This is a genomic window from Pseudomonas sp. N-1-13 (assembly GCF_057787095.1).
The window spans coordinates 5,794,671-5,894,700 of sequence record NZ_JBYNRI010000001.1 but is presented as its reverse complement, the minus strand read 5'-3'; the positions used below and the strand labels follow the sequence as shown (position 1 = coordinate 5,894,700).

Annotated in this window: 81 protein-coding genes (1 of these 81 running past the window's edge); 51 read left to right on the top strand and 30 right to left on the bottom strand. The window is 59.8% G+C overall.

The annotated features are described in order from the left end of the window. From yidC to nudK, 23 genes are all read left to right on the top strand, one after another. Nucleotides 1-1,361 (top strand): membrane protein insertase YidC (gene yidC, locus AC3I65_RS26280; RefSeq protein WP_488524293.1); only part of this gene is annotated, 1,361 nt, incomplete at its 5' end. A 79-nt stretch (nt 1,362-1,440) separates the two neighbouring features. Continuing rightward, nucleotides 1,441-2,811, top strand: a complete 1,371-nt coding sequence (gene mnmE, locus AC3I65_RS26275) for a tRNA uridine-5-carboxymethylaminomethyl(34) synthesis GTPase MnmE (RefSeq protein ID WP_107323176.1) — start codon at nt 1,441-1,443, stop codon at nt 2,809-2,811. Between the two features lie 559 nt (nt 2,812-3,370). Then, nucleotides 3,371-5,263, top strand: coding sequence for a tRNA uridine-5-carboxymethylaminomethyl(34) synthesis enzyme MnmG (gene mnmG, locus AC3I65_RS26270; RefSeq protein WP_047230101.1), 1,893 nt, complete (start codon nt 3,371-3,373; stop codon nt 5,261-5,263). A gap of 5 nt (nt 5,264-5,268) precedes the next feature. Next, the gene (rsmG, locus tag AC3I65_RS26265) at nt 5,269-5,904 is read left to right on the top strand and encodes a 16S rRNA (guanine(527)-N(7))-methyltransferase RsmG (protein WP_171061291.1); all 636 of its coding nucleotides are present in this window, start codon (nt 5,269-5,271) and stop codon (nt 5,902-5,904) included. Between the two features lie 18 nt (nt 5,905-5,922). Then, on the top strand, nt 5,923-6,720 hold the full coding sequence (locus tag AC3I65_RS26260) for a ParA family protein (protein WP_003187199.1): 798 nt from the start codon (nt 5,923-5,925) through the stop codon (nt 6,718-6,720). Nucleotides 6,721-6,729: 9 nt separating this feature from the next. Continuing rightward, entirely contained in the window at nt 6,730-7,602 is an 873-nt protein-coding gene (locus tag AC3I65_RS26255) for a ParB/RepB/Spo0J family partition protein (RefSeq protein WP_003207098.1), read from the top strand. Nucleotides 7,603-7,750: 148 nt separating this feature from the next. Continuing rightward, nucleotides 7,751-8,158: a F0F1 ATP synthase subunit I gene (locus AC3I65_RS26250; RefSeq protein WP_047230099.1), complete on the top strand. Its 408-nt coding sequence runs from the start codon at nt 7,751-7,753 to the stop codon at nt 8,156-8,158. A gap of 16 nt (nt 8,159-8,174) precedes the next feature. Continuing rightward, nucleotides 8,175-9,044, top strand: a complete 870-nt coding sequence (gene atpB, locus AC3I65_RS26245) for a F0F1 ATP synthase subunit A (RefSeq protein ID WP_047230098.1) — start codon at nt 8,175-8,177, stop codon at nt 9,042-9,044. A gap of 132 nt (nt 9,045-9,176) precedes the next feature. Next, nucleotides 9,177-9,434, top strand: a complete 258-nt coding sequence (atpE, locus tag AC3I65_RS26240) for a F0F1 ATP synthase subunit C (protein WP_003097235.1) — start codon at nt 9,177-9,179, stop codon at nt 9,432-9,434. A gap of 58 nt (nt 9,435-9,492) precedes the next feature. Beyond that, nucleotides 9,493-9,963 carry a F0F1 ATP synthase subunit B gene (locus AC3I65_RS26235; protein ID WP_047230097.1) on the top strand — a complete coding sequence of 157 codons (471 nt, stop codon included), beginning with the start codon at nt 9,493-9,495 and terminating at the stop codon, nt 9,961-9,963. A 12-nt stretch (nt 9,964-9,975) separates the two neighbouring features. Further along, the gene (locus AC3I65_RS26230; RefSeq protein ID WP_047230096.1) at nt 9,976-10,512 is read left to right on the top strand and encodes a F0F1 ATP synthase subunit delta; all 537 of its coding nucleotides are present in this window, start codon (nt 9,976-9,978) and stop codon (nt 10,510-10,512) included. A gap of 21 nt (nt 10,513-10,533) precedes the next feature. Then, nucleotides 10,534-12,078, top strand: coding sequence for a F0F1 ATP synthase subunit alpha (atpA, locus tag AC3I65_RS26225; protein WP_025216279.1), 1,545 nt, complete (start codon nt 10,534-10,536; stop codon nt 12,076-12,078). A gap of 50 nt (nt 12,079-12,128) precedes the next feature. After that, complete coding sequence (gene atpG / locus AC3I65_RS26220; protein WP_003207090.1) at nt 12,129-12,989, top strand: F0F1 ATP synthase subunit gamma; 861 nt, start codon at nt 12,129-12,131, stop codon at nt 12,987-12,989. A gap of 27 nt (nt 12,990-13,016) precedes the next feature. Continuing rightward, nucleotides 13,017-14,393: a F0F1 ATP synthase subunit beta gene (gene atpD / locus AC3I65_RS26215; RefSeq protein WP_047230095.1), complete on the top strand. Its 1,377-nt coding sequence runs from the start codon at nt 13,017-13,019 to the stop codon at nt 14,391-14,393. Nucleotides 14,394-14,438: 45 nt separating this feature from the next. Beyond that, nucleotides 14,439-14,864: a F0F1 ATP synthase subunit epsilon gene (locus tag AC3I65_RS26210; protein WP_047230094.1), complete on the top strand. Its 426-nt coding sequence runs from the start codon at nt 14,439-14,441 to the stop codon at nt 14,862-14,864. A 115-nt stretch (nt 14,865-14,979) separates the two neighbouring features. Then, complete coding sequence (glmU, locus tag AC3I65_RS26205; protein ID WP_076383162.1) at nt 14,980-16,347, top strand: bifunctional UDP-N-acetylglucosamine diphosphorylase/glucosamine-1-phosphate N-acetyltransferase GlmU; 1,368 nt, start codon at nt 14,980-14,982, stop codon at nt 16,345-16,347. Nucleotides 16,348-16,570: 223 nt separating this feature from the next. After that, nucleotides 16,571-17,347 (top strand): DeoR/GlpR family DNA-binding transcription regulator, encoded by a 777-nt coding sequence (locus AC3I65_RS26200; protein WP_047230092.1) that lies wholly within the window; start codon nt 16,571-16,573, stop codon nt 17,345-17,347. 1 nt (nt 17,348) lies between these two features. After that, nucleotides 17,349-19,181, top strand: a complete 1,833-nt coding sequence (glmS, locus tag AC3I65_RS26195) for a glutamine--fructose-6-phosphate transaminase (isomerizing) (RefSeq protein WP_047230091.1) — start codon at nt 17,349-17,351, stop codon at nt 19,179-19,181. A 571-nt stretch (nt 19,182-19,752) separates the two neighbouring features. Further along, nucleotides 19,753-20,724, top strand: coding sequence for a tripartite tricarboxylate transporter substrate binding protein (locus AC3I65_RS26190; protein ID WP_047226652.1), 972 nt, complete (start codon nt 19,753-19,755; stop codon nt 20,722-20,724). A gap of 80 nt (nt 20,725-20,804) precedes the next feature. Continuing rightward, nucleotides 20,805-21,287 carry a tripartite tricarboxylate transporter TctB family protein gene (locus AC3I65_RS26185; protein ID WP_047226653.1) on the top strand — a complete coding sequence of 161 codons (483 nt, stop codon included), beginning with the start codon at nt 20,805-20,807 and terminating at the stop codon, nt 21,285-21,287. A 9-nt stretch (nt 21,288-21,296) separates the two neighbouring features. Then, nucleotides 21,297-22,817 (top strand): tripartite tricarboxylate transporter permease, encoded by a 1,521-nt coding sequence (locus AC3I65_RS26180; RefSeq protein WP_047226654.1) that lies wholly within the window; start codon nt 21,297-21,299, stop codon nt 22,815-22,817. Nucleotides 22,818-22,938: 121 nt separating this feature from the next. Continuing rightward, nucleotides 22,939-24,366, top strand: a complete 1,428-nt coding sequence (locus tag AC3I65_RS26175) for an FAD-binding oxidoreductase (RefSeq protein WP_488524338.1) — start codon at nt 22,939-22,941, stop codon at nt 24,364-24,366. A gap of 95 nt (nt 24,367-24,461) precedes the next feature. Further along, complete coding sequence (gene nudK / locus AC3I65_RS26170) at nt 24,462-25,055, top strand: GDP-mannose pyrophosphatase NudK (protein WP_076383168.1); 594 nt, start codon at nt 24,462-24,464, stop codon at nt 25,053-25,055. Nucleotides 25,056-25,126: 71 nt separating this feature from the next. Here the strand turns inward: nudK and AC3I65_RS26165 are convergent, their stop codons facing one another. After that, the gene (locus tag AC3I65_RS26165) at nt 25,127-27,340 is read right to left on the bottom strand and encodes an LTA synthase family protein (protein WP_488524292.1); all 2,214 of its coding nucleotides are present in this window, start codon (nt 27,338-27,340) and stop codon (nt 25,127-25,129) included. Nucleotides 27,341-27,620: 280 nt separating this feature from the next. Between AC3I65_RS26165 and AC3I65_RS26160 the strand changes: the two genes are divergently transcribed. Continuing rightward, on the top strand, nt 27,621-28,523 hold the full coding sequence (locus AC3I65_RS26160; RefSeq protein WP_047226657.1) for a LysR family transcriptional regulator: 903 nt from the start codon (nt 27,621-27,623) through the stop codon (nt 28,521-28,523). Nucleotides 28,524-28,648: 125 nt separating this feature from the next. After that, entirely contained in the window at nt 28,649-29,275 is a 627-nt protein-coding gene (locus AC3I65_RS26155; protein ID WP_076383171.1) for a glutathione S-transferase family protein, read from the top strand. A gap of 57 nt (nt 29,276-29,332) precedes the next feature. On the opposite strand, the gene AC3I65_RS26150 is transcribed toward AC3I65_RS26155, so the two are convergent. Genes AC3I65_RS26150 through AC3I65_RS26115 form a run of 8 tightly spaced genes read right to left on the bottom strand, consistent with a single transcriptional unit; the run spans nt 29,333 to nt 38,336 of the window. Further along, the gene (locus AC3I65_RS26150; RefSeq protein ID WP_047226659.1) at nt 29,333-30,463 is read right to left on the bottom strand and encodes a glycosyltransferase family 4 protein; all 1,131 of its coding nucleotides are present in this window, start codon (nt 30,461-30,463) and stop codon (nt 29,333-29,335) included. Beyond that, nucleotides 30,464-31,594, bottom strand: coding sequence for a glycosyltransferase family 4 protein (locus AC3I65_RS26145; protein ID WP_076383173.1), 1,131 nt, complete (start codon nt 31,592-31,594; stop codon nt 30,464-30,466). After that, nucleotides 31,585-32,952 carry a glycosyltransferase family 4 protein gene (locus tag AC3I65_RS26140; protein ID WP_305466977.1) on the bottom strand — a complete coding sequence of 456 codons (1,368 nt, stop codon included), beginning with the start codon at nt 32,950-32,952 and terminating at the stop codon, nt 31,585-31,587. The genes AC3I65_RS26145 and AC3I65_RS26140 overlap by 10 nt, the downstream gene beginning before the upstream one ends. Continuing rightward, complete coding sequence (locus AC3I65_RS26135; RefSeq protein WP_488524291.1) at nt 32,949-34,214, bottom strand: ABC transporter ATP-binding protein; 1,266 nt, start codon at nt 34,212-34,214, stop codon at nt 32,949-32,951. The genes AC3I65_RS26140 and AC3I65_RS26135 overlap by 4 nt, the downstream gene beginning before the upstream one ends. After that, complete coding sequence (locus tag AC3I65_RS26130) at nt 34,214-35,011, bottom strand: ABC transporter permease (RefSeq protein WP_047226663.1); 798 nt, start codon at nt 35,009-35,011, stop codon at nt 34,214-34,216. Before AC3I65_RS26130 ends, AC3I65_RS26135 begins: the two co-directional genes overlap by 1 nt. Next, nucleotides 35,011-36,453: a mannose-1-phosphate guanylyltransferase/mannose-6-phosphate isomerase gene (locus AC3I65_RS26125; RefSeq protein WP_488524290.1), complete on the bottom strand. Its 1,443-nt coding sequence runs from the start codon at nt 36,451-36,453 to the stop codon at nt 35,011-35,013. Before AC3I65_RS26125 ends, AC3I65_RS26130 begins: the two co-directional genes overlap by 1 nt. A 3-nt stretch (nt 36,454-36,456) precedes the next feature. Continuing rightward, entirely contained in the window at nt 36,457-37,425 is a 969-nt protein-coding gene (gene gmd / locus AC3I65_RS26120) for a GDP-mannose 4,6-dehydratase (RefSeq protein ID WP_047226665.1), read from the bottom strand. Continuing rightward, on the bottom strand, nt 37,422-38,336 hold the full coding sequence (locus AC3I65_RS26115; protein WP_076383176.1) for a GDP-mannose 4,6-dehydratase: 915 nt from the start codon (nt 38,334-38,336) through the stop codon (nt 37,422-37,424). The genes gmd and AC3I65_RS26115 overlap by 4 nt, the downstream gene beginning before the upstream one ends. 425 nt (nt 38,337-38,761) lie before the next feature. Between AC3I65_RS26115 and AC3I65_RS26110 the strand changes: the two genes are divergently transcribed. The 7 genes from AC3I65_RS26110 (at nt 38,762) to AC3I65_RS26080 (ending at nt 47,884) form a co-directional block, all read left to right on the top strand. Continuing rightward, a complete protein-coding gene (locus tag AC3I65_RS26110; protein WP_488524289.1) occupies nt 38,762-40,357 on the top strand; it encodes a glycosyltransferase in 1,596 nt (531 codons plus the stop codon). Further along, entirely contained in the window at nt 40,351-41,643 is a 1,293-nt protein-coding gene (locus tag AC3I65_RS26105; protein ID WP_076383178.1) for a glycosyltransferase, read from the top strand. The genes AC3I65_RS26110 and AC3I65_RS26105 overlap by 7 nt, the downstream gene beginning before the upstream one ends. Continuing rightward, nucleotides 41,640-42,515: a class I SAM-dependent methyltransferase gene (locus AC3I65_RS26100; RefSeq protein ID WP_076383179.1), complete on the top strand. Its 876-nt coding sequence runs from the start codon at nt 41,640-41,642 to the stop codon at nt 42,513-42,515. Before AC3I65_RS26105 ends, AC3I65_RS26100 begins: the two co-directional genes overlap by 4 nt. Further along, nucleotides 42,512-43,666, top strand: a complete 1,155-nt coding sequence (locus tag AC3I65_RS26095; RefSeq protein WP_076383180.1) for an acyltransferase family protein — start codon at nt 42,512-42,514, stop codon at nt 43,664-43,666. Before AC3I65_RS26100 ends, AC3I65_RS26095 begins: the two co-directional genes overlap by 4 nt. Continuing rightward, nucleotides 43,660-44,475 (top strand): class I SAM-dependent methyltransferase, encoded by an 816-nt coding sequence (locus tag AC3I65_RS26090; protein ID WP_488524288.1) that lies wholly within the window; start codon nt 43,660-43,662, stop codon nt 44,473-44,475. The genes AC3I65_RS26095 and AC3I65_RS26090 overlap by 7 nt, the downstream gene beginning before the upstream one ends. A 78-nt stretch (nt 44,476-44,553) precedes the next feature. Beyond that, nucleotides 44,554-45,747 (top strand): DUF3142 domain-containing protein, encoded by a 1,194-nt coding sequence (locus tag AC3I65_RS26085; protein WP_076383182.1) that lies wholly within the window; start codon nt 44,554-44,556, stop codon nt 45,745-45,747. After that, nucleotides 45,734-47,884 (top strand): hypothetical protein, encoded by a 2,151-nt coding sequence (locus AC3I65_RS26080; RefSeq protein WP_488524287.1) that lies wholly within the window; start codon nt 45,734-45,736, stop codon nt 47,882-47,884. Before AC3I65_RS26085 ends, AC3I65_RS26080 begins: the two co-directional genes overlap by 14 nt. A 68-nt stretch (nt 47,885-47,952) precedes the next feature. Here the strand turns inward: AC3I65_RS26080 and lpdA are convergent, their stop codons facing one another. Beyond that, nucleotides 47,953-49,353: a dihydrolipoyl dehydrogenase gene (gene lpdA / locus AC3I65_RS26075; RefSeq protein ID WP_488524286.1), complete on the bottom strand. Its 1,401-nt coding sequence runs from the start codon at nt 49,351-49,353 to the stop codon at nt 47,953-47,955. Between the two features lie 166 nt (nt 49,354-49,519). Here lpdA and hflK (AC3I65_RS26070) point away from each other — a divergent pair, with 166 nt between their 5' ends. The 5 genes from hflK (AC3I65_RS26070) to cfaB all read left to right on the top strand — a co-directional run bounded on the left by hflK (AC3I65_RS26070) (nt 49,520) and on the right by cfaB (nt 56,844). Next, nucleotides 49,520-51,481, top strand: a complete 1,962-nt coding sequence (gene hflK, locus AC3I65_RS26070; protein WP_488524285.1) for a protease modulator HflK — start codon at nt 49,520-49,522, stop codon at nt 51,479-51,481. Then, nucleotides 51,478-52,515 (top strand): protease modulator HflC, encoded by a 1,038-nt coding sequence (hflC, locus tag AC3I65_RS26065; RefSeq protein WP_488524284.1) that lies wholly within the window; start codon nt 51,478-51,480, stop codon nt 52,513-52,515. Before hflK (AC3I65_RS26070) ends, hflC begins: the two co-directional genes overlap by 4 nt. Continuing rightward, a complete protein-coding gene (gene hflK / locus AC3I65_RS26060) occupies nt 52,512-53,564 on the top strand; it encodes a protease modulator HflK (protein WP_488524283.1) in 1,053 nt (350 codons plus the stop codon). Before hflC ends, hflK (AC3I65_RS26060) begins: the two co-directional genes overlap by 4 nt. Beyond that, on the top strand, nt 53,561-55,504 hold the full coding sequence (locus AC3I65_RS26055) for a cation-translocating P-type ATPase (RefSeq protein WP_488524282.1): 1,944 nt from the start codon (nt 53,561-53,563) through the stop codon (nt 55,502-55,504). The genes hflK (AC3I65_RS26060) and AC3I65_RS26055 overlap by 4 nt, the downstream gene beginning before the upstream one ends. Nucleotides 55,505-55,656: 152 nt before the next feature. Then, a complete protein-coding gene (cfaB, locus tag AC3I65_RS26050; RefSeq protein ID WP_047226679.1) occupies nt 55,657-56,844 on the top strand; it encodes a C17 cyclopropane fatty acid synthase CfaB in 1,188 nt (395 codons plus the stop codon). Between the two features lie 15 nt (nt 56,845-56,859). On the opposite strand, the gene cls is transcribed toward cfaB, so the two are convergent. Beyond that, complete coding sequence (cls, locus tag AC3I65_RS26045) at nt 56,860-58,299, bottom strand: cardiolipin synthase (protein WP_047226680.1); 1,440 nt, start codon at nt 58,297-58,299, stop codon at nt 56,860-56,862. Between the two features lie 141 nt (nt 58,300-58,440). Here cls and AC3I65_RS26040 point away from each other — a divergent pair, with 141 nt between their 5' ends. Next, on the top strand, nt 58,441-58,962 hold the full coding sequence (locus AC3I65_RS26040) for a DUF3617 domain-containing protein (protein ID WP_047226681.1): 522 nt from the start codon (nt 58,441-58,443) through the stop codon (nt 58,960-58,962). A 105-nt stretch (nt 58,963-59,067) separates the two neighbouring features. Here the strand turns inward: AC3I65_RS26040 and AC3I65_RS26035 are convergent, their stop codons facing one another. The 5 genes from AC3I65_RS26035 to AC3I65_RS26015 form a co-directional block, all read right to left on the bottom strand. Beyond that, entirely contained in the window at nt 59,068-59,943 is an 876-nt protein-coding gene (locus AC3I65_RS26035; RefSeq protein WP_107323156.1) for a metal ABC transporter substrate-binding protein, read from the bottom strand. Between the two features lie 11 nt (nt 59,944-59,954). Then, entirely contained in the window at nt 59,955-60,821 is an 867-nt protein-coding gene (locus AC3I65_RS26030) for a metal ABC transporter permease (protein ID WP_047226683.1), read from the bottom strand. Next, a complete protein-coding gene (locus AC3I65_RS26025) occupies nt 60,821-61,489 on the bottom strand; it encodes a metal ABC transporter ATP-binding protein (RefSeq protein WP_076383190.1) in 669 nt (222 codons plus the stop codon). The genes AC3I65_RS26030 and AC3I65_RS26025 overlap by 1 nt, the downstream gene beginning before the upstream one ends. Continuing rightward, a complete protein-coding gene (folE2, locus tag AC3I65_RS26020; RefSeq protein ID WP_076383191.1) occupies nt 61,486-62,382 on the bottom strand; it encodes a GTP cyclohydrolase FolE2 in 897 nt (298 codons plus the stop codon). Before folE2 ends, AC3I65_RS26025 begins: the two co-directional genes overlap by 4 nt. Before the next feature lie 127 nt (nt 62,383-62,509). Continuing rightward, entirely contained in the window at nt 62,510-62,902 is a 393-nt protein-coding gene (locus tag AC3I65_RS26015) for a glutamine synthetase (RefSeq protein WP_076383192.1), read from the bottom strand. Between the two features lie 163 nt (nt 62,903-63,065). Between AC3I65_RS26015 and zigA the strand changes: the two genes are divergently transcribed. Together zigA and AC3I65_RS26005 are read left to right on the top strand one after the other, a co-directional pair. Continuing rightward, nucleotides 63,066-64,274 (top strand): zinc metallochaperone GTPase ZigA, encoded by a 1,209-nt coding sequence (gene zigA, locus AC3I65_RS26010; RefSeq protein ID WP_076383193.1) that lies wholly within the window; start codon nt 63,066-63,068, stop codon nt 64,272-64,274. Further along, complete coding sequence (locus AC3I65_RS26005; RefSeq protein WP_488524281.1) at nt 64,274-64,924, top strand: DUF1826 domain-containing protein; 651 nt, start codon at nt 64,274-64,276, stop codon at nt 64,922-64,924. The genes zigA and AC3I65_RS26005 overlap by 1 nt, the downstream gene beginning before the upstream one ends. On the opposite strand, the gene AC3I65_RS26000 is transcribed toward AC3I65_RS26005, so the two are convergent. Then, nucleotides 64,921-65,274 (bottom strand): NADH:ubiquinone oxidoreductase, encoded by a 354-nt coding sequence (locus AC3I65_RS26000; RefSeq protein WP_188251888.1) that lies wholly within the window; start codon nt 65,272-65,274, stop codon nt 64,921-64,923. The genes AC3I65_RS26005 and AC3I65_RS26000 overlap by 4 nt on opposite strands. 27 nt (nt 65,275-65,301) lie before the next feature. Between AC3I65_RS26000 and AC3I65_RS25995 the strand changes: the two genes are divergently transcribed. Next, on the top strand, nt 65,302-66,267 hold the full coding sequence (locus AC3I65_RS25995) for a CobW family GTP-binding protein (protein WP_488524280.1): 966 nt from the start codon (nt 65,302-65,304) through the stop codon (nt 66,265-66,267). A 12-nt stretch (nt 66,268-66,279) separates the two neighbouring features. On the opposite strand, the gene AC3I65_RS25990 is transcribed toward AC3I65_RS25995, so the two are convergent. Then, the gene (locus tag AC3I65_RS25990; protein WP_047226690.1) at nt 66,280-66,702 is read right to left on the bottom strand and encodes a DUF3301 domain-containing protein; all 423 of its coding nucleotides are present in this window, start codon (nt 66,700-66,702) and stop codon (nt 66,280-66,282) included. A 119-nt stretch (nt 66,703-66,821) separates the two neighbouring features. Between AC3I65_RS25990 and pdxY the strand changes: the two genes are divergently transcribed. Then, nucleotides 66,822-67,694, top strand: a complete 873-nt coding sequence (gene pdxY, locus AC3I65_RS25985) for a pyridoxal kinase PdxY (RefSeq protein WP_047226691.1) — start codon at nt 66,822-66,824, stop codon at nt 67,692-67,694. Nucleotides 67,695-67,733: 39 nt separating this feature from the next. On the opposite strand, the gene AC3I65_RS25980 is transcribed toward pdxY, so the two are convergent. Continuing rightward, nucleotides 67,734-68,219, bottom strand: coding sequence for an acyl-CoA thioesterase (locus tag AC3I65_RS25980; protein WP_047226692.1), 486 nt, complete (start codon nt 68,217-68,219; stop codon nt 67,734-67,736). A gap of 255 nt (nt 68,220-68,474) precedes the next feature. Between AC3I65_RS25980 and AC3I65_RS25975 the strand changes: the two genes are divergently transcribed. Then, nucleotides 68,475-70,238, top strand: coding sequence for a cation:proton antiporter (locus AC3I65_RS25975; RefSeq protein ID WP_139048673.1), 1,764 nt, complete (start codon nt 68,475-68,477; stop codon nt 70,236-70,238). 22 nt (nt 70,239-70,260) lie between these two features. Here AC3I65_RS25975 and AC3I65_RS25970 read toward each other — a convergent pair whose 3' ends face one another. The 3 genes from AC3I65_RS25970 to uvrD all read right to left on the bottom strand — a co-directional run bounded on the left by AC3I65_RS25970 (nt 70,261) and on the right by uvrD (nt 74,174). Continuing rightward, nucleotides 70,261-70,668 (bottom strand): SMI1/KNR4 family protein, encoded by a 408-nt coding sequence (locus AC3I65_RS25970; protein WP_003187120.1) that lies wholly within the window; start codon nt 70,666-70,668, stop codon nt 70,261-70,263. A 138-nt stretch (nt 70,669-70,806) separates the two neighbouring features. Then, nucleotides 70,807-71,682 (bottom strand): Tim44 domain-containing protein, encoded by an 876-nt coding sequence (locus tag AC3I65_RS25965; RefSeq protein WP_488524279.1) that lies wholly within the window; start codon nt 71,680-71,682, stop codon nt 70,807-70,809. A 308-nt stretch (nt 71,683-71,990) separates the two neighbouring features. After that, a complete protein-coding gene (gene uvrD, locus AC3I65_RS25960) occupies nt 71,991-74,174 on the bottom strand; it encodes a DNA helicase II (protein ID WP_047226695.1) in 2,184 nt (727 codons plus the stop codon). Nucleotides 74,175-74,434: 260 nt separating this feature from the next. Between uvrD and AC3I65_RS25955 the strand changes: the two genes are divergently transcribed. The 3 genes from AC3I65_RS25955 to AC3I65_RS25945 all read left to right on the top strand — a co-directional run bounded on the left by AC3I65_RS25955 (nt 74,435) and on the right by AC3I65_RS25945 (nt 78,658). Next, entirely contained in the window at nt 74,435-77,308 is a 2,874-nt protein-coding gene (locus tag AC3I65_RS25955) for a putative bifunctional diguanylate cyclase/phosphodiesterase (protein WP_076383197.1), read from the top strand. Nucleotides 77,309-77,448: 140 nt separating this feature from the next. Then, a complete protein-coding gene (hexR, locus tag AC3I65_RS25950; protein ID WP_003187110.1) occupies nt 77,449-78,315 on the top strand; it encodes a transcriptional regulator HexR in 867 nt (288 codons plus the stop codon). A gap of 133 nt (nt 78,316-78,448) precedes the next feature. Then, the gene (locus AC3I65_RS25945) at nt 78,449-78,658 is read left to right on the top strand and encodes a PA3496 family putative envelope integrity protein (RefSeq protein ID WP_047226697.1); all 210 of its coding nucleotides are present in this window, start codon (nt 78,449-78,451) and stop codon (nt 78,656-78,658) included. Here AC3I65_RS25945 and AC3I65_RS25940 read toward each other — a convergent pair. Beyond that, on the bottom strand, nt 78,600-79,562 hold the full coding sequence (locus tag AC3I65_RS25940) for a LysR family transcriptional regulator (RefSeq protein WP_047226698.1): 963 nt from the start codon (nt 79,560-79,562) through the stop codon (nt 78,600-78,602). The two genes, AC3I65_RS25945 and AC3I65_RS25940, sit on opposite strands and share 59 nt — an antisense overlap. A 188-nt stretch (nt 79,563-79,750) precedes the next feature. Between AC3I65_RS25940 and AC3I65_RS25935 the strand changes: the two genes are divergently transcribed. Together AC3I65_RS25935 and oadA are read left to right on the top strand one after the other, a co-directional pair. Continuing rightward, a complete protein-coding gene (locus AC3I65_RS25935; protein ID WP_047226699.1) occupies nt 79,751-81,166 on the top strand; it encodes an acetyl-CoA carboxylase biotin carboxylase subunit in 1,416 nt (471 codons plus the stop codon). Nucleotides 81,167-81,177: 11 nt separating this feature from the next. Then, nucleotides 81,178-82,986, top strand: coding sequence for a sodium-extruding oxaloacetate decarboxylase subunit alpha (gene oadA, locus AC3I65_RS25930; protein ID WP_107323149.1), 1,809 nt, complete (start codon nt 81,178-81,180; stop codon nt 82,984-82,986). Between the two features lie 63 nt (nt 82,987-83,049). On the opposite strand, the gene AC3I65_RS25925 is transcribed toward oadA, so the two are convergent. The 3 genes from AC3I65_RS25925 to AC3I65_RS25915 form a co-directional block, all read right to left on the bottom strand. After that, nucleotides 83,050-85,149 (bottom strand): autotransporter outer membrane beta-barrel domain-containing protein, encoded by a 2,100-nt coding sequence (locus AC3I65_RS25925; RefSeq protein WP_488524278.1) that lies wholly within the window; start codon nt 85,147-85,149, stop codon nt 83,050-83,052. Nucleotides 85,150-85,419: 270 nt separating this feature from the next. Next, complete coding sequence (locus tag AC3I65_RS25920) at nt 85,420-86,256, bottom strand: amino acid ABC transporter permease (protein ID WP_047226702.1); 837 nt, start codon at nt 86,254-86,256, stop codon at nt 85,420-85,422. Continuing rightward, nucleotides 86,253-87,074, bottom strand: coding sequence for an ABC transporter substrate-binding protein (locus tag AC3I65_RS25915; protein ID WP_076383200.1), 822 nt, complete (start codon nt 87,072-87,074; stop codon nt 86,253-86,255). Before AC3I65_RS25915 ends, AC3I65_RS25920 begins: the two co-directional genes overlap by 4 nt. Before the next feature lie 113 nt (nt 87,075-87,187). On the opposite strand from AC3I65_RS25915, the gene AC3I65_RS25910 reads away from it, so the two are divergent. Together AC3I65_RS25910 and AC3I65_RS25905 are read left to right on the top strand one after the other, a co-directional pair. Continuing rightward, nucleotides 87,188-88,087, top strand: coding sequence for a homocysteine S-methyltransferase family protein (locus tag AC3I65_RS25910; protein WP_047226704.1), 900 nt, complete (start codon nt 87,188-87,190; stop codon nt 88,085-88,087). 235 nt (nt 88,088-88,322) lie between these two features. Next, a complete protein-coding gene (locus AC3I65_RS25905) occupies nt 88,323-93,668 on the top strand; it encodes a dermonecrotic toxin domain-containing protein (protein WP_488524277.1) in 5,346 nt (1,781 codons plus the stop codon). Nucleotides 93,669-93,827: 159 nt separating this feature from the next. Here the strand turns inward: AC3I65_RS25905 and AC3I65_RS25900 are convergent, their stop codons facing one another. From AC3I65_RS25900 to AC3I65_RS25890, 3 genes are read right to left on the bottom strand one after another with little or no spacing between them, the layout of a single operon-like run. After that, on the bottom strand, nt 93,828-94,499 hold the full coding sequence (locus AC3I65_RS25900) for a GNAT family N-acetyltransferase (protein ID WP_047226706.1): 672 nt from the start codon (nt 94,497-94,499) through the stop codon (nt 93,828-93,830). 10 nt (nt 94,500-94,509) lie between these two features. Beyond that, nucleotides 94,510-94,956: a GNAT family N-acetyltransferase gene (locus tag AC3I65_RS25895; RefSeq protein ID WP_047226707.1), complete on the bottom strand. Its 447-nt coding sequence runs from the start codon at nt 94,954-94,956 to the stop codon at nt 94,510-94,512. 2 nt (nt 94,957-94,958) lie between these two features. Further along, a complete protein-coding gene (locus AC3I65_RS25890; RefSeq protein ID WP_076383202.1) occupies nt 94,959-95,600 on the bottom strand; it encodes an FMN-binding negative transcriptional regulator in 642 nt (213 codons plus the stop codon). A 100-nt stretch (nt 95,601-95,700) separates the two neighbouring features. On the opposite strand from AC3I65_RS25890, the gene pdxR reads away from it, so the two are divergent. Further along, entirely contained in the window at nt 95,701-97,251 is a 1,551-nt protein-coding gene (gene pdxR / locus AC3I65_RS25885; protein WP_188251879.1) for a MocR-like pyridoxine biosynthesis transcription factor PdxR, read from the top strand. A gap of 124 nt (nt 97,252-97,375) precedes the next feature. Here the strand turns inward: pdxR and AC3I65_RS25880 are convergent, their stop codons facing one another. Continuing rightward, nucleotides 97,376-100,030, bottom strand: the 3' portion of a protein-coding gene (locus tag AC3I65_RS25880) for a dermonecrotic toxin domain-containing protein (RefSeq protein ID WP_488524337.1). The gene runs 1,269 nt beyond the window's last position; only the last 2,655 of its 3,924 coding nucleotides appear in the window; its start codon lies off the right edge, out of view; the stop codon is at nt 97,376-97,378.

Below are 100,030 nucleotides of genomic sequence, written 5' to 3'. Positions count from 1 at the left end.
TGTATCCGCGCCGCCAGGACCATCCGGAAATTCCATTCCAGTTGTTCGATAACGGCAATGAGCGGACCTATCTGGCCCAAAGTGGTCTGATCGGCACCAACGGCCCGGATGCAAACCCGGCCGGCCGCCCGGTTTACTCCTCCGAGAAGAAGACTTATCAACTGGCTGACGGTCAGGACCAATTGGTCGTGGACCTGAAGTTCAGCAAGGACGGCGTCAATTACATCAAGCGTTTCACTTTGAAACGTGGCCTGTATGACGTGACTGTTTCCTATCTGATCGACAACCAGAGCGCACAGCCCTGGTCTGGTGCGATGTTCGCGCAGCTCAAGCGTGACGCCAGCGATGATCCTTCCTCCAGCACCGCCACCGGTACCGCGACTTACCTGGGCGCTGCCCTGTGGACAAGTTCGGAGCCGTACAAGAAAGTGTCCATGAAAGACATGGACAAGGCGCAGCTCAAGGAAACCGTACAAGGTGGCTGGGTTGCCTGGTTGCAGCACTATTTTGTAACCGCCTGGATCCCGCAAAAAGGCGAGAACAACGTCGTCCAGACGCGTAAAGACAGCAAAGGCAACTACATCGTCGGTTATACCGGCCCGGCATTGACCGCTGCACCAGGTGCAAAAGTCGAGACCAGCGCGATTCTGTATGCCGGTCCAAAAAGCCAAGCGGTGTTGAAAGAGTTGTCCCCAGGTCTGGAACTGACCGTGGACTACGGGTTCCTGTGGTTCATTGCCCAGCCAATCTTCTGGCTGCTGCAACATATCCACAGCATCGTCGGTAACTGGGGCTGGTCGATCATCTTCCTGACCATGCTGATCAAGGGGATCTTCTTCCCATTGTCGGCAGCCAGCTACAAATCCATGGCTCGCATGCGCGCAGTGGCACCGAAACTGGCCGCCCTGAAAGAACAACATGGCGATGACCGGCAGAAAATGTCCCAGGCCATGATGGAGCTGTACAAGAAAGAGAAGATCAACCCGTTGGGTGGTTGCTTGCCGATTCTTGTCCAGATGCCTGTGTTCCTGGCGCTGTACTGGGTGCTGCTGGAAAGCGTCGAGATGCGCCAGGCACCGTTCATGCTGTGGATTACCGACCTGTCGATCAAGGATCCGTTCTTCATCCTGCCGATCATCATGGGCGCGACCATGTTCATTCAGCAGCAGCTGAACCCAACGCCTCCGGACCCTATGCAGGCGAAGGTCATGAAGATGATGCCGATCATCTTCACCTTCTTCTTCCTGTGGTTCCCTGCGGGCCTGGTGCTGTACTGGGTTGTGAACAACGTGTTGTCGATTACCCAGCAGTGGTACATCACGCGTAAGATCGAAGCGGCTACGAAAAAAGCCGAGGCGTAACTTGCTCTGTGGATAACCACACAAAACGCCCCCTAGTGGGGCGTTTTGCTATCTGCCACTTTTGTCTGGATACCGGTTTATGAGCGCACCTCGTGAAACCATCGCCGCCGTTGCTACTGCCCAAGGTCGCGGCGGAGTCGGCATCGTCCGTATTTCGGGACCGTTGGCCAGCGTCGCGGCAAAGGCCATCAGCGGTCGAGAACTCAAACCGCGGTTTGCTCACTACGGCCCTTTTTTCAGTGATGACCAGCAGGTGCTCGATGAAGGCCTGGCTTTGTATTTTCCTGGTCCCAACTCGTTCACCGGCGAAGATGTGCTGGAACTGCAAGGCCATGGTGGTCCGATCGTCCTGGACATGTTGCTCAAGCGTTGCCTCGAACTGGGGTGTCGTCTTGCGCGACCAGGCGAGTTCAGCGAGCGCGCATTCCTCAATGACAAGCTCGACCTGGCCCAGGCCGAAGCCATTGCTGATCTGATCGAAGCCAGTTCCGCACAGGCCGCGCGCAATGCCTTGCGATCCCTGCAGGGCGCTTTTTCCCAGCGTGTGCATAACCTCACCGAGCAACTGATCGGCCTGCGGATCTACGTCGAGGCCGCGATCGACTTTCCCGAGGAAGAGATCGACTTTCTCGCCGATGGTCACGTGCTCAGCATGCTCGACAAGGTCCGCGATGAGTTATCCACAGTACTGCGCGAAGCCGGGCAGGGTGCTTTGTTGCGCGATGGGATGACGGTGGTGATCGCCGGAAGGCCAAATGCCGGCAAATCCAGCCTCCTCAACGCCTTGGCAGGCCGTGAGGCCGCGATTGTTACCGAGATCGCCGGCACCACCCGGGATATTCTGCGCGAACATATCCACATCGATGGTATGCCCCTGCATGTGGTCGACACGGCCGGCCTGCGGGATACCGACGACCATGTGGAAAAAATCGGCGTGGAGCGTGCGCTCAAAGCCATCGGCGAGGCTGACCGCGTGTTGTTGGTGGTCGATGCCACGGCCCCGGAAGCGGATGATCCTTTCGCTTTGTGGCCAGAGTTTCTGGAAACCCGGCCTGACCCTTCGAAAGTCACGCTGATTCGAAACAAGGCCGACCTGACCGGGGAACCCGTGACCCTGGAGGTCAGCGCTGATGGCCACGTCACCATTAGCCTCAGTGCGAAATCCGCGGATATGGGACTGGAGTTGCTGCGCGAACATTTAAAGGCCTGCATGGGTTACGAGCAGACTTCGGAAAGCAGCTTCAGCGCCCGTCGTCGGCACCTGGAGGCGCTGCGCCATGCCAGCGCGGCGCTGGAGCACGGTCGCGCGCAACTGACCCTTGCCGGAGCCGGTGAGCTACTGGCCGAAGATTTACGTCAGGCCCAGCAAGCTCTCGGGGAAATTACCGGGGCCTTCAGCTCTGATGACCTGCTTGGTCGAATCTTCTCCAGCTTCTGCATCGGTAAATAACCCATTCCTTAAGAACCCGGCTGCTATCGACCCTACAACGAGTCCATGCAGCCGGTTTTCTCTCTTTTCTAGAACGATTGCCCTGCATGGCGGCTTGCCTGTGGGCGGTGTCTGGATCAAAAGCCAGTTTTCCTGTGGATTAAGCCCTGTGAATAACTGACCCTGAGCTCGGTTGATAAACCCCCTTCAAAACTGAAGATAACCACCTCTGTGGATAACCACCCCATTCATCCACAGGCTTACACCGGTTATCCAAGCCCCTCAGCCGCACCTGACCACAGGGTTTTGAATCTCTGTACATATTGAATATAAAGGCCTTCAGAGCTTTATCCACAGAAATGAGGCTCAGTAAGAATAAACATAAAAACAAAGGTTTTATAAATTTCTTTCTTTTTAATTTCTTTAACCTCGACTTCTCCACAGCTGGTTAAATTTTGTGCAAAGGGTTCTTTAGGAAAGGGGAAGTCCCTATACTTGCCGACCTGGCTCGAAAAACGCCCAAAGCCAGGCTCAAACCTATTTTCCGAATTACCTGAATTAAGCAGGCACGAGGTGCGTGGTGGATTTCCCTTCCCGTTTTGAAGTGATCGTCATCGGCGGCGGTCATGCCGGTACCGAGGCAGCACTTGCATCAGCACGCATGGGGGCTAAAACCCTGTTGCTGACGCATAACGTGGAAACCCTCGGCGCCATGAGCTGCAACCCCGCCATTGGTGGGATTGGCAAAAGCCATCTGGTCAAGGAAATCGATGCCCTCGGTGGCGCGATGGCCATGGCCACGGATAAAGGTGGCATTCAGTTTCGTGTATTGAACAGCCGTAAAGGCCCGGCCGTGCGGGCTACTCGTGCCCAGGCCGACCGTGTCCTGTACAAGGCCGCTGTCCGCGAAATCCTGGAAAACCAGCCGAACCTGTGGATATTTCAACAGGCAGCCGATGACCTGATCGTCGAGCAGGACCAGGTGCGTGGTGTTGTGACCCAGATGGGCCTGCGCTTCTTCGCTGATTCCGTGGTGCTGACCACCGGGACCTTCCTCGGTGGACTTATCCACATCGGCATGCAGAACTATTCCGGCGGTCGCGCAGGTGATCCACCCTCAATCGCACTGGCCCAGCGCCTGCGTGAGTTGCCGTTGCGTGTCGGTCGCCTGAAAACCGGTACGCCACCGCGCATCGATGGCCGCTCTGTGGATTTCTCGGTGATGACCGAGCAGCCGGGCGATACGCCGATTCCGGTCATGTCGTTCATGGGCTCCAAAGCGCAGCACCCGAAACAGGTGAGCTGCTGGATCACCCATACCAACGCCCGCACTCACGAAATCATTGCTGCCAACCTGGATCGCTCGCCCATGTATTCCGGCGTGATCGAAGGTATCGGCCCGCGTTATTGCCCATCGATCGAAGACAAGATCCATCGGTTTGCCGACAAGGAAAGCCATCAGGTCTTCATCGAACCCGAAGGCCTGACGACGCACGAGCTGTACCCGAACGGGATTTCCACTTCCCTGCCGTTCGACGTGCAACTGCAGATCGTCCAATCGATTCGCGGCATGGAAAACGCCCACATCGTTCGTCCGGGCTATGCCATCGAATACGATTACTTCGACCCGCGGGACCTCAAGTACAGCCTGGAAACCAAAGTCATCGGCGGCCTGTTCTTTGCCGGACAAATCAACGGCACCACCGGTTACGAAGAGGCCGGTGCCCAAGGCCTGCTGGCTGGCGCCAACGCAGCGCTGCGCGCCCAGGGCAAGGACAGCTGGTGCCCGCGCCGCGATGAGGCGTATATCGGTGTGCTTGTGGATGATTTGATTACCCTGGGTACTCAGGAACCGTATCGGATGTTCACCTCCCGTGCCGAATATCGTCTGATCCTGCGTGAAGACAACGCTGACCTGCGCCTGACCGAGAAAGGTCGCGAGCTGGGGCTGGTCGATGACGTTCGCTGGGCCGCGTTCTGCAAGAAGCGCGAGAGTATCGAGCTGGAAGAACAGCGCCTGAAAAGCACTTGGGTTCGTCCTGGTACCGAGCAGGGCGATGCCATCGCGACCAAATTCGGCACACCGCTGACCCACGAATACAACTTGCTCAACTTGTTGAGCCGCCCGGAAATCGATTATGCCGGGCTGGTGGAAGTGACCGGTCAGGGTGCGGAAGATCCGCAGGTGGCCGAGCAGGTCGAGATCAAGACCAAATACGCCGGTTACATCGACCGTCAGCAAGACGAAATCGCCCGTCTGCGCGCCAGTGAAGACACAAAACTGCCTGTGGATATCGACTACACGGGCATTTCCGGGTTGTCGAAGGAAATCCAGAGCAAGCTCGGTGCGACTCGTCCAGAGACCCTGGGCCAGGCTTCGCGCATTCCCGGTGTGACCCCGGCGGCCATTTCCCTGTTGATGATTCATTTGAAAAAACGCGGCGCGGGCCGTCAGTTGGAGCAAAGCGCTTGAGTTCGATGGTCACCTCGCAACACGCCGAAGAGTTATCCACAGGTGCCCGTCAGCTCGGCGTCAGCCTGACCGAAGCCCAGCACGCGCAGTTGCTGGGCTATCTGGCCCTGTTGATCAAATGGAACAAGGCCTACAACCTGACCGCGGTGCGCGATCCGGATGAAATGGTCTCGCGGCATCTGCTCGACAGCCTCAGCGTCATGTCCTTCATCGAAGACGGCCGCTGGCTCGATGTCGGCAGTGGCGGTGGCATGCCGGGTATCCCGCTGGCGATCCTGTTTCCTGGCTCGCAAGTGACCTGCCTGGACAGCAACGGCAAGAAAACCCGCTTCCTGACGCAGGTCAAACTCGAACTCAAACTGGATAACCTGCAAGTTATCCACAGCCGCGTCGAAGCGTTCCAGCCTGCCCAGCCTTTCAACGGGATCATCTCCCGGGCGTTCAGCAGCATGGAAAACTTCAGCAACTGGACTCGCCACCTGGGCGATGCCGATACGCGCTGGCTGGCAATGAAGGGCGTTCATCCGGCCGATGAGCTGGTAGCATTGCCGGCAGACTTCCACCTCGATAGCGAACACGCCCTGGCCGTACCCGGTTGCCAAGGCCAACGCCATCTGCTGATACTGCGCCGCACGGCATGATTGGGAATACAAGCAACAATGGCTAAGGTATTCGCGATAGCGAACCAGAAGGGTGGTGTGGGTAAAACCACCACCTGCATCAACCTCGCAGCATCCCTGGTCGCGACCAAGCGCCGGGTGTTGCTGATCGATCTCGATCCACAGGGCAACGCCACCATGGGTAGCGGTGTGGATAAACATGGCCTGGAAAACTCCATTTACGATGTTCTGATCGGCGAATGCGATCTGGGCCAGGCCATGCATTTCTCCGAACACGGCGGTTATCAACTGCTGCCGGCCAACCGTGACCTGACGGCGGCCGAAGTGGTTCTGCTGGAAATGCAGATGAAGGAAAGCCGCCTGCGCAGCGCCTTGGCGCCGATTCGGGAAAATTACGATTACATCCTGATCGACTGCCCACCGTCGCTTTCGATGCTGACTCTCAACGCCCTGGTGGCCGCTGATGGGGTGATTATTCCCATGCAGTGCGAGTACTTTGCCCTCGAAGGGTTGAGCGACCTTGTGGATAACATCAAGCGCATTGCCGAACTGCTGAACCCGGAGCTGAAAGTCGAGGGCCTGCTGCGGACCATGTATGACCCGCGCCTGAGCCTGATGAACGACGTATCGGCCCAGCTCAAGGAACACTTCGGCGAGCAGCTCTACGATACGGTCATTCCGCGTAACATCCGTTTGGCCGAAGCGCCGAGCTACGGCATGCCGGCCCTGGCCTACGACAAACAATCCCGAGGCGCGCTGGCCTACCTGGCCCTGGCGGGCGAGATGGTTCGCCGCCAGCGCCGAAACCCACGCACCGCTGCTGCCCAGCCAACTTAAGGAAACCCCATGGCCGTCAAGAAACGAGGTCTCGGACGTGGACTGGATGCACTGCTCAGTGGCCCCACTGTCAGTTCGCTGGAAGAGCAGGCCGTACAAGTCGATCAGCGCGAGCTGCAACACTTGCCCCTGGACCTGATCCAGCGCGGCAAGTATCAGCCGCGTCGGGACATGGATCCGCAGGCACTGGAAGAGCTGGCCCAGTCGATCAAGAGCCAGGGCGTGATGCAGCCGATCGTGGTTCGGCCGATCGCCAACGGGCGCTTCGAGATCATCGCCGGCGAACGCCGCTGGCGTGCCAGCCAGCAGGCGGGTCAGGAAACCATTCCGGCGATGGTCCGCGATGTACCGGATGAAACCGCCATCGCCATGGCGCTGATCGAGAATATCCAGCGCGAAGACCTCAACCCGATCGAAGAGGCTGTGGCCCTGCAGCGTTTGCAGCAGGAGTTCCAGCTGACTCAACAGCAGGTCGCCGAGGCGGTGGGCAAGTCCCGCGTGACCGTGGCCAACCTGTTGCGCCTGATTGCCTTGCCGGAAGTCATCAAGACCATGCTGTCCCATGGTGATCTGGAAATGGGGCATGCCCGGGCGTTGCTCGGTTTGCCGGAAAATCAACAGGTTGAAGGGGCGCGACATGTTGTCGCACGAGGCCTGACTGTGCGCCAAACCGAGGCACTGGTTCGTCAGTGGCTCAGTGGTAAACCGGCACCTGTCGAAGCACCGAAAACCGATCCGGATATCGCACGCCTGGAACAGCGCCTGGCCGAGCGCCTAGGCTCTGCGGTGCAGATTCGCCACGGCAAGAAGGGCAAAGGGCAATTGGTGATCGGTTATAACTCCCTCGATGAGCTGCAAGGTGTCCTTGCGCACATTCGCTGAAACAATTGCTCTTGTAGCGCGCAGTCGGAAATCACTACCTGGCAGTTGAATAGGGGCAGAACCGCCCCTATACTCTGCGCGCATTTTGTCGGCACAAATTATGCCAAGTTATTGAATTATGGCGGCCGATCATTGGAGAGCAAAAGCGATGGAAACACGCACGCCAAACCGCTTGCCGTTCCATCGTCTGGCTGTTTTCCCGGTGTTGATGACCCAATTCGTCGTTGTTCTGATCGCTGCTTTGGCGCTCTGGCAATGGAAGGGAGTCGTCGCCGGATACTCAGGGCTTTGCGGAGGCCTGATAGCCTTGCTTCCCAATATTTATTTCGCTCACAGGGCATTTCGGTTTTCCGGCGCCCGAGCAGCCCAAGCCATCGTCCGGTCTTTTTATGCCGGTGAGGCGGGGAAACTGATTTTGACGGCAGTGCTGTTTGCATTGACGTTCGCAGGTGTGAAGCCACTGGCGCCGCTGGCTGTATTCAGCGTCTTCGTGCTGACCCAACTGGTTAGCTGGTTCGCTCCCCTGCTAATGAGAACAAGACTTTCGAGACCTTAGGGCGTTTGAGGCAACCATGGCAGAGACAACCGCTTCGGGCTATATCCAGCACCACTTGCAGAACCTGACCTTCGGGCAGCTACCCAATGGCGGCTGGGGCTTTGCTCACACCGCAGCAGAAGCCAAGGAAATGGGCTTCTGGGCCTTCCACGTCGACACGCTCGGCTGGTCGGTCGCATTGGGTCTGATCTTCGTGCTTCTTTTCCGCATGGCGGCGAAGAAGGCGACTTCCGGTCAGCCTGGTGCACTGCAGAACTTCGTTGAAGTATTGGTCGAATTCGTCGATGGCAGCGTGAAAGACAGCTTCCATGGCCGTAGCCCGGTGATCGCACCGCTGGCACTGACCATCTTCGTCTGGGTGTTCCTGATGAACGCCATCGACCTGGTACCGGTCGACTGGATTCCTCAGCTGGCCATCCTGATCTCCGGCGATTCGCACATCCCATTCCGCGCCGTGTCGACTACCGACCCGAACGCGACCCTGGGCATGGCGTTCTCGGTTTTCGCACTGATCATTTTCTATAGCATCAAGGTCAAGGGCATCGGCGGCTTCATCGGCGAACTGACCCTGCACCCGTTCGGCAGCAAGAACATTCTCGTTCAGGCCCTGCTGATCCCGGTGAACTTCCTTCTGGAGTTCGTGACCCTGATCGCCAAACCGATCTCCCTGGCCCTGCGTCTGTTCGGCAACATGTATGCCGGCGAGCTGGTGTTCATCCTGATCGCCGTGATGTTCGGCAGCGGTCTGCTCTGGCTCAGCGGCCTGGGTGTAGTTCTGCAGTGGGCGTGGGCTGTGTTCCACATCCTGATCATCACCCTGCAGGCGTTCATCTTCATGATGCTGACCATCGTCTACCTGTCGATGGCGCACGAAGAAAACCATTAAGGCCAGTCTCGACTAGTCTGATGTCCTTCCCGGTCACACGGGAAGGGGCCCGAACGGGCTTGATGAAACGATTTGTTTTACCGCTTTAATCTAAAAAACCTAAACCATACGACGTAAAAGTCGGGAGGAAAGATGGAAACTGTAGTTGGTCTAACCGCTATCGCTGTTGCACTGTTGATCGGCCTGGGCGCACTGGGTACCGCAATTGGTTTCGGCCTGCTGGGCGGCAAGTTCCTGGAAGGCGCCGCGCGTCAGCCAGAAATGGTTCCAATGCTGCAAGTTAAAATGTTCATCGTGGCTGGTCTGCTCGACGCCGTGACCATGATCGGTGTTGGTATCGCTCTGTTCTTCACCTTTGCGAACCCGTTCGTTGGTCAAATCGCTGGCTAATTACTCGGATGTCTCGAGTAGATTGGTGTGATGGACAACGTAACTGCGAGGTGTTGGCGTGAACATTAATGCGACCCTGATTGGCCAGTCCGTTGCGTTCCTGATTTTTGTACTGTTCTGCATGAAGTTCGTATGGCCTCCGGTCATTGCGGCATTGCACGAACGTCAAAAGAAGATCGCGGATGGTCTGGACGCTGCCAGCCGTGCAGCTCGCGACCTGGAGTTGGCCCATGAGAAAGTGGGTCAGCAACTGCGCGAAGCGAAAGCTCAGGCAGCTGAAATCATCGAGCAAGCCAAGAAACGCGGTACCCAGATTGTCGACGAAGCCCGTGAACAGGCTCGCGTCGAAGCTGACCGTGTGAAGGCTCAGGCTCAAGCCGAGATCGAACAGGAACTGAACAGTGTCAAAGACGCCCTGCGTGCCCAAGTGGGTGCCCTGGCTGTTGGCGGTGCTTCGAAGATCCTGGGTGCCACAATCGATCAAAACGCGCACGCAGAGCTGGTAAACAAACTGGCTGCTGAAATTTAAGCGAGGGCGATCATGGCAGAACTGACCACGTTGGCCCGACCTTACGCTAAGGCGGCCTTCGAGCACGCTCAGGCCCACCAGCAACTGGCCAATTGGTCAGCCATGCTCGGCCTGGCAGCAGCGGTGTCGCAAGACGACACCATGCAGCGCGTGCTCAAGGCCCCGCGACTGACGAGCGCAGAAAAGGCCGCCACGTTCATTGACGTGTGCGGCGACAAGTTCGATGCCAAGGCACAGAATTTCATTCACGTCGTTGCCGAAAACGACCGTCTCCCGCTTCTGCCGGAGATCGCCGCATTGTTCGACCTGTACAAGGCTGAGCAAGAGAAGTCGGTAGACGTGGAAGTGACCAGTGCTTTTGCATTGAACCAAGAACAGCAAGACAAACTCGCCAAGGTTCTCAGTGCACGACTCAACCGGGAAGTGCGTCTGGACGTTACGGAAGACCCTGCCTTGATTGGTGGTGTCGTTATCCGCGCCGGTGACCTGGTTATCGATGGCTCGATTCGCGGCAAAATCGCGAAACTTGCCGAAGCATTGAAATCTTGAGTTTGAAGGGGCAGCAGAGCAATGCAGCAACTCAATCCTTCCGAAATAAGTGAAATTATCAAGGGCCGCATCGACAAGCTCGATGTGACCTCCCAAGCCCGTAACGAAGGCACTGTCGTCAGCGTATCTGACGGCATCGTGCGGATTCACGGTCTGGCCGACGTCATGTACGGCGAGATGATCGAGTTTCCGGGCGGCGTCTACGGTATGGCCCTCAACCTGGAGCAAGACTCTGTAGGTGCCGTGGTATTGGGCGCGTACACGTCTCTGGCTGAAGGCATGAGCGCCAAGTGCACCGGCCGCATCCTCGAAGTTCCGGTTGGTAAGGAACTGCTGGGTCGCGTAGTCGACGCACTGGGTAACCCAGTTGACGGCAAAGGTCCGCTGAACAACACCGAGACCGATGCGGTCGAGAAAGTTGCTCCAGGCGTGATCTGGCGTAAGTCGGTAGACCAGCCTGTACAGACTGGCTACAAGGCTGTCGATGCCATGATCCCTGTCGGCCGTGGCCAGCGTGAGCTGATCATCGGTGACCGTCAGATCGGTAAAACCGCTCTGGCGATCGACGCGATCATCAACCAGAAGAACAGCGGCATTTTCTGCGTCTACGTGGCAATCGGTCAGAAGCAATCGACCATCGCCAACGTGGTTCGCAAGCTGGAAGAAAACGGCGCCCTGGCCAACACGATCATCGTGGCTGCCAGTGCTTCGGAATCTCCTGCGCTGCAGTTCCTGGCACCGTACTCCGGTTGCACCATGGGCGAATACTTCCGCGACCGCGGTGAAGACGCGCTGATCGTTTATGACGATCTGTCCAAGCAGGCAGTGGCTTACCGCCAGATCTCCCTGCTGCTGCGCCGTCCACCAGGCCGTGAAGCTTACCCAGGCGACGTGTTCTATCTCCACTCCCGTCTGCTGGAGCGCGCATCCCGCGTTTCGGAAGAGTACGTAGAGAAGTTCACCAACGGCGCAGTGACCGGCAAAACCGGTTCCCTGACCGCACTGCCGATCATCGAAACCCAGGCTGGCGACGTTTCCGCGTTCGTTCCGACCAACGTGATTTCCATCACCGACGGTCAGATCTTCCTGGAATCGGCCATGTTCAACTCCGGGATCCGTCCTGCTGTGAACGCCGGTGTTTCGGTATCCCGTGTGGGTGGTGCCGCTCAGACCAAGATCATCAAGAAGCTCTCCGGTGGTATCCGTACCGCTCTGGCTCAGTACCGTGAACTGGCGGCATTCGCCCAATTCGCGTCTGACCTGGACGAAGCGACCCGTAAGCAACTTGAGCATGGTCAGCGCGTTACCGAGCTGATGAAGCAGAAGCAATACGCTCCGATGTCGATCGCTGACATGGCGTTGTCGCTGTATGCCGCTGAACGTGGGTTCCTGACTGACGTCGAAATCGCCAAGGTCGGCAGCTTTGAACAAGCGCTGATTGCTTACTTCAACCGCGATCACGCCGATTTGATGGCGAAGATCAACGTGAAGGGTGACTTCAATGACGAAATCGACGCTGGCATGAAAGCCGGTATCGAGAAGTTCAAGGCCACCCAAACCTGGTAAGCCGCAGCGGGAGTCGCAAGGCTCCCGCTTGCTAACCTGATAGGTGTTACATGGCAGGCGCAAAAGAGATTCGCAGTAAGATTGCGAGCATCAAAAGCACGCAAAAGATTACCAGCGCCATGGAAAAAGTGGCGGTCAGCAAAATGCGCAAGGCACAAATGCGCATGGCTGCTAGCCGTCCCTACGCGGAGCGCATCCGCCAGGTAATTGGTCATCTGGCCAACGCCAACCCGGAATATCGCCACCCGTTCATGATCGACCGCGCCATCAAGCGCGTCGGTTACGTTGTGGTGAGCAGTGACCGTGGTCTGTGCGGTGGCTTGAACACCAACCTGTTCAAGGCCCTGGTCAAGGACATGGCTGTAAACCGTGAACAAGGCGTCGAGATCGATCTGTGCGTGATTGGTAGCAAAGGTGCGGCTTTTTTCCGCAACTTCGGCGGTAACGTCGTCGCTGCTATCAGCCACCTGGGTGAAGAGCCGTCGATCAATGATCTGATCGGCAGCGTCAAGGTGATGCTGGATGCTTACCTGGAAGGCCGTATTGACCGCCTGTCCGTGGTATCCAACAAATTCATCAACACCATGACGCAACAGCCTACCGTGGAGCAGTTGATTCCACTGGTGGCGACCCCGGAACAGGAACTCAAGCACCACTGGGACTACCTCTACGAACCGGATGCCAAAGAGCTGCTTGACGGCTTGATGGTCCGCTACGTGGAATCGCAGGTTTACCAGGCGGTGGTCGAGAACAACGCAGCTGAACAAGCGGCGCGGATGATCGCGATGAAGAACGCTACCGACAACGCCGGTGATCTGATCAGTGATTTGCAACTGATCTACAACAAGGCGCGTCAGGCTGCGATCACCCAAGAGATCTCGGAAATCGTCGGCGGCGCTGCCGCGGTTTAACGGTTCAAATATTCAGAGGATCCAGCTATGAGTAGCGGACGTATCGTTCAAATCATCGGCGCCGTTATCGACGTGGAATTTCCACGCGACAGCGTACCGAGCATCTACAACGCGCTGAAAGTACAAGGCGCGGAAACCACTCTGGAAGTTCAGCAGCAGCTGGGCGACGGCGTGGTACGTACCATTGCGATGGGCTCCACCGAAGGCTTGAAGCGCGGTCTGGATGTTGTCGACTCTGGCGCAGCCATCTCCGTACCGGTCGGTAAAGCGACCCTGGGCCGGATCATGGACGTACTGGGCAACCCGATCGACGAAGCAGGTCCGATCGCCACCGAAGAGCGCTGGGGCATTCACCGTCCTGCGCCATCCTTCGCTGAACAGGCAGGCGGCAACGACCTGCTGGAAACCGGCATCAAGGTTATCGACCTGGTTTGCCCGTTCGCCAAGGGCGGTAAAGTCGGTCTGTTCGGTGGTGCCGGTGTGGGCAAGACCGTAAACATGATGGAACTGATCCGTAACATCGCCATCGAGCACAGCGGTTATTCCGTGTTCGCCGGTGTGGGTGAGCGTACTCGTGAGGGTAACGACTTCTACCACGAGATGAAGGACTCCAACGTTCTGGACAAAGTGGCACTGGTTTACGGTCAGATGAACGAGCCGCCGGGAAACCGTCTGCGCGTAGCCCTGACCGGCCTGACCATGGCCGAGAAGTTCCGTGACGAAGGTAACGACGTACTGTTGTTCGTCGACAACATCTACCGTTACACCCTGGCCGGTACTGAAGTATCCGCACTGCTGGGCCGTATGCCTTCGGCAGTAGGTTACCAGCCGACCCTGGCTGAAGAGATGGGCGTGCTGCAAGAGCGCATCACTTCGACCAAGGAAGGTTCGATCACCTCGATCCAGGCGGTATACGTACCGGCGGACGACTTGACCGACCCGTCGCCAGCGACCACCTTCGCCCACTTGGACGCGACCGTCGTTCTGTCCCGTGACATCGCTTCCCTGGGTATCTACCCAGCGGTAGACCCACTGGACTCGACTTCGCGTCAGCTGGACCCGAACGTGATCGGCCAGGAGCACTACGACACCGCTCGCGGCGTTCAGTACGTGCTGCAGCGTTACAAAGAGCTGAAGGACATCATTGCGATCCTGGGTATGGACGAGCTGTCGGAAACCGACAAGCAGTTGGTATCCCGCGCTCGTAAGATCCAGCGCTTCTTGTCGCAGCCGTTCTTCGTGGCTGAAGTCTTCACCGGTGCCTCGGGTAAATACGTTTCCCTGAAAGACACCATTGCTGGCTTCAAAGGCATCCTCAACGGTGACTACGACCACCTGCCAGAACAAGCGTTCTACATGGTCGGCGGCATCGAAGAAGCGATCGAGAAAGCCAAGAAACTGTAATCCCGGCGCCCGGCAACGGGCGCTAATTTAGGTTGAGGCAATCAGATGGCTATGACAGTCCATTGCGATATCGTCAGTGCGGAAGGGGAAATTTTCTCCGGTCTGGTCGAGATGGTGGTTGCGCATGGTGAGCTGGGCGATCTTGGTATCGCTCTGGGTCACGCACCGCTGATCACTAATCTGAAACCAGGTCCGATCCGCTTGATCAAGCAGGGCGGGGAATCCGAGGTGTATTACATCTCCGGTGGTTTCCTCGAGGTTCAGCCGAACATGGTCAAGGTCCTTGCCGACACCGTGCAACGTGCTGCCGACCTGGACGAAGCCTCCGCTCAGGAAGCCGTCAAGGCTGCTGAGAAGGCCTTGCATGAGCGCGGCGCCGAGTTCGATTACGGCTCTGCTGCTGCACGTCTGGCCGAGGCCGCAGCCCAGCTGCGCACCGTCCAGCAGATCCGCAAGAAGTTCGGCGGCTAAGCCGTCTGCTTTCTGTGCGATTGATTAAAAAGGGTAGCCTCGGCTACCCTTTTTTCTTTTTCCGACACTCATCATCTGGTCGCAGCCGCTGACCACCCAGGATTGGTAGCCAGTCATGTCTCTCGAAATCGTTATCCTCGCGGCGGGTCAAGGCACTCGCATGCGTTCGGCGCTACCCAAGGTATTGCACCCGGTGGCCGGCAACTCCATGCTCGGTCATGTTATCCACAGCGCCCGGCAACTTGATCCACAGCGCATTCACGTGGTGATCGGCCACGGGGCGGATGCTGTGCGTGAGCGCTTGGCGGCGGATGACCTTAATTTTGTCCTGCAGGATAAACAACTGGGGACCGGCCACGCGGTGGCCCAGGCGGTGCCATTTATTACCGCCGATACGGTACTGATTCTCTACGGCGACGTGCCGCTGATCGAAGTCGATACCTTGCAGCGCCTGCTCAAGCATGCTGCTCCACAGCAATTGGGCCTGCTGACCGTCGAGCTGGATGACCCCACTGGTTACGGCCGCATTGTGCGCAACGCCGACGGCCAGGTGACAGCGATTGTCGAGCAAAAGGACGCCAACGAAGCCCAGCGCGCGATCACCGAAGGCAACACCGGCATTCTTGCCGTACCGGCTGAACGCCTGGGCGACTGGATGAGTCGTTTGTCGAATAACAATGCCCAGGGCGAGTACTACCTGACCGATGTGATTGCCATGGCTGTCAACGACGGGCTGGTGGTCGCCACTGAGCAGCCGCTGGATGCCATGGAAGTGCAGGGCGCCAACGATCGCCGGCAACTGGCCGAACTGGAGCGTCACTATCAATTGCGCGCCGCCCGCCGCCTGATGGCTCAGGGCGTGACCCTGCGCGACCCGGCCCGTTTCGATGTGCGCGGTGAAGTCAGCGTCGGCCGCGATGTGGTCATCGACATCAACGTTATCCTTGAAGGCAAGGTCATCATCGAAGACGACGTGGTCATCGGCCCGAACTGTGTGATCAAGGACAGTACCCTGCGAAAAGGCGTGGTGATCAAAGCCAACAGTCACCTCGATGGCGCCGTCATGGGCGAAGGCAGCGACGCGGGCCCATTTGCTCGCCTGCGTCCGGGTACTGTGCTGGAAGCCCGCGCCCATGTGGGTAACTTCGTCGAGCTCAAGAATGCCCACATGGGCGAAGGCGCCAAGGCCGGTCACCTGACCTATCTGGGTGACGCTGAAATCGGTGCACGCACCAACATTGGCGCCGGTACCATCACCTGCAATTACGACGGCGCCAATAAGTATCAGACGACTATTGGTGAGGACGTGTTCATCGGCTCCAATAATTCGCTGGTTGCACCGGTGACCATCGGTGATGGATCAAACACCGCAGCAGGTTCAACCATCAATCAGGATGTGGATAAGTCTCAACTGGCTGTGGCCCGTGCGCGGCAGCGCAACATCGATGGCTGGAAGCGCCCAGTCAAAATCCAGAAAACCTGAGTTATCCACAACTCCGGTCGCCGCCATCGCGAGCAGGCTCGCTCCCACACTGAATTCTCGGCTGACACGGGCCCCGTGGACGCTGCAATCAATGTGGGAGCGAGCCTGTTCGCGATGGCGTTCATGTTCACTCAGTTTCTGAATTTTTCTGCTCTTGTCTTGACGACATGCTTCCAATAGGTTTTGATTACTTACGTTATCTTTCGAATCGAAATTTATCCTTATGTCCAAGCGCAACACACCACAGCGCCGCCACAACATCCTTGCCTTGCTTCAAGAGCAGGGCGAAGTCAGTGTTGATGAGTTGGCCAAGCGCTTCGAAACCTCGGAAGTTACGATTCGCAAGGATCTCGCCGCGCTGGAAACCAACGGCTTGCTGCTGCGTCGTTACGGTGGCGCGGTTCCCATGCCGCAGGAACTGGTCGCCGATAACGGGCAAGCCGTCTCCAAATACAAACAAGCCATTGCCCGGGCCGCGGTGAAGCGGGTCCGCGAACATGCGCGGATTATCATCGACAGCGGCAGCACCACCGCGGCAATGATTCCTCAGCTCGGACTGCAGCCGGGGTTGGTGGTGATGACCAATTCCCTGCATGTCGCCAGTGCCCTGAGCGAGCTGGAGCATGAACCGGTGCTGTTGATGACCGGCGGCACCTGGGATCCTCATTCCGAGTCGTTCCAGGGCCAAGTCGCGGAGCAGGTCCTGCGCTCCTACGATTTCGACCAGTTGTTTATCGGCGCCGACGGCATCGATCTGGTCCGAGGCACCACCACCTTTAACGAACTGCTGGGCCTGAGCCGTGTAATGGCTGAGGTAGCCCGCGAAGTGATCGTGATGGTGGAGGCCGACAAGATCGGCCGAAAAATCCCCAACCTGGAACTGCCGTGGAGCAGCGTCCATACCCTCATTACCGATGATCGCCTGCCCGTGGAGGCCCGCGATCAGATTCAGGCCCGTGGGATCAATGTGATCTGCGCGTCTGTCAGCCAGGAGAAATAGCATGTGTGGAATTGTCGGCGCCGTTGCTGAACGCAACATCACTGCAATCTTGCTCGAAGGCCTCAAGCGCCTCGAATACCGTGGTTATGACAGCGCCGGTGTGGCGGTGTTTACCAACGACGAGAAGCTTGAGCGCGTGCGACGCCCAGGTAAGGTCAGTGAGCTGGAGCAAGCGTTGGACGCCGAGCCGCTGGTGGGGCGCCTGGGCATCGCGCACACCCGCTGGGCCACTCATGGCGCGCCGTGCGAGCGTAACGCCCACCCGCATTTCTCCGACAACCTGGCGGTTGTGCACAACGGCATTATCGAGAATCACGAAGCGCTGCGTGAGCAACTCAAGGCACTCGGCTATGTGTTCACCTCCGACACTGACACCGAAGTCATTGCCCACCTGCTCAATCACAAGCTCAAGGAACTGATGGACTTGACTGCGGCGCTCAAGGCCACCGTCAAGGAATTGCATGGCGCCTATGGCTTGGCGGTGATCAGTGCCGAGCAGCCGGATCGACTGGTTGCTGCCCGCAGCGGCAGCCCGTTGGTGATCGGTCTGGGCCTTGGGGAAAACTTCCTGGCTTCCGATCAGCTGGCGCTGCGTCAGGTCACTGATCGCTTCATGTACCTGGAAGAGGGCGATATCGCCGAAATTCGCCGCGACAGCGTGCAGATCTGGGACATCGACGGCAAAGCCGTGGAGCGCGAGACCGTTCAATACCGTGACGGCGCCGAAGCCGCCGACAAGGGCGAGTTCCGGCACTTCATGCTCAAGGAGATCCACGAACAACCGGCTGTGGTGCAACGCACCCTGGAAGGCCGCATGAGCCAGAGTCAGGTGCTGGTCCAGGCGTTCGGGCCACAGGCCGCCGAGCTGTTCGCCAAGGTTCGCAACGTGCAGATCGTTGCCTGTGGCACCAGCTACCACGCCGGTATGGTTGCTCGTTACTGGTTGGAAGAGTTGGCCGGTATTCCGTGCCAGGTCGAAGTCGCCAGCGAATTCCGTTACCGCAAAGTGGTGGTGCAACCCGACACCCTGTTCGTCACCATTTCCCAGTCCGGTGAAACCGCCGACACCTTGGCCGCCCTGCGTAACGCCAAGGAGATGGGTTTCCTTGCCAGCCTGGCGATCTGCAACGTGGGCATCAGCTCGTTGGTGCGCGAATCCGACCTGACCCTGCTGACCCAGGCTGGCCGTGAAATTGGTGTGGCGTCGACCAAGGCGTTCACCACGCAGCTGGTGGGCCTGCTGTTGCTGACCCTGTCCTTGGGACAGGTGCGCGGGACCTTGGGCGAGGGTGTTGAGGCAACATTGGTGGAAGAACTGCGCCGCCTGCCGACCCGTCTGGGCGAAGCCCTGGCGATGGACAGCACCGTGGAAAAAATCGCCGAGTTGTTCGCCGAGAAGAACCACACCCTGTTCCTGGGACGTGGCGCGCAATTCCCGGTGGCGATGGAAGGCGCTCTGAAGCTCAAGGAGATTTCCTATATCCACGCTGAAGCCTATCCGGCCGGTGAACTCAAGCACGGCCCGCTGGCCCTGGTGGATAACGATATGCCCGTGGTCACCGTGGCGCCGAACAACGAGCTGCTGGAAAAGCTCAAGTCCAACCTGCAGGAAGTGCGCGCCCGTGGCGGCCAGCTGATTGTCTTTGCTGATGAGAAGGCCGGCATGACCAATGGTGAAGGTACTCACGTGGTGCACATGCCGCACATCCACGACATCCTGTCGCCGATCCTCTACACGATCCCTCTGCAGTTGTTGTCGTACTATGTCGCGGTACTCAAGGGCACTGACGTCGACCAGCCACGAAACTTGGCCAAGTCTGTGACAGTGGAGTAAGCCCTGGCAGCCGGGGTTGCGGAGGTGATTTCGTCTCCTCTGCACCCTGGCGTCACCGGTTGCTGCCATCCAGAACCCGGATCCTGAGCGGCACCGCTGATCGCCGCTCGTCTGATCGTCACCCCCGCATTGCTCCTCATGAGCGTAAACATGAGGCCACGTCTTCCCGCTCGCACCGATTCAACAAATATCCGCGTTGACAAAAATTATTTTAGGTGACGATAATCGGCCAAGTCGTACGACAACGTATGACATAAAATAATAAAATCGACGCAGGCCCTGCTATGCCATTCGCTCCGACGGCTCATCAGCATCGCTCTCTGCCCTTTCTGCATAACCGTAGAAGGGCGCATCTCTTCTCGCTTATGCATCCCAGCCAAGCGGGCCATGGCTTTCCAGACAGCCATACTTGTTCGACTCAACCAAATTCCTTGCATCGTTCGCTTCCTGCTGCGCCCCAGTACGGCATTGCCACTGCGCGCGGGTTGGCAATACACCCGATTCATCCTCGCGACACCCATACCCAACTCCCTACCAACACCTTCTACGGCAGCATCTCTGGAGAACAATAATGAGAAAAACACTATGCGCCTCTCTCGTCGCTTCCTTCTTGAGCCTCACCGCCGGAGCGGCCGTTGCCGCTGATGCGAGCGACTGGCCGACACGTCCGGTGCAGGTGGTGGTCATTGCCAACGCCGGCGGCGATACCGACTTCAACGCACGGATGATGGCCAAGTACTTCACCAAAGTGACCGGTAAGTCCATGGTCGTCACCAACATGGCCGGCGGGGGCGGCACCATCGCTGCCGACGCGGTCAAGAGCGCGGCGCCAGATGGCAACACCATTCTGTTCACCCACACCGGTCAGATGATCGTTAACGAAGTGGCAGGGTTGTCCGAAGATCGCTTCGATGCATTCGATGTCTCCTGCATCGCGGGCGTCGATAAAGGCGCTGTGTTCGTCTCTGCCAAAAGCTCGGGCATCGACACCCTCGATCAGTTGATTTCACAGGCCAAGGCCAAGCCAGGCACCATCACCTACGGCACCGAGATGGGTAACTTCTCGCACCTGCAAGGCTTGATGTTCGAGAAGCTCGCCGGCGTCAAACTGAAGATGGTCGACAGCGGCACCGTTTCGGAAAAAGTGGTGGCCTTGCTGGGCAAGCGCATTGACCTGGGTGCTATCAGCTATGGTTCGGTTCAGGACTACATTGCCAGCGGCAAGATGACCGCTCTGGGCCAGCCTAACGCAGAGCGCAACCCGCTGCTGGGTGACGTCAAGACGTTCAAGGAGCAAGGCGTGGACCTGGTCCTGGACAAGCCTTACATCGTCGCTTTCCCGAAAGGCACAGACCCGGCCATCGTCAAGAAAATGGCTGACACCATGAAGAAAATCACCGAAGAACCTGAATACGCTGAAGAGCTCAAGAAGTCCTTCAAGCAGCCTGTCAGCTTCCAGGGCACCGAAGAAGCCATTGCTACGCTGACCAAGACCCGTGACGACTTCATGCAGTTCAAGGACGAAATGCGTAAAGCCAAGTAAATCCTGGGAAACAGGATGGGGCGCTTACCGTATTGGCCAGCGCCCCTTTGCTCGGCCCTTCAAGTGAAAGAGGATCCTGTATGGATACCTACAAAAGAAATGAATTGTTCGCCGGCCTGGCGATGCTCGGTGCTGGTGTGGCGTACATGTTGTTGACCGCGAATCTGCCGCGTCGCGGTTTTGTCGACGCCGCTTTTGTGCCCTGGATTCTTTCCGGCGCGCTGTGCCTGTTGGGCGTGTTGCAGTTGCTGGCCTGGAGAAAACTGCCTCAGCAACGTGCCGAGCCTGTCGAGCCGGCCGAAGCCGCTGAATCGATCGATTACCCGACGGTTATCAAATCCATCGCCCTGGTGACGCTCTTCACCGCGCTGCTGGAAGTTGTCGGTTTCGTGATCATGACCACGCTTTACCTCTACGCCCAATTCATCGTGTTGACCCCCGCGGATCAGAAGGTCAAGCACGGGCTTTATGCCGTGATCGCGGTCGTTTCAGCAGCGTTGATTTTTGTGATCTTCCGTGAGGGCTTCGATTTGATGCTGCCCGCCGGTCTATTGGATTTCTAGGGGACGGTGATGATTGAGCTCCTGCAACAAGGCTTCGGTGCCGTATTCTCGCCCTACGTATTTGTCCTGATCACCCTCGGCGTTGCAGTGGGGATCGTCTTTGGTGCGGTGCCCGGCCTTTCGGCCACCATGGCCATCGCCCTGTGCTTGCCGCTGACCTATTCGATGGGCCCGGCCACGGGTCTGTCACTGCTGGTTGCTCTGTTTGTCGGCGCCACCTCAGGGGGGCTGATTTCAGCGATATTGCTCAACATACCGGGCACGCCGGCCTCCATCGCCACGACGTTCGATGGTTCGCCGATGATGAAAAAGGGCCTGGGCGTCAAAGCCCTGGGCATTGGCGTGGTGTTCTCGTTCCTGGGCACGATTTTCAGCATTGCGGCGTTGATGTTTATCGCCCCGATCCTGGCGGACGTGGCCTTGAGTTTCGGTCCCCATGAATATTTCTCCATTGCCGTTTTTTCGCTGACTCTGATTGCCACACTGTCTACCGGTTCGCTGGTCAAAGGGCTGTTCGCCGGCGCCTTGGGCTTTGCCTTTTCAACCGTCGGGATCGCCCCGGTCGACGCCATTCGGCGTTTCACGTTCGACCTGCCGAGTCTTAACGGTGGCTTCGCCATGCTTACCGTCATGATCGGCATGTTTGCGGTCTCCGAAGTGCTGAAATTCGCCGAGAGCGCCCGCTCAAGCCACCGTGCCAAGCCACAGAACATCAGCATGAAAGGCGTGAAAGGGTTTGGTTTTTCCATCAAGGAGTTCATCAGCCAATTGCCGAACGCGACCCGCTCGGCGTTCATCGGCCTGGGCATCGGGATCCTGCCGGGCATCGGCGCTGGTACCTCGAACATTGTTTCCTACATCGCGGCAAAAAAGCGCTCAAAGCACCCGGAAGAATTCGGTAAAGGCTCCATCGAGGGCGTGGTTGCCAGTGAAACCGCGAACAACGCCGGTATTGGCGGTGCGATGATCCCGCTGCTGACCCTGGGTATTCCCGGAGACACCACCACGGCGGTGATGCTTGGCGGCTTCATGATTCACGGCATCCAGCCTGGCCCGCTGTTGTTCATCAGTCAGGGATCGCTGGTCTACACCATCTTTGCCGCGCTGATTCTGGCTTCGTTGCTGATGTTGGTGCTGGAGTTCTACGGACTGCGCATCTTCATCAAGTTGCTGGCGGTGCCCAAGCACATTCTGTTGCCGATCATCCTGGTGCTCTGCGTAGTCGGTGCGTTCGGCCTCAACAGCCGCATCTTCGACGTCTGGGCGGTGCTGCTGTTCGGCCTGATGGGCTATGGCTTCGTCAAAGGTGGACTGCCGATTGCGCCGTTCATCATTGGCTTCATCCTCGGCCCTATGGCGGAAACCAACCTGCGGCGCGGTCTGATGCTCTCGGATGGCAACTTCAGTGGTTTCCTCACCACGCCGATCTCGGCGGTCTTCCTGGCCCTCGCAGCGGCGTCTGTCTCCTGGCACCTGGTGACGGTGATCCGTCACAAGAAAAGTGCCGCCATTGAGCTGATGCGCAGCTAGTTCATCTCAATCGGTCGCTTCCACTGCTGCAACGCACGATGTGCGCTGCAGCAGCCGAATTCAAACGCCGGAGACAGTCATGCAAAACCCCAATTCTCTCTCTTCGGCCGATCTCGACCCGATGGCCTGGGACACGTTGATCCAAAGCGTCGAGCAAGTGGTCGGCGCGGCGGGGCTGGTGCGTGATCCTGAACTTATGCACAGCTACCTGACTGACTGGCGTAACGCTTACCAAGGCCGGGCCGCACTGGTGGTGCGCCCGGCCACAACCGAAGAAGTGGCGGCGGTGGTGCGGCTTTGCCATGACGCTGGGGTTGCCTTGGTGCCGCAGGGCGGAAATACCGGGTTGTGTGGCGGCTCGATCCCGGATTCGTCTGGTCGTCAGGTGGTGCTGTCCTTGACTCGGATGAAGCGCATCCGCGAAATCGACCTGGCCAATGAAACCATAACGGTCGAGGCCGGGGTGATTCTGCAGCAGTTGCAAGAAGCTGCCAGCCAGGCTGGTCGCTTGTTCCCGCTGTCACTGGGGGCCGAAGGCAGTTGCACGGTGGGCGGTAATCTGGCCACCAATGCCGGCGGCACGGCGGTGCTGCGTTACGGCAACATGCGCGAGCTGACCCTGGGACTTGAGGTGGTATTGCCGGATGGACGTGTCTGGCACGGCTTGCGAGGTTTGCGCAAAGACAACACCGGCTACGACCTCAAGCATCTATTCATTGGCTCGGAAGGTACGCTTGGGATTATCACGGCGGCGGTACTCAAGTTGTTTCCGGCCACCCATAGCACGGCCACCGCTTGGGTCGCACTGCCCACGCCGCAGGCCGCGGTGGACTTGATCGGGCATATTCGCAGCCTCTGCGCCGACCGTCTGACGGGCTTTGAGATGATGTCGCGCCAGAGCCTGGAGTTCGTCCTGGATCATGTGGCTGGTTGCAGTGACCCCTTGCAAGGGCCGCACCCGTGGTACGCCCTGATCGAATTGCGCGACACGGTGCCCGACGCACCTTTGGACCTGTTGCTTGAAAGCGGCCTGGGCCATGCATTTGAGACCGGGTGGGTGATCGATGCCGTGATCGCCAGCAACCAGACTCAGGCTGCGGCATTGTGGGCTCTGCGCGAAGGTATTTCCGAGGCGCAGAATCATGAAGGTCCGAGCCTCAAGCATGACATCAGCGTGCCCGTCAGCCAGATTCCGGCGTTCATCGAGCGTACCGATAGCGCCTTGCAACAGGCGTTTCCCGGCGTTCGCATTGTTTCTTACGGTCACATGGGGGATGGCAACCTGCACTACAACATCAGCAAGCCGCTGGGGCATGCCGATGCCCCGTTCAAGGCCCAGGAACAAGCGATCATGCAGGTCATCTACCAGATGACGAGCGCTTTCAATGGCAGCATCAGTGCCGAACATGGTCTGGGGCAAGCCAAGCCGGACGCGGCGGCCCATTTCAAGGATCCGCTGGAGATCGAGTTGATGCGTGCCATCAAGCACACGCTGGATCCGACCGGGTTGATGAACCCCGGCAAGGTGTTTGCCACCGGGCTGGAGTGATCGATCCTGCCTCTGCTAGCCTGCCTCAACCATGGCAGGCCGTCGGCCTTTAGGGCCACTCTGCCGCTTTCAGACACTGGACATGGAACGGCTGAATGACACAGGCAAACACCAAAGATCGCGTGCGCATCAAGAAAGTCGAAGTGCTCTCGGACAACTGGTACGTGCTGCGCAAAACCACCTACGACTACCTCGGCCGCGATGGCCAGTGGCGCGAACTGGCCCGCGAGACCTACGATCGGGGCAACGGCGCGACCATCCTGTTGTACAGCAAGGCCAAGCAAACCGTGGTGCTGACCCGGCAGTTCCGCTTCCCGGCCTTCGTCAATGACCACGATGGTCTGTTGATCGAAACCTGTGCCGGCCTGCTGGATAACGACGACCCGCACACCTGCATCCGCAAGGAAACCCAAGAGGAAACCGGCTATATCGTCCAGGATGTACGCAAGGTGTTCGAGGCATTCATGAGCCCAGGGTCGGTGACAGAACGCCTGCATTTTTTTGTCGGCGAATACTTCGACGAAGATAAACAGCATGAGGGCGGCGGGCTGGAAGCCGAGGGCGAGGAGATCGAAGTGTTGGAGATGTCTCTCGACAAGGCGCTGGGCATGATCGAAACCGGGGATATCTGCGACGGCAAGACCATCATGCTGTTGCAGTACGCCAAGCTGCATGGGTTGCTGGATTAGCCTGCTTCATTGATCAATTCAGCCCAGGACGATGTAAGGCGCAGCGTAGGTCATTGGCTGCGCGATTTCATTCAACTGGACTGGGCGTCACTGTCTTCCTGGACGAGGTTCAGGTAATCCGAGGGTTCTGTCTGCTCCGGCAGTTCGGTCACGACACTGAAGTCACTGATTTCGATGGCGCCCACCCCGTGCCCCAGCAGATGGAAAGAGAAGGCCTTGCGGGGTTGCGGGTTATCGAAACGGATATTCATCACCAGCGGCTGTTCGGGCGTCACCGCCACTTCCGTCGGCAGGTCGATCGCTACATCCTGCTCGAACTCTTTGGCCTTGAGGGAAATATAGGCCGCATTGTCCGGACCCAGGGCGCGGATGGTCAGGCTGACGCGGGTCTGTGAGCCCTTGGGCATCTCCAGGTATTGGGCACCGATCAGGTTGTCGGTCCAGTCGTTGGTGATCTGGGCCGGAAGCGGGATTTGATCGGCGCTGCCAAACTGATAATGCTGGTTGAGCGGTGTATGGAGCAGGGTGCGGTCCAGGGCCGTGGCCCGTGCGCTGATCAACCTGGCCCGTTGACCGCTGTATTGCCCGCCGTAAGTGGCGCGCTCCGTGATGAAACCTTCGCTGGTGTAATAGCGGCAGCGCTGCAGGAAATCGCATTCGGTGAAAGTGCTCTTGCCATCGTGGTAGCGCAGCTTGCCGTTGGTGAACGACATGATTTCCCGGCCCGTTGCGTAGTCCCGGAACAACGAGCGACCGGACAATGACTTGGGCACTTTGAAACCGAAGTAATCGAGGACCGAGGCGCTCAGGTCCACATGACCGTAGACTCCCGACTTGACCTGGGGCAATGGCTCTGGTGCCAACGTCAGGTTGAAACCCCAGGATGACGCCAGGCGTACATCGTCGATGCCGTGGGATTCGTCCGAGGTGATGATCACCAGGGTGTCTTTCAGCACGCCTTGGCGTTCCAGCCCCGACATGAAGCTGTCCAGTGCGTCATCCAGGTAACCGACGGCCGCCTGCTTGGTGGTGTCGTAGCGTTGCAGGTAGTCATCCGGCGCTGAGTAGGGCTGGTGCGTGCCCACCGTCAGCAGCGTAAGCATCCAGGGCTTCTTTGCCTTTTGCAGTTGCCCGACGTAATCCAGCGCGCCCTCGAAGAATGTCTTGTCGTCCTTGCCCCAAGGGAATTCCAGATAGGCAGGTTTGGTGAACCAGTCCATGCCCAGGGTGGTGTCGAAGCCGATGTGCGGCATGATCCGGTCCTTGGCCATGAACCGCAGGCCCGCACCTTGCAGGAAGTGCGTGGAGAACCCGTTGCGGCGCAACTGGGCCGGCAGGCAGGCCTGGTTGCGCCGGCTCAGGTTCAACATCTCGACGCCTTTGGGCGTGCCGTCGTCGAATTTGTCGTAGTCGCCACACAGCATCGAATACAGACCACGAATGGTCTGATGGTTGTGCAGGACATAATCGGGTGTATTCATGCCTCGCTTGGCCCAGGCACTGAGGTGCGGCATCAGGTCCTCCTGATAGCTGCTTTTCAGGGCCTGACGGTTGACGCCCACGTAGGCGCCGGGAACGCCTTCCAGGGTGATGATCAGGACGTTGCGGGCCCGGCCCGGTGTAGGCAGGATTTTCTGGCCTTCAAGATCGAGCCGGGTAAGCCCCTCCATGGGCGGGGTTTGAACCACTGCATCATCTTCAAGCCATAGCTGGGTACGATCCTGCCCGGCGGCAACGGCCGCCGTGACGAGTTGGTGGGGAAGATTGAACAGGTTCCATTGGTCTGCCTCACTGGGTCGCCAGGTTTGCACCACACTGTGGCTCAGCAAAAGCACTACCGGCAGCGCCCAGGCGTGGCGCGGCAAGCGAGGCGCCATATACAACCGGCGGGGCCATTGGACGATCAGCCAGACCATCAACGCGGCCAGTTGCACCCCTGCCAGCCAGGGATGGGCGAAGCCGCCGCTGGTGGAGTTTTCGACGAATTGCGGGTCGGTCAGGTAATGCAGGTCCGATGGGGTGGGCATGCGCCCGACAGCGCTGACCAGTTCGATGCTGGCCAGCGTCAGCATGCTCCAGATCAGCAAAATGGGTAATGCCACCCACCAGGGACGACGGTAAAGCAGCACGATCAGCAACCCGCCCATGCCCAGGTCAGACAGATAGCCCAGCGGATCGGACCATCCCAGCGAGAGGCGCAGGCCCATGGGGATGATTAATACACATCCGGCCAGGGCGATGAGGGGGGCAAGGGGGTGCGTGAAGCCGCGGTAAAAAACATTCACAAAAAGGGGCCTTCCGATGGACGCCAGTCAGGCACGCATCTTGTGGACACGGGCTTGCGAGCAAGCCCGTGTCCACAAGACCTACGCCATGGTTCGAGTCATTAAGTTGTCATGAAAGTATGCTCGATGGTACCAAGCATAGTCGCAATTGACCGGGTCGATGTGCCGATGCCCGATCGCGTTGCGCTGTGGTTCGCTGGCGCAGCCCCCTACAATGGCGGTGCGGCGCTGATTTGAGGTGTGCAGCCAACTTGTATCAAGGTTTCTCATTGGGGGATGAATGGACAGGTTTCAGGAAATGCAGGTTTTTGTCGCCGTGGCCCAGGACTCCGGTTTCTCGGCGGCGGCGCGACGCCTGGGCCTGTCGGCGGCCAGCGTCACACGCGCCGTGGCGGCGTTGGAGCAGCGTATCGGTACGCCCTTGCTGGTGCGCACCACCCGCAACGTATACCTGAGCGAAGCGGGCCAGCGCTTTCTCGAGGACTGCCGTCGAATTCTGGCGGATTTGCAGGAAGCCGAGGATTCAGCGGTCGGCAGTCACGCCCAGCCCCGCGGGCAATTGACGATTACCGCCCCGGTGCTGTTTGGTCAGTTGTTTGTCACGCCGGTGCTGGTCGATTACCTGCAGCAATTCCCCGAGGTCGGCATCAATGCCTTATTGCTGGACCGTATAGTCAGCATGGTCGAGGAGGGCATCGACATTGCCATACGCATTGGCGAGTTGCCCGACAGCAGTCAGCACGCCGTGCGTGTGGGTGAAGTACGACGGGTGGTTTGCGGTTCCCCTGATCTCTTCGCTCGCCATGGCCGACCCGCACACCCGCAGGATCTGGAGCACATGCCGGTAGTCGCCTCATCGGCCACCGGTCAGATCAGAAACTGGACGTTCATCGACGCAGGGCAACCGCTCTCTGTGCGACCCGCGCCCAGACTGGTGGTCACGGCCAACCAGGCCGCAATCACGGCGGCCTGTCAGGGGTTGGGGTTGACTCGGGTCTTGTCTTATCAGGTGGCGGGCAACGTTGCCAACGGGGAACTGGAGATCGTTCTGGCTGACTTCGAACTGCCGCCCCTGCCGATCCATGTGGTGTACCAAGGTGGACGCAAAGCGCCGGCGCGAGTACGCAGTTTTGTTGACTTTACCGTCCGTGCATTGCGTGAGCACCCGGCCTTGAAAGGCTGAGACATTGTTTCGCTGTTTGAAACAATGGATTGCATATTCGGGTGATTCTCTAGTCTTCAGTCGAAGCGGAAGATGACCCCATCGACGCCGTTCTGCTGATGGCGTCACTTGCAACGGAGTCGACCATGAATCCCATCAAGCTTTATCACTTTCCGCTTTCCGGCCACGCGCATCGCGTTCAGTTGATGCTTTCCTTGCTCGGGTTGCCCGTCGAGGTGGTTTTTGTTGACCTGGCCAAAGGCGAACAAAAACAGGCAGATTTCCTGGCCATTAATGCCTTTGGCCAAGTCCCGGTCATTGACGATGACGGTATGGTGCTGGCCGATTCCAACGCCATCCTGGTGTACCTGGCAAGCAAGTATGGCAAGGGCCACTGGCTGCCAACGGATCCGGTCGGCGTCGCCCGGGTGCAGCGCTGGTTGTCGGTGGCGGCCGGGCCGCTCCATGCGGGGCCGGCCGCGGCGCGATTGATTACGGTATTCGGCGCGCCTTACAACGCAGAGGAGGTGATCGCCCGTTCCCACAGCCTGCTCAAGGTCATTGATCAACACTTGAGCAGCAGCGCGTATCTGACAGGTGACGTTGCGACGATTGCCGATGTTGCCGGCTACAGCTACATCGCCCATGCCCCGGAGGGCAATGTGTCGCTGGAAGACTACCCCCACGTACGTGCATGGCTGGGGCGGATCGAGGCCTTGCCCGGGTTCGTCGGTATGCCGCGTACGGTTGCCGGGTTGCAACAGCACGTCTGAAATGCACTGAGCCGCCTTGAGGCGAGGGGATTTATCCACTCGCCTCATCGGCGAGTGTTACGCGTAGGAAAGCGCCTTTTGCTCCAGCAACGCCTCATACAGTTGCAGCCATTTGCGGCCCATCTCCTCGGAGGTGAACAACTGCCGGTAACGCTCTTCGGCCCTGATGCCCATTTCCCTGGCCTGTGCCGGGTTGTCCCACAGGGTACGCATCGCTTCCCGGAAAGCTTCGGGGTTGCTGGGGGGCACCACCAGGCCGGTTTCATTGTGGATATTGATGTAGCTGGTGCCGGTGCCGATCTCGCTGGAAATCATCGGTTTACCATACATCGCGCCTTCGAGCAGGGAGATGCCAAACGCTTCAGAGCGCAGGTGTGAAGGGAACACGATGGCGTAGCTCAGCTCCAGCAATGCCACCTTGTCTTCATCGTCCAGGCGTCCGAGGAAGTGCAGGTTGCGCAGGCCCAGCGCCTGTGCCTGGGCATGAAGTTCTTTCTCCAGCGGGCCTGCACCGACGATGACCACCGGATAATCCACGCCTTTGAGGGCGTCGAGCAGAATGTGCAGGCCCTTGTAATAACGCATCACCCCCACGAACAGAAAGAAGCGCTCGCCCAATTTCGCCTTCCACTGCGCGATGCGTTCAGCGTCACGCTGTGGATAACTGGCTTTGTTCAAGCCATAGGTAATGATCTGGGTCTTATCGCGGTACTCCTTGAGCACGTCGCTGGTATGCACATAGTTAGGTGATGCCGCGACGATGCGATCCGCGCCGTTCAAGAAGCGTCGCATAAGGGGGCGATACAGTTTCAGCAGGTGCCGCTGACGCACGATGTCCGAATGGTAGGTGACCACATAGGGTTTTTTCAGGGCGCTGCAAAAATGCACCAGGTCCATGAATGGCCAGGGGAAGTGGTAGTTGATTACGTCTGCTTCGGCAGCCAGCTCGCGGAATTTCTTGAAAACACTGTAGGAAAACCCGGTGGAGGCCAGTTGGAAGTCCATCCGGGCCTGATGAACCTTATGCTGTCGGATGCTGATCGGACCCGGCGCTGGATCGTTGCTCAGCGTCAGCACGGTGTTATCGATGCCCAATCGGTCACTGCTGTCGCACAGCTGGAAAATAACCTGTTCGATGCCGCCCATGGAGTCAGGCAGATAGGTTTTGTAAAAGTGCAGGACTCGCATTCAACCTCCCAGAACCTGGCGATACGCCTGGGCGGTCACCTGTGCACACCGTTGCCAGGAAAAAAGCGCTGCTTGTTGCAACCCGGCTTCACGACACGCCTGCCAATGCAGGCGATCTTCGATCAACTGGCCCATGGCTTCGCGCATGCCTTGGGGATCGTCGGGGTCGCAATAATTGCCGGCCGCCCCGGCCACTTCCGGCATCGCCGAGCAGCGGGTGGTAATCACCGGGGTGCCGCTGGCCATGGCTTCGAGCACCGGCAGGCCAAAGCCTTCATAGCGCGACGGAAAAATCAGTGCACGTGCCCCTGCCAATAGCTGGGCAACCTGTTCGTCGGGCAAGTAGCCCGCGAGACAAACATGACCTCCGGCCAGGGCATTTTTCAACTCGTCGCTGAGTTGTGCGCGCTGCCATCCGCTCATTCCTACGATGAACAAAGGGAAAGTCTGACGGACGGATTCAGGTAGCCTGGCGTGGGCGCGCAGGGCCAGCGACAGGTTCTTGCGTGGCTCCAGGGTGCCGACACACAGAAAATATCGGCCCGCTTCCAGCCCATGGGCTTTGAGAACCCCATCGATGGCTTCGGGTTCGCGTGGATGGAAACGTGCAGCAGCCCCCAGCGGGGCGACTCTCAAGCGTTCCGCGCAAAGGCCGAAGTGTTCTCGGGCTTCATCGGCGATGAACTGCGAGTCCGTCAGAATCAGCTGCGACTGCTCTACCGCACGGCTGAGCCGACGCTCGATTTCCCTCAGTCGTGCCGGTGGTTGCGTCTCGGGGTAGCGCAGGTGCGTCAGGTCATGCAGCGTCATCACCGTCGGCCCTTCGAAGGCCAGGGGCCACAGGCTCGGTTCGTGATACAGGTCGATGGCGCGGGAACGGCCCTGATCGAAGCGTTTCTGTTCCAGCCAGCGCCGCGCCCGATAGGCCCCCGGTACTTGGCGCAGCAAAGGTGTAAGCCGCGAGTAACCTGGCGTGGCCGCTTGCGGCAACTGCGAGCTCCAGCCCCAGCCGTGGAACAATGACAGCTGTACATCCGGCTCCTGGGCCAGGGCAGTAGCCAGTTCCGCCACGTAATGGCCGATGCCGGTGCGTGGCGCCTGGAGAATCCGGGCGTTCAGAGCTATTCGCATGCGGTTTCCCTGTCGAGGATCACTTCATCGATGTGTCGCTCGATTCGCTCCACCAATTGCGCACTGGCCTGGCGCCAGCTCAGCCAGTGCCATTTATCGAGGGGACGACTGGCCGGGAAAACCCCGCTGTTTTCCATACCGGTCACCAGGTCTGCCAGGCTCTGGGGATCTTCGAGATTGAAATAGGCCATGAATTCACCGCCGATTTCTCGAAATACCTCAATGTCGCTGCCCATCGCCGGCAAGCCGCGTTGCATGGCCTCCACCAGCGGCAGACCAAAGCCTTCAACGTAGGAGGGGAACACCAGCGCAGTGGCATTTTGGTAAGCGTGTTCCAGGCTATGGTCCGAAAGATTGTTGAACATAAACAGGCGGCTGTTGAGTTGCGGGTGACGCTTTATGCGCTCGATCAAGTCCTCACATTTCCAGCCAATTTTTCCGACGATGCATAACCTTGCCTTTGAGCCGGCAGCCCAGGCGCGTTCGAACGCATCGAGCAGGTAAGCGTGGTTTTTGCGTGGTTCGATGGTGCTGACCATCAGGAACACCGGTTCGGGCTGGGTGAATACTCGCAGCAGTTTGCTGTCGATGGCGCTGGTGGCATCCGCCAAATCCAGTTCGCTGCCCAAGTGGAAATAGTCGAACCAACGTTCACTGACCTGCTGTTCGCCAACGCGCTGCTCCATCTCCAGCCGAACCTGATCACGGATGGTGCTGGAGATCGCGATGTAACCGTCAGCGGTGCGGGCAATCCAGTCGAACCAATGATTGAATACCTTGACCAGGCCGGCGTCGCAGAACTGCGGATGGGTCAGGGGAATCAGGTCGTAGATCACCGATACAATCCCGACCCCATCGCGCTTGAGCTGTTCGGCCAGAGGAAAGAAATCGGCGTGCCAGGAAGAGTCCAGCAACACCAGCTGATCGCCGGGCCGGTGCTGCAATGGTACGCAGCGCGTCGGGACGTGCTGGCGTTTGAGCAAGCGATCGAGCACCCGGATCGGAATGCTCAGAAAGCCCAGGGCAAACAGCCGGCAGCCGAAGTACAACGCGTGGCGCGCCCATCGCGACTGGCTGAAGGGGCGTCGCCGTTCGAGCGTTCGATGCCTGAGCCAGAACAGGCTGGCGAATTGCTCCAGCCGTACCCGCAGGCTGACCAGATCCAGCCCCCTGGAGGGCAACGGGGCGAGGCTCTTCACTTCGTACAACTTGCCCCGCAGTATCACAACGGGGATGCATTCGTGCTCTGCCTCTCTGGCCGGCAGTTCGCGGATAACGTTGCGCACTACTCGCTGAATCCCGGAATTGGCTCTGGGATGTTCATACACGTAGGTGCATTCCATCAGCAGGCGAGTCATGGCAGTTCCTTTTGCGTCAGTTCCTCAACCGCTGGTAATGCCGTGCGCTGGATGCTGGTGCGGGCCTGCAGCCACGAACAGCCAACGAAATCTTCCTGGCGATTGTTGATGACGTGGAACACCAGCCCGTAGTCGCGCCATTCGAAGTTGCGGTCCAGGTGCGAATCCAGTCGGGACAGGCTCAGCGCGACAGAGTAATTGCCCTTGCCCAGGCGCATGTCGAAACTGAAACGGAAGGTGACGTGTTCGCCGGCCTTGAGGTCGGTCACGGCTTTATCCTGGCGATGGGTGTTGATGCCGTACATGGGCTGGCCGAGGCGGTCCTTGATCAGGAAACCCAGCACCAGCCGCTCGATGTCCTGGCGGATTTCGACCCGCACCTGCAACACCATCGGCTGGCCGATTTCGGCCACTTCCACCGGCTGGCCCTGACTGTTCAACAGCTGTACATCAACAATGCCGGCCTCGCCGGTGCCGGAGATGGTACGTACCTGGCCGTTGGCGAGCATTTCCTGGCGGACGATCTGGCCCTCGCGCTGGGCCAGCATCGCGTTGTAATAATCCATCACCTCTTCCGGCTTGCCGCGCATGGCCATGCGCCCGTGCTCCAGCAGGATGGCGGTGTCGCAGATCGACTGAATCGCCGAGCGGTCGTGGGACACGATCAGCAGCGTCGTACCGGCCTTGCGAAAACTGCGGATGCGCTCAAAGCTTTTATGCTGGAAGTAGGCGTCACCCACCGACAGGGCTTCATCGACGATCAGGATATCCGGGCGGCGGGCCGTGGCGACGCTGAAGGCCAGGCGCATTTGCATGCCACTGGAATAGGTGCGTACCGGCTGGTCGATGGCCGCGCCGATTTCGGCAAAACCTTCGATCTGCGGCATCAACGATTCGATTTCCTCCACCTGCATGCCCAGCAACTGCCCGGCCATGAAAGCGTTCTGGCGGCCGGTGAAGTCCGGGTGGAACCCCATGCCCAGCTCCAGCAACGCCGCGACGCGGCCACGCAATTGAATGTGGCCGCAGGTGGGTTGCGTGGTGCCGGTGATCATTTTGAGCAACGTGCTTTTGCCCGCGCCGTTGATCCCGACGATGCCGACGGCTTCACCGGGCTGGATCTCGAAATCGACGCCCTGCAGGACCCAGTGCAATTGATGACGCGGGCGGGAAAAGGGAATCAGCCATTCGAACAACCGGCTCCAGCGGTTCGGATACTGCTTGTAGGCCTTGCCCAGGCCACTGACGCGTAAATGCCCCATCAGAGTTCATCCACCATTTCACCGCCGCGGCGTCGAAACATCCGCAAACCGGTGACGCACATCAGTAGGCCGATGACCAACAGCGGTGTCAGCGAACTCCAGACCGGCCACTGGTTGTAGAGAAACAGATTCTGGTAACTCTGCATCAGCGCTGTCATGGGGTTGAGGGCCAGCAGTTGCTGGATCGACGGCGGAAGGATGGTCATCGGGTAAACAATGGGCGTCAGCCAGAACCAGAATTGCAGGCAAATGCCGAACAGTTGCCCGACATCGCGAAAGAACACATTGAGAATCCCCAGCAACATGCCCAGCCCGGCGGCGAACATCACCTGCAGGGCCAGCAATGGCACCAGCGCCAGCAACGTCATCCCTGGCCAGCGGCCGGTGATCAACAGGAAACCGAGAAAAAGGCCGAGGATGATCGCGAAGTTGATCCCGGCGTTGAACAGCACAATCACCGGCAGGCAGATCCTGGGAAAGCTGATCTTCTTCAGCAGATTGGCGTTTTCCAGAAACATGCCCTGACTGCGGGTCGTGATCTCGGCGAAGAACCCCCAGGTCAGCAGTCCGGCGCAGAGGTAAACGCTGTAGGCCATGCCATCGTCCACCCCCGGCAGGCGGGCGCGCATGATGTGGGAAAAAATCACGGTGTAGACGAGGATCATCGACAGCGGGTTGAGCACGGTCCACAACGCGCCGAACAAAGAGTTGCGATAGCGCGCCTGGAATTCGCGCTTGACGCTGCCGAGGACAAAACCGCGGTAGCTCCACAGCGCACGGTGCAAGGTCAGCAACATCAGACGGCCCTGCCGTAGTGATCCTCGAAGCGCACGATGTCGTCTTCTCCCAGGTACTCACCGCTCTGGACTTCGATGATCACCAGATCGATGACGCCGGGGTTCTCGAGCCGATGGCGGTGCCCGGCGGGGATGAACGTCGATTCGTTCTTGGCCACCAGATGAGCCTCCGAGCCATTGTTGGTGACCTTGGCCATGCCTTCGACGACCACCCAATGTTCGTTGCGGTGATGATGCATTTGCAGGGACAGCGCCGCGCCTGGCTTGACCACGATGCGCTTGATCTTGAAGCGCGGGCCTTGTTCCAGCACGGTGTAGCTGCCCCATGGACGGCTGACCGTGCGATGCAGGCGATAGGATTCGTGTTCCTTGTCCTTGAGCTGGCGCGCGACGCGGCGTACATCCTGGGCCCGGTCGGAATGGGCGACGAGGATGGCGTCGGCGGTGTCGATGATGATCAGGTTTTCCACACCCAGCGCGGCCACCAACCGTCCCTCACTCTGGACATAGTTGTTCTGGCTGTCGATGAACAACGCCTCACCGCTGACGCGGTTGTTCTGTGCATCGGCGGGCACCAGATCGGCGACGGCACTCCAGGAGCCGATGTCGCTCCAGTCGAATGCGGCAGGGACCACCACCACATTACTGGAGCGCTCCATCAAGGCGTAGTCGATGGAGATGTCCGGCATTTCGGAAAAATACGCGGCGGACAGCTCCTGTTGCACGCAACCTGATGTCTCCACGGCCGTGCTCGCGGCTATGCAGGCGCGAGCCTGTTCCAGCAACGCCGGGGCGTGGTTCTGCAATTCCGCCAACAGGGTTTTGACTGAAAAACAGAACATGCCCGAGTTCCACAGGAAACGGCCGCTTTCCAGATAGTGTGTTGCGGTTTGCAGGTCGGGTTTTTCGACGAAGCGCACGACCTTGGCAGCGCCCTGGGTATCCAGGGGTTTGCCCCGTTCTATATAGCCGAAGCCGGTTTCCGGTGTCGTGGGCAGTACGCCGAAGGTCACCAGGTAACCGCTTTTGGCCAGTTGCGTGGCATGCTCCACGCTAGCCTTGAAGGCCGCCTCGTTCTGGATCAGGTGGTCTGCGGGCATCACCATCAGGATGGCATCGTCACCGTGCACGGCTTGCACCGCGAGCGTCGCCGTGGCGATGGCCGGCGCGGTGTTGCGGCCTGTCGGTTCAAGTACGAAATGGCCGCGATGGCGTGCCAGATGGGCGCTTTGGTAGTGGTCGCGGCTCTGAAAGTAATACTCGCGATTGGTCACGGTAACGATGTCGCCGCGGCCGTCGAACAACCCGGCGGCGCGTCGGTAGGTCTTGCTCAGCAGCGACTGGCCGTCAGGCAGGATCATGAAGGGTTTGGGATGGCCCTCGCGGGACATCGGCCACAACCTCGTGCCGGCACCGCCGGAGAGAATCATGGGAATCAGCATGGCCTACTCCTTGGCGACGCGTTTCATGTCCGCATCCATCATCATGCGAATCAGGGTGTCGAGGTCGGTCCGGGGTTTCCAGCCAAGAACCCGTTGGGCCTTGGCCGGGTTGCCGAGCAACACGTCCACCTCAGCCGGGCGGAAAAACGCCGGGTCGATCTTCACGAAGTCACGGTAGTCCAGGCCCACATGCTCGAAGGCTATCCTGCACATCTCGCGCACAGTGGTGGTCACGCCTGTGGCAACCACGTAATCGTCGGGTTTGTCCTGTTGCAACATCAGCCACATGGCTTCGACATAATCGCCGGCAAAACCCCAGTCGCGCTTGGTGTCGATATTGCCCAGGCGTAACTCCTGCTGTTTGCCTTGCTTGATGCGCGCAGCGGCGTCGGTGACTTTGCGCGTCACGAATTCGATGCCGCGCAGGGGCGATTCATGATTGAAAAGAATGCCGCTGCTGGCGTGCAGACCGAAGCTTTCGCGGTAATTGACGGTGATCCAGTGGCCGTACAGTTTCGCCACGCCATAGGGGCTGCGTGGGTAGAACGGGGTGTGCTCATCCTGCTGCTCGGCCTGGATAAGGCCAAACATTTCGCTGGTGGACGCTTGGTAGAAACGGGTTTGAGGGCTGAACTGGCGAATGCCTTCGAGCAGGTGGGTCACCCCGAGGCCATCGACGATTCCCGTGGTCACCGGCTGGTTCCAGGAAGCGGCGACGAAACTCTGCGCGGCCAGGTTATACACCTCGTCCGGCGCTGACTTGATCACGGCGCGTTGTACCGAGCAGGCATCGGCCATGTCGCCGTCCAGGTAAACAATGTCGTTCTCGATCCCGGTCTCGCGCAGCCGCCAGCGCGAATCGCTGCTTCGCCGGGCCACCAGGCCATGGACTTTGTAACCCTTGTCGAGCAGTAACTTGGCCAGATACGCGCCGTCCTGGCCGGTGATCCCTGTGATCAATGCACTTTTCATTCTTGTTGTACCCGTATCTCCCAGTCGGACAGGATCGCCCGCAAGGATTGTTGTGTTGTTGTTTCAGGCGTCCATCCCGTGGCCTGGCGTAGCTTGGCAGGGCTACCGCAGACGCGACGCTGTTCTGCGCGGCGAAGACGCGCAGGGTCCTGGATCAATTGCACATCGACCTGGGCGATGTCGCCCAATTGTTCGATCAGGCTGCGAATGCTTTGCTCGTGACCCGAGCAGATGTTGTAGGTCTGCCCCGGCGCGCCGTGATCCAGCAACGCCAGGTAGGCTGAAATCACATCGCCTACGTCAAGAAAGTCGCGGGTGACATCGATATCGCCCACTTGCAACTGGGCCGATTGCAGGCCCAGCTTGATGCGGCTGATCTGCCGGGCCGCGCTGGCGATGACGAAGCTGTCTTTCTGACCGGTGCCGATGTGGTTGAAAGGGCGGGCTACCAGTACCGGCCAGCCTTCGCTCATGCCCCATTGCAGGCTCAGCAGTTCGGCTGACAGCTTGCTGACGGCATAGGGGTTGCGCGGGGCAGGGGCGTGCAGTTCGGTAATGGGGAGCTGGGTTTCATTGACCTGGCCATACACATCACCAGAGCTGACATACAGAAATGTTCCGGTGAACCCCCGGGCCTTGAGGGCCTGGAGAAGATTCAAGGTGCCAAGCAGGTTGATTTGCAGGGTGCGGGCCGGATCGCGAAAGGCTTCGGGAACGAATGTCTGGCCTGCCAGGTGGATCACGGCATCGGGGATCTCGGGCCAGAGACCTTCCAGGGATCTACCGTCTGTCAGGTCATAACGGCTTGGGACGGACATCACCTGCCAACTGGAATTGGGGGCATCCAGGCGAGATTTGATGTGGCGTCCTACGAAACCGCCGAGGCCTGTTACGAACAGACGTTTTTTCAAGCACCAGCCCTCTCGATGCAAACTTCGTCTGGTGCGGATCTGAGTAGGATATTTCCGTAAGTTCGGAGAAACCCAGTTGAAAGTCAGCCCAGATGAAGCGTTTGTTGTAGTTGTTTGGTTGCCAATCTGTGCCAATTTCGAAGCAATTTCAACCATGTAAATCGTGACCGGTCAGTTCTCATATTTATAGCCGGTTTATTCTCATTCGCCTGTTCACGAACCCTTGGTTGATGTGGTTAGAATGCCCCTTGTCACGATCCCTGCGATGTCGATTTCAAGTCGAACCACGGGGCAAGGGCCACTAAAAACAAGAACGAGACGGGTACGCAGACAATCGACGAGCAACGGCCTCCTGGCCGGGCCGGTTCGTGAGTCGACCGTCATGAGGTGGAGTCGCCGGGATGGCCGCTCCATGATGGGATGCCATGAATTTCATTCTTTACTCGGACGTAAACGATCACTCCATCAGCCAGAGCCTCGGCCGCCCTGAGTACAGTTATTACTTCGTGCTCAAGGCTTATCGCCCCGTGCTGGAAAGCCTGGGCCGGGTGCATGTGGTGTCATCGGTCGCCGAGGTCGATCCGCTCTATCAAACGTTGCAGCAGGCGGGGCAGGACTGTCTGTTTCTCTCGTTTTCACCTCCCCACAAGACGCCCGTCGATCTGTTGTGCCCCATGGTCTGCGTGGTGGCCTGGGAGTTCGACTCGATCCCGGCCGAGCACTGGGATGACGACCTGCGCCATGACTGGAGCCGCACGCTGGCGCGCCATGGCCGGGTGATTACCCTGTCCAGCCACACGGCCGAGGCGATCCGTCGTACGTTGGGCGAGGATTTCCCGGTGCTGGTCTTGCCCACGCCGCTGTGGGAACGCTTCGCTGCGGTTCGTGAGCAATATCCCATCACACCGGTCAATCCGGGCACGCTCTTGCAGATCAAGGGCTGCATCATCGACAGCCGCCCCCTTGGGCTGTCGGCAGATGGCTTGATCGCTCCGCTTGCCGAAGGGGCATCGGGGAGGGCGTCCAGCGAACCTACGGCCCTGACGTGGCGGCGCCGCGCTTTCATCTCCCGGCATTACCTGCGCGAAGTGCTGCGCGCCTTGACCGCAAAGGCTACCCAAGGGCCGTTGTGGCTGATCAAGCACAATCTGTTGTGCTGGTATCGCGAAGCGGTTCGCGACCTGGTGCCAGTGCCGGTGCGCATTTTGGTGAGCCGACTGATGAGAGGCCCGACGCGGCCTGTGCCAGGTGTCGTCGAGTCCACTCCAGAGTCGGCGTCACCGGAACATCCCCAAGCGGTGCTGCCGGATACCCATCGGGTGGTGGAAACCCAAGTCAGCGGGGTGGTCTATGTCAGCGTGTTCAACCCCGATGACGGTCGCAAGAACTGGCATCACTTGATCACGGCATTTTGTTGGGCGCTGCGAGACGTCGAGGACGCCACGCTGGTGCTGAAAATGACCCAGAACGACCTGTCGACCTACTACGTCGAGTTGCTCACGCTGCTGTCCCAGCTATCGCCGTTCAGCTGTCGGGTAGTGGTGATGCATGGCTATCTGGAGGACGAGCAATTCGCCCGGTTGTACGGTGCGGCGAGTTTTTACGTCAATGCTTCGCGCTGCGAAGGCTTGTGCCTGCCGCTGATGGAGTTCATGTCTTGCGCGCGCCCGGCCATCGCGCCGGACCACACGGCGATGCGTGACTACATCGATAGCGAGGTGGCCTTTATCGTCAAATCCAGCCATGAACCCACCATCTGGCCGGAAGATTCGCGCATTTTGTACCGCACCCTGCGCCATCGGCCCGACTGGGGATCGCTGAAACTTGCTTACCAGCAGAGCTACGCCATGGCCCGGCATCAGCCGCAGGCCTACCAGGCCATGGCGGTGGCGGCGAATGAGCGCATGCGTCGCTATTGCGGTTTTACCCCGGTGCAGCAGCGCCTGGTGGATTTCCTGGCCCCGCAAGGCCGTGCCGAGAATGCGCCGCTGCTGGCCCAGGTGAGTTCCACATCATGCTGATCATCGTTTATTCGGAAACCAATCAGAGCAACATTCTGGCGAACCTCGGCAAACCCGAATACAGCTATTACTTCGTGCTCAAGGAGTTTCGCCCAGTACTGGAGCGGCTAGGACACGTCATTGAAGTGACCCGGCCGGAAGAAGAAGTCGATCAGCTATATGCCGATTGCCTGGGGCGCGGCGAGGATTGTGTCTTCCTGTCCTTTTCCCCGCCCCATCGCACAGATGCCCACTACGCCTGCCCGACGATTCCCGTCTTCGCCTGGGAGTTCAGCACCATCCCAACCGAAAGCTGGCAGGGTGAGCCGCGGCACGACTGGCGGGTGGTCCTTGGCGCGACCGGCATGGCGATTACCCATTCCAGCTTCACCGTCCACGCCGTGCGGGAGGTAATGGGGGCGGACTTCCCCATCGTCGCCATTGCCGCTCCGGTATGGGACCGGTTTTACACGCGCGGTGCGATGCTGGCCCAGCGACCTACGGTCGATCACATGCGACTGCAGTTGCGCGGGCTGTTGATCGACAGCCGCACCGTCGACCTGCGGCCCTACGGCCCGCCAGTGCACCAGGCCGGTACGGCGCTGGTTTTTGATGCGCCGGCCCAGGATTGCGAGCTGCTTCTGGACGGAGTGGTGTATACGTCGGTCTTCAACCCTTACGATGGACGCAAGAACTGGAAGGACATGATAAGCGCATTTTGCGCGACGTTCCGCGACGTTCCTGACGCAACGCTGGTACTCAAGCTGACCCACCACGACGTCACCGCCGCTCTCAACGACATGCTGCACCATGTCTACAAGAACCAGTCATACCGTTGCCGCATCGTGCTGATCCACGGTTACCTGGCGGACGCGGACTACGAGCGGTTGGTGGAGGCCACTCGCTATGTGGTCAACTGCTCTTGCGGCGAAGGCCAATGCTTGCCCCTGATGGAGTTCATGTCCTGCGGCCGGCCGGCGATTGCACCCGTGAACACGGCGATGGCCGATTACATCGACCACGACAATGCCTTCGTCGTCGAGTGCACCGAGGAACTGACTGCCTGGCCCCACGACCCGCGTGCAGCGTTTCGAACCCTGCGCTATGTCACCGATTGGGACTCGCTGTGCTCGGCCTATCGCGCCAGCTACGACGTGGCCAAAAACGACCCCGAGCGTTATCGCCGCATGTCGGCCCATGCCGTGCGCAGTCTGGAAACGTTCTGCAGCCAGGCCAACGCCGAGCAGCGTCTGCGGGTGTTTTTTGAACAGGTATTGGAGCGTCGCCGGAACGCGCAGCAGCCATGATCGGGCGGTTGCTGGCGTGGCTCAGGCCGCCCGTCGTACCTGCCGCGCCGCCATCGACTGGCGCCGTGTCGCCCCGTGACGTGGGCCTCTACGATGCAATGCTCGACGGCTGGTTTCTCAACGACAGCGGCGAGCTGCTCAAAGGCTTTGCTATCACCGCCCAGGACACCTTGTTGGACGTTGGTTGCGGGGAGGGCGTGGCGACCTTGTTTGCAGTACGCCAAGGCGCTTCAGTGATTTTTACCGACAGCGAGCACGACAAGGTGCGCAGCCTGGCCCGTCAGGTCGAGGCCCAGACCCGCGCGCCGTTTCTGGGTCTGGTCAGCAATAGCCTGCCGCTGCCGCTGGCCGATGGCTGCGCTGACAAAATCGTGTGCATGGAAGTGCTCGAGCATGTCGACCAACCCGAGCCGTTCATGGCCGAACTGGTGCGCATGGGTCGGCCAGGGGCGCAGTACCTGCTCAGCGTGCCGGCCCCGGTGGGTGAGCATTTACAGCAGGGCATCGCACCGCCGGGTTACTTCCAGTCTCCCAACCATGTGCAGATTTTCAGTGCCGAACGATTCGCTGCATTGGTGGAGGACGCGGGGCTGGTCATCGAGCATCGCCAGGCCAGCGGCTTTTTCTGGGTCATGGGCATGATTTTTTTCTGGGCCAGTGAACGCGCGGCCGGACGAGCCCTCGAGGGGGCGGTGCGTGACCGGATCCAGGCGCCTTACCCGCCGCTGATGGAGAGCTGGGCGAGTCTCTGGCAGGGCGTGCTGACACGACCCGATGGCCTGGCGATCAAGCAGGTCCTCGATCAATTCATGCCCAAGAGCCAGGTCATCATTGCCCGCAAACCTGATCCTGCCACCCGGAGCTCAGCATGAGCAGCAAGCGAATCATGGACATCGAGTTGTTGCGCGCCGTTGCGGTGATGGGCGTGTTGTTTCATCACGTACAAGGCATGCCGTTTCCCGGCGGATGGCCGCGTCTGTCGGCTCTTTCCGGTAGCTTCCAACTATGGTGGGGCGTGGATCTGTTCTTCGCGATATCGGGCTTTGTCATTGGCCGCAGTCTGATCCCGCAACTGCGCGGTTGTGACAATTCTCGGCAGTTCTGGGCCACCGCCCGCGAATTCTGGATTCGCCGGGCGTTTCGCCTGCTGCCGTCGGCGTGGCTCTGGTTGCTGCTGATGCTGCTGGCTGCGTTGTTTTTTAATCGTTCCGGTGCGTTTGGCAGTGTGCAAGCCAACGTACAGGCGACCCTGGCCGGTTTTCTGCAATTCGCCAATTTGCGTTTTGCTGATGCATTCATGCGGTATGAATATGGTGCGAGCTTTGTTTACTGGACGCTCTCGCTGGAAGAGCAGTTCTATTTGATTCTGCCGCTGCTGGTGTTCGTCTCGCGCCGGTATCTGGTCTGGGTGTTGCTGGCGGTGGTGCTGGTACAGTTTTTCACCTGGCGTGCGGTATGGCTCTCGGTGATCCGCACCGACGCCCTGGCCCTCGGCGTGCTGCTGTCGATCTGGAGCTTGCGGCACGGGTACGGGCGGTTCGAGCCCAAGTGGCTGCGCTGGCCCGGAGCGGGGATGTTGCTGATCGTCGTTTTGGGGGGCGTGATGGCGTGGATTGCCACTGAACACTTCAATCTGTCGTTCTACCGTCTTGGGGTCATCGCGCTGCTCAGTGCCGTGCTGGTATGGGTGGCCTCCTATGACCGGGACTATCTCCTGCCCCGCAGCCCTTTGAAAACCGCGTTGACCTGGGTTGGCAGCCGCTCCTACGGGATTTATCTGATCCACATCCCGGTGTTTTTCCTGCTGCGCGAGCTGTGGTTTCGTTTCGCCCCGTTGGAGTCGCCGGACATGGCGAGTGATCCCTGGCTGGCCCTTGCCTGTGCCTTGACGCTGATCGGGCTGTTGAGCGAACTCAACTACCGGATGGTTGAAATGCCCATGCGCCAGCGCGGAGCTCAACTGGTTGAACGCCTGCGTGCCGCCCGTCCCGTCCTTCCCGTCTCTGGAGCCCCTTCATGCTGAGCCTTTTGAAGAAACTCACCACGGGTACGCCCGCGCCCGCAACACCAGCGGCCGACAAGGTCGATCCCTATATGCTCGGGCTGCACGATGCGATGCTCAGCGGCTGGTTCAATCAGCAAACCGGAGAGCTGTTCAGCGGTTTCCCGGTTGCGCCTGAGGACATATTGCTGGACGTTGGCTGCGGCGACGGTGGCAACGTGCATTTTTGTGGCATGCGCGGGGCGAAGATCATCATCGCCGACATCGACGCGGCCAAGGTCGAGGCCACCCGCCAGCGCTTGAGCGACACTCCGGCGCGTGACGTCGAATGCCATGTGACCGACTGCAACCCGCTGCCCATTGCCGATGGTACGGTCACCCGCGTGGTGTCCACGGAAGTCATTGAGCATGTCGACGACCCGGCGCAGTTTCTCGCCGAGCTGGTCCGGGTCGGCCGGCCCGGCGCGCTGTACCTGTTGAGCGTGCCGCACCCCAGCTCCGAAGATCTGCAAAAAGACATCGCCGCGCCGGAGTATTTCCAGAAGCCCAACCACATTCGCATCATCAGTGAAGAGCAGTTCAAGGCGATGGCCAGCGAGGCCGGGCTGGAGGTGTTGAGCCACAGCCAGTACGGTTTCTACTGGTCGATGTGGATGCTGTTGTTCTGGGAAGCGAAAGTCGATTTCAGCAATGCCGACCACCCGTTGCTCAACCATTGGGCCGACACCTGGCAAGCGGTGCTCAATTCGCCACGCGGCGCGCAGATCAAGCAGGCGCTGGACGCGGTGGTGGCCAAGAGTCAGGTGATTATTGCGCGTAAGCCTGGATGACAGGGACTGAGGATGAATTCATTTGTGGCTGGCGCGGGAGGGGTTAATCTGCCAGCCTTTTTTGGGTGCTGAAACTCCATGGCTTTTCTTTTCCGGCTATCGCTGATCCTTGCCGCAGTGCTGTTAAGCGGCTGTGAACAGTCCCCGCCACCGGCTCTCGATCAACAACTCTATGTCTGGCAGCGCCAGTGGACGCCGGCTCACGTGCCGGCGCTGCAACAAAGCCACAGGGATTTTTCCAGCCTGCGCATTCTTGCCTTGCAGGCCTTTCCCCAGGCCGGCTGGAGCCGCGCGCGGATCGATGCGCAACTGCTCAAGGCTGACGGTCGACCGCTGATCGCAGTGATACGCCTGGACGGTCAGCTCAAATTTCTGGATCAGGACGATGTGATCGCGCAGATCCAGCAGCTGCTGAGCGACTGGCAAGCGCAAGGCCTGGCCCCAGTAGGGATCGAGATCGACCACGACGCCGGTAGTGCGCGACTGCCTGCCTATGGCGCATTTTTGAACCGCTTGCGGCAAGCCCTGCCCGCCACGCTGGGGCTGAGCATCACGGCATTACCTGCCTGGCTCGACAGCCCTGCGTTGCCAGGGCTGCTGCGGACGGTGGACAGCAGCGTGTTGCAGGTCCATGCGGTCAGTGATCCCCGGCAGGGGCTGTTCGACCCGAAACAGGCTTTGCGCTGGGCCGAACGCTGGAGCGGTGTTACCACGCGACCGTTCTATCTGGCCCTGCCAGCCTACGGCATGGCGCTGTTGACTCAGGACAGTGGTGTGCCGGTGGTTGAAAGTGAAGTGCCGATCGATCAAGGCGGCGAACGTCGTGAGCTGCTGGCCGACCCGCAGCAAGTGGCCGGGCTGGTGACAGAACTGCGGGCCGACCCGCCGACACATCTGGCCGGGCTGATCTGGTTTCGCCTGCCGCTGGCGGATGACCGACGTGCCTGGAGTTTGACCACCCTCGGTGCCGTTGCGCGGGGAGACCGCCTGGATAGTCGCCTGGCCTTGCGTGTGCGTGAACAGGACGGGCTTTACGATATTGAGTTGGTTAACCAGGGCAATCTCGACAGCCCCTGGCCCCAACGCCTGACCTTGGTCGTTGGCGCCTGCGACGGTGCCGATGCGCTGGCGGGGTACACGTTGCAACAAACTCCCGGACTGCTTACCTTCACCCGCATTCAGGAAGGCCGCCTGGCCGCCGGCGCCCAGCGTGCCGTTGGCTGGGCGCGCTGTACGAAAATTGACCAAGGAGGTTTCAATGTTCACCCGTAAGTGGCCCAGTCGTCTGCTCTGTCTGAGCCTCAGCCTGCCGTTGGGCCAGGTGCTGGCCTGCGGACCGGATTTCCCGATGCGCCTGCTGGATAACCGCAGCCAATCGCTGGCGGATCTGCCCGAAGGCAGCTTTCGCTTCGAGATCAGTCGCCTCGGCCACGCCATAGCCGGGCTCAAGTCGGCCTCCGATGCGACGGCCAACCCGGATCAGCGTTATGGTGATGTGCCTGCCTACGTCGAACAACGCAACAAGGCCGAACGGCTTGGCCTGACCCCGCCGCAGCAAGCGGTGGTGGAGCGGGTGCGGGCGCTGACCGACGTTCAGCAGGTCACCACCGAAGCGGCGAATCTGCCTGCCGAACTGCGGCTGTACGCGATCGGCGCGGCAGCCTTCAACGCCGGCGAGCATGCGCTGGCGGTCGATTCGTTCCGTCAGTTACTCGCGTTGCCATCGCATGAGCGCCGGTTGCGCAGCACATGGGCCGCGTATTCCCTGGGACGGGCCTTGTTCGCCATGAGCAGCGAGGCGGGCAGCGGTGAACCGGCCGTATTGCTGGAGCAGGCTCAAGAGGCGTTCCGTCAGGCTCGTCAGTTGAGCATCAGTGGCTTCAGCGACCCGTTGGAGCTGGGTGTCGCCAGCCTCGGCGAAGAAGCCCGGGTTGCCTACACCCGTGACGATTGGAACAGTGCCATTGAACTCTACGCCAGCCAGAACCTGCTGGGCTCCGAGGTCGGCTACAGTTCGTTGAAACAATTGGTCGGTGACCTGAGCGAGCTGCCGGACGAGCAGTTGATGCGCCAGCTCAAAGGCAAAGCAGTGCAGCAACTGCTCACCGCTTCGTTGCTCAGCCGTATCGGTTGGTCATTCGGTGAGCAACCGGCCGGCGAGAAGCGGCTGGTCAAGTTGCTGCAAGCCAGCACCCGTGACAGTCTCGATAATGCCGATCGTCTGGCGGCGGTGAATTATCAGCAAGGCGATTATGCCGCCGCCAAGGCGTTCCTGGAAAAGGCCGGGGATAGCGGGCTGGCCTGGTGGCTGCGGGCCAAACTGGCGGTGCGCGAGGGTGACAAAGGCGCCGCGGCGGCGGCCTATGCCAAAGCCGCCCAGGCGTTTCCCAAAGACGAGTCGTGGGGCGAGCGACGCACGCCGGATTGGAATTACGAGTCCGTGCAACCCAAGTGCCGGGTCGAAGGCGAAAGCGCGATCCTGGCCTTGCAACGGGGCGATTACCTTCAAGCCTTCGATCAGCTCTACCGCAGCCAGAGCATTTATTGGTATGACGCCGCTACGGTCGCTGAGCGGGTGCTGACCGTCGACGAGCTCAAGCAGTACGTCGATGCTCAAGTCCCGGCGGTGCCGCCGTTGAGCCAGCAGGATCGCGACAATTACGTGCAACTGCCGGTGGCCGCGAACCTGCGCAATCTGCTGGGGCGTCGCTTGCTGCGAGAAGGACGTTACGACGAGGCGCCGGACTACTTCGACAACGTCGAGCTACAGAACCAGGCCCGAGCGTATGGGCAGTTGCGCCAGGAGGCCGAGTCCAGGTGGTGGCCCACTCGACGGGCCGAGGCGTATTTCAATGCATCCTGGTTCGCGCGTACCCACGGTATGGAACTGCTCGGTTACGAGATGGCGCCGGACTACGCCACCTTTGGCGGCAACTATAGCCTTGAACCCGCCGACCTGAAGGTTGGACCGCTGATCAGCGAAGGCGAGTGGCAACGCCAGCAGGCCAGCGCCGCGCAACCGGACGCGCGTTATCATTACCGTTTTGTCGCCACGGCGTTGGCGAGCCAGGCGGCCGACAACCTGCCCCATACCAGCCATGCGTTTGCGGCGGTGCTGTGCGCCGCGGTGGGGTACAACTCCAACCTGGCGGAGCAACGTGCGTTGTATCAACGTTATGTGCAGCACGGCCCTTACGTGGAGTGGGCCTGGGATTTTGGCCGCCACTGCCCTTATCCTGATTTTCGTAACGCGGACAAACGCTACGTTACCCAGGCGCTGGAGCCGATTCGTTCGGTGTTACGGCCCTATAAGGTTTGGCTGCAAATAGCCGGTGGCCTGCTGGTGGTGGCGCTGGGGCTGGGATTGATCAGCCGTCGCCAGCGCAAGGCCCGGATTTCGGCTCGTTAAGCTTTGTAGACATCCAGATACGCGGGGAGCAAGCCTTGCTCCCAGCGTGTTGTGGATAAGTTCACGCATTACATCTGTGTCGCCATCCCTTCGACATTCATCGCCGCCTTGCGCAAGGCTTCCGAGCGGGTAGGGTGCGGATGGCAAGTCAGCGCGATGTCCTGGGCTGAGGCGCTGAACTCCATGGCGACGCAGTATTCCCCGATCATCTCGCTGACGCTTGGCCCCACTAGGTGTACGCCGAGGATTTCATCGGTCCGTTCATCGGCCAGTACTTTGGCGAAACCTTCGGTCTCGTGGTTGATCTTCGCCCGGCTGTTGGCCGTGAACGGAAACTTCCCGACCTTGTAGGCGCGGCCTTCAGCCTTGAGCTGTTCTTCGGTCTTGCCGACGCTGGCCAGTTCTGGACGGGTGTAGATAACGTTGGGGATCAGGTCATAGTTGACCTCGCCGGCCTTGCCGACGATCTGTTCGATGCAGGCCATGGCCTCGTCTTCCGCCTTGTGGGCCAGCATCGGACCGGATGTCACGTCGCCGATCACCCACACGCCGGGCGCTTCGGTGCGGTGGCCCTTGTTGGCGAGCAGGCCGCGTTTGTCGGTGCTGAGGCCGACGTTCTCAAGCCCCAGCCCCTGGGTATACGGCCGACGGCCAATGGCGACCAGCACATAATCCGCATCCAAGAGCTGCGTCTCGCCGCCCGCTGCAGGCTCAACCTGCAATTGCACGCCGCTGGCCGAAGACGTGGCGCCGGTGACTTTGGAGCTCAGTTTGAACTGGATGCCTTGTTTGCCCAGGGCCCGTTGCAAGGTCTTGCCGGCCTCGCCATCCACGCCAGGACAGACGCGATCGAGGTATTCCACCACCGTGACCTCAGCGCCCAGACGCCGCCAGACCGAACCCAATTCGAGGCCGATGACGCCTGCGCCGATCACCACCAGATGACGCGGCACTTCACTCAAGGACAATGCACCGGTGGAGTCGAGGATGCGCTGGTTATCGATCGCCACACCCGGCAGGGGAGTGGGCTCGGAACCGGTGGCGATGACGATGTCCTTGGCGCTCAGTGTGGTCTTGCCGCCGTCTTCACCAGTGACCGTCACTTTGCCGGGCCCGTCGATGTGGCCCCAGCCCTTGATCCATTCGACCTTGTTCTTGCGAAACAGGAACTCGATACCCTTGGTCAGGCCTGCCACGCTCTCGTCCTTCTGCTTCATCATTTGAGCGAGGTTGAGGGTGGGGCTGACTTCGATGCCCAGATTGGCGAATGGCGTTCCCATGGCCGCTTCGTACAGCTCCGAGGCGTGGAGCAATGCTTTGGAGGGCATGCAACCGACGTTCAGGCAGGTGCCGCCCAAGGTGGCTCGGCCCTCGACACAGGCGGCCTTCAAGCCCAACTGTCCGGCGCGAATCGCCGCGTTATACCCACCGGGGCCACCGCCCAGAATGATCACGTCGTAGTTGCTCATGGCGCTTCTCCCGCTCGGCTTGAGAAAAATTATGATCGTAATATGTGCGTTCTCGAATATCTCGGTCAAGGGCCAGGGTCGAGAATTTGCGAGTAGGTGCTCAAACATAAATTTCACAAGAGTCGTTATAAGGTAACGATATGTAACAGAGCCGCGTCGGGGTGGTATGCAAATCGATCTTGATGTCGAGGGGGCAGAGGTAGCCCAGTTGCCGCGGTTCCAGCAGGCGCTCTTTCAGGGGCGTCGTTTGAGGCGGATCGCCTTCGGGTTGGGTGGCGTAGCGGGCATGGGCCTGGTGGTGGCGTTTTTCATCGGGTTGTTCTCGCCGCAGTCGATGTGGCCGCCGCTGCTGGTCAGTCAGAGTGCCGGAGTATGGGTGCTGGTGGCGGGTCTGCAATCGGCCTGGTGGATCACCCAGTGGCGGGGCAGGGCGTTGATGCCGGTTATGGATATCCCGGTTTCTAAAACCCCGCCGGTGGATGACCATGGCTGGTATGAGCGCCTGCTGGATCGAATCAGTGTCCGTTGGATCGCCCTGCTCAAGCACATCGGCGGCCCCACATTGTGGCTGCTCGGTTGGGCACTCCTGGTGCTGTTCAGTCTGGAGCAAACCTGGAACCTGGAATTACCTGCGACCGAGCTCGGCGTGTCGGCCAGTGTGGGAGCGGTGCTCTCTTTGCTGCTGGCGTTCGGGTTGTTGGTGTTGGAGCGTCAGTGGGTCCAGCAATCCCCTCAGCAATGGCCGGAGGCCCAGGCGCTGGCTCAACTGACCCGGGTGGCGATTGTCGTACTGGTGCTGGGCGCCTTGTGCGTGCTGTTCGCCGCACAAACGTCCATCTGGCCGGTGCGCCTGGCCGTGCTGATGGGGGTGCTGCCGGCTCTGGTGGCGGCGGAATTGTTACTGCGCGCATTGCTGTCGTTGTTCAGCCCGCGCCGGGATTCCCTGGAGCCATCATTGCTGGGCCGAAGCGTCGTCGCCGACCTGTTGCGCTGGCCACCACGGCCGTTGTCGGCGCTGCAACATGAGCTGCACAGCCATTTCGGGATCGACTTGCGTCAGATCTGGGCGTTCAGCTACATGCGTCGCGCCTTTTTGCCGGTGGTGGCGCTAGTGTCCTTGGTGGGGTGGCTGCTGACTGGTGTGCATGAGGTTGCGTTGCAAGGGCGGGGCATCTACGAGCGCTTTGGTAAACCGGTGGAAGTATTCGGCCCTGGCCTGCAAGTCGGCTTGCCGTGGCCGTTGGGCAGGGTGTTGAACGTCGAGAACGGCGTCGTGCATGAACTGGCCACCAGCGTCGGCGGCAACCGGATGGTTACCGAGGCTGATTCAGTGGAAGGACCGGCACCCGCGGCTGCCAATCGATTGTGGGACGCCGGTCATGTGAACGAAAAATCCCAAGTCATTGCCAGCCGCCGAGCCGACCAGCAGAGCTTCCAGATCGTCAACATGGACGTACGTTTTGTCTATCGCATCGGCCTTACCGACGCGGCGGCACTGGCGGCCACCTACAACAGTGCCGATGTGCCCGCGCTGATCGGCAGCACCGCCAGCCGCGTCCTGGTGCATGAGTTCGCCTCGCGGACGCTCGATGGTTTGCTGGGTGTCGATCGGATCAGTCTGGCGGATGAAATCGGCCGTGCAGTACAGGCTGACTTGCAGAGGCTCGACAGCGGTGTGGAAATTCTGGCAACGGTGGTCGAAGCGATTCATCCGCCGGCCGGCGCCGCCAATGCCTATCACGGCGTGCAAGCGGCGCAGATTGGCGCCCAGGCCCTGATCGCCCGGGAGCGTGGTGCCGCAGCGCAGCAGACTAACCAGGCGCAGTTGCAAGCCAGCATCATCCATGACCAGGCTCAAGCCACCGCCCGAGAAATCAATGCGACCGCCCAAGCCGCCGACTTGCGCTTCAACGCCGAACGCCAAGCCTACGCAACGGCTGGCCATGCTTTTGTGCTGGAGCAATATCTCAGCCAGCTAAGCCAGGGACTTGGCAATGCAAAGCTGCTGATTCTCGATCATCGCCTGGGGGCTGGGAGCAACGCGCCCACCCTCGATTTGCGTACGTTCACGCTGCCGGCGGATCCCGCCTCGCCGCCTAACCCGGTCCAGCCAGGAGCTGCCCATTGAGCCAGTCTTCTTCACATGATCACCATGATCATCCCGGTCACGCTCATGCCGGCCACCACCATCACCACGGGCATCATCACCATCATGACGATCCACATGTGGCCGGCCCGTTTCCTTGGGGCCGGGTGGGCTGGGCGGCGCTGCTGGTGGCGTTTGCTATCGCTGCCTCCAGCCTGGTGCAAGTGCGCTCGGGAGAGGCGACGGTCATTACCCGTTTCGGCAATCCGGCGCGGGTGCTGCTGCAACCAGGTTTGAACTGGCACTGGCCGGCACCGTTCGAAGCGGCGATCCCGGTGGACCTGCGATTACGCACCACCTCCAGCGGGCTTCAGGACGTGGGTACCCGCGACGGATTGCGGATCATTGTTCAGGCCTACGTGGCGTGGCAGGTGCAGGGTGACCCGCAAAACGTTCAGCGCTTTATGCGTGCGGTGCAGAATCAACCGGATGAAGCTGCACGGCAGATTCGCACGTTCGTTGGTTCAGCCTTGGAAACCACCGCCGCCAGTTTTGATTTGGCCAGCCTGGTCAACACCGATGCCAGCCAAGTGCGCATCGCCGATTTTGAAGCTCATTTGCGGCAGCAGATTGATCAACAATTGCTCAGCACCTACGGCGTTCGGGTGCTGCAAGTTGGCATCGAGCGCTTGACCTTACCGTCGGTGACGCTGACTGCGACGGTGGATCGCATGCGCGCTGAGCGTGAAACCATTGCTACTGAGCGCACCGCCATTGGTAAGCGTGAAGCGGCGCAGATTCGTTCTGCCGCAGAGCGTGATGCGAGGATTCTTCAGGCCGATGCAAAGGTGAAAGCGGCTGAGATCGAGGCGCAGTCCCGTGTTGAAGCTGCCGGGATCTATAGCAAGGCATACGCCGGGTCCCCCCAGCTCTACAACCTTCTGCGCTCGCTGGACACCTTGGGAACAATTGTTTCCCCGGGTACGAAACTGATTTTGCGCACCGACGCCGCACCGTTTCGCGCCTTGGTAGAGGGCCCACCATCCGTGGAACGTTTAGGTGGAACACGGCCATGAGTTTGGTTCCACGTGGAACAAATACCTCCGTCAGCCCCTGGATTCAGGCCGGACGGCTAGCCTTTCTGGCGCTCTATGCCGTCACGGTTTTAGCCGCGCTGGCCTGGGCATTTTCAAATGTGCGACAGATTGATCCGCAGAGTCGTGCAGTGATCCTGCGTTTCGGCGCCCTGGATCGAGTCCAGAATGCCGGCCTTTTGCTTGCTTGGCCTCGTCCGGTGGAACACGTGATCTTGCTGCCGGCGGCGGATCGGGTCCTGGAGCGGCGGGTTGAAAACCTGCTGCGTTCGGATGCGGCTTTGCAGGCTGACCGCGTCGCCAGTTTTGCCTCACCGGTCAGCGATGCGCTGGCCGGTTCTGGCTATCTATTGACCGGTGACGCGGGAGTGGTGCAGTTGGATGTGCGGGTGTTCTACAAAGTCAGCGAGCCCTATGCCTTCGTTGTACAGGGCGAGCATGTGTTGCCGGCGCTGGACCGGTTGGTCACCCGCAGCGCCATAAGTCTTACTGCAGCTCGGGACCTGGATACGATTCTCGTGGCTCGCCCCGAATTGATCGGCCGCGATAACCAAGCGGCCGAGAGCCGTGAACGCTTGCGCAGTGATCTGCTCCAGGGCATCAATCGACGCTTGGCCGATCTTGCCGCGACAGGGCAGGGGCTAGGGATCGAGGTGGTGCGCGTCGATGTGCAATCGAACCTCCCGGGCCCTGCGGTGAGTGCGTTCAATGCGGTACTGACCGCTAGCCAGCAGGCGGACCAAGCCGTGGCGAACGCCCGCACCGAAGCCGAGAAACTGACCCAGACCGCCCGCGAGGACGCCGACCGTGCCCTTCAGATTGCCCATGCTCAGGCCAGTGAACGGCTCGCCAAAGCCTCGGCTGACATCGCTACGGTCCTCAGCCTGGCGAAGACTCAGGAGAGCGATCCTCAGATGTTGCTACGCCTTTATCGCGAACGTATACCCGGCATTCTTCGCCAGGCCGGTTCGGTGACAACGGTCGATCCGCAAGACGATTCCCGCCTGATCATTCAGGGAGCTGAGCAATGAACGCCGAAACCCTCACCGCGTCCATGTTGTCTTCCAGCGAACAGCGTACGGTTGCGCGGCAACTGACGCTGGCGATGATTGCCCTCGGTCTGCTCGCGTTGGGTCTGGTATGGCGCGGGTGGGCGCCGGAGCAGAACGCTGTCAGCCAACTACTGTGGGGGGCGGCCTCCGTGTTGGTGGCTGTACCGGTGATGCGTTCGGCCTGGTACAGCTTGCGATATCCGAGCCTGCATGGCGTCACCGATCAACTGATTGCCCTGGCCATGCTCGGCGCTTGGGCCACGGGGGATTTGCTGACGGCTGCGCTGTTGCCGATCATCATGACCTTCGGTCACGTGCTGGAGGAGCGCAGCGTCCTCGGTTCCCAGGAAGCCATCGATGCCCTCGCCCAACTGACCCGAAGCCAGGGGCGCAAGGTTCAGGCCGACGGCTCGATAATCGAAGTCGACAACGCCACGCTCCGACCCGGCGATGTGGTGGAAGTGCGCGCCGGTGATCGGGTGCCGGTGGATGGCCGGGTCCTGTCTGGCCAGGCCAGTCTCGACACCGCGCCCATTACGGGTGAGGCGGTGCCGTTGGAGGCGCTGGTGGGCACTGAGGTTTTTGGGGGCGCGATCAACCTCGATGGCCTGCTACGCCTGGAAGTGACTCGCACGGGGGATGAGTCGACGCTGGGCAGAGTCATTGCCCTGATGCAAAACGCCGAGCGTTCCAAGCCGCCCATCACCCGGTTGCTTGAACGGTACGCCGCCAGCTATCTGGTGCTGGTGTTGCTGTTGGCGGCGGTGACCTGGTTCGTTACAAACGACGCCCAGGCGATGCTGGCGGTGTTGGTGGCAGCGTGTCCTTGCTCACTGGTCCTGTCAGCTCCGGCGACGGCGGTTGCCGGCATCGCAGTCGCGGCGCGTCATGGAATCCTGATCCGTAGTGCGGCCTTCCTGGAGGAACTGGCGGACCTGACCTCGCTGGTCGTCGACAAAACGGGCACGCTCACCCACGGCATCCTTCGCCTGCAATCCATCGACAGCGTCCGCGAGCATGAATCCTTTCTGCTGCCATTGGCCGCCAGCCTCGGTTCGGCCAGCAGCCATCCGGTCAGTCGTGCGTTGGCTGGGTTGGTGGCGCCGGAAAAATATCTGCCGCTGACCGAAATCCACGAACACCAAGGGTTGGGTGTGGTGGCGATGACCGACCAAGGTGAGGCGGCTCTTGGTCGGGCTGAGTTGTTCGCCCGGTTGGGGATCGAGACTTCGCCGATCCCTGACCATGACGGACCTATTGCCGGCCTGGCCTTGGGGGGAACGTTCATCGCCTGGCTGTTGTTGGCCGACAGCACCAAGCCGGAAGCGCGCCAGGCCATGGCTGAGTTGCGGGCGCTGGGCCTGGGGCGCCAGTTGTTGCTGACCGGGGACCGCCAGAGCGTAGCCAACAGACTGGCGCGGGAAATCGGTATTGGCGAAGTGCAGGCTCACGCTTTGCCTGAAGACAAACTTAAACGGGTCATGGCCGAGATCGACCACGGCTTGCGACCCATGGTGGTGGGGGATGGCATCAATGATTCCCTGGCGCTCAAGGCCGGAGTAGTGGGCATAGCGATGGGGGCGGGTGGCTCGGACATCGCGCTTGCGTCGGCGGACATTGTATTGATCGGCAGTGACCTGCGCCGCCTCGGCACCTGCGTGCGCCTGAGTCGTCGATGCAGGCGCACGTTGCAGGTCAACGTGATCATCGGGTTGGGCTGGACGCTGGCGATCATCGCTTTCGCCGCATTCGGTTGGCTTGGCGCGGCTGGGGCGATGATCGCGGCATTGCTGCATAACGTGAGCACGTTGCTGGTCTTGGGTAATGCCGGGCGTCTTTTGCGGTTTCAGGAACCACTGTTGAAAATCGAGACCCTCGACCAAAGGGGAATTTCGGCGAACTGTAGGCCATACTCATAGTCAGCTACGCAGAGGGTGTACCCCTTCAGGGAGTTACTGGTTAGAACAGTAGATGTGGAAGGCGATAGAAAAAGGCTATAAATTCGATAGCCTGCTATTTTTCTAGGATGGTCTACCCTCATTTCAGTCGTCTGAAACAAGGGGGATATCTCATGCTCGCGCAACTTCCACCGGCCTTACAGAATCTGCATTTACCGCTTCGGCTGCGGCTCTGGGACGGCCATGAGTTTACGTTGGGTGCCGACCCCAGCGTCACGATCGTGGTCAAGGACCCACAAATGGTCGCGCAATTCACCCACCCCAGTCTGAACGCGCTGGGTGCGGCGTTTGTAGAAGGCAAGCTGGAACTCGAAGGTTCGATCAACGAAGTCATTCGCGTCTGTGATGAACTGAGTCAGGCGCTGATGGAAGACGATGGCGCGAATCAACCCGTGCGTTCAGTTCACGACAAGGAAACCGACGCCAAGGCGATTTCCTATCATTACGACCTTTCCAACGCGTTCTATCAGCTGTGGCTCGACAGCGACATGGCTTATTCCTGTGCCTATTTCGAGACCGGTAGCGAAACCCTCGAACAAGCCCAGCAAGCCAAATTCCGCCATCTGTGTCGCAAACTGCGTCTGCAACCCGGTGATTATCTGCTGGATGTGGGGTGCGGATGGGGTGGTTTGGCCCGTTACGCTGCCCGGGAATTCGGCGCCAGGGTCTTCGGCATTACCCTCAGCCAGGCGCAACTGACCCTCGCTCGGGAACGGGTCAAGGCGCAGGGGTTGGAGGATCAAGTGGAGTTGCAGTTGCTCGACTATCGGGACCTGCCCCAGGACGGTCGCTTCGACAAGGTGGTCAGCGTCGGCATGTTCGAGCATGTCGGTCATGCCAATCTCCAGCAGTACTGCAAAACGCTTTTCGGCGCGGTTCGCGAGGGTGGCTTGGTGATGAACCATGGCATCACCGCCAAGCACACTGATGGCCGCCCGGTCGGACGTGGCGCGGGCGAGTTCATTGAGAAGTATGTGTTCCCCAATGGCGAGCTGCCGCACCTGTCGATGATTTCCGCCCAGATCAGCGAAGCGGGGTTGGAGATTGTCGATGTGGAAAGCCTGCGCATGCATTACGCCCGCACGCTCGATCATTGGAGTGAGCGGCTGGAAGACAACCTTGAGGCCGCCGCCAAAGAAGTGCCGGAGCAAGCGCTGCGGATCTGGCGGCTTTATCTGGCCGGATGCGCCTACGCATTCGCCAAGGGGTGGATCAACCTGCACCAGATCCTGGCGGTGAAGACGCACGCCGATGGCAGCCATGAATTGCCCTGGACTCGCGACGACATCTATACCCCTTGATCAGATGTGTGCCACTTAGAGTATCGGGGAAATAAGCCGGGCGATCCGCATGCCGATCTTCTGCAGGCGGTGGGTCTCCCGGCTTTCCTGTTTGTCTATTTCCAGCGCTTGGGCGAAGTCGTCCTCGAGCATCTGCTCGACCTGAGTGGCGAACGAAATATCCACGGTCAGTAGCATCACCTCGAAGTTGAGCCGGAACGAACGATTGTCCAGGTTGGCGCTGCCGATGGCGCTGATTTCCCGGTCAATCAGCACGACTTTCTGGTGCAGGAAGCCCGGCTCATAACGAAACACCCGCACGCCGGCCCGTACGGCTTCGAACGCGTACAGGCTCGACGCCGCGTAGACGACCTTATGGTCCGGGCGTGAGGGCAGCAAGATGCGCACGTCTACCCCGCGCAATACCGCCAGGCGCAACGCAGCGAATACCGCTTCATCAGGAATGAAGTACGGCGTGGTGATCCAGACACGTTCGCTGGCCGCATGGATCGCTTCGACAAAAAACAGTGAACAGGTTTCGTACGCGTCGGCCGGGCCGCTGGCCAGCAACTGGCAGAGTACGCCATCATCCGGGTACGCGTCCGGCAGGATGAGCGGCGGCAATGAGCGGGCCGCCCAGAACCAGTCTTCAGCAAACGACTCTTGCATGCTCGCCACGACGGGCCCGCGTACTTCCACATGGGTATCGCGCCATGGCGCCAAGGGCGGCTTTTCACCCATGTACTCATCGCCCACGTTATGGCCGCCAACGAAACCCAAGACGCCGTCCACCGCGACGATTTTGCGATGGTTGCGAAAATTGACCTGGAATCGGTTGAGCCAGCCGCTACGGGTGGCGAAGGCTTTGACATGGACCCCGCCATCACGCAAAGCCTGGACGTAGCGGTGGGGCAGGGAATGGCTGCCAATGCGGTCATACAGCAGATACACCGCAACACCTTCGGCGGCTTTCTTCAGGAGCAGCGTTTTTAGACGTTGACCGAGGCGGTCGTCGTGGATGATGAAAAACTGAATCAGCACGGCTTCCCGGGCACTCTCAATGGCCTCGAAAATCGCCTCGAATGTGGCGAAGCCATTGATGAGCAAGCGCACCTGGTTGTTCGCCAGGCACGGCGTGCGGCCCAGCTTGGGCATCGCCCGTAACGAGGCGTAGGCCTCAGAGGCGCGGGCGGCGAGGGCTTCTTCGACCCATGGCCGCCAGTTCAGCTCGGAAACCGCTTTGCGCATTTCTTCGTTGGCTTGCCGGCGCGCCTTGATATAGCCGTCGAACGTGCTCCGGCCGAAAACCAGATAGGGAATCAATGTCAGGTAGGGGATAAATACCAACGACAGGGCCCAGGCGATGGAACCCTGAGCGGTGCGCACCGTAAGCACCGCGTGAACGGCGGCGATGGAACCCAGAGTGTGAAGCAGTGCGATCAGGTAACCGAAAACATGCGGGCCGAAGTAATCCATGGGGCAGCCTTGCTCCTGAAGTTTCAATGCTTAACAGACCATGTTCCACGACGGATGTCGCTAATTAATTCACTCCTGCCGAGCCTGAACCGAAGCCTGTGGGAGACGTCTAACGGCCACCTGTCCTCTGGAGTGCTTGTGATGAAAGTTTGTCTGCTGGGTTTGGCCCTGACGATTGGTTTGTCGGTTTCTGTGGCGGCTCAGGCGCAGATGCTTCAACCAGGGTTGTGGGAACTGACTACAAGCAATATGAAGGTCGACAACCAGAATCTGCCGGACCTGCAACTGATTCTTGGCCAACTGCAAAACCAGATCACCCCGGAGCAACGGGCGATGCTGGAAAAGCAGGGCATCACCATGGGTGGCAAGGGTATTCGCGTATGCCTGACCCCGGAGCAGGTCCAGACCAATGACATTCCGCTGCAAGACCCGCAATCGGGGTGCAAGCAGCAGATCACCGAGCGCACCGGCAATCAGTGGAAGTTTCGTTTCAGTTGTCCGAAAGCCCAAGGCAATGGGGTCGCGACATTCCAGAGTGATCGGGAATTCACTACGGCGGTGAACGGCACATTCAATGCCACCGGTATCCAGCAGAACGGCAGCCTGGACACTCGCGCCGTGTGGCTGGGGCAGGATTGCGGGACGGTCAAGCCGAGGGCTTGAATCCCGCTCTGGCGTACATGAGCTGGTTGATCTGTGGCAGCAAGGCTCGTGCGCGTCGCGAGCAAGCTTTGCTCCCACGGAAGTTCGTTCAAGGGCGCTTGCAAATCATGGCCGGCGCAACGCGTCGTACAACGTATTCAGGTTGTACTCGAACAGCCCGATGAAGGTACTGGCCGGCCCGCTGGCCGCCAGCGCATCGGAGTACAGCGTGCCGCCGATGTGCGCACCGCTTTCAGCCGCTATCTGCTTGAGCAGGCGCGCGTCCTTGATGTTCTCCATGAACACGGCTTTTACTTTTGCTTGGCGTATCTGGGTAATCAGCGCCGCGACATCGGCGGCCGAGGGCTCCCGTTCAGTGGACAGCCCCTGGGGCGCGATAAACTCAATGCCATAGGCCTGTCCCAGGTAGCCGAAGGCATCGTGGGACGTCACGATCCTGCGATTGCCCGGTGGCAAGGCACCAAGCTTGGCCTTGGCATCGGCGAGCAGCGCATAGATCTTTTTCAGATACGCCTGGCTGTTACGTTCGTAGTCGGCCTGGTGGGCCGGGTCGGCGGTCTCCAGCGCCTTGGTGATGTTCCTGACGTACAGCTCGGCGTTTGCCAGGTTATGCCAGGCATGCGGGTCGGGGACGGTCTCGCCCTCTTCATCCAGCGAACGAGGAATAACGCCGCGACTGGCGCTGATCACCGGTGCGCTGGTTTCGGTGCTGGTGACCAGGCGATCCAGCCACGGTTCAAAACCCAGACCATTCTTGATGATCAGTTTGGCGCTGAGCAACGCCTTGGCGTCGTCTGGGGTGGGTTCGTAAGTGTGAGCATCCGCGTCCGGCCCCACCAGGTTGGTGATCTGGATATGCTCGCCGCCGACCTCTTGGGTCATGTCGGCAAGGATGCTGAAGCTGGTCACCACTTGGAGCTTTTCGGCTGCAGACGTGGATAAGGACAGCATCAGACTGAACAGCACGAGCAGAACGCGCATCGGGAAACACCTCATTGGGATGTGAGTAAAGGCGGGCGACGCAGCAAACCGTGCACCGGACCGAACACTACGGACAGCAGATACAACGCGCCCGCCACCAGTACGATGGCCGGCCCGCTGGGTAGCGAGAAGTGGAATGACAACAGCAGTCCGAGCCACACCGACACACATCCAAGCAGCGCCGCGACTCCCATCAGAACCGGCAAACGGCGGCTCCAGAATCGTGAAGCGGCAGCCGGCAACATCATCAAACCGACCACCATCAGTGCACCGATGGCCTGGAAGCCGATGACCAGATTCAGCACGACCAAGGTCAGAAATACGCCATGGGCCAGTGGGCCCAGCCGACTGACGGTTTGCAGGAAAAGAGGGTCCAGGGTGTCGAGCAACAGCGGTCGGTAAATCAGCGCCATCGCGAGCAGGCTGACCCCCGAAACCCAGAGCATGCCGGTAAGTGTCGGGCCATCTACCGCCAGCGCGGAGCCGAACAACAGGTGCAGCAAGTCCAGGCGTTTGCCGGCCATACCAAGAATCAACACACCGGCGGCCAGGGAAATGGGATAGATCGCCGCAAGGCTGGCGTCTTCCCGCAGACCGGTGCGACGGGTAATCCAGGCTGCCACCCCGGCCATGCTCAAGCCTGCACCGAGTCCGCCCAGCGTCAGGGCTGGCAGGCTCAGCCCGGCAAACCAGAAACCCAGTGCGGCTCCGGGCAAGATGCCATGAGCGACGGCGTCGCCTATCAGGCTCATGCGTCGCAGAATCAAAAACACCCCAAGCGGTGCCGTGCTGCACGCCAATACCAGGCCGCCCAGCAGCGCCCGGCGCATGAAGACAAATTCCTGAAAGGGTTGCCAGAGATGGGTGGCCGCGAGCATCAGGCCACCTGCGTGAGGGGTTGTTGGGAAATCAAATCGACACTGCGGCCCAGCGTGCAACCGGCCTGGCTGACCAATAGTGTATGAGGAATATGTTGGCGCACCGCAGCGAGATCATGACAAACCACCACCAGGGTGCGGCCTTCGGCATGCCAGCCGTGAAGGTGTTTCCACAGTAGCGCCTGGCCTTGTTCGTCGAGGGCGGCGTGGGGTTCGTCGAGCAACAGCAGGGGCGCTTCAGCCAAACTCAAACGGGCGAGAAGGGCGCGTTGCAACTCGCCTCCCGACAACGCCATTAACGAGCGATGCTCCAGGCCATCCAACGCCCAGTCTTGCAGTACGGCTTTCAAGCGATGGCGGCGCATCGCTGGCGTGTGCCTGCTCCCCCAGGATCCCGCCGCCACCAGCTCTTGCAAGCTGATTGGAAATTGCCGATCCAGATGTTGCTGTTGCGCCAGAAACGAGACGCTGCCGCGACGTGGAACATCCAGCACGACTTTGCCGGATAGGGGTTTTTGCAGGCCCGCCAGCACTTTCAGCAGGCTGCTTTTGCCCGCACCGTTGGCTCCGACGATGGCCGTCAGGCTTCCCGCCGGCCGCTCTATGTTCAACGGGGGTGTGAGGGGGTGGCCCGGGGCGCCCCAGCGCAATGACTGGCAACGAATCACAGTGCCTCCCTGACCCAACGGCTTTGTGCCACAGCGTCATGGGCATGCAAACTTTCGGCGTGCACCACTCGCACATCGAGGGAGGCGATATCGGGGGATCGCCTCAAAGCCATGCTCAGCCGCCGCGCGGCGTCTTCACAGAACATTAGGTTTTGACCATTGGCGAGGGCGAAGGCTTGTTCGTCTGCCCGTTTCACGGCGGTTTGTACGGCCGTGCCGAGGGCTGCTTCGGCTTCGTTGATGAGCGACAGCAGCGGCAATTCGTCGACGTCGCTGTTCAGTCTCAGCTTCACCGTGGCCGTGCTGCGTTGACTGTGAGGCGTGGCGAGGATGCCTTTTGATGAGCCTAGCCAGGCCAGGACTCCGGCGTGCTCGAGCGCTTTATTGGCAAAGTCGTCTACAAATTGCTGCTGGATTAACTGACGAGCGAGCGCGGCCGAGCAAGGGCAGGTGGACGAGTAGGCAATCTGAATGGTCAGTTCCACGTGGAACACATCATTTTTCAGGTGGGCCTCGATGCTGACCGGATAGCGCTTCCAGCCAGCCAGTGGGCTGACTAGCGCAGGGCGCTTGAACAGTAGATCGGTACAAATGCTCAGCGAGGCGGCGTCGGACAGACCGGCGTGACTGTCGAGGAATTGCTGGAGGATTCGGCGTAACAGCATGGGAGACAGCGCTGCGCTTTCGAGCAGCTCCAGCGCCAGGTACAAGCGTGACATATGGATGCCTCGGGCTTCACCGTCGTCAAGGCTGACACCGGCATCAGCGATCGCGTTAAGACGCTGACCGTCGATCAATACGGGTACCGCGATGCCGCACATGCCTACCCAGTCAAGGGCCAAGGCCTGGCGCGAAGCCTGCGCGGCAACGTCCGGCAGAGTGAACGCATTCATATTCAAGGTCCGTCATAGGTACACAACAAACGTTATACTATAACAGTGTGTTCGACGAGCACTAGTTCATGAACGCAGTTTCATTTTGCTGGGTGTGAGGGCTTTTCGTACCGTTCCACGTGAAACATCAGCGTGGTGCGTCCTGGCAACCGCTTATGCGTCCGCATAAAAATTTCCCAGTGCTTCCACCCGAGCTCGAGAAACGGTTGAGTGTCGTCCAACCTACGCGCCGGCTGTATCCCACCCAGGTCTCTCCGTCAGAAGCTATTCCGGTAAAGAACGTCAGCTGGCCATAGCGGCTAGTGGTTTGTGCCCAATAGCGGCGGCCATTTACTTCAAATCCACGGAGATACAGGGTGTTTCCGGCCGTCATGACGCTGTAGGCATTACCTTGCCCATCGACACAGGCCAGTAAATTCGCGCTGCGAGTGCAGTTTGCCAACATAGGGCTCTGGGCTGAAGCATCTAGCGCCAATAGCAGCATCGGGCTTGCGAATACGAATTTCAGAAAACTGCGCATGTTTTTTACTTCAGACCGGTGGAGCCGAGAGGCTGGTTAAATGTTGTTGTTATACTATAACATTAAAAAGGCTTAGACCTTGAACCGAACCCAAGCCTGAAGAAAAGAGCCGCGACATGCATTCAACCGCATCAGCGCGGCCCGCCCGATGAGGATATACCTGGTGCCCAATCGTCTCCCTGTAACCGTGCTGTCCGGATTTCTCGGCGCCGGTAAAAGCACACTGCTCAATTACGTCCTGCGCAATCGCGACAACCTGCGCGTCGCGGTGATCGTCAACGATATGAGCGAGATCAACATCGATGGCAGCGAAGTCCAGCGAGATGTCACCCTAAGCCGGTCTGAAGAGAAACTGGTGGAGATGAGTAACGGCTGCATTTGCTGCACGTTGCGTGAAGACCTGCTGGAAGAAGTCGGCCAGCTCGCCAGGGAAGGCCGTTTCGACTATCTGCTGATCGAGTCCACGGGGATTTCCGAACCCTTGCCGGTGGCGGAAACCTTTACTTTTCGTGATGAACAAGGCCGCAGCCTGGCCGATGTGGCACGGCTGGACACGATGGTAACGGTGGTCGATGGGGTCAATTTCCTGCTGGATTTCCAGGCGGCCGAAAGCCTCGCTTCACGCGGCGAAACCCTGGGGGAGGAGGATGAGCGTTCCATTACTGATCTGTTGATTGAGCAGATCGAGTTCGCCGATGTGATTCTGATCAGCAAAATCGACCTGATTGGCCGTCACGAACGGGAGGAGTTGATCGCGATTCTGGAACGGCTCAACGCCCAGGCGCAGATCATTCCCATGGTTATGGGCCAAGTACCGCTGGAAAAGATCCTCGACACAGGCCTTTTCGACTTCGAGCGCGCGGCTCAAGCACCGGGCTGGCTGCAGGAGCTGCGCGGTGAGCACGTGCCCGAAACAGAAGAATACGGCATCGCTTCGGCAGCTTACCGGGCGCGCAGGCCGTTTCATCCCCAGCGTTTTTTCAGTTTTATCGACCGTCCGTGGACCAATGGCAAGCTCCTGCGCTCCAAGGGCTTCTTCTGGCTGGCCAGCAAACATGAGGAAGCGGGCAGTTGGTCCCAGGCCGGCGGCTTGATGCGACATGGATTCGCTGGGCGCTGGTGGCGGTTCGTGCCGAAAAGCCAATGGCCGCAAGATGAGGAAAGCACCGCAGCCATCCTGAAAAACTGGCTTCCCGCCACCGGTGATTGCCGGCAGGAGCTGGTATTCATCGGCCAGAATATCGACTTCACGCAACTGACCGCCGAGCTGGACGCTTGCCTGCTCAGTGACGCGGAAATGGCCCTGGGTGTCGACAGTTGGCGTTTGCTGCCGGATCCGTTCGGCCCTTGGCATGACGAGGCGGCAGCGTGATGCTGGCGCCCAATCCGAAGCGGGAAGTGCCGGTACGCCAGGTTCAGGGCGATACCCCGCGGATCCTGACGCAAATTCTGGACGACGATACCAACCTGGCGGTCTGGCAACGTCAACTGCCGGCGCACATCAGTGATTTTGCGGCAATGGTGCTTTCCATGGATCAGCCTCTGGCCGAATCGCGGGTGCTCGACCTGCCGCACGAGGACGCGCAACCGGCACTGGACGGTCTCGCCGCAGGCTTTGGCGATCTGCATGGCTATGAAGGCTTCATCACCGATGTCTCCTGGCTGGTCAGTGCGTTTGCCTGCCTGCTGGGCGCCAAACGTGTCGGCCTGCGCCTGCGAACGCTGGACAAGGCCATGTGCCCGCGTTTTCACGTCGACCATGTGCCGGTACGGCTGATCACCACGTACGCTGGCGTGGGCAGCCAGTGGCTAAAGGAAGGTGTGATGGATCGTCGATGTCTGGGGCAACCTGACGCTGAGCCGGGTGACCCGCATGCGGTTCAGCAGTTTGGCTGTGGCGATGTGGCGCTGCTCAAAGGCGAGAAGTGGCATGGAAATGAGGGCATGGGCCTGATCCATCGTTCGCCGCAGCTGACGCCGGGTGAGCGGCGATTGATCCTGACTCTGGACTGGCTCGCTTAAGGTTTGAGCCAGTTGCCCTGACTTTGTCCTTCACAGAACGGCTGCAAATAGGCCGCATCGCTGGCTACGCCGTAATAGTGAATATCCTGGCGGTAGGGCATATTGGCGACCTGGGCATTGCTGCAGATGCCAAACGCGCCGCCAGGGCATTGATCGACGTACTGTACCTCGACTTTTTGTCCGGCAAGGTTTGGCTGGCAGAAGCCGTCGGCGAACAGTTTCTGCGGAATATTGCGGTTCTGCTGGCAGACTTTTACATCGAGCCGTTCTGCCTGGCTATGCACGACACAAGCCTGGGCCAGCGCCTGGTTCGACGTCAGCGCCAATAACAAACAGCCGATCAACCGCATGTTCACCTCCCTCGAAAGCCGCCGATTATGTTGCAGAATATTCCCACCCACGTCATCGCAGGCCCTTTGGGGGCTGGCAAGACCAGCCTGATCAAGCAATTGCTGGCGCAGCGCCCGGCGAATGAGCGCTGGGCGGTGCTGATCAACGAGTTTGGTCAAATCGGTCTGGACGCGGCGTTGCTGACCCAGACTGCCGATGGTATCGCACTGGGCGAAGTGGCCGGGGGCTGTTTGTGTTGCGTCAACGGCGCGCCATTTCAGATCGGCCTCGCTCGTTTACTGCGCAAGGCGCGCCCGGATCGACTGTTTATCGAGCCGTCCGGCCTGGGCCATCCGCCGCAGTTGATGCGGCAACTGAACGAAACGCCATGGCTCGGCGTGCTGGCGGTTCAGCCTTGCGTGTTGGTGCTGGATGCCCGAGCGATGGCGGATGGCACGCCGTTGCCCGACGCCCAACGGCAAACTCTGGCCGATGCAGGGTTGGTGGTGCTGAACAAATCCGAGCACTTGAGCGAAACCGAACGCCTGGGCATCACCGCGCAACTGCCGGAGATTGCCCTGTACTGGACCCGACAGGCAGCCTTGCCGATCGATCGACTGCCAGGTCTTGCGGCTCGCGGAAGCGGGATTGTGGCTAACGTGAGTCTGCCCAGGGAGGTGGGACAGATGCCGGCCGTCTGGACCGACCCGACATCGCCCATCTGCCTGTATCAGCAACAGGAAGGCGGCTGGAGTATTGGCTGGCGCTGGCATCCGAGTCAGCGACTGGACACGGCGACGTTGACGCGCTGGCTGCAAGGCTGGGGCTGGAAGCGGGCGAAGATGGTTATCCACAGCGCCGATGGCTGGGTTTCAGCCAATGCGCTGGAGGGCGCGACGCTGCGGTGGCAGGCCAGCGAGTGGCGCCAGGACTCACGAATCGAATTGATTTTTGATGAGCCTCAAGACGTGGCAGCGCTGCAAGCCGGCCTGGCTAACTGTCGGTGCCCGTGAGTCAGCCTTGCTTCAAGGCTTCCACTTGTTGTGTTCCTGGCGCCACTGACTCAACTCGATGACTTCGGCCCTGGGCCTGGTCTGGACCGGTTCGATCGGTGTCGGCGCTGACTCTTCGAACGGCATTGGGTAAGGCGCCAGCTCGATTTGCGCGCTGTGGGCCCCGAACTGGGTAATGGTGCCCGAATGGCGCGATTCACCCGTAACGGTGAATTCGAAGTTATAGATACGGGCCAGGCGCCGGCGTCCGCTGGCGTCTTTGACGAACCCAATCTTTTTCAGTGCCACGTTGCCGTCCAGCAGCTCGATCTTGAGGTTGGCGCAATGTTGCATGACCCTCGCCAACGCTCGTTCGCGCAAACCATGGTTGTGCCACAGCCAGGCGCCGGCGGTAGCCAACAGCATCAGCACGAAAATATTTCCAAGGGTCAGCATGAACGAAGTGCTCCTACAAGTTGCTGTCAGCTTAACTGTGTCCCCGGTCTGTCGTACAGGTTGCGTTTAGTCGCATACTGCGCGGCTTGAATTTCATTCGTTTTACGGAAACATCCCGCATGAAACGTACCCCTCATCTGCTTGCCATCCAGTCCCACGTGGTCTTCGGTCACGCCGGTAACAGCGCTTCAGTCTTTCCGATGCAACGGGTGGGGGTGAACGTGTGGCCGCTCAACACCGTACAATTTTCCAATCACACTCAGTACGGACAGTGGACCGGCGACGTGCTTGCCTCTGAGCAGATACCGGCATTGGTAGAGGGGATCGCCGCAATCGGCGAGCTGGGCAATTGTGACGCGGTGTTGTCCGGTTACCTGGGCAGCGCCGCCCAAGGGCAGGCGATTCTGGCGGGCGTGGCGCGAATCAAGGCGTGCAATCCCAAGGCAATTTATTTGTGTGATCCGGTCATGGGGCATCCGGAGAAGGGTTGCATCGTGGCGCCCGAGGTGAGCGATTTTCTCCTGGAGGAAGCGGCTGGTGTGGCGGACATCATGTGCCCGAACCAGCTGGAGCTGGACAGTTTTTCGGGACGCAAGGCGCAGTCGCTGCTGGACTGCCTGGCCATGGCTCGCGCGCTCCTGACCCGCGGACCCAAAGCGATACTCGTCAAACACCTGGCCTATCCGGGCAAGCCCGAGGACAGCTTCGAAATGTTGTTGGTAACCGCCGACGGTAGCTGGCACCTGCGTCGTCCATTACTCGCATTCCCTCGTCAGCCGGTGGGGGTGGGAGACTTGACCTCGGGGCTGTTCCTGGCGCGAGTGGTGCTGGGAGACAGCCTGGTGGCGGCGCTCGAATTCACTGCCGCAGCCGTACATGAAGTACTGCTGGAAACCCAGGCGTGTGCCAGTTACGAGCTGGAACTGGTACGCGCCCAGGACCGGATCACCCATCCGAGGGTAAGGTTCGAAGCTGTACCGATCAGCCTCTGATCAACGCGAATCCCTGTGGGTGCGAGCCGGGCGGAGCTGTTAAGGGCCGTCGGCTTTGATTTCCTGATAGCGCCTCTCCAGCTCCTGGCGAATTTGCCGACGCTGCTGGGCTTGTTCGTAACGGCGTTTTTCTTCGCTGTTCTGCGGTTGCAATGGCGGGACGGCGGCGGGTTTGCGCTGATCGTCCACCGCAACCATGGTGAAGAAGCAGCTGTTGGTGTGGCGCACCGAGCGTTCACGAATGTTTTCGGTCACGACTTTGATGCCCACTTCCATTGACGTGTTACCGGTGTAGTTCACCGACGCCAGAAACGTCACCAGCTCGCCGACATGAATCGGCTCGCGGAAAATCACCTGATCAACCGACAGCGTCACTACATAGCGCCCGGCGTAGCGGCTGGCGCAGGCGTAGGCGACTTCGTCGAGGTACTTGAGCAGGGTGCCGCCATGCACATTGCCAGAGAAGTTGGCCATATCGGGGGTCATCAGCACCGTCATCGACAGCTGGGCGTTTCCGGGTTCCATAACGTACTCACGGTTCAAGGCAGCAATTTCGGGAGTGCACCTCTGCGGGTGCTGGAAGGTTTTCAAACTACCAGTATCGGGACGCTGCGCCTGTGGCAGCCGTCACGCTCCGGTGGATCTGTTTCCATATATTGCACTGTCTTTTTGTCGGAAGTCGCGGTGGTACCCTTCAAAAGCCCCTTGCGAGGGTATTTCCTACAAAGGAAACGGACTCGTCCAGCTCTGTGATGAGTCATTTGAACAGGGAGCCCCACCATGCATGCCATCAGTTTTATTCAAGACCTGGCGATCATCATGATGGCAGCGGGGCTGGTCACCGTACTCTTTCATCGTTTCAAACAACCCGTGGTGCTGGGTTACATCGTTGCAGGCTTCATCATCGGCCCGCATACGCCGCCTTTCGGTTTTATCCATGACGAAGAGACGATCAAGACCCTGGCCGAGTTGGGGGTCATCTTCCTCATGTTTTATCTGGGCCTGGAGTTCAGCCTGCGCAAGTTGTTCAAGGTGGGCGCCACGGCGTTCATCGCGGCGTTTCTCGAAATTGTGTTGATGATCTGGATCGGCTACGAAATCGGGCGCTGGTTCGACTGGAACACCATGGACTCGTTGTTCCTCGGGGCGATCCTGGCTATCTCCTCGACCACCATCATCGTCAAGGCTCTCAATGACCTGAAGATGAAGAACGAGCGCTTTGCGCAACTGATCTTCGGGGTCCTGATCGTCGAAGACATCCTGGGCATCGGCATTATCGCCTTGCTGTCGAGCATCGCTGTCAGCGGGACGGTCAGCTCCGGCGAAGTGTTCTCCACGGTCGGCAAATTGTCGTTATTCATGATTGTCGCCCTGGTGATCGGCATTTTGCTGGTGCCCAGGCTGCTGGCTTACGTGGCGAAGTTCGACAGCGACGAGATGTTGCTGATCACCGTGCTGGGTCTGTGTTTCGGCTTTTGCCTGCTGGTGGTAAAGCTGGAATACAGCATGGTGCTGGGAGCGTTTCTGATCGGCGCGATCATGGCCGAGTCGCGGCAGTTGCTGAAAATCGAACGGCTGGTGGAGCCGGTACGCGACTTGTTCAGCGCAATCTTCTTCGTCGCCATCGGCCTGATGCTCGATCCGGTCATATTGCTCCAATACGCTTGGCCGATTGCCGTGATTACCGCCGCAGTGGTGCTGGGCAAGATGCTCTCTTGCGGCCTCGGTGCTTTTATTGCCGGCAACGACGGGAGGACCTCGCTGCGAGTCGGGATGGGCCTTTCGCAGATCGGCGAATTTTCCTTCATCATCGCATCGCTGGGGATGACCTTGCAGGTCACCAGCGATTTCCTTTATCCGGTAGCGGTCGCGGTTTCGGTACTGACCACTCTGCTGACCCCGTACCTGATCCGGGCCGCCGACCCTTTATCGGTCAGGCTGGCTGCCGTTATGCCACAACGGCTGTCGAGGGTACTGGGAATGTATGGCGAGTGGCTTCGCAGCATTCAACCCCAAGGGGAGGGGGCGCTGGTGGCCGCCATGATCCGGCGGATTTTGCTGCAGGTGGGTATCAACTTGGCGCTGGTCATCGCGATTTTTATCGCCGGTGGCTACTTTGCCGAACAGATGTCGGCCTATCTGCAAGCCTGGATCAGCGACCCGAGTTGGCACAAAGCACTGATCTGGGGCGGGGCGTTGTTGTTATCGCTGCCGTTTTTGATTGCCGCGTATCGCAAGCTCAAGGCGTTGTCCATGCTGCTGGCGGAAATGGGCGTGAAGCCGGAGATGGCCGGCCGTCACACCCAGCGCGTGCGTCGAGTGATCGCAGAAGTGATCCCGATCCTCTCGCTGCTGATGATTTTCCTGCTCTTGGCAGCCTTGTCGGCCAGTATTCTGCCGACCAACAAGTTGCTGGTACTGATCGCGGTGGTGGCCACGGTCGTGGCGGCATTGCTCTGGCGCTGGTTCGTCCGCCTGCATACGCGGATGCAGGTGGCCTTGCTGGAGACCCTGGACAATCACAAGGAATCGTCCGGGCATTGACCGGCGGCGGGCGTGCGGCGGATCAGCTTTCCAGCCAGACGTCCCGGGCCCAGTGCCAGACCGATTCCCAGGTTTCTTCGGCAATCAGCTCTTCTTCGGCCTGCCACAACACCACGGTCCCGTCTTCTTCGACGCAGTAATAGTCGTCGCCGTCCTGGCAGATCGGGATCAGGCTACGGTCGACACCGGCATCCCAGGCGTTGGCGGCCACATCTGGCAGATAGGTGTGGGACTGCGGATCGGTGACGGTCACGGGTTCCAGGCTGCCGTAGACAACATCGCTGACCGTCAGCAAAAACTCTCTGAATACGAACGGAATATCGATGAACAGCTGCTCTTCGATCTCCACCAGCAAGTCTTCGTCAGGTAACTCCAGTGGAACCGGCACGGGTTCGTTGGCTTCACGCAATTGTTCGATGATTTCTTCCACGTCCGGGATCCTCTTTCTCGATGGCGCGGTTTATATGGAGCGGTTTATACAGTAGCTCGCTATAGATGCAACCGCGAAATAGAAAACCCCGGCCTGAGCCGGGGTTCTTTTATTTCAACATGCAAAACGCGCAGAGGTTCAACCGTTCTGGCGGATACCGGCCACCAGCCAAGGCTGGTCATCGCCCTGGGGACGTTCCATGTTCCAGCTTTCGCTGAACGCTTCGCCTTTGTCGAAGCGCGAGTCCTTCGACACACCGCTGAAGGTCAGGGTGGCGATGGTCTTGTCGGTGCGATCATCGACACCGTCCAGCTGTACTTGCAGATTGTCGATGTAGGTCGACTGGAAGCCATCGCCCAGTTCGGCCCGCTCGCGCTTGAGGAATTCCAGCAGTTGCGGGGTCACGAACTCAGAGATCTTGTCCATTTCGTTCGCATCCCAGTGTTGCTGCAGGGACATGAAATGGTTGCGCGCAGCTTCGATGAAGCGCTCTTCGTTGAACCAGGCTGGCGCATTGATCACCGGTCGAGCAGCCACCGGTGCTGCCGAACCGCCGAAGATCGAACCACTGGCCGGTTGCTGGTTGAACACCTCACGTTGCATCGGCGCATGACCGGCCGGAGCCAGTTGCTCCTGCTGCTTGCGACGACGGGCGGCAATGAAGCGGAAGACCAGGAAGGCGATGACCGCCATGATCAGGATGTCGAAGATTTGCATGCCCTGGAAGCCGTCGCCCATGAACATGGAGGCGAGCAGGCCACCGGCGGCGATGCCGGCCAGGGGGCCGAGCCAGCGCGAAGCACCGCTGGCCTTGGTGGCGGCGCCAGCCGCACCGGCCGCGCCCGCAGTAGCCGCGGTAGAGCCGGCCGCAGAGGACGGCGCCATCTGGCTGGTCTGGTGGGTCGGGGCAGCGCCCGAACTTTTACCACCGCCAAAGCGCTTGGCGGCATTGGCGTCGATGGCCATCGTCAGGCCGATGCACAACGCCATGGCGATGCTAAGAAAACGTTTCATATAAGGGCATTCCCATTTGTGGATAGCACGCGCGCCATGTTGCACAGGTGAACTGTTGCTGGCTAGCGGCAGAGTGTTTCGGGCTTTTGCGTGACAGGTTAGGTTCAGCTTCAGCCGCGCAAGAGGGCTTGTTGGCTTTTGGCTGTAGGAAAGGGGGACAAGTTCTATCGGAAAGGCAGCAGGCGTGAGCAATCCGACCTGTGGGAGCGAGCCTGCTCACGATCGCGGTGGGTCAGTCACTGTCAATGTTGCCTGATCCACTGCTATCGCGAGCAGGCTCGCTCCCACATAAAAAGCTTTCAGAACGCCTAGATCGCTTCCAACTTGGCATACCCCAGCATCAGCCACTTGCTGCCTTCGCTGAAGTTCACCTGAACCCGGGCCTGGGCGCCGGCGCCTTCGAAGTTGAGGATCACGCCATCGCCGAACACCGAATGTCGCACGGTCTGGCCGAGACTGAAGCCGGTTTCCGGGATGTCGCTGCCGCCAAACAGACTGCTGGTGCTTTGCTGCTGGCCGCCGCCGAACGGACGGCTGACGCTGTTGGACAGCCGCACCTCCTGAATCAGGCCTTTGGGCACTTCACGGACGAAGCGCGACACCTTGTTGTAGGTTTCGCTGCCGTACAGGCGTCGGGTCTCGGCGTACGTCAACACCAGGTTCTGCATGGCGCGGGTGATGCCGACGTAGGCCAGGCGTCGTTCCTCTTCCAAGCGTCCCGGCTCTTCCAGGCTCATCTTGTGCGGGAACAGGCCTTCTTCCATTCCCACCAGGAACACGTAGGGGAATTCCAGGCCCTTGGCACTGTGCAGGGTCATCAGCTGGATGCTGTCTTCATGCTCGTCGGCCTGGGTGTCGCCGGCCTCCAGAGAGGCGTGGCCCAGAAAGGCCGACAGTGGCGAAAGCTCTTCGTCTTCCTCGGTGTTCTCGAAGTTGCGTGCGGCGCTGACCAGTTCCTCGAGGTTTTCCACCCGGGCCTGGCCTTTCTCGCCCTTTTCCGCCTCGTGGTAGGCGATAAGGCCGGACTGCTCGATAACGGTCTGAGTCATCAAATGCAGCGGCATGTCCGTGCACTTGGTGGCCAGGTCGTCGATCAGGTCCATGAACGCCTTCAGCGCACCGGCGGCGCGGCCGGTCATGCCCTTGTTGGTTACCAACTGGCGCATGGCTTCCCACATCGACACATGGCTGTGGCGCGCGTGGTCGCGAATCGCTTCGACGGTTTTCTCGCCAATGCCCCGGGTCGGGACGTTGATCACCCGCTCCAGGGCCGCGTCGTTACCGCGTCCTTCGAGCAGGCGCAGGTAGGCCATGGCGTTCTTGATTTCGGCGCGCTCGAAGAAGCGCTGGCCGCCATAGATGCGGTACGGGATACGTTCGCGCAACAGGGCTTCTTCCAATACCCGGGATTGGGCGTTGGAGCGATACAGGATGGCGATGTCGCTGCGGGCCAGACCGGTTTTCAGCGCGCTTTCGATGGTTTCCACCACGTAGCGGGCTTCATCGTGTTCGTTGAAGGCGGCATAGAGGTTGATCGCTTCGCCTTCGCCGCCATCGGTCCACAGTTCTTTGCCCAGGCGCCCGGTATTGTTGGCGATCAGGGCGTTGGCGGCCTTGAGAATGCCGGCGGTGGAGCGGTAGTTCTGTTCCAGGCGGATCACTTGGGCGTCGGGGAAGTCCGCCGAATATTGATGAATATTCTCGATTTTGGCGCCGCGCCAGCCGTAGATCGACTGGTCGTCATCGCCCACCACCATCAGGCTGTCGCCGCCCTTGGCCAGCAGGCGCAACCAGGCGTATTGCACGGCGTTGGTGTCCTGGAACTCGTCCACCAGCACATGCCGGAAGCGCTTCTGATAGTGCGCCAGCAGGCCTGGGTGATCGCGCCACAGGTCCAGTGCGCGCAGCAGCAGCTCGGAGAAGTCGATCACGCCAGCCCGCTGACACGCCGCCTCGTAGGCTTCATAGATGCTGCGCATGGTCGCCAGGAACAGATCGCCGCTGGCCTGGATGTGTTGCGGACGCAGGCCTTCGTCTTTCTGGCCGTTGATGAACCACTGGGCCTGACGGGCCGGCCAGCGCTGTTCATCCAGGCCCAGCTCACGGATCACCCGCTTGACCAGCCGCTGCTGGTCGTCGCTGTCGAGAATCTGGAAAGTCTGGCTCAGGCCGGCTTCCTGCCAATGCGCCCGCAACAAGCGGTGCGCCAGGCCGTGGAAGGTGCCGACCCACATGCCGGCCGGGTTGATGCCCATCAGTTGCTCGATACGATGGCGCATCTCGGCAGCGGCCTTGTTGGTGAACGTCACCGACAAGATCGAATGGGGCGAGGCGTTCTCGACCTGGATCAACCAGGCGATACGGTGCACCAGCACCCGGGTTTTACCGGAGCCGGCACCGGCCAGGACTAACTGACGACCCACGGAGGCCGCTACGGCCTGGCGTTGGGCATCGTTGAGGGAGTTCAGCAGAAGGGAGAGATCATCGCGCATCGGGGCATTCTAGGGTGCGGCGGCAGCCCGGGCAAACCGAGCTTTGCCCCAGCCGATAAAAGACCGGTCGGTGATGACCGGTTGGTCATGGGCCACAGGCATTGGCCGGGCTCGCTTGAAGGGCTCGCGACCCAATGAAATAGCGACTTTTTCAGCATTTTTATGAGCTTGGGCAGTGTGGGATGGCCGTTGCCTTGTGTATGCTCGCTGCATGTTTCGGGTTCTCCATGCTCCGCTGAATAAGAACAAGAACAGTGCCTATGACCCTAAATTCCGATCTGGCGGGCCCCTGTGTGGAGCCACGGATCATCTGCAAGCAGTACGCCACGGAAATGGCGGTCGAACGCACAAGGCTGTTGTATCAGGGTTCGCTGCTGCCCACGCTGTTCATGCTGGTCAACGGCCTGGTTTGCGCCGCGTTGTTGTGGGGGCCTTCGCGTCATTTTCAGGTCAGCGTCTGGCTGGTCTGGTTGCTCTCGCTGGTTGCGCTACGGGTCATTCAGGTGGCGGCCTTCGATTCGGCGATACCCAGCCGCCAGGCGCACCCGATATGGTTGCGAATGTTTTTGCTCGGCTCGGCGATGACCGGGCTGACATTGGCCGGAGCAGGTATTGCACTGGTACCGGCCGACAGCTTTCAGCAACAGGCCTGGGTATTCGGCCTGATTGGCGCGGCCACCTTGTCAGCCAGCGTTGCCTATGCCGTGAGCCTTCCGGCGTTTTTGTCCTTTACCTTACCGTGCCTGTTGCCGGCCATCGGTTATCTGTTCTGGGGCGGCGATGAGCAACAGCGCGGATGGGGTTGGCTCGGACTGGTCGTACTCGTCTCGCTCAGCGTGGTGGCCTGGCAGGTCAACCGGTTGATACAAAGTGGCATGCTGCGAAGGTTCCAGAATCAGGCGCTGATCGAGCATTTGCAGCAGGCGCAAGCGCGTAGCGCACAGCTCAACGAGGCACTCGGCCGGGAAGTCGAACAACGCCGCAGCGCCGAGGAAAAACTGCGGTCGGCCCAGGTAGGGCTGGAGGCGCGCGTGGTACAGCGCAGCCTCGAGCTGGAGGCGACCAGCCAGGCCCTGAGCAAGAGCGAAGCCCGTCTTGACCTGGCGCTCAAGGCCAGTGAGTTGGGGCTCTGGGATTGGAACCTGCAAACCGACGAAGTCCATCACACTCAGCTCAAGGAACTGTTCGGCCTGGAGCCTGAGTACATCACAGCGATGCTCAGTCACCTGACCCCGCGTCTGCACCCTCAAGACGTGCCGGCCCTCAAACGCGCCCTCGTTGAGCACCTCAAAGGCCGCAGCGAGGACTACCAGATCGAATACCGCGTACGTCACGGCGATGGCCATTGGGTCTGGATCGAAGACCGCGGTCGGGCTGTGGAGCGCAGCCCGAGTGGCCGAGTGTTGCGCATGGTCGGCACCCGGCGAGACATCAGCACCCGTAAAGAACTTGAGCAACAGCGCCAATTGGCGGCCACGGTTTTCGAGGCCGCCAGCGAAGGCATTGTGATTTTTGACCCGCATTACGCACTGCTGGCCGCCAATCAGGCGTTCACGCGGGTCACCGGTTTTAATATCGATGACATGCTGGGACGCAATGTCGTCGACCTGCCGTGCAGTCGTGATGCCCGCCGGCACTACCCGATTATCCGCCAGGCGCTCAAGCAGCACGGCACCTGGCAAGGTGAACTGGTGGAGGCCCGGGCCAATGGCGAGTTGTATCCCCAGTGGCTGCAACTGAACGTGGTGCGCGATGCGCGGGGAAATGTGAGCCATATCGTGGGCTTCTTCGCCGATCTTTCGGCCCGGCGCGAGTCCGAAGAGCGAATGCGCTACCTGACCCATTACGACGAACTCACCGGGCTGGCGAACCGCTCGTTATTCCGTGAGCGCCTGCACGAAGCCCACCAGCGGGTGCGTCAGGGCGGACGACGCAGTCTGGCACTGCTGCATATCGACCTGGACCGTTTCAAGCTCCTCAACGATAGCCTCGGCCATGATGTTGCTGACCAACTGTTGCAGAAGATGGCCCGCCGCCTGATCAATGCGTTGCCCGAAGCGGACACCATCGCCCGCTTGTCTGGCGATGAGTTCGGGGTGCTGTTCGACGCCTACGGCAACCTTTCCAGCCTGGCGCGGGTGGCGACCCGCCTGTCCGCCAAGCTGCGCCTGCCGCTCACCATCGAGGGCCACGAACTGGTGGTCAGCGCCTCGATCGGCATCAGCATGTTGCCCGACAATGCGAGGGAGATTTCCACGCTGGTCAGTCAGGCGAACATGGCCATGCAACATGCCAAGCATCTGGGCGGCAACAATTTCCAGTTCTATACCGACAGCCTTCAGGCCAGCACGTTGGAGCGCCTGCAACTGGAGAATCAGCTGCGCAAGGCCCTTGAAGAGCAGCAGTTGAAGGTTTTCTATCAACCCAAATTGTGCCTGGCGACCGGCCGTCTGAACGCTGCCGAGGCGTTGGTGCGTTGGGATCATCCGGTCATGGGCCGAGTTCCGCCGGGAGACTTCATCAGCCTGGCCGAAGAGACCGGGCTGATCGGGCCGATCGGCGAGTTCGTGTTGCGCCAGGCCTGTTGGCAGGCGTGCCAATGGCAGCGTGAGGGGCTGGCGCCGATCAGGGTGTCGGTCAACCTGTCGGTTCATCAGTTGCGCCAAGGCAAGCTGGTCAGCCTGGTTCGGCAAGTGCTGGAGGAAACCGGTCTGGCGCCGCAATACCTGGAACTGGAACTGACTGAAAGCCAGTTGCTCGACAGCGTTGAGCACATCATCGCGACGTTCCAGCAATTGCGCGACCTCGGGGTCAAGCTGGCGATCGATGACTTTGGTACCGGCTATTCGTCTCTGAGTTATCTCAAACGCATCCCTGTGGATTACGTGAAAATCGATCAGGCGTTCATTCGTGGGCTGACGGAGGGTAGCGAAGACGCGGCCATTACCCGGGCAATCATTGCAATGGCCCATGGGTTGTCGCTCAAAGTGGTGGCCGAAGGCGTCGAGCGGCCAGAGCAGCTCGAGTTTCTGAAAGCTGAACAATGTGATGAGGTTCAGGGCTATCTCATCAGCCGACCGGTTGAAGCACAAGGGTTGGCCGCGCTGTTATGGGCTAATCGGGATGATTGCTAGCCCGCCGTTGCTACATGGCGTGCATGCGGCATGAAACCGGGAGATTGAGTTACGGATTGGGCGGGCAAAAAGCCGATTCTTGTAGTATAACTACAAACTTGCTACATCCCGGCTTCTGCCAATAACAAGAGTCCAATCCCTTGAACCTGTTGCAACACATCGCCCAGTCACGCCATCTGCTGCGCAAGTCGGAGCTGAAAGTCGCCGATCACGTATTGCTTGATCCTGCGGCCGTGATGCACAGCTCCATGGCCGATCTTGCCCACAGCGTCGGCATCAGCGAACCGACCATTGTGCGTTTCTGCCGAGCCATCGGTTGTTCGGGTTTCCAGGACCTGAAACTCAAGCTGGCGCAAAGCCTCGCCGCGGGTGCGAGCTTCGGCCAGTTTGCGATCCATGAAGACGATTCGGTCGCCGACTACAGCCTGAAAATCTTCGACACGACCCTGCATACGCTGATGGAGGTTCGCGAGAAGCTTGATCCGGTGGCGTTGCAAAAAGCCGTCACGGCCATGTCCCAGGCCCAGCGTGTCGAGTTCTATGGTTTCGGTGCTTCGGGCGCGGTGGCGGCCGATGCCCAGCACAAGTTCTTCCGGTTGCTGCTGACGGCCGCGGCTTATTCCGACCCGCACATGCAGGCGATGTCGGCGGTCACGCTGAAGCCCACCGACGTGGCGATCTGCATTTCCCAGTCGGGCCGTTCCAAGGATCTGCTGATCACCGCCAACCTGGTGCGCGAAAGCGGCGCCTCGTTGATCACCTTGTGCCCGAGCCAGACGCCATTGGCCGAACTGTCCACGGTGAACCTGGCCATCGACGTGCATGAAGACACGGAGATCTACACGCCGTTGACCTCGCGCATCGCCCATCTGGTGGTGATCGATGTGCTGGCGATGGGCGTCGCCATGGCGCGCGGCCCAAGTTTGGTCAATCACCTCAAGAGCGTGAAACGCAGCCTGCGCAGCTTGCGGTTGTCACCCAAGTCGGTGAAAGCACTGGACGATTGACCGCTGGTCTTGAAGTTGAGGGCATCTGTGGCGAGGGGATCTGCGAATTCATCGTTCTGTAACGCTCGCGCCGCCAAACCGTCATCGCGCGCCTTCATCGTAAAGCTCCCGTATACGTCTTGGGAGTCTCGACATGACCCAGTCCTACGAAGAACGCAGCGCCGTCAAAACCCGTCGTCAGCAGGAAGACCAGCGCCGCATGGCGTTTCGTCGTGCCATCGAAGACCGCTGTGAGCAGCGCCAGCTGCTGGCCGAAATCAGCGAGTTTCCGGACGCAGCAGAATTCAACTATTGGCAGGCAACATCGGCGGCTTCCCGTCGAAACGCTCAACCAGGCCAATGATCTGAGCACGCTCGCCGCGAACGAACGCCAGGAAGGCGTGAGCCACCGGTGACAGGCGCTTAGCCCTGGCCTGCACCAGGCACCAACTGCGGTACAGCGGCAGCTCCTCCACCGGCAACTCGATGAGAGCGCCGGACACCATCTCCCGGCTTACGGCGTGGCGCGTCAACAGCGCCACGCCCAACCCTGCGAGAACGCATTCGCGTTGGGCCTCCGCCGACGCCACTTCCAGCGTCTGGGTGAAGTGCACCCGTTTCTCCTTGAAATATTCCTCGCAGGCCAGCCGCGTGCCTGACCCTGGCTCGCGCAGCAGCAGCGTATACGGCTCAAGGTCTTGCAAGCGCAACGGGCCCATGTGGCACAGCGGATGGTCGGGCGGCGCCACAGCGACGATCGGGTTATTGAGAAATGGCAGGAATTCCAGGCCCATGTCCTGAGGCACCATGGACATGATCACCAGATCGTCCCGGTTGTCCGAGAGCCTTCGGATCACTTGGCCGCGGTTGACCACCGTGAGGTTCAGGTTGACCTCCGGGTGCTGGCGCTTGAAGGCGGCGAACAGGTGCGGCACGAAGTACTTGGCGCTGGATTCCACCGCCAGCTTCAGTTGGCCTTGCAGCGAGCCCTGCATGTCCGACAACTGCATGTCGAGGTTTTCCAGGCGCCCGAAGATGTCCCGGCTGGCGCGTTGAAGGGCTTCGGCGGCTTCGGTCATGTAGAGTTTTTTGCCAACGTACTCAAACAGCGGCTGGCCAATCAGCTCCTCAAGTGATCGAATCTGTAGGCTAACGGCCGGTTGTGTGAGAGACATTTCGTCGGCTGCGCGGCTGTAGGACCTCAAGTCGCACACCTCATTGAAAATCTGCAGTTGACGCAATGTCATACGCATCAATGACTTACGCATTTTCTATAGGCTCTCGGGCGGGGCGGATGAGTCAACTATAAGTCTTTGCTTATGCACGACCCAATAAATATTCATTTTTGTTAATCAACAGCCAGGACTAGTGTGGTGCTGCGACCGATTGTTACATCTGGTCACGCGTCGACCTGAAGCTCCAGGTCGTGGTACCACCGGCTCAAGGGAACCTCCAATTGATAACAAAGATCCTGATCGCCAACCGTGGTGAGATTGCCGTCCGCATCGTGCGCGCTTGCGCCGAGATGGGCATTCGCTCGGTCGCGGTCTATTCCGACGCTGACCGCCATGCGTTGCATGTCAAGCGTGCGGACGAGGCCCACAGCATCGGCGCCGATCCGCTGGCCGGCTATCTCAACCCGCGCAAACTGGTGAACCTGGCTGTGGAAACCGGTTGCGATGCGTTGCATCCCGGTTATGGCTTTCTCTCGGAAAACGCCGAGCTGGCGGACATCTGCGCCGAGCGCGGGATCAAATTCATCGGTCCTTCGGCTGAAGTCATTCGCCGCATGGGCGACAAGACCGAAGCGCGTCGCAGCATGATCAAGGCCGGCGTACCGGTCACGCCGGGCACCGAAGGCAACGTATCGGGCATCGAAGAGGCCCTGACCGAAGGCGACCGCATTGGTTACCCGGTGATGCTCAAGGCTACGTCCGGTGGTGGCGGTCGGGGTATCCGTCGTTGCAACAGCCGCGAAGAACTCGAACAGGCTTTCCCGCGGGTCATTTCCGAAGCCACCAAGGCCTTTGGTTCGGCGGAAGTGTTCCTGGAAAAATGCATCGTCAATCCCAAGCACATCGAAGCGCAGATCCTGGGTGACAGTTTTGGCAACGTGGTGCATCTGTTCGAGCGTGATTGCTCGATCCAGCGTCGCAACCAGAAGCTGATCGAGATCGCCCCCAGCCCGCAACTGACGCCTGAGCAGCGCGCCTACATTGGTGACCTGTCGGTGCGCGCCGCCAAGGCTGTGGGCTACGAGAACGCCGGCACCGTGGAGTTCCTGCTCGCCGAGGGCGAGGTGTACTTCATGGAGATGAACACCCGGGTGCAGGTGGAACACACCATCACCGAAGAAATCACCGGCATCGACATTGTTCGTGAACAGATTCGCATCGCCTCCGGGCTTCCGTTGTCGGTCAAGCAGGAAGACATTCATCACCGTGGCTTCGCGCTGCAGTTTCGGATCAACGCCGAAGACCCGAAAAACAACTTCCTGCCCAGTTTCGGCAAGATCACCCGCTACTACGCCCCCGGCGGCCCGGGCGTGCGCACCGACACAGCGATCTATACCGGCTACACCATTCCGCCCTTCTACGATTCGATGTGCCTGAAGCTGGTGGTCTGGGCGCTGACCTGGGAAGAAGCAATGGACCGTGGCCTGCGGGCCCTGGACGACATGCGTCTGCAAGGGGTCAAGACCACCGCGGCGTATTACCAGGAAATCCTGCGCAACCCGGAATTCCGTAGTGGCCAGTTCAATACCAGCTTCGTTGAAAGCCATCCTGAGCTGACCAACTACTCGATCAAGCGCAAACCCGAAGAGCTGGCCCTGGCCATCGCCGCCGCCATTGCCGCCCACGCAGGCCTGTAAGGAAAATAACAATGTCCAAGAAGATTCACGTAACCGATACGATCCTGCGCGACGCTCACCAATCGCTGCTCGCCACCCGCATGCGCACCGAAGACATGCTGCCGATCTGCGACAAGCTCGACAAAGTCGGCTATTGGTCGTTGGAAGTCTGGGGCGGCGCAACATTCGACGCCTGCGTGCGCTTCCTGAAGGAAGACCCGTGGGAGCGCTTGCGCCAACTGCGTGCGGCGCTGCCCAACACTCGCCTGCAAATGCTGCTGCGTGGTCAGAACCTGCTGGGCTATCGCCATTACAGCGATGACGTGGTCAAGGCGTTCGTGGCCAAGGCTGCGGTCAACGGCATCGATGTGTTCCGTATTTTCGATGCGATGAACGACGTGCGTAACCTGCGGGTCGCCATCGAGGCGGTGAAAGCCGCCGGCAAGCACGCCCAGGGCACCATCGCCTACACCACCAGCCCGGTGCACACCATTGAGGCTTTCGTAGCCCAGGCCAAGCAAATGGAAGCCATGGGTTGCGACTCGGTGGCGATCAAGGACATGGCCGGTTTGCTGACCCCGTACGCCACTGGCGAGCTGGTGAAGGCATTGAAGACCGAGCAGTCGTTGCCGGTATTCATCCATTCCCATGACACCGCTGGCCTGGCGGCGATGTGTCAGCTCAAGGCCGTAGAAAACGGCGCCGATCACATCGACACCGCGATCTCCAGCTTCGCCTGGGGCACCAGCCATCCGGGCACCGAATCGATGGTTGCAGCCCTTAAGGGCAGCGAGTTCGACACTGGTCTGAACCTGGAATTGCTGCAGGAAATCGGCCTGTATTTCTATGCGGTGCGCAAAAAATACCACCAGTTCGAAAGCGAGTTCACGGCGGTGGACACCCGCGTCCAGGTCAATCAGGTGCCGGGCGGGATGATTTCCAACCTGGCCAACCAGCTCAAAGAGCAGGGCGCGTTGAATCGCATGAACGAGGTGCTGGCAGAGATTCCACGGGTGCGCGAAGACCTTGGCTTCCCGCCGCTGGTGACCCCGACCTCGCAGATCGTCGGCACCCAGGCGTTCTTCAACGTGCTGGCCGGTGAGCGCTACAAGACCATCACCAACGAAGTGAAGCTCTATTTGCAGGGCGGCTACGGCAAGGCTCCGGGTTCGGTGAATGAGAAGCTGCGCCGTCAGGCCATCGGCAGCGAAGACGTGATCGATGTGCGTCCGGCCGACCTGCTCAAGCCGGAAATGACCAAGCTGCGTGGCGAAATCGGCGCACTGGCCAAATCCGAAGAAGACGTACTGACTTACGCCATGTTCCCGGATATCGGGCGCAAGTTCCTCGAAGAACGCGAAGCCGGCACCCTGACCCCGGAAGTGCTGTTGCCAATCCCTGAGGCGGGCAGTGTGAGCTCGGCGGGCGGTGAAGGCGTGCCGACCGAGTTCGTCATCGATGTTCACGGCGAAACCTACCGCGTCGACATCACCGGCGTGGGCGTCAAGGCTGAAGGCAAGCGTCACTTCTACCTGTCCATCGATGGCATGCCCGAAGAGGTCGTGTTCGAACCACTCAATGAGTTTGTCGGCGGCGGCAGCAGCAAGCGCAAACAAGCCACTGCGCCGGGCCATGTCAGCACCACCATGCCGGGCAACATCGTCGATGTGCTGGTCAAGGAGGGCGATGTGGTGAAGGCCGGCCAAGCGGTGCTTATTACCGAAGCCATGAAGATGGAAACCGAAGTGCAGGCGGCTATCGCCGGCAAGGTCACCGCCATTCATGTCGCCAAGGGCGACCGGGTCAATCCGGGCGAGATCCTGATCGAGATCGAAGGCTGAGCTAACAGCCTCGATACAACCGTTTAACCTCGGGGGGGCATGTGCTCCCCTTTTTTTTGCCTGTCAGAACATCATTCGCCATTGGCCCATCAACGCCCCGTTACGGTTGTCCTGACCGGTTTCACCCTTATAACTCACCCCCAGGGTATGCCTGGGCGAAACGGCCAGGTCCAGCCCTGTTTCGAAGAGCAGGCTGTCACGGTCCAGTTCGACGCCTTCCACGGTATACGACTTGCCTGCGCCGACCAGGCCCTGGCGGGAAGCGCCTCGGGTCTCGCCGTAGAGATGTTTCCAACCGAGACTCAAGCGCGGCGTCAGTCGCATGCCCTGGTCAAGAGAGAATGACCGGGCGAGGTGCAGGCCCAGGTTGCTGTGGAAATAGTCCTGGGTCTGACCGTTGAACTGCAACGCCGCGTCGCCACCGTTCTCCGAATAGCGATCGCGTTGGTAGCGTTGGTAGCCAAGGTCGATATAAGGCTCGATATCGAAGTGACCGATGTTCAGGTTGTAACCGAGCTGGCCAAAGACCTGCTGCGTATTGGCATCGTAGCGACCTTTGAGGCGATCCCTGAAACCGTTGAAGAGCACATGACGCTTGGTACTGCCGTCATGATTGCCGTAAACGGCGCCCAGGCGCAGCGCCCATGGCCCGTCCTGGCGCAAGGCGTAGGCGCCCAGGTGCCAACTGTCGAGCCGACCATCGAACTGCTGGCCGTCCAGCCGGGTTTGCGTCTTGCCGCCGATTATCCCCAGGCGCCAATCCGGGCTGATGGCCCAGTCGGTTCCCAGCATCACACCTCTGGTCGAGTGTTTCAGGGCATAGCTGCCCAATTGTTTGCCGATACTGCCGCTGTTACCAATGGCCTGGACCCAGACTTGACCGTCAGCATGCACGTTCCCCGGGTTTTTCTGGCCCATGGCCGAAAGCATTCCGCTGCTGATCGGCGCGATGCTGCTCAAGGTGGCGTTGCCCAGATCCGCAGTGTTGTAGCCACTCAGTTGGTCGATGGCGCTGGCGGCGGTCATCATATCGCTGCCGAGCAAGGCGTTGATGGCGGCGTTGGGTTTTGCGACTGGCTGGGTGGTTTGCAATTGGCCGGTGGGTTTGGGAGCGGTGCTGGTGATTTTGGGTGGCTCGACGGGTTTGATTGCTGGGGCTTCGATCCCTGGTCGGGCACCAGCTGCCTGTGCAACGGTAGGCACGTCGATGGGGGCGGGCGCTGCTGGTTTGACCGGTTGCAGCGCTTCGATATGGGCCGCAAATTCTTGCCCGTTTTCGGTAGTTGCTGCTTGCGTGATGGGAACATCGTTGCGCGCGTAAGTCAGGTTGACATGCGTATCGGTGGGGCTCAGCGTCGCCGTCATGAAGGCCAGATTGCTGGAGACCGTGCCGAACGTTCCTTCGATCTTCCCCGCGCGGATGACCGTGTGCTCGCGCGCCTCAATGTATTCGCCCGGCACGCCGGCGACGGTCAGCGTCGCGTTGTTGAGGAGCGCGGTGCCTTCAACGTTGATCGTGGAGCTACCACCATCTGCATTGACCCCGTAGATCAGTTCGGCACTCTCCGCCAACGAGAAGTCCTGAGTAATGGAGGGTGCGCCTATTTCGGGGCCGACTTCCAACTGGCCCGCGACACTCAAGAACTCCACAGTGCCATTGCCGCTGAAGCTGGCCCTTTCGCGTACATGAACCTGTCCATTGACCACGCCGGAGTTCGTCATGCTGGCACCTGGCTCGACAGTCACGCGATTGGCGACCACGCCCTGGTTGTCCAGCTTGCCGAGAACCCCTACCTGGCCGTCGATTCGGCCAGTATTGAGCAACGTGGCCTCTGGCTCGATCACCCCCCAGCCTGCGAAATGCCCGGTGTGTTGCCATTCACCTTGCGCAACCTGCAAAGCCATGAAGTTTCGGGTTTCAGCCAATATCGGATGCTTGGCGGCGTCCAGGCGCAGAACGTTTTTTCCACCGCCACCATCAATGATCCCGGGGAATTTTGCGTTTGCGCTGATGATGACCCAGTCATTTTTGCCCGTCCATTTCGCGTCGCCTTTACGGGAGGTGTTGGCATTTTGCCGCTTGGTATCCTTAGCTTCGGCGAAGGCCCTGAGGTGCCCTTGTTGCTCGGCGGTTGTGAGGATATCGGCTGATGGCTGAGCCATCGAAACATCGGCGCAGCCGAGCGCCAAGGCGATTGCCAGGGCAAGGTGTTGGGGTGGGTGTAAATGTTGGATAGACATCGAGTGCGGCCTCTCTTGAAAGAAGTCCGCACTTTAAAAATTCCACCCCCGGTCACGCTGCCAGCTAACGCCGCGCCTTGGGCAAGCCACAGCAGATGGAATCTGTAGGCCGGTCGTGTTGCGATCCAGAGATCGTCGCGTTGGCTTCCATGACCTGAAGCGTCGCCCTACAAGATCCTCGGAACTGTCCTGTCAGCTGCGCTTGAGATAAGCCTTCCCATAATGCCGCTCCATCCGCGCCTGGATCAGCTCCAACGCGATGGACATCAACCAGTAAATGATCGCCGCCGTGGTGAGCATTTCGATGTAGCGGTAGCTGGAGCGACCATAGGATTGCGCCAGGAACATCACTTCCCAGACGCCCATCACCGAGATCAGGGACGAGTCCTTGAGCATGGAGATGAATTGGTTGGTGGTCGGTGGAATGATGGTGCGCATGGCCTGGGGCAGGGTGACACGCCAGAAGATCACGGTTTCACCCATGCCCAGCGCAAGGGAGGCTTCGCGCTGGCCATGGGGGACGCCAAGGATGCCGGCGCGGAAGATTTCGCTCAGGTAGGCGCCGTAGTTCAGCGACAGGGCGATGATCCCGGCGGCAATCGCGCCCGGCACCAGCCCCAGTTGTGGCAGGCCCAGGTAGATCAGCAGAATCTGGATCAGCAGCGGTGTGCCGCGAAAGAACGACGCGTAGAAACTGGCAATGCCGAAGGCTACCGCGCTGCTGGACAGCCGCGCCAGGGCGGTGATGAAACCCAGCAAGGACGAAGCGACGATCGAACACAGGCATAGAAACAGCGTCAGCGCCGCGCCCTGCAGAAAGCCGTTGGGTGCCAGGTGCACGCCCAGCAGATTCGGCAGCTTGTCCAGGATGATGGAGAATTTCAGGTCGAAGCTCAGGAAAAAACTCGCGAACAACACCAGCATGGCTGCCCAGGTCAGGTACAACCGTGTGCGAAAACCGAAGATCTTTTTCAGGCGCGACTCGGCCACCGGTTGCGGTGGCCGAGAAGGGGATGGAAAGGAAGTCATTGGCTGATGTCGGCGCCGATCCACTTTTGGGAAAGCTTGCTCAAGGTGCCGTCCTGTTTCAACTGGGCGAACACTTCACGCACCTTGCTGTTCCACTCGGCGTCGCCTTTTTCGATGGCCACCGAGTTCGGCTCGGAATAGAGCGCCTCGCCCGCCAGTTTGAAGCGTTTGTCTTCGGTCAGGCGCGGCTGCGCAGTCACCAAGTTGGTCAGCACCGCGTCCAGCCGCACCCCGGCACCCAGGCCGAGATCCTGGAAGGCCACGTTGTCGGTGTCGTACGGGGCGATCTGCACGTCCTCGAAGGGGTAGCTCAAACGGGTGTCTTCGGCGCCTTCGATCACCAGGTTCTTGTTCAGGTAACTCTCGTAGCTGGAGGCGCTGGTGAGGCCGACTTTCTTGCCGCTCAGGTCACTGGCGCCATGGATGCTGTCGTCCTTGGCGTTGACCACGATCACCGCTGGCGAGGCGTAATACTGGACCGGGAAATCGAACACCTCGGCGCGGGCCTTGCTTGGCGTCATGGAGCAGATACAGATGTCATAGCGCCCGCTCCAGCGCCCGGCGGCAATCACGTCCCAGGAGGGGGTTTCCAGGCGCAGCTTCACGCCCAGTTTTTCAGCGACCGCTTTGGCAACATCCACGTCAAAACCGTCGAGCTGGTTCTGATCGTTGAGGAATGAGAAGGGCGGATAGCTTTCCATCAGCACGCCGACCAGTTCTTTTTTTTGCTCGATGCGATCCAGCGTGGCGCCAGCGAGCGCTTGTGACGAAACGGCCAGTAAAGTCAGGCCGAGGGCCAGCAGCGGTTGAAATTTCACGAGAGATCCCTGGCTGAAAAATAAGTTGTGGTTAACCGATGGGTGCGTATTAAATAGTTATAAGAAGGACTCCGGTAGTGAGTATTTTTCATAAGCTTATGAGTGAATCGCATATGGGCGCAGCAACGATAGTCATCCTTGATGGCGGCATGGGCCGCGAACTGCAACGTCGGGGCGCCCCGTTCCGACAACCCGAGTGGTCGGCGCTGGCCTTGAGCGAAGCACCCCAGGCGGTCGAAGCGGTACACGCGGCCTACATCGCCAGCGGCGCCAACGTGATTACCAGCAACAGCTACGCCGTAGTGCCGTTTCACATCGGAGAGGAGCGCTTTGCAGCCGAGGGCCAGGCATTGGCGGCGCTGGCTGGGGAGCTGGCGCAGCGGGCGGTACAGGCCTCAGGCAAATCAGTACGGATTGCCGGGTCGCTGCCACCGTTGTTCGGTTCCTATCGACCCGATTTGTTCGATGCTTGCCGTGCCAATGAACTGTTGGCGCCGCTGGTGACAGGCCTGGCGCCTCATGTTGACCTGTGGTTGGCCGAAACCCAAAGCTCGACGGTTGAAGCGCGAGCGATCCACGCCGGGCTGCCGAAGGACGGCAAGCCGTTCTGGCTGTCATTCACCCTGAAAGATGAAGACACCGATGAAGTGCCGCGCCTGCGTTCCGGTGAGCCGGTGGCGGACGCGGCGGCAGTGGCCGCCGAGCTCGGCGTCGAAACGCTGCTGTTCAATTGCAGCCAACCAGAAGTGATCGGCGCAGCAATCGATGCCGCGCGGGACACCTTCGAGCGTCTGGGGGTGAAGATCCACATTGGAGCCTACGCCAACGCGTTCCCACCGCAGCCGAAGGAGGCGACGGCCAACGACGGGTTGGACCCGCTGCGCGAAGACCTTGATCCACCAGGGTACCTTCAGTGGGCGGCTGACTGGCGCAAGCGCGGGGCAAGCCATCTGGGCGGCTGCTGCGGGATTGGGCCGGAGCATATTGCGGTGCTGGCGCAAAAGCTGGTCTGAGCCTGGTTCATCGTACTGTGGAATAACCCTGTGGCGCGGGGCTGCGCAGCGGCCCTAAGAACTTGCGGTTGCTGCGCAACCGAGCGCAAGCTCCTTCGCCACGGAGTCGTGAGATTCTGCTGACATTTGGACTTACGCTTTTCCCCGAACCCTCTAACCCCTCCATACATATGTATGTCATTTCCGCTCGAACGGCGCGATAGGGTCCCAGCCCTGATCACAACCGGACACTGAAATGACTGTTTTCTCTGAAAATGAACGTAGCGTGCCTTCTTTCGCGCGCTTGAAACCCATCAGCCTGTTACCCAACGGGAGCCGATTTCAACCTCATACATTTGCCGATCAATGGTTAGCCCAATGGGGCCTCACCGGCGAGGTGCAGGTTCAGGTCACTTATCTGGAGGTCGAGACTGTCGATTCGGCCGCTGAACGCAAAACCGCCGCGGTGGCGTTGCGGGACGCCGTGACACAAGGCTTTCTGAGAGCCCATCAAAGCCGGGCTTCCTCCTCCGCCTTGTCCCCGCGAGAGGGCTGGGTTTATCCCCACCGAAGTCAGATGTCCCTGGACTTTTCGTCACTGCGGGCCAACGGTAAAGCACTCTCGCAAGACGTCCTGCAGCAATTGCGAGCCGGCATCGAGCCCGGTTATCAGGGCACTGGACAGCCCCTCATCACCGAGGTGGATGCTCACGGCAATCTGCTCGGCGCCCGTGAAAAAGAGCAGCTCCGGCAATTGGGGCTTCTGGATGCCAATCAGGTGAAGCTGGCCCGGTTGCTCGCCGCGCTTCCAACGTTCGACACGGTACTCAAGAGTCTGCTGGTCGGCAGAATCAAGGCAAAGCTTGCGCAAGGGAAATTCCGTGCCTCGGCGTTTGAGCACCTGGACCCGGATCACTGCTACGTGAACCACTTTAGCGTCGACTCGATGGGTAAGCGTGCGTTGATCTCCTCGCAGCGTTTTACCGACGTCATGTTGAGCTGCCTGACAACGGACACACGGCCCACCTACACGGTCGATGGCGTGGGATTCTTCAGTCGTGCGGATACGGTGGAAGAGGCTGACAGCCTATTTGTCAGCCCATTGGATCGGAAAACTGCAGCGATCATGGAGTCGGCATTCTATGTCGCTCAACCGGCCACCAACGAAAGTCTCAAGCGGCAGTTTCAGGATGACCTCCTTGCGTTTCGCACGGGTAAGTACGTAGCGGACTGGCTCGATACACCAAGCCCATCCACAGCTGAAGCGGCGCTTGCTTTTTTGCTGTCCCGGCGCTTCTTGTATTTGTTCGATCTGTACAAGGCTGATCGGGATCCGGCCCTCCAATTGACTCTGAGTGAGCGCAACCTGCAGAACGATGAGGATCGCCTGCTGGACCTCATCACGAGCCATCCTCGCATGACGGACAGAAACCGCCTGTTGCGGGCGCCCATTCCCCATGTTTATGCCGTCATGCTCGACATGGGTGCCGCAGCGCCCCGCAAATGGCCCGCTGCAATGACCATCAAGCGGGCCGATCAGTCCGCATTGTTCCTGTACTCGCTGGAAGGAGGGATCCAGAAATTCCGTTCCTTCAAGGATCTGGTCAATAAGGTCAGCCCTGTCTATGAGGGACAAAAACGCAGGATTCGGGATATCGCCTCTGAATTGTCTGGACACGCCTTTGAAATCGCAGCCGATGACCTGCTGTGGTTTCAAAGTGCCGCGCTGGAAACGTTTCTGAATGCGCCTGTAAACGAAACACTCGCCTTGCCTGCCTTTGCCCTGAATGTCGAAAATGCGCTGGACCTGCCCATGCTGTCCCTTGCCGGGCCACTGGCTGTGCGCCAGGAAACCCTGGTTGAAGACAATCGCCCCGATTTTGTTAAAACGGCGACCTCTGCGGAAAAATCGCATTACCGCGGTCTGGAGCTGCAGGTGCTGGAAGCCGCCTATACATTGGCAGCCAGTGATATCCAGACGTTGTTGCAGTTCACCCGCCAGAAGATCAGGCAATATCTGCAAAAGGTCGTGCACGCGGACATAGACCCCGATCCGGACCTGTCCATGGTTACGTTTTTCTATGGGAAGAAGGCCAACCCGAGGCAGTCCCGTGTCAGCAGCCTGACCCAGTTGCTATTGGATAACCTGCGACCGTCTCAGCACCCGAATGCAATGAGGGAGGTACTGAGCGCCTACCTGATCGATCCAGACGGCGAGCGTATCCGCAACCCGGCCAACGGCTATTTCATCACGTTGAGCGGGCGCGAACTGGCCAAGATGGTGACGAGCATCGATGCCGGTGGCAGTTATGAGGCCATGCTCAGGGAGCAAATGAATAAACCGGCCTACAAGAAGGCCTGGCAGACAGCGTACCTGGCCAATCTGAAATTCAAAGGCTATGAGGCCTCGCTCAAGGGCGACGCAGTGTTCAAGGCCATGGTGGTCGATAAGGCCTCCAACCCACCCAAATCAACTAAGAAACTCGCCCTCTGGCTGGACGCTGTCCTGAGCTTGCCGTCGGTAGAGGCCCGCCCCCCCGTCATGGGGCGCAGCGTGCATGTGTACGGTCTGATGTTGGGTGGAAGCATGGCTGTCGGCGGCCGGCACGCCCATATGGGCAATGCGGTCAGCATCAATGGTGTGCTGGTGTTTTCCGATCAGGAAGGGCCGGATATCAAGGGCACCGTGGGGGTTTATTTTCCCGACAGTCCCGAGGGCGAGGACTTCCACGAGTTTGCCGATCTGAGCGAGGGCGTTGCCGAGCTGTTGTCACGGGAGGATTGGCAGGCGTATTTCCGTTCGCGCATCTCCACGCGTAACCCTTCCGAGATAAAACGCACGCTGGGGCAACAGGGGGGGCGTCCGCTGATTCGCGGTTCGTTGATCACCGGCGATCTTCTTGAAGCCCTCCACCGGGCGCACATCAACTTTCACAGTGCCCATGCCGATCAGCGTTCCAACAGTAACCGCGATGTCCGTCATCAAACCTATGGCAGGTTCGGGCAGATGGCGATCGAGGTTGTCATGGAGTTGGCCGGTATGTTCCTGGCGCCGGGTTTCCAGATGCTCAAGAGCGCCGTCAAGACCGGCTTGCTGGTGTACAGGACCGGGGCTATTCCGCTGAACCTGAAGACTCTGGCGCTTGTGCATGCGGTAGCGAACCATGGCGGATCGCGTCTTGCCCGAGGCACCGTGCCCTCCCGGGGCCAATCTTTTTTCCGCGCGGTGACCGCGCGCCAGAGTCAGGATGAAGCGCTGTCCGGGTTGCCATTGGACATGGCGATCTATGCTCCTTATGCGGTGAAGGATGTCTCGGTGATCCGTGGGCTGACCGCGGACGCGCGAGGCTTTTATCGTGCAACGATCAACAATGTGGCCACCGGCAGTGTGACGGCTCGCCCCGTGTATGTGCGACAACCCGACGGGACGGTGTTCCGTGTGCATGACCACACGAAGCTGGATGCAACCGAAGCCACCCTGGTCAACCCGATGACGGGGCTGGACATCCGCTCCAGTGGGGTGATGCGCAGCACCGTGGCGCGCATGTCCGATGGGCAGTGGCGTGCCGTGGGCTTTGGCCGGGGCGGCGGCAAACGGCCGGCGCAGACGCCTGCCCAACCGGGCCCGTCAAAGAAGCCTGCCCTATCGGTTTCCGCTGTTTCCAATTCGATACGCACGCCCGGCAGTTGGAACAATCGGATCATAGACCTGGTGCCGTCAATCATGACGCGCCTGGCGATCTGGCCACAAAACCGCAGCTTGCTGATCATTGATGAAATATCCGCACAACGTGCCTGGTCGGTGCGTTTTACCCCGGGGCAACATGAAACGATTTATCCGGTGGCCGAGCATCCGGATAGAGCAGATACAGATGTCGTTTTGAGACGAACCGGTCATGACCATTACAGTTTGCTCTTGGGTGAGCGCGTGGTGGATATCGATGCCGATGGTGATTGCCTATTCAAGGCCTTGGCGGCTGGGTTGAATGAAGGGCAGGCCCAGGAGACGTTCACGATGCAGGGTCTGCGTGATGCGGCAGCCGATCATGTCGATCTACATCCGGAGTTGAGTCAATACGTGGCGCCGCCAGTCTCCAGAGTGCAGCAAGCGCTCTTTGAAAATGCGCCATCGCTGGTCAATCTTCTGGACAATGCGGCGATGCTCGATCTCACCCGGATCGTCTACGGAACGCCCAACCCGCAGCGCTTGTTCCAACCGACCTTGGATTACTTGGACCTGCATGCAAACAGAACTGTTCGTATGGCAATTACTGGGGCGCCAGGGACTAAGTTACCCCCTGAGATCCTGCAGGAAGTCGGCCGCATGTTATCGCCCCGGTCTCCGGCGAACCTGACGGCGGGCACCAGCGGCCCTTTTTCCGCGCAGGAAAAAGTCACCATGAAGCAACTGTTCGAGGACATTCTGCTGCCGCCTGTCGATGATCAGAACATTCTCCGGCTGCTCGATGACAAGTACCTGCTGGTTTCCAAAGACGTGGCCCATATCATGTTGGAGTATGGGGTCACCGCCCGGCAGTTGGTCGGTCATCATCCCCGCAATAGCCTGGCCTATGTCAGGCATGAGGAGGCACTGCATAATCATCTGGACCCGGATGAGCTTGAAAGGCTGCTGGACGGTGCCCGTCTCGTGGATCGCAATGATTTGGATGACGTAAAAGACCAGCTGATGCGCGTTCGGGACAAGTTCGTCGATGACGATGCTGAGCTGTTTGATCAGTTCATGTATGCCGACATGGTCGAGCGGACCGTTGATTTATTCAGAACGGCCCTTGGGCGCTTCCCTGATCTGCTGCGGCGGGCCAACATTATCCTGAGATCCCGCGTTATCGCTCACAACCTCGGTGGCATGTTGTCCGTGAGTGACGTCGCGAGGTGGATCCGTAACCCGGCGCTGTCCGACAGGCGCTTTGAACTCATTGCCGCGTATGCAGACGCCCGTTATGCCGAACTGGAGCGTACGGGACGCATCGACCTTGACTGGATGCAGGTGTTCAATGATCAGAACCTGCAAAACATTCTCGTTTATCGACTTAATTTGATGGCGTTCATGAAGTTCCTGGGCGGGGCGCGGAAGAACGTTGAGAGCATAGACGTACCTGCCGTCGCGAAGTTGTTTAGCCCTCCAGGGGAGTCGCCGTCCAATAATCGGGTGGCCATCTTGTTAAATACCCCGGGGTTAGTGGGGAACCTTATGCGTCTGCAAGCCGATTACGCCATGCAGATCTGGCTTGACCTGATTGGGCCGCATTTTAGCGATGCGACTATTCGGCAGGCGCTTGGACGACCGGGGTCGCTGCGTACTGGACTGGAATTTGGATTGGCATTAAGAGAAAGCCTGGGGGCAGAAGAAGCCCGTGCGAATCGAATCATCCAGACCCTGTTCGCCATCGGCCAACGACGGGCCCAGCTCTATCTCTACAACTTTAACTTCCCAACTAACCGCTTGGGGCATAGCCGTCTGGATTTTGCCGTGTACCTGGAAAGTCATCTGAGCATCCCGGAGTGGGCCTGGCAGTATGCACGACGGGGCGTGACCCCTGACTCGCTCAAGCAGTTTGGTGAGGTGAAGAGGTTGGAGTGATTTGACGGTGGGCAGGCGACGAATGTGTCGACTGCCCACTAGCCATCGCGAGCAGGCTCGCTCCCACAAGGGATTGGCGGCGAATACAGATTCTGCATTCGCCCTGGGCTCCTGTGGGAGCGAGCCTGCTCGCGATAGCTGACTGTCAGGCGAAACAATTCAAGAGCGACACTCCACCAACCCAAGCACCTGCCCACCCGCGCTCTGATTCTCCTCACTCAGCCAGCGCTCGAATCCTGCCCGGATCGCCGGCCATTCCGAATCCAGCATCGAGTACCACGCGGTGTCGCGGTTCTGGCCCTTGACCACCATGTGCTGGCGGAACACCCCCTCAAAGGTAAAGCCCAGCCGTTCGGCGGCGTATTTGGAACGGGCATTGGCGTTGTTGCACTTCCACTCCAGACGCCGATAACCCAGGGCGAAAGATTCCTTGGCCAACAGATAAATCGCCTCGGTGCTTTTCGGCGAGCGCTGCATCGGCGCGCCGAAGGTCACATGGCCGATCTCGATGCGGCCTTGTGCTGGCACGATCGACATCAGGCTGAGGATGCCCTGCACCTCGCCACTGGCGCGGTCGATCACGCTGAAGAAATACGGGTCGACGTTGGCGGCGTGATTGGCCAGCCACGCATCGAACGCGCTGCGATCCTTGAACGGGCCGTAGGGCAAGTAATCCCAGAGTTTCGGGTCGGCACCGGGCCCTTCGAGGGCTTGCCACAGGCCGTCGGCGTGACGCGCCGGATCGAGTTTTTCCAGGCGGATGAAGCGCCCTTCGAGCAACTGCGTAGACGGCGCCGGAGCGCCTTTCCAATCGGCGAGGGAAATCGACATGCTGTGCTCCTTACAGGGCTTTGCGAAATTGAATGTAACCCGGGCGCTCGGCGATGCGCTCATAAAGCTGGATCGCCGTCGCGTTGGTTTCGTGGGTCAGCCAATGCACCTTGCAGCAACCATCGGCCTTGGCGGTGGTGTAGACAAATTCGATGAGCTGGCGACCGACCCCGGTGCCGCGGCTGTGCTCTGTCACCAGCAGGTCTTGCAGGTAGCAGGAGTTTTCGATGCTCCAGTTCGACCGGTGATAAATGAAATGCACCAGGCCTACCGCCGTGTCGCCGTTCCAGGCGAGGGCGCCGTGGGTCGGTTCGCGGTCATCGAGCAGACGTTGCCAGGTGCTTTGGCTCACGGCCTGCGGCAGTTCGGTGTTGTAGAAACGCAGGTAGGCCTGCCACAACGGCAACCAGGCGGCGTGATCGTCAGCGCTGACGAGGCGGATCTGGGGATGGCTCATGTTCACTCCTTGGACGATAGGTCATGCATCAGGTGTGCGAGGGCCTGGTCCTGCGGGTCCAGGCTGGCGGCAAGACCGTGACGTACCCCGCTGATGTCCGCGGGGCTGCGGTTCTGGCTGAGTTTGCGTTTGCCTTCCAGGCGCTGGATGGGCAGGGTGAAACCGACGATGGCCTTGAGCATGCTGTCAATGTACTGCGCCGGTGCATCATCGATTTTCCAGGGCTGGGCGCGGCCGGCTTCGTGACGGTCGGTCAGGGCGCCCACCAGGTTACGCAGGCGATGGGGATCGCTGAACACCTCTGCGCGGCCATAGGCGTGTACGGCCAGATAGTTCCAGGTCGGCACGACTTTGCCGTGTTCGGCCTTGCTGGGATAGAAACCGGGACTGACGTAGGCGTCGGCCCCGGCGAAAACCACCAATGCTTCGGCACCGGCTTCCAGGTCATGCCATTGTGGATTGGCCCGGGCCATGTGGCCGTAGAGGCTGCCATTGGGGCCTTGTTGCGGGTCCAGCAACAGTGGCAAATGACTGGCCTGCAAGCCGTGTTCACCGTGAGTGATCAATACAGCCAGGCGGCAATCACCCATCATGGCATGCAGTTGGGGCAGGTCTTCGACGACAAAGGCTTGTGGGTTGTACATGACGATTTTCCTTGGCGAATGCGAGCATCCTAGGCAGGCTATTGGTCCGTTGTAAGAGCCACTTATGACCAATTCGATAGGTCCATTTGCGAGGGCGCTCATGAACAATGCCGTGCCGCCACTGTCGTTCAACCCCGCAGGCATTGAGCTGGACCGCCGCCAGGGGCTCAGTCGCCAGCTTTACCAGGCTTTGCGTATGCGGGTGCTGGATGGGCGGTTGGCCAGCGGTACGCGTCTGCCGGCCAGTCGCGATCTGGCGGCGGCCTTGGCGATTTCCCGCAATAGCGTGGTGCGGGCCTATGACCAGCTCTACGCCGAGGGTTTCATCGAGGGACGGGTCGGTGACGGCACTTATGTGGCAAAACTGTCGTCGACGGCCCTGCCGCTGAAAAACATATCCACAAAAGTATCCACAGGGTTTTCAACAGGCTTATCCACTGGTTTATCCACAGATTGGCTGGATTTACCTGTGGGTCCATCCAGTAAAGTTATCCACAGTGGTGCATTGGAACGGGTCGAAAAGCACCATTTGCCCCAACCACCCCTGGGTCCGCCAAGGGCATTTCGGGTCGGTGTTCCGGCGTTCGATCTGTTTCCTTTCGAGGTTTGGGCCAAGCTGAACGCGGCTTTCTGGCGCAAGCCGGATCTGCAGCAACTGTGCTATGGCGATTCCCAAGGTGATGCGCGCTTGCGCGGTCTTATCGCAGCGTATCTGCGCAGCTCCCGAGGCCTGCACTGCACAGCTGAACAAATTGTGATCACCAGCGGAGCTCAGCAGGGCATTAGCCTTTGTGCACAGCTACTGGTGGACCCGGGTGACGTCGTGGCTGTGGAAAACCCCGGCTATCGCGCCGCCGGGCATGCGTTCTCTGTCGCCGGTGCCGAGGTCAGAGGGGTGCCCGTGGATGGCGATGGTCTGGATTGCGCGGCGCTGGGTACGTTGAACCACTGTCGGCTGGCTTATGTCACGCCGTCCCATCAATACCCGACCGGGGTCGTCATGAGCCTTGCGCGGCGCTTGGAGCTGCTGACCTGGGCCGAGCGCAATAATGGCTGGATCGTCGAGGATGACTATGACGGCGAGTATCGCTACAGCGGTGCGCCGCTGGCGCCCCTGGCTGCACTGGATCGCCAGGGGCGGGTTCTTTATGTCGGGACGTTCGGCAAAGTCGCGTTCCCGGCCTTGCGCCTGGGTTATCTCGTGTTGCCACCCGGCCTGGTAGACGCCTTCGCCCGACGTCGTGCGGTGGATGTACGCCACTCTGAAGTCAGTACCCAGGCGGTGATGGCCGAATTCATGGCCGCCGGGCATTTCCAACGGCACATCAGGCGTATGCGCCGGGCCGCCCTGGCCAGGCGCGACGCGCTGCTGGCCGGCTGGCCGAAGGCGGTTCCAGGCGTTGGCGCCATGCCCACGGTGGTGGCGGGCCTGCACGTCACTGTGCCGGTGGACAGCGTCGAGCGTGAGCAAGAGCTAATAGCCCGAGCGACCCATGCCGGTGTCGAAATCAATGGCTTGAGTGGCTATTGGTTGCCCACCACGACGACGCCAGTGCGAGCCGGGCTGGTGCTGGGGTTCGCGGCCGTCCCGCCAGCAGCGATTGGCACCGCGCTGGCGAGCCTGGCCAAGGCCTGGAGAACAGGAGGCTGAGCGCCTGGCACAATCCCTGTGGGAGCGAGCCTGCTCGCGAAGACGTGGGCGCATCCAACATGGCGGCTGGCTGATCCACCGCTTTCGCGAGCAAGCCCGCTCCCACAGATTCAGATCCTGACCGTTATGAGGGCCGCTTTGGAAAGAACACTTCCCTGGCCTGATCCACCGCAATTTCGCTGCGGTAAAGATCGATCAATTGACGCTGGGTGAGATCCTGGGTGGCGTCGGCGCGTGCTCCCTTGTTGACTTGTTCCGGTGTTTTCAAGCGACCGGAAAGGTAGGCGTGGGCGGGGACCCAGTCGGTGGAGTAACGGAAATCGGCAAACCAAAGCGTTTTGTTTTCCTTCACGTCCCTGATCTCATACCGGTCGAGATAGCCGCGAAGAGGGCCTTTGTTTTTTTGTCGGTTCTTTAGTTTGGTGATGGAAATACGGTTGCGGCTTTTAAGCCAAATGACGCCATCCATGGTCGGAGGGCGATGTTTGATGACATTCAGTACGGCATCGAAGGCTTCCTCGTACAGGGCCTTCGCTTGCGTCTTGAGTGCCATGCGCAGGGCTTCGGCGGTACGCTGTTGTTTTACTGACACTTCAACGGTTTCGTTCGAGGCACTGTCCACTGCCTTTTTGATTGCAATGCCGACTTTCTCCATCCTGTTTGCATGGGCGTTCAGGATCATTCCGAGACCGGTGGGCGATCGGCCTGGCGCATTCATGTGCTCCTCGACCTGCGCCTGGAACGCCTCCAGCCCATCGATCAGGGCTTGGCCCTTTGCGAGGCTGGTTGCCAGTGGCGGGACGATCTGCGGCGTGTCGGCGAGTGCATGGGGCACCCACTCACCGGTTCCCTTGCGGTGGAAGGTGGCGATGATCTTGTCCGTGACCGGGTTCTTCACATCGACCCAATCGGTTTCTTCCTGCATTTTCGTTAAACGAGGCTCACCACTGACAAGGCCCCAAAAGCGTGCCCTGATGAACTTCTTCCTGAACCTGGGGCGTGGCTCGTAAGGGTTGCCCATGCTGCGCCGGTTGCTTCTCTCATCCAGGGCCTGGGCCAAATGTTGCAGTGCCCGTTTTTTCAGGCCGCCGATCTGCTTGTTCAGCCGATTGAGTTCGGCCGGCCGGGCGCTGTCCTTGTATTCAGTGCCCACGTATTCGAGTTGTTCTTCAAGGGCGGTGAACTGTTCCGTGAGACTGCCAAATGCATCGATTTGCTCATCCAGCCGGATCACGCTGCGTTCCTCGATGGCGTCGTGCAGGCTTTGGAAGGCGATCGTGGCGCTATCAACCAGTTGGTTAATGACGGCCCAACCTTCGGGCACTGTATTGATGCTGTCGAGCGACAGGCAGAGGTGGCGATACATGTCCAACTGGATAAGACGAATACCGTCGCTCTTGTAGGTCGGCATTCTTCCACGGTGCTGCCGGATAAACTCAAAACCTTCACGCCCCAGTATCTTGAGCCTGGAAAAACGGGTCTCCATGTAATCCAGGCGCTCGTTCATATCCTCGCCGACCCGGATCATGCTTTCGGCTGCATCGACGTGCTGCTGCTCCACGACCGCGACGCCGGTGGTGGCCATGTCCATGGCTGTTCTCAGGGCAGGGGTAAACCGCTCTTTCAGCGCGTCTATCTCTTCGAACGTGAAGTTGATCTGTGCGTTCAGGTAGCCAAGCCTGGCTTTAGGCGCGTCGGGTCTTGATTGGAAGACGGGCCATTGCGTCAGTATGTTCAGCGCTTCTTCATAGCTTTCGCGCTGGGTTTTCAAGGTGCTCAAGTAAACGTTGCGCTTGGTCTCCTTGGCGGAGCCCGAGGCGCTGTTCAATTCTTGCGCATTCATTGTCAGCAGTGCCTGGTGCTCCGGTTTTTTTTCTTCGAAGCGGTTCAGTTCGGCCAGCAGTTGAACGCTGCGGCGGTGAGTGTCGGCGATGACTTTTTCCATCGCACCTTTTGAGCCCGTTCCGCGCAGGCGCAGACGGATGTCGATATGCCAATTGCCGTGTACATCCAGCCTCAGGGGAGGGCCCAGGCGCGAGGGATTCTTCCCGTCGACGACGCAGACCTTATCGCCCACCGTCAGCACGTTGAACCATTTTTCTCCCACTTTGGCGTACCACCGCCCCTGGCGTTGATAGAGCCCTTTGGACATGCCATCGGTATGGGCCTGCCCTGGTGTTTCGGGCGCGTCGACACTGAAACTCTCAAGGAGCTTGGCACCCTCTCCCGATTTGCCTGTTAAGGCACCGCTGGAATGGATGGACTCATAGTGTTCGGGGTGCGGTTGCTTAGCGGTGGAAGGCGCGAGTTTTTCGATAATGAGCTTGGGTTTAACCAGCTTGACCGGCTCCTCTAACACCTCCGGCGCCGCTGCCCTGCGACTGCGTGTGCCTTCTCTGGCATGGTCGATAGCGTGGGTGGTGATCGCCATGGCCAGGTTCAGCAGCAGGTCGACGAATGCCTCCCATGTGGCCTGGTCGTTGGCGTGTTCGCTGTCCTGCATCAGCGTTTCAATGTCATCCAGAATTTGCCAGAGCCAGACGGCGGTGCCCACGGCAGCGCCCAGATAAGGCAGGGCCAAGTTGAAAATCAGCCAGCCTGCCTGCTTGAACGTACTCCAGCGGGTTTCGCTGTTGGAGACCGATTGCCGGTCTGCAAGCTCGACCAGGGCATTGGCATTGGCCTTGAACAACAGTGGCAGGAAATCGGGGCCCAGGTTTTTTTCGCTCAAACCGACGGGGGCGCTATCGAGCCATGATGTAAAAGGGTCCGTCGCAAA

Bases quoted from the DNA above. Each gene is read 5' to 3' on its own strand.
- AC3I65_RS26030 (WP_047226683.1), bottom strand. From the start codon at position 60,821: ATGCTCGCGGCCACCCATCTCTGGCAACCCTTTCAGGAATTTGTCTTC.
- AC3I65_RS26210 (WP_047230094.1), top strand. From the start codon at position 14,439: ATGGCTATGACAGTCCATTGCGATATCGTCAGTGCGGAAGGGGAAATT.
- glmU (WP_076383162.1), top strand. From the start codon at position 14,980: ATGTCTCTCGAAATCGTTATCCTCGCGGCGGGTCAAGGCACTCGCATG.
- AC3I65_RS25945 (WP_047226697.1), top strand. From the start codon at position 78,449: ATGACCCAGTCCTACGAAGAACGCAGCGCCGTCAAAACCCGTCGTCAG.
- AC3I65_RS25905 (WP_488524277.1), top strand. From the start codon at position 88,323: ATGACTGTTTTCTCTGAAAATGAACGTAGCGTGCCTTCTTTCGCGCGC.
- AC3I65_RS26095 (WP_076383180.1), top strand. From the start codon at position 42,512: ATGAGCAGCAAGCGAATCATGGACATCGAGTTGTTGCGCGCCGTTGCG.
- AC3I65_RS25895 (WP_047226707.1), bottom strand. From the start codon at position 94,956: ATGAGCCATCCCCAGATCCGCCTCGTCAGCGCTGACGATCACGCCGCC.
- AC3I65_RS26080 (WP_488524287.1), top strand. From the start codon at position 45,734: ATGTTCACCCGTAAGTGGCCCAGTCGTCTGCTCTGTCTGAGCCTCAGC.
- AC3I65_RS25975 (WP_139048673.1), top strand. From the start codon at position 68,475: ATGCATGCCATCAGTTTTATTCAAGACCTGGCGATCATCATGATGGCA.
- AC3I65_RS25940 (WP_047226698.1), bottom strand. From the start codon at position 79,562: ATGCGTAAGTCATTGATGCGTATGACATTGCGTCAACTGCAGATTTTC.
- atpE (WP_003097235.1), top strand. From the start codon at position 9,177: ATGGAAACTGTAGTTGGTCTAACCGCTATCGCTGTTGCACTGTTGATC.
- cfaB (WP_047226679.1), top strand. From the start codon at position 55,657: ATGCTCGCGCAACTTCCACCGGCCTTACAGAATCTGCATTTACCGCTT.
- AC3I65_RS26160 (WP_047226657.1), top strand. From the start codon at position 27,621: ATGGACAGGTTTCAGGAAATGCAGGTTTTTGTCGCCGTGGCCCAGGAC.
- cls (WP_047226680.1), bottom strand. From the start codon at position 58,299: ATGGATTACTTCGGCCCGCATGTTTTCGGTTACCTGATCGCACTGCTT.
- AC3I65_RS26155 (WP_076383171.1), top strand. From the start codon at position 28,649: ATGAATCCCATCAAGCTTTATCACTTTCCGCTTTCCGGCCACGCGCAT.
- atpD (WP_047230095.1), top strand. From the start codon at position 13,017: ATGAGTAGCGGACGTATCGTTCAAATCATCGGCGCCGTTATCGACGTG.
- AC3I65_RS26175 (WP_488524338.1), top strand. From the start codon at position 22,939: ATGGCCTGGGACACGTTGATCCAAAGCGTCGAGCAAGTGGTCGGCGCG.
- AC3I65_RS26150 (WP_047226659.1), bottom strand. From the start codon at position 30,463: ATGCGAGTCCTGCACTTTTACAAAACCTATCTGCCTGACTCCATGGGC.
- atpG (WP_003207090.1), top strand. From the start codon at position 12,129: ATGGCAGGCGCAAAAGAGATTCGCAGTAAGATTGCGAGCATCAAAAGC.
- glmS (WP_047230091.1), top strand. From the start codon at position 17,349: ATGTGTGGAATTGTCGGCGCCGTTGCTGAACGCAACATCACTGCAATC.
- folE2 (WP_076383191.1), bottom strand. From the start codon at position 62,382: ATGAATGCGTTCACTCTGCCGGACGTTGCCGCGCAGGCTTCGCGCCAG.
- hflK (WP_488524283.1), top strand. From the start codon at position 52,512: ATGAGTTTGGTTCCACGTGGAACAAATACCTCCGTCAGCCCCTGGATT.
- AC3I65_RS26055 (WP_488524282.1), top strand. From the start codon at position 53,561: ATGAACGCCGAAACCCTCACCGCGTCCATGTTGTCTTCCAGCGAACAG.
- AC3I65_RS26105 (WP_076383178.1), top strand. From the start codon at position 40,351: ATGCTGATCATCGTTTATTCGGAAACCAATCAGAGCAACATTCTGGCG.
- AC3I65_RS26125 (WP_488524290.1), bottom strand. From the start codon at position 36,453: ATGCTGATTCCCATGATTCTCTCCGGCGGTGCCGGCACGAGGTTGTGG.
- AC3I65_RS26180 (WP_047226654.1), top strand. From the start codon at position 21,297: ATGATTGAGCTCCTGCAACAAGGCTTCGGTGCCGTATTCTCGCCCTAC.
- AC3I65_RS26085 (WP_076383182.1), top strand. From the start codon at position 44,554: ATGGCTTTTCTTTTCCGGCTATCGCTGATCCTTGCCGCAGTGCTGTTA.
- AC3I65_RS26130 (WP_047226663.1), bottom strand. From the start codon at position 35,011: ATGTTGCTGACCTTGCACCGTGCGCTGTGGAGCTACCGCGGTTTTGTC.
- AC3I65_RS26190 (WP_047226652.1), top strand. From the start codon at position 19,753: ATGAGAAAAACACTATGCGCCTCTCTCGTCGCTTCCTTCTTGAGCCTC.
- AC3I65_RS26230 (WP_047230096.1), top strand. From the start codon at position 9,976: ATGGCAGAACTGACCACGTTGGCCCGACCTTACGCTAAGGCGGCCTTC.
- AC3I65_RS26035 (WP_107323156.1), bottom strand. From the start codon at position 59,943: ATGCGCGTTCTGCTCGTGCTGTTCAGTCTGATGCTGTCCTTATCCACG.
- AC3I65_RS25890 (WP_076383202.1), bottom strand. From the start codon at position 95,600: ATGTACAACCCACAAGCCTTTGTCGTCGAAGACCTGCCCCAACTGCAT.
- lpdA (WP_488524286.1), bottom strand. From the start codon at position 49,353: ATGAGCAACTACGACGTGATCATTCTGGGCGGTGGCCCCGGTGGGTAT.
- gmd (WP_047226665.1), bottom strand. From the start codon at position 37,425: ATGAAAAGTGCATTGATCACAGGGATCACCGGCCAGGACGGCGCGTAT.
- atpB (WP_047230098.1), top strand. From the start codon at position 8,175: ATGGCAGAGACAACCGCTTCGGGCTATATCCAGCACCACTTGCAGAAC.
- AC3I65_RS25990 (WP_047226690.1), bottom strand. From the start codon at position 66,702: ATGCTGACCCTTGGAAATATTTTCGTGCTGATGCTGTTGGCTACCGCC.
- uvrD (WP_047226695.1), bottom strand. From the start codon at position 74,174: ATGCGCGATGATCTCTCCCTTCTGCTGAACTCCCTCAACGATGCCCAA.
- mnmE (WP_107323176.1), top strand. From the start codon at position 1,441: ATGAGCGCACCTCGTGAAACCATCGCCGCCGTTGCTACTGCCCAAGGT.
- AC3I65_RS25965 (WP_488524279.1), bottom strand. From the start codon at position 71,682: ATGAAACGTTTTCTTAGCATCGCCATGGCGTTGTGCATCGGCCTGACG.
- oadA (WP_107323149.1), top strand. From the start codon at position 81,178: ATGTCCAAGAAGATTCACGTAACCGATACGATCCTGCGCGACGCTCAC.
- AC3I65_RS25995 (WP_488524280.1), top strand. From the start codon at position 65,302: ATGTTGCAGAATATTCCCACCCACGTCATCGCAGGCCCTTTGGGGGCT.
- AC3I65_RS26005 (WP_488524281.1), top strand. From the start codon at position 64,274: ATGCTGGCGCCCAATCCGAAGCGGGAAGTGCCGGTACGCCAGGTTCAG.
- AC3I65_RS25900 (WP_047226706.1), bottom strand. From the start codon at position 94,499: ATGTCGATTTCCCTCGCCGATTGGAAAGGCGCTCCGGCGCCGTCTACG.
- AC3I65_RS26090 (WP_488524288.1), top strand. From the start codon at position 43,660: ATGCTGAGCCTTTTGAAGAAACTCACCACGGGTACGCCCGCGCCCGCA.
- nudK (WP_076383168.1), top strand. From the start codon at position 24,462: ATGACACAGGCAAACACCAAAGATCGCGTGCGCATCAAGAAAGTCGAA.
- AC3I65_RS26000 (WP_188251888.1), bottom strand. From the start codon at position 65,274: ATGCGGTTGATCGGCTGTTTGTTATTGGCGCTGACGTCGAACCAGGCG.
- AC3I65_RS26250 (WP_047230099.1), top strand. From the start codon at position 7,751: ATGGAAACACGCACGCCAAACCGCTTGCCGTTCCATCGTCTGGCTGTT.
- atpA (WP_025216279.1), top strand. From the start codon at position 10,534: ATGCAGCAACTCAATCCTTCCGAAATAAGTGAAATTATCAAGGGCCGC.
- AC3I65_RS26100 (WP_076383179.1), top strand. From the start codon at position 41,640: ATGATCGGGCGGTTGCTGGCGTGGCTCAGGCCGCCCGTCGTACCTGCC.
- AC3I65_RS26185 (WP_047226653.1), top strand. From the start codon at position 20,805: ATGGATACCTACAAAAGAAATGAATTGTTCGCCGGCCTGGCGATGCTC.
- pdxR (WP_188251879.1), top strand. From the start codon at position 95,701: ATGAACAATGCCGTGCCGCCACTGTCGTTCAACCCCGCAGGCATTGAG.
- AC3I65_RS26015 (WP_076383192.1), bottom strand. From the start codon at position 62,902: ATGCGCAGTTTTCTGAAATTCGTATTCGCAAGCCCGATGCTGCTATTG.
- AC3I65_RS26040 (WP_047226681.1), top strand. From the start codon at position 58,441: ATGAAAGTTTGTCTGCTGGGTTTGGCCCTGACGATTGGTTTGTCGGTT.
- AC3I65_RS26135 (WP_488524291.1), bottom strand. From the start codon at position 34,214: ATGGGGCATTTACGCGTCAGTGGCCTGGGCAAGGCCTACAAGCAGTAT.
- AC3I65_RS26255 (WP_003207098.1), top strand. From the start codon at position 6,730: ATGGCCGTCAAGAAACGAGGTCTCGGACGTGGACTGGATGCACTGCTC.
- rsmG (WP_171061291.1), top strand. From the start codon at position 5,269: ATGGTCACCTCGCAACACGCCGAAGAGTTATCCACAGGTGCCCGTCAG.
- pdxY (WP_047226691.1), top strand. From the start codon at position 66,822: ATGAAACGTACCCCTCATCTGCTTGCCATCCAGTCCCACGTGGTCTTC.
- AC3I65_RS26145 (WP_076383173.1), bottom strand. From the start codon at position 31,594: ATGCGAATAGCTCTGAACGCCCGGATTCTCCAGGCGCCACGCACCGGC.
- AC3I65_RS25980 (WP_047226692.1), bottom strand. From the start codon at position 68,219: ATGGAACCCGGAAACGCCCAGCTGTCGATGACGGTGCTGATGACCCCC.
- AC3I65_RS25925 (WP_488524278.1), bottom strand. From the start codon at position 85,149: ATGGCTCAGCCATCAGCCGATATCCTCACAACCGCCGAGCAACAAGGG.
- AC3I65_RS26140 (WP_305466977.1), bottom strand. From the start codon at position 32,952: ATGACTCGCCTGCTGATGGAATGCACCTACGTGTATGAACATCCCAGA.
- AC3I65_RS25910 (WP_047226704.1), top strand. From the start codon at position 87,188: ATGGGCGCAGCAACGATAGTCATCCTTGATGGCGGCATGGGCCGCGAA.
- AC3I65_RS26200 (WP_047230092.1), top strand. From the start codon at position 16,571: ATGTCCAAGCGCAACACACCACAGCGCCGCCACAACATCCTTGCCTTG.
- AC3I65_RS25920 (WP_047226702.1), bottom strand. From the start codon at position 86,256: ATGACTTCCTTTCCATCCCCTTCTCGGCCACCGCAACCGGTGGCCGAG.
- hflK (WP_488524285.1), top strand. From the start codon at position 49,520: ATGCAAATCGATCTTGATGTCGAGGGGGCAGAGGTAGCCCAGTTGCCG.
- AC3I65_RS26110 (WP_488524289.1), top strand. From the start codon at position 38,762: ATGAATTTCATTCTTTACTCGGACGTAAACGATCACTCCATCAGCCAG.
- AC3I65_RS25955 (WP_076383197.1), top strand. From the start codon at position 74,435: ATGACCCTAAATTCCGATCTGGCGGGCCCCTGTGTGGAGCCACGGATC.
- AC3I65_RS26260 (WP_003187199.1), top strand. From the start codon at position 5,923: ATGGCTAAGGTATTCGCGATAGCGAACCAGAAGGGTGGTGTGGGTAAA.